This window comes from Paenibacillus nanensis (assembly GCF_003583765.1).
GTDB classification, from domain to species: domain Bacteria; phylum Bacillota; class Bacilli; order Paenibacillales; family Paenibacillaceae; genus Pristimantibacillus; species Pristimantibacillus nanensis.
This window is the reverse complement of sequence record NZ_QXQA01000001.1, coordinates 634,385-749,727: the sequence shown is the minus strand read 5'-3', so window position 1 is coordinate 749,727 and position 115,343 is coordinate 634,385. Positions and strand designations below refer to the sequence as shown.

The 115,343-nt window shown below is 53.6% G+C and carries 93 protein-coding genes and 2 riboswitches (2 of these 95 running past the window's edge); of the genes, 31 read left to right on the top strand and 62 right to left on the bottom strand.

The genetic code is table 11. The annotated features are described in order from the left end of the window. Positions 1-1,223, bottom strand: partial view of an ABC transporter substrate-binding protein gene (locus D3P08_RS03145; RefSeq protein ID WP_119597942.1) — the 5' portion only. Its footprint begins 136 nt before the window's first position; the window shows 1,223 of its 1,359 coding nt (coding positions 1-1,223); its start codon is at positions 1,221-1,223; the stop codon falls past the left edge of the window. 210 nt (positions 1,224-1,433) lie between these two features. On the opposite strand from D3P08_RS03145, the gene D3P08_RS03140 reads away from it, so the two are divergent. After that, positions 1,434-3,251 carry a sensor histidine kinase gene (locus D3P08_RS03140; protein ID WP_119597941.1) on the top strand — a complete coding sequence of 606 codons (1,818 nt, stop codon included), beginning with the start codon at positions 1,434-1,436 and terminating at the stop codon, positions 3,249-3,251. Then, entirely contained in the window at positions 3,241-4,890 is a 1,650-nt protein-coding gene (locus tag D3P08_RS03135; RefSeq protein WP_119597940.1) for a response regulator, read from the top strand. The genes D3P08_RS03140 and D3P08_RS03135 overlap by 11 nt, the downstream gene beginning before the upstream one ends. A 379-nt stretch (positions 4,891-5,269) precedes the next feature. On the opposite strand, the gene D3P08_RS03130 is transcribed toward D3P08_RS03135, so the two are convergent. From D3P08_RS03130 to D3P08_RS03120, 3 genes are all read right to left on the bottom strand, one after another. After that, positions 5,270-12,754, bottom strand: a complete 7,485-nt coding sequence (locus D3P08_RS03130; RefSeq protein ID WP_119597939.1) for a glycoside hydrolase family 3 N-terminal domain-containing protein — start codon at positions 12,752-12,754, stop codon at positions 5,270-5,272. Between the two features lie 159 nt (positions 12,755-12,913). Then, positions 12,914-13,507: a thymidine kinase gene (locus tag D3P08_RS03125; RefSeq protein WP_119597938.1), complete on the bottom strand. Its 594-nt coding sequence runs from the start codon at positions 13,505-13,507 to the stop codon at positions 12,914-12,916. Between the two features lie 33 nt (positions 13,508-13,540). Next, positions 13,541-14,350: a TerC family protein gene (locus D3P08_RS03120; RefSeq protein ID WP_119597937.1), complete on the bottom strand. Its 810-nt coding sequence runs from the start codon at positions 14,348-14,350 to the stop codon at positions 13,541-13,543. 302 nt (positions 14,351-14,652) lie between these two features. Between D3P08_RS03120 and D3P08_RS03115 the strand changes: the two genes are divergently transcribed. Beyond that, positions 14,653-14,964 (top strand): thioredoxin family protein, encoded by a 312-nt coding sequence (locus D3P08_RS03115; RefSeq protein WP_119597936.1) that lies wholly within the window; start codon positions 14,653-14,655, stop codon positions 14,962-14,964. 19 nt (positions 14,965-14,983) lie between these two features. Here the strand turns inward: D3P08_RS03115 and D3P08_RS27965 are convergent, their stop codons facing one another. Beyond that, positions 14,984-16,024, bottom strand: coding sequence for an Atu1372/SO_1960 family protein (locus D3P08_RS27965; protein ID WP_338068699.1), 1,041 nt, complete (start codon positions 16,022-16,024; stop codon positions 14,984-14,986). A gap of 175 nt (positions 16,025-16,199) precedes the next feature. Between D3P08_RS27965 and pdxR the strand changes: the two genes are divergently transcribed. Next, positions 16,200-17,534, top strand: a complete 1,335-nt coding sequence (gene pdxR, locus D3P08_RS03105) for a MocR-like pyridoxine biosynthesis transcription factor PdxR (RefSeq protein ID WP_119597935.1) — start codon at positions 16,200-16,202, stop codon at positions 17,532-17,534. Positions 17,535-17,753: 219 nt separating this feature from the next. Continuing rightward, positions 17,754-18,284 (top strand): M15 family metallopeptidase, encoded by a 531-nt coding sequence (locus tag D3P08_RS03100; RefSeq protein ID WP_119598023.1) that lies wholly within the window; start codon positions 17,754-17,756, stop codon positions 18,282-18,284. A gap of 48 nt (positions 18,285-18,332) precedes the next feature. Here D3P08_RS03100 and D3P08_RS03095 read toward each other — a convergent pair whose 3' ends face one another. The 5 genes from D3P08_RS03095 to D3P08_RS03075 all read right to left on the bottom strand — a co-directional run bounded on the left by D3P08_RS03095 (position 18,333) and on the right by D3P08_RS03075 (position 23,466). After that, a complete protein-coding gene (locus D3P08_RS03095) occupies positions 18,333-19,367 on the bottom strand; it encodes an LLM class flavin-dependent oxidoreductase (protein ID WP_420819006.1) in 1,035 nt (344 codons plus the stop codon). A gap of 93 nt (positions 19,368-19,460) precedes the next feature. Continuing rightward, positions 19,461-20,213 (bottom strand): DUF4184 family protein, encoded by a 753-nt coding sequence (locus D3P08_RS03090; protein ID WP_119597934.1) that lies wholly within the window; start codon positions 20,211-20,213, stop codon positions 19,461-19,463. A 20-nt stretch (positions 20,214-20,233) separates the two neighbouring features. Beyond that, positions 20,234-21,661, bottom strand: coding sequence for a DinB family protein (locus D3P08_RS03085; protein WP_119597933.1), 1,428 nt, complete (start codon positions 21,659-21,661; stop codon positions 20,234-20,236). Between the two features lie 15 nt (positions 21,662-21,676). Next, positions 21,677-22,678, bottom strand: a complete 1,002-nt coding sequence (locus D3P08_RS03080) for a hypothetical protein (RefSeq protein ID WP_119597932.1) — start codon at positions 22,676-22,678, stop codon at positions 21,677-21,679. Between the two features lie 20 nt (positions 22,679-22,698). Beyond that, entirely contained in the window at positions 22,699-23,466 is a 768-nt protein-coding gene (locus D3P08_RS03075; RefSeq protein ID WP_119597931.1) for an RNA polymerase sigma factor, read from the bottom strand. A gap of 177 nt (positions 23,467-23,643) precedes the next feature. On the opposite strand from D3P08_RS03075, the gene D3P08_RS03070 reads away from it, so the two are divergent. The 3 genes from D3P08_RS03070 (at position 23,644) to D3P08_RS03060 (ending at position 31,283) form a co-directional block, all read left to right on the top strand. After that, positions 23,644-27,018, top strand: coding sequence for a DEAD/DEAH box helicase (locus D3P08_RS03070; protein ID WP_119597930.1), 3,375 nt, complete (start codon positions 23,644-23,646; stop codon positions 27,016-27,018). Positions 27,019-27,045: 27 nt separating this feature from the next. After that, a complete protein-coding gene (gene gntK, locus D3P08_RS03065; protein ID WP_240647225.1) occupies positions 27,046-28,581 on the top strand; it encodes a gluconokinase in 1,536 nt (511 codons plus the stop codon). A gap of 89 nt (positions 28,582-28,670) precedes the next feature. After that, positions 28,671-31,283, top strand: coding sequence for a winged helix-turn-helix domain-containing protein (locus D3P08_RS03060; protein ID WP_119597928.1), 2,613 nt, complete (start codon positions 28,671-28,673; stop codon positions 31,281-31,283). A gap of 44 nt (positions 31,284-31,327) precedes the next feature. Here the strand turns inward: D3P08_RS03060 and D3P08_RS03055 are convergent, their stop codons facing one another. Together D3P08_RS03055 and D3P08_RS03050 are read right to left on the bottom strand one after the other, a co-directional pair. Then, on the bottom strand, positions 31,328-32,038 hold the full coding sequence (locus tag D3P08_RS03055; RefSeq protein WP_119597927.1) for an HAD family hydrolase: 711 nt from the start codon (positions 32,036-32,038) through the stop codon (positions 31,328-31,330). 71 nt (positions 32,039-32,109) lie between these two features. Continuing rightward, entirely contained in the window at positions 32,110-32,841 is a 732-nt protein-coding gene (locus D3P08_RS03050) for an RNA polymerase sigma factor (protein WP_119597926.1), read from the bottom strand. A 177-nt stretch (positions 32,842-33,018) separates the two neighbouring features. Between D3P08_RS03050 and clpP the strand changes: the two genes are divergently transcribed. Both clpP and D3P08_RS03040 read left to right on the top strand, forming a co-directional pair. Further along, positions 33,019-33,603 (top strand): ATP-dependent Clp endopeptidase proteolytic subunit ClpP, encoded by a 585-nt coding sequence (clpP, locus tag D3P08_RS03045; protein ID WP_119597925.1) that lies wholly within the window; start codon positions 33,019-33,021, stop codon positions 33,601-33,603. Between the two features lie 135 nt (positions 33,604-33,738). Beyond that, complete coding sequence (locus D3P08_RS03040; RefSeq protein WP_119597924.1) at positions 33,739-34,152, top strand: hypothetical protein; 414 nt, start codon at positions 33,739-33,741, stop codon at positions 34,150-34,152. 103 nt (positions 34,153-34,255) lie between these two features. Here D3P08_RS03040 and D3P08_RS03035 read toward each other — a convergent pair whose 3' ends face one another. The 3 genes from D3P08_RS03035 to D3P08_RS03025 are packed head-to-tail and all read right to left on the bottom strand — an operon-like array spanning position 34,256 to position 35,364. Then, positions 34,256-34,471: a hypothetical protein gene (locus D3P08_RS03035; RefSeq protein ID WP_119597923.1), complete on the bottom strand. Its 216-nt coding sequence runs from the start codon at positions 34,469-34,471 to the stop codon at positions 34,256-34,258. Continuing rightward, positions 34,471-34,902, bottom strand: coding sequence for a spore coat protein (locus D3P08_RS03030; RefSeq protein ID WP_119597922.1), 432 nt, complete (start codon positions 34,900-34,902; stop codon positions 34,471-34,473). Before D3P08_RS03030 ends, D3P08_RS03035 begins: the two co-directional genes overlap by 1 nt. A 24-nt stretch (positions 34,903-34,926) precedes the next feature. Then, positions 34,927-35,364 (bottom strand): spore coat protein, encoded by a 438-nt coding sequence (locus D3P08_RS03025; RefSeq protein WP_119597921.1) that lies wholly within the window; start codon positions 35,362-35,364, stop codon positions 34,927-34,929. 213 nt (positions 35,365-35,577) lie between these two features. On the opposite strand from D3P08_RS03025, the gene D3P08_RS03020 reads away from it, so the two are divergent. Further along, positions 35,578-36,030 (top strand): CBS domain-containing protein, encoded by a 453-nt coding sequence (locus tag D3P08_RS03020; protein ID WP_119598021.1) that lies wholly within the window; start codon positions 35,578-35,580, stop codon positions 36,028-36,030. A 75-nt stretch (positions 36,031-36,105) separates the two neighbouring features. Here the strand turns inward: D3P08_RS03020 and htpG are convergent, their stop codons facing one another. The 4 genes from htpG to D3P08_RS03000 form a co-directional block, all read right to left on the bottom strand. Beyond that, the gene (htpG, locus tag D3P08_RS03015; RefSeq protein WP_119597920.1) at positions 36,106-37,983 is read right to left on the bottom strand and encodes a molecular chaperone HtpG; all 1,878 of its coding nucleotides are present in this window, start codon (positions 37,981-37,983) and stop codon (positions 36,106-36,108) included. Between the two features lie 167 nt (positions 37,984-38,150). After that, positions 38,151-38,543 carry a carboxymuconolactone decarboxylase family protein gene (locus D3P08_RS03010; RefSeq protein ID WP_119597919.1) on the bottom strand — a complete coding sequence of 131 codons (393 nt, stop codon included), beginning with the start codon at positions 38,541-38,543 and terminating at the stop codon, positions 38,151-38,153. 24 nt (positions 38,544-38,567) lie between these two features. Continuing rightward, positions 38,568-40,211: a thiamine pyrophosphate-binding protein gene (locus D3P08_RS03005; protein WP_119597918.1), complete on the bottom strand. Its 1,644-nt coding sequence runs from the start codon at positions 40,209-40,211 to the stop codon at positions 38,568-38,570. A gap of 26 nt (positions 40,212-40,237) precedes the next feature. Next, on the bottom strand, positions 40,238-42,460 hold the full coding sequence (locus D3P08_RS03000) for a putative bifunctional diguanylate cyclase/phosphodiesterase (protein WP_119597917.1): 2,223 nt from the start codon (positions 42,458-42,460) through the stop codon (positions 40,238-40,240). 328 nt (positions 42,461-42,788) lie between these two features. Here D3P08_RS03000 and D3P08_RS02995 point away from each other — a divergent pair, with 328 nt between their 5' ends. Further along, positions 42,789-44,354, top strand: coding sequence for a histidine kinase N-terminal 7TM domain-containing diguanylate cyclase (locus D3P08_RS02995; protein ID WP_119597916.1), 1,566 nt, complete (start codon positions 42,789-42,791; stop codon positions 44,352-44,354). Here D3P08_RS02995 and D3P08_RS02990 read toward each other — a convergent pair. The 3 genes from D3P08_RS02990 to D3P08_RS02980 form a co-directional block, all read right to left on the bottom strand. Then, on the bottom strand, positions 44,327-45,304 hold the full coding sequence (locus D3P08_RS02990) for an alpha/beta hydrolase (protein WP_119597915.1): 978 nt from the start codon (positions 45,302-45,304) through the stop codon (positions 44,327-44,329). The genes D3P08_RS02995 and D3P08_RS02990 overlap by 28 nt on opposite strands. A gap of 95 nt (positions 45,305-45,399) precedes the next feature. Next, positions 45,400-46,185 (bottom strand): sporulation protein, encoded by a 786-nt coding sequence (locus D3P08_RS02985; protein ID WP_119597914.1) that lies wholly within the window; start codon positions 46,183-46,185, stop codon positions 45,400-45,402. A 118-nt stretch (positions 46,186-46,303) separates the two neighbouring features. Next, complete coding sequence (locus D3P08_RS02980) at positions 46,304-46,663, bottom strand: DUF7667 family protein (protein WP_240647223.1); 360 nt, start codon at positions 46,661-46,663, stop codon at positions 46,304-46,306. Between the two features lie 334 nt (positions 46,664-46,997). Here D3P08_RS02980 and D3P08_RS02975 point away from each other — a divergent pair, with 334 nt between their 5' ends. The 5 genes from D3P08_RS02975 to D3P08_RS02955 are packed head-to-tail and all read left to right on the top strand — an operon-like array spanning position 46,998 to position 52,669. Next, entirely contained in the window at positions 46,998-48,008 is a 1,011-nt protein-coding gene (locus D3P08_RS02975) for an ABC transporter ATP-binding protein (protein ID WP_119597913.1), read from the top strand. Next, positions 47,996-48,931: an ABC transporter ATP-binding protein gene (locus D3P08_RS02970; protein ID WP_119597912.1), complete on the top strand. Its 936-nt coding sequence runs from the start codon at positions 47,996-47,998 to the stop codon at positions 48,929-48,931. The genes D3P08_RS02975 and D3P08_RS02970 overlap by 13 nt, the downstream gene beginning before the upstream one ends. A 6-nt stretch (positions 48,932-48,937) precedes the next feature. Next, positions 48,938-49,900, top strand: coding sequence for an oligopeptide ABC transporter permease (gene opp4B, locus D3P08_RS02965; RefSeq protein ID WP_119597911.1), 963 nt, complete (start codon positions 48,938-48,940; stop codon positions 49,898-49,900). A 26-nt stretch (positions 49,901-49,926) separates the two neighbouring features. After that, positions 49,927-50,796 (top strand): ABC transporter permease, encoded by an 870-nt coding sequence (locus D3P08_RS02960; protein WP_119597910.1) that lies wholly within the window; start codon positions 49,927-49,929, stop codon positions 50,794-50,796. A 16-nt stretch (positions 50,797-50,812) separates the two neighbouring features. Next, complete coding sequence (locus D3P08_RS02955; RefSeq protein ID WP_119597909.1) at positions 50,813-52,669, top strand: oligopeptide ABC transporter substrate-binding protein; 1,857 nt, start codon at positions 50,813-50,815, stop codon at positions 52,667-52,669. A 330-nt stretch (positions 52,670-52,999) separates the two neighbouring features. On the opposite strand, the gene rlmD is transcribed toward D3P08_RS02955, so the two are convergent. From rlmD to D3P08_RS02935, 4 genes are read right to left on the bottom strand one after another with little or no spacing between them, the layout of a single operon-like run. After that, positions 53,000-54,469: a 23S rRNA (uracil(1939)-C(5))-methyltransferase RlmD gene (rlmD, locus tag D3P08_RS02950; RefSeq protein ID WP_119597908.1), complete on the bottom strand. Its 1,470-nt coding sequence runs from the start codon at positions 54,467-54,469 to the stop codon at positions 53,000-53,002. Between the two features lie 9 nt (positions 54,470-54,478). Further along, a complete protein-coding gene (locus D3P08_RS02945; protein WP_119597907.1) occupies positions 54,479-55,387 on the bottom strand; it encodes a diacylglycerol kinase in 909 nt (302 codons plus the stop codon). 32 nt (positions 55,388-55,419) lie between these two features. Further along, a complete protein-coding gene (locus tag D3P08_RS02940; RefSeq protein WP_119597906.1) occupies positions 55,420-56,187 on the bottom strand; it encodes a sirohydrochlorin chelatase in 768 nt (255 codons plus the stop codon). 11 nt (positions 56,188-56,198) lie between these two features. Beyond that, positions 56,199-56,489, bottom strand: a complete 291-nt coding sequence (locus tag D3P08_RS02935) for a YerC/YecD family TrpR-related protein (RefSeq protein WP_119597905.1) — start codon at positions 56,487-56,489, stop codon at positions 56,199-56,201. 199 nt (positions 56,490-56,688) lie between these two features. Between D3P08_RS02935 and D3P08_RS02930 the strand changes: the two genes are divergently transcribed. Beyond that, on the top strand, positions 56,689-57,270 hold the full coding sequence (locus D3P08_RS02930) for a hypothetical protein (RefSeq protein ID WP_119597904.1): 582 nt from the start codon (positions 56,689-56,691) through the stop codon (positions 57,268-57,270). 74 nt (positions 57,271-57,344) lie between these two features. On the opposite strand, the gene D3P08_RS02925 is transcribed toward D3P08_RS02930, so the two are convergent. The 20 genes from D3P08_RS02925 to purE all read right to left on the bottom strand — a co-directional run bounded on the left by D3P08_RS02925 (position 57,345) and on the right by purE (position 81,434). After that, on the bottom strand, positions 57,345-58,340 hold the full coding sequence (locus D3P08_RS02925) for an inorganic phosphate transporter (protein ID WP_119597903.1): 996 nt from the start codon (positions 58,338-58,340) through the stop codon (positions 57,345-57,347). A gap of 25 nt (positions 58,341-58,365) precedes the next feature. Further along, positions 58,366-58,977: a DUF47 domain-containing protein gene (locus tag D3P08_RS02920; protein ID WP_119597902.1), complete on the bottom strand. Its 612-nt coding sequence runs from the start codon at positions 58,975-58,977 to the stop codon at positions 58,366-58,368. A gap of 252 nt (positions 58,978-59,229) precedes the next feature. Next, entirely contained in the window at positions 59,230-60,315 is a 1,086-nt protein-coding gene (locus D3P08_RS02915) for a DUF3048 domain-containing protein (protein WP_240647221.1), read from the bottom strand. Between the two features lie 95 nt (positions 60,316-60,410). Then, positions 60,411-61,259, bottom strand: a complete 849-nt coding sequence (locus D3P08_RS02910) for an alpha/beta hydrolase (RefSeq protein ID WP_119597901.1) — start codon at positions 61,257-61,259, stop codon at positions 60,411-60,413. Positions 61,260-61,604: 345 nt separating this feature from the next. Beyond that, positions 61,605-63,020 carry a sensor histidine kinase gene (locus D3P08_RS02905; RefSeq protein WP_162848342.1) on the bottom strand — a complete coding sequence of 472 codons (1,416 nt, stop codon included), beginning with the start codon at positions 63,018-63,020 and terminating at the stop codon, positions 61,605-61,607. After that, positions 63,008-63,808 carry a response regulator transcription factor gene (locus D3P08_RS02900; RefSeq protein ID WP_119597899.1) on the bottom strand — a complete coding sequence of 267 codons (801 nt, stop codon included), beginning with the start codon at positions 63,806-63,808 and terminating at the stop codon, positions 63,008-63,010. Before D3P08_RS02900 ends, D3P08_RS02905 begins: the two co-directional genes overlap by 13 nt. 17 nt (positions 63,809-63,825) lie before the next feature. Further along, positions 63,826-65,211, bottom strand: a complete 1,386-nt coding sequence (locus tag D3P08_RS02895) for a hypothetical protein (RefSeq protein WP_119597898.1) — start codon at positions 65,209-65,211, stop codon at positions 63,826-63,828. A 101-nt stretch (positions 65,212-65,312) separates the two neighbouring features. Beyond that, complete coding sequence (locus D3P08_RS02890; RefSeq protein ID WP_119597897.1) at positions 65,313-66,341, bottom strand: polysaccharide deacetylase family protein; 1,029 nt, start codon at positions 66,339-66,341, stop codon at positions 65,313-65,315. 339 nt (positions 66,342-66,680) lie between these two features. Then, the gene (gene purD / locus D3P08_RS02885; protein ID WP_119597896.1) at positions 66,681-67,946 is read right to left on the bottom strand and encodes a phosphoribosylamine--glycine ligase; all 1,266 of its coding nucleotides are present in this window, start codon (positions 67,944-67,946) and stop codon (positions 66,681-66,683) included. Positions 67,947-67,969: 23 nt separating this feature from the next. Continuing rightward, a complete protein-coding gene (gene purH, locus D3P08_RS02880) occupies positions 67,970-69,517 on the bottom strand; it encodes a bifunctional phosphoribosylaminoimidazolecarboxamide formyltransferase/IMP cyclohydrolase (protein WP_119597895.1) in 1,548 nt (515 codons plus the stop codon). An 81-nt stretch (positions 69,518-69,598) separates the two neighbouring features. Next, positions 69,599-70,210: a phosphoribosylglycinamide formyltransferase gene (gene purN / locus D3P08_RS02875; protein ID WP_119597894.1), complete on the bottom strand. Its 612-nt coding sequence runs from the start codon at positions 70,208-70,210 to the stop codon at positions 69,599-69,601. Beyond that, the gene (purM, locus tag D3P08_RS02870; protein WP_119597893.1) at positions 70,210-71,253 is read right to left on the bottom strand and encodes a phosphoribosylformylglycinamidine cyclo-ligase; all 1,044 of its coding nucleotides are present in this window, start codon (positions 71,251-71,253) and stop codon (positions 70,210-70,212) included. The genes purN and purM overlap by 1 nt, the downstream gene beginning before the upstream one ends. Before the next feature lie 917 nt (positions 71,254-72,170). After that, entirely contained in the window at positions 72,171-73,652 is a 1,482-nt protein-coding gene (gene purF, locus D3P08_RS02860) for an amidophosphoribosyltransferase (protein WP_119597891.1), read from the bottom strand. Then, positions 73,637-75,880, bottom strand: a complete 2,244-nt coding sequence (purL, locus tag D3P08_RS02855) for a phosphoribosylformylglycinamidine synthase subunit PurL (RefSeq protein ID WP_119597890.1) — start codon at positions 75,878-75,880, stop codon at positions 73,637-73,639. The genes purF and purL overlap by 16 nt, the downstream gene beginning before the upstream one ends. Further along, complete coding sequence (gene purQ, locus D3P08_RS02850) at positions 75,858-76,553, bottom strand: phosphoribosylformylglycinamidine synthase subunit PurQ (RefSeq protein ID WP_119598018.1); 696 nt, start codon at positions 76,551-76,553, stop codon at positions 75,858-75,860. Before purQ ends, purL begins: the two co-directional genes overlap by 23 nt. A 3-nt stretch (positions 76,554-76,556) precedes the next feature. Beyond that, a complete protein-coding gene (gene purS / locus D3P08_RS02845; protein ID WP_206098912.1) occupies positions 76,557-76,802 on the bottom strand; it encodes a phosphoribosylformylglycinamidine synthase subunit PurS in 246 nt (81 codons plus the stop codon). Positions 76,803-77,566: 764 nt separating this feature from the next. Continuing rightward, complete coding sequence (locus D3P08_RS02835; protein WP_119597887.1) at positions 77,567-78,466, bottom strand: phosphoribosylaminoimidazolesuccinocarboxamide synthase; 900 nt, start codon at positions 78,464-78,466, stop codon at positions 77,567-77,569. A 15-nt stretch (positions 78,467-78,481) separates the two neighbouring features. Continuing rightward, positions 78,482-79,777 carry an adenylosuccinate lyase gene (gene purB / locus D3P08_RS02830; protein WP_119597886.1) on the bottom strand — a complete coding sequence of 432 codons (1,296 nt, stop codon included), beginning with the start codon at positions 79,775-79,777 and terminating at the stop codon, positions 78,482-78,484. Between the two features lie 5 nt (positions 79,778-79,782). Continuing rightward, the gene (gene purK, locus D3P08_RS02825; RefSeq protein ID WP_119597885.1) at positions 79,783-80,952 is read right to left on the bottom strand and encodes a 5-(carboxyamino)imidazole ribonucleotide synthase; all 1,170 of its coding nucleotides are present in this window, start codon (positions 80,950-80,952) and stop codon (positions 79,783-79,785) included. Next, on the bottom strand, positions 80,949-81,434 hold the full coding sequence (gene purE, locus D3P08_RS02820; protein ID WP_119597884.1) for a 5-(carboxyamino)imidazole ribonucleotide mutase: 486 nt from the start codon (positions 81,432-81,434) through the stop codon (positions 80,949-80,951). Before purE ends, purK begins: the two co-directional genes overlap by 4 nt. Positions 81,435-81,658: 224 nt before the next feature. Beyond that, positions 81,659-81,757: riboswitch (purine riboswitch) on the bottom strand. A gap of 274 nt (positions 81,758-82,031) precedes the next feature. Here purE and D3P08_RS02815 point away from each other — a divergent pair. Next, positions 82,032-83,315 carry a glycoside hydrolase family 18 protein gene (locus D3P08_RS02815; RefSeq protein ID WP_119597883.1) on the top strand — a complete coding sequence of 428 codons (1,284 nt, stop codon included), beginning with the start codon at positions 82,032-82,034 and terminating at the stop codon, positions 83,313-83,315. Positions 83,316-83,381: 66 nt separating this feature from the next. On the opposite strand, the gene D3P08_RS02810 is transcribed toward D3P08_RS02815, so the two are convergent. The 3 genes from D3P08_RS02810 to msrA form a co-directional block, all read right to left on the bottom strand. After that, complete coding sequence (locus tag D3P08_RS02810; RefSeq protein WP_162848341.1) at positions 83,382-84,638, bottom strand: TraB/GumN family protein; 1,257 nt, start codon at positions 84,636-84,638, stop codon at positions 83,382-83,384. Between the two features lie 241 nt (positions 84,639-84,879). Continuing rightward, positions 84,880-85,491, bottom strand: coding sequence for a nitroreductase family protein (locus D3P08_RS02805; RefSeq protein ID WP_119597881.1), 612 nt, complete (start codon positions 85,489-85,491; stop codon positions 84,880-84,882). A gap of 24 nt (positions 85,492-85,515) precedes the next feature. Further along, positions 85,516-86,475: a peptide-methionine (S)-S-oxide reductase MsrA gene (gene msrA, locus D3P08_RS02800; protein ID WP_119597880.1), complete on the bottom strand. Its 960-nt coding sequence runs from the start codon at positions 86,473-86,475 to the stop codon at positions 85,516-85,518. A gap of 319 nt (positions 86,476-86,794) precedes the next feature. Between msrA and D3P08_RS02795 the strand changes: the two genes are divergently transcribed. Together D3P08_RS02795 and D3P08_RS02790 are read left to right on the top strand one after the other, a co-directional pair. Further along, entirely contained in the window at positions 86,795-87,229 is a 435-nt protein-coding gene (locus D3P08_RS02795; RefSeq protein ID WP_119597879.1) for a hypothetical protein, read from the top strand. Further along, positions 87,226-88,302, top strand: coding sequence for a phosphodiester glycosidase family protein (locus tag D3P08_RS02790; RefSeq protein WP_119597878.1), 1,077 nt, complete (start codon positions 87,226-87,228; stop codon positions 88,300-88,302). Before D3P08_RS02795 ends, D3P08_RS02790 begins: the two co-directional genes overlap by 4 nt. A gap of 84 nt (positions 88,303-88,386) precedes the next feature. Here D3P08_RS02790 and D3P08_RS02785 read toward each other — a convergent pair whose 3' ends face one another. From D3P08_RS02785 to D3P08_RS02770, 4 genes are read right to left on the bottom strand one after another with little or no spacing between them, the layout of a single operon-like run. Next, the gene (locus tag D3P08_RS02785) at positions 88,387-88,854 is read right to left on the bottom strand and encodes a DinB family protein (protein ID WP_119597877.1); all 468 of its coding nucleotides are present in this window, start codon (positions 88,852-88,854) and stop codon (positions 88,387-88,389) included. Positions 88,855-88,859: 5 nt separating this feature from the next. After that, positions 88,860-89,888 (bottom strand): 5-oxoprolinase subunit C family protein, encoded by a 1,029-nt coding sequence (locus D3P08_RS02780; RefSeq protein WP_119597876.1) that lies wholly within the window; start codon positions 89,886-89,888, stop codon positions 88,860-88,862. Then, the gene (gene pxpB, locus D3P08_RS02775) at positions 89,885-90,637 is read right to left on the bottom strand and encodes a 5-oxoprolinase subunit PxpB (protein ID WP_119597875.1); all 753 of its coding nucleotides are present in this window, start codon (positions 90,635-90,637) and stop codon (positions 89,885-89,887) included. Before pxpB ends, D3P08_RS02780 begins: the two co-directional genes overlap by 4 nt. 29 nt (positions 90,638-90,666) lie before the next feature. Next, entirely contained in the window at positions 90,667-91,428 is a 762-nt protein-coding gene (locus tag D3P08_RS02770) for a LamB/YcsF family protein (protein ID WP_119597874.1), read from the bottom strand. A 273-nt stretch (positions 91,429-91,701) separates the two neighbouring features. Between D3P08_RS02770 and D3P08_RS02765 the strand changes: the two genes are divergently transcribed. Next, positions 91,702-91,890 carry a hypothetical protein gene (locus tag D3P08_RS02765; protein ID WP_147381768.1) on the top strand — a complete coding sequence of 63 codons (189 nt, stop codon included), beginning with the start codon at positions 91,702-91,704 and terminating at the stop codon, positions 91,888-91,890. Between the two features lie 79 nt (positions 91,891-91,969). Here the strand turns inward: D3P08_RS02765 and D3P08_RS02760 are convergent, their stop codons facing one another. The 3 genes from D3P08_RS02760 to D3P08_RS02750 form a co-directional block, all read right to left on the bottom strand. Continuing rightward, complete coding sequence (locus tag D3P08_RS02760) at positions 91,970-93,316, bottom strand: NCS2 family permease (RefSeq protein ID WP_119597872.1); 1,347 nt, start codon at positions 93,314-93,316, stop codon at positions 91,970-91,972. A 125-nt stretch (positions 93,317-93,441) separates the two neighbouring features. Then, a riboswitch (purine riboswitch) is annotated at positions 93,442-93,542 on the bottom strand. A 115-nt stretch (positions 93,543-93,657) separates the two neighbouring features. After that, complete coding sequence (locus tag D3P08_RS02755; protein ID WP_119597871.1) at positions 93,658-94,677, bottom strand: anthranilate phosphoribosyltransferase; 1,020 nt, start codon at positions 94,675-94,677, stop codon at positions 93,658-93,660. Positions 94,678-94,721: 44 nt separating this feature from the next. Next, on the bottom strand, positions 94,722-95,342 hold the full coding sequence (locus D3P08_RS02750; protein WP_119597870.1) for an ANTAR domain-containing response regulator: 621 nt from the start codon (positions 95,340-95,342) through the stop codon (positions 94,722-94,724). A 73-nt stretch (positions 95,343-95,415) separates the two neighbouring features. Here D3P08_RS02750 and D3P08_RS28010 point away from each other — a divergent pair, with 73 nt between their 5' ends. The 5 genes from D3P08_RS28010 (at position 95,416) to cobA (ending at position 100,145) form a co-directional block, all read left to right on the top strand. Beyond that, positions 95,416-95,514: a hypothetical protein gene (locus D3P08_RS28010; RefSeq protein ID WP_119598017.1), complete on the top strand. Its 99-nt coding sequence runs from the start codon at positions 95,416-95,418 to the stop codon at positions 95,512-95,514. A gap of 170 nt (positions 95,515-95,684) precedes the next feature. Next, positions 95,685-98,126, top strand: coding sequence for a nitrite reductase large subunit NirB (gene nirB / locus D3P08_RS02740; protein ID WP_119597869.1), 2,442 nt, complete (start codon positions 95,685-95,687; stop codon positions 98,124-98,126). A 28-nt stretch (positions 98,127-98,154) separates the two neighbouring features. Then, positions 98,155-98,478, top strand: coding sequence for a nitrite reductase small subunit NirD (gene nirD / locus D3P08_RS02735; RefSeq protein ID WP_119597868.1), 324 nt, complete (start codon positions 98,155-98,157; stop codon positions 98,476-98,478). Between the two features lie 24 nt (positions 98,479-98,502). Continuing rightward, a complete protein-coding gene (locus D3P08_RS02730; protein WP_119597867.1) occupies positions 98,503-99,372 on the top strand; it encodes a formate/nitrite transporter family protein in 870 nt (289 codons plus the stop codon). Then, the gene (gene cobA, locus D3P08_RS02725; protein ID WP_119597866.1) at positions 99,369-100,145 is read left to right on the top strand and encodes a uroporphyrinogen-III C-methyltransferase; all 777 of its coding nucleotides are present in this window, start codon (positions 99,369-99,371) and stop codon (positions 100,143-100,145) included. The genes D3P08_RS02730 and cobA overlap by 4 nt, the downstream gene beginning before the upstream one ends. A gap of 277 nt (positions 100,146-100,422) precedes the next feature. Here the strand turns inward: cobA and D3P08_RS02720 are convergent, their stop codons facing one another. From D3P08_RS02720 to D3P08_RS02710, 3 genes are all read right to left on the bottom strand, one after another. Further along, entirely contained in the window at positions 100,423-101,730 is a 1,308-nt protein-coding gene (locus D3P08_RS02720) for a 6-phospho-beta-glucosidase (RefSeq protein ID WP_119597865.1), read from the bottom strand. Positions 101,731-101,750: 20 nt separating this feature from the next. Next, positions 101,751-102,722 carry an N-acetylglucosamine kinase gene (locus D3P08_RS02715; RefSeq protein WP_338068698.1) on the bottom strand — a complete coding sequence of 324 codons (972 nt, stop codon included), beginning with the start codon at positions 102,720-102,722 and terminating at the stop codon, positions 101,751-101,753. 106 nt (positions 102,723-102,828) lie between these two features. Next, positions 102,829-103,680, bottom strand: a complete 852-nt coding sequence (locus D3P08_RS02710) for an AraC family transcriptional regulator (RefSeq protein ID WP_119597863.1) — start codon at positions 103,678-103,680, stop codon at positions 102,829-102,831. Positions 103,681-103,884: 204 nt separating this feature from the next. Between D3P08_RS02710 and D3P08_RS02705 the strand changes: the two genes are divergently transcribed. Further along, complete coding sequence (locus D3P08_RS02705) at positions 103,885-104,454, top strand: hypothetical protein (RefSeq protein ID WP_119597862.1); 570 nt, start codon at positions 103,885-103,887, stop codon at positions 104,452-104,454. Continuing rightward, on the top strand, positions 104,451-105,938 hold the full coding sequence (locus D3P08_RS02700) for a methyl-accepting chemotaxis protein (protein WP_119597861.1): 1,488 nt from the start codon (positions 104,451-104,453) through the stop codon (positions 105,936-105,938). Before D3P08_RS02705 ends, D3P08_RS02700 begins: the two co-directional genes overlap by 4 nt. Positions 105,939-106,082: 144 nt before the next feature. Here D3P08_RS02700 and D3P08_RS02695 read toward each other — a convergent pair whose 3' ends face one another. Together D3P08_RS02695 and D3P08_RS02690 are read right to left on the bottom strand one after the other, a co-directional pair. Further along, complete coding sequence (locus D3P08_RS02695; protein WP_420819005.1) at positions 106,083-106,733, bottom strand: restriction endonuclease; 651 nt, start codon at positions 106,731-106,733, stop codon at positions 106,083-106,085. 166 nt (positions 106,734-106,899) lie between these two features. Further along, positions 106,900-111,465, bottom strand: coding sequence for a LamG-like jellyroll fold domain-containing protein (locus tag D3P08_RS02690; protein ID WP_119597859.1), 4,566 nt, complete (start codon positions 111,463-111,465; stop codon positions 106,900-106,902). Positions 111,466-112,193: 728 nt separating this feature from the next. Here D3P08_RS02690 and D3P08_RS02680 point away from each other — a divergent pair. Beyond that, positions 112,194-113,012 carry a DUF2935 domain-containing protein gene (locus tag D3P08_RS02680; RefSeq protein ID WP_206098908.1) on the top strand — a complete coding sequence of 273 codons (819 nt, stop codon included), beginning with the start codon at positions 112,194-112,196 and terminating at the stop codon, positions 113,010-113,012. A 239-nt stretch (positions 113,013-113,251) separates the two neighbouring features. Here the strand turns inward: D3P08_RS02680 and guaA are convergent, their stop codons facing one another. Next, positions 113,252-114,790 carry a glutamine-hydrolyzing GMP synthase gene (gene guaA, locus D3P08_RS02675; protein WP_119597856.1) on the bottom strand — a complete coding sequence of 513 codons (1,539 nt, stop codon included), beginning with the start codon at positions 114,788-114,790 and terminating at the stop codon, positions 113,252-113,254. Between the two features lie 172 nt (positions 114,791-114,962). On the opposite strand from guaA, the gene D3P08_RS02665 reads away from it, so the two are divergent. Next, positions 114,963-115,343: the 5' portion of a hypothetical protein gene (locus D3P08_RS02665; protein WP_147381767.1), read on the top strand. Its footprint extends 1,437 nt past the window's final position; only the first 381 of its 1,818 coding nucleotides appear in the window; it begins with the start codon at positions 114,963-114,965; the stop codon falls past the right edge of the window.

The following is a 115,343-nucleotide window of genomic DNA, read 5'->3' as shown; positions in this document are numbered from 1 at the left end:
TTGCTCGCCGAGGTCGTGGAGTTGAAAATGTCGACGAGGCCCTTTTGCAGCGCGGATTCCTCGCCCGTCAGGAATTGGTCGAATTTCTGCGCAGGCGTTCCCGAGCCCGTCTGCCACAGCTGCTTCGCCCAGTTTTCCGGCTTGAAGAAATATTGCATGAACTTCACAGCTTCTTCCGGATGCTTCGTGTTTTTGGAGATGGAATAGCCGCCGCCGAACCAAGCCGCCAGATCGGAAGCTTTGCCTTTATCCGAGGACGGGTACGGAATCGCGCCTACGTTATTGCGGAATTCCTCGGGGAAGTTCTCGTCGGTGGCAAGTCCCGCTTCCCAGTTGCCCATCACGAACATCGCCGCCTGGCCTTGACCGAACAGGTTGCGCGACGTGCCGTAATCCGCGGTCAAGAATCCGTCTGCGAACGCATCGGCTTCCGCAAGATCAAGGATCGATTGCGCTGCGGCCTGGAAATCCGCGTCGCCGGAGAACGCGCTTTCGCCGTTCATCACCGCGTCGATCTTGCCGAAGTCGCCGCTGGCGCGCTGCGCGGCATATTCGAACCAGATTGGAAGCGACCAGCCTTCCATCGCGTTGGTTGTAATCGGATTGATGCCTTTTTCCCTGAACTGCTTCGATACTTCCGTCAGCTCGGACACGGTTGCCGGCACCGCTATGCCGTTGTCGTCGAACAGCTTCTTATTATAGTAAAGAACCAGGAAATCTGTATTGCGCGGCAGACCGTACAGCTTGCCTCCTTGCGAGAAGCCGTCCGTGGAGCCCGGGATAAAGCCGCTCGACTCGAAATCCGCCGGATTCAGCTCCAGCAGCAGACCGTTGTCGATTAACGGCTTAATAAAAGATGGCTGACCCCAGGATTGGATAATGTCGGGGAGCGATTCGGTAGAAGCGTATACTTTGGCTTTCGCCTTATACGGCTCATCCTGCAGCGCCTCGACTTCAATTTTGACATTCGGGTTCTCCTGCATATAAGCGTCGATGATGGACTGCTCGATTTTGCCCATGCCGTTTGAGCGGTCGGCCAGCGCGGTGAAAAACTTCAGCGTCACCTGCTCGGGAGCCTTTGACTCCTCGGCAGCCGGCTTCGACGGCGCATTGGAAGGCGACTCGTTCTCCGTTCCCGCGTTGCCGCCGTTATTGCCTGAGCTGCAGGCGGCTAAAGTAAACACCATCAGAATTGCCGTAAAAATCATAACCCACTTTTTCATTGATCCCCCACCTTACATAATGTTGAACAAGCCGGCTTATCTGTTCTGCCCCCATTATAGACCGAACGATTTCCTGAAAAATATGGTGCAAATTTTAGAACAGATGCTTCATTTTTTTGAAGATAAGCGGGAACTATCCTCCCTGCGTCCATTTCTTGCTATACTGAATTTACTTTAAAACACTCATCTACCATCGTACAGGTGAAAAAAATGCGACCTATTCATCTTCCCTTACGCAACATGCCCCTTCAGCGGAAGCTGCTGGCGCTGATCGTGCCGCTCCTTATCGTCACCGTCAGCTTGACGGGCCTCTACTCCTATGTCATCGCGTCACGAGAGGTTGTTGACAAGATCCGCCAGGCGCAATTGAATATGGCGGTCAAAACGAAGGATCAGCTGGATCACTTCGCCCAAAATTCCGTCAGCTTCACAAATTATTTGTTTCTCAATAAAACCGTACAGGAGATGGTTGGCAGCGGCGATACGCCGTCCCGCAGAGATATGGTGTTCAAAAGCTTGCTGCCTCTCATGGTGACAGGCGAGACGATTCAGTCCCTTATCTTATATGCGGTCAAGGACAATAGCACGGCAAGCAGCCCGTTCGCGATTACGCAGACCGGAATTGCAAGCGCTATCAGTTATGACCGATTCAAAGAAACCCCTTATTACGAGCGGTTGGTCGCCTCGCCAAGCAATCAGCTGTGGGACATCCTGCGGCCGGAGGATAACGTCCTTACCGGAGACTCCCATTACAAGCTTGTGTACATCACTTTGTACAAAAACCATCTTTACCAGCCGGTCGGGCTTCTCATTGCGGGAATGGATGCCGACAAGCTAAGCCGGAATTTATTTCATGACAACACCGAGGACGCCGTGCAATTTATGATGAACGACGAAGGGGTCGTGCTTGCCGCCACCGATACGGCATGGATCGGACTTCCCGTGAGCGAGCTTCCCGTCTTCGGCATGGATGGAGACGTCCCGGCCAATCCCGCTCATGCGCTCGATCAGCTTAAAGCGCGGAGCGATCTGATCGTGTCGGACTCCGTCTCCGATATAACCGGCTGGCATTCCGTTGTTATTCAGGATCGCAGCAAGCTGGTGCTCGAGCTCCGCGAAATCGGCTCCGCCACCGTCTCGATTACGGTCATCGTTTGTCTGCTTGCAATCGTCATGTCCTGGATGATAGCCCGTTACGTGACCAATCCGATGAAAAAGCTGATGCACTCGATGAAGGCGCTGCAGATCGGGGATTTCTCTCAACGGGTGGACATTGTCGGCAATGACGAGTTCGGGCGGCTCGGCTACTTGTACAACTCGATGGTCGGCCGAATCAAAGCGCTGATTCACGATGTGTACGCCTCAAGCCTGAAGCAGCGGGAAGCGGAGCTTAAGGCGCTGCAATCCCAGATTAACCCGCATTTCCTATACAACACGCTTAATATGATCAACTGGAGCGCCCTGCAAAAGGGGGATAAGGACATATCCGAGATGGTTGTCGCGCTGTCTCAGGTGTTCCGGCTCAGCCTCAACAGCGGCAATGAATTCGTCGCATTGTCCCAGGAGATCGAGCTGCTGCGGCATTACCTGTTCCTTCAGAAGAAACGGTATCCGTCGCGGTTATATTTTGATATCGAGGTGGATCCCGCGCTGCACCACTTTCGGATGCCGAAGCTGCTTCTGCAGCCGCTCGTCGAAAACGCGATTATTTATTCGATCGAGCAGGCGGAAGGGACCGGCAACATTTTTATTAGCGCCTATCGGGAAGACGGATGGATCCGTCTCGAGGTCACTGACAACGGTCCGGGAATGCCGGAGGAGCTGGTGCAGCAGCTGAACAGAACCGGGACGGCCGGCGCGATCAGACAAGCCGCCGACGGGACAAGATCCGGCATGGCGATCGCCAACATTAAGGAGAGACTTTCGCTTTTTTATAAGGAAGCCGCGTTCGAAATAATCAGCAAGGAAGGTATCGGAACACGCGCCATCGTGCGGATTAAAGAGGGGGATCAGGGGCATGACGCTTAAAATGGTAATCGCAGAGGATGAACAGGCGTTCCGGGACGGGATCGTAAGTTCCATTAATTGGAAGCTATATGATATCGAGATCGTCGGCGAGGCCGAGCATGGCCGGCAGGCGCTCGATATGATGCTGGAATCGCGGGCCGATCTGCTGCTTACGGATATCCGCATGCCGCATTTGAACGGGCTTGATCTCATCCGCGCGGCAAAAGAGGCCGGCATTGATTTTCATTCGATTTTGCTTACCGGCTACAACGAATTCGATTATGCCAAAGAAGCGATTAAGCTGGGCGTCTCCGATTACTTGCTGAAGCCTTGTATGCCGCACGATATTTTACGGGTGGTTATCGACGTGAAGAAAAAAATTGACGCAGCCGAATTCGAGGGGCGCATGCTGACCGAACGCGACCGAACATGGAACCGGAGCATCCAGCTGCTGAAAAACGGCATTCTGTCGCAATGGATCCAACAGCCGCTGATGCCCCTAGAAGAGAGGACCGTGGCGATGCGCGAGGTCAATTTAGCGCTTCAGCCTGAGCCGATTGTGGTAGGCCGAATTGAGATCGATGCGATGGAGAGCGGGAATCGAGGCATGAACAACCGGGACCTGGAGCTGATGCGTTACGCGATTCTCAATATTACGGATGAAACGCTGCGGCCCTATTATAACGGCAAGCTTGAAGTGTTCCGCCATGGCGACGAGCTGCTGTGGATGGCTAACGTCAGTTCGAACGGCGGGCGGGCGTCTGACAGCTGCGAGCCGCTTCAGCAGCTGAAGCGTAATTTGGAAAGCTATTTGCATTTGTCCGTCAGCTTCTCCTTAAGCTCCGTTCAGCCGTCCGTCAATGACGCGCGAACCGCCTACGAGGAGGCTTGCAAAGCGCTGGAGTCCAGGTTTTACCAGGGTAAAGGCGGCATTTTTCTCTACTCGAAGCTGAATATGAAGCATGACGGGAAAACCTCCATCATGGACGACCCTTACCTTGAACGTGTCGAGAAGGAGCTTCTCGCCCATCTGCAAGTCGGCCAATATGGCGGCGCCGTCGATGCGATTGAAGCGGGAATCTCCTACTTGAAGCAGCAGACGGTTTATTCGCGGTCCGAGATCATCTGGCGGGTAAGCGGCATCATCATGGCGCTGCAGCGGCTGGCGCAGGAACGGTTCCCGGGCACAATTGAGTGGCAGAACGACCTGGTCAACTGGATTGAACGGATCCCGAATATGGAGACGCTTGACGATTGCTCCGTCATTCTTCAAATGATTGTTCAGAGCATCGTGCAAACCTCTCCTCATCAGAAGCAGCTGCACCGAACCGTACAAGCGACGCTGGAGCTGATCCGCGCCAAATACGACACGAACTTGACGCTGGAGCTCGCCGCCAAAGAAACGTTCGTCAGCAACTCGTATTTAAGCTCACTGTTCAAACAGGAGCTCGGTGTAAATTTTTTGGATTATTTGCACCAATACCGTGTCGAGCGGGCCAAAGAGCTGCTGCGCGAGCATTTTAAAATTTATGCGGTCGCCAAGCTTGTCGGCTACGGCGAGGAGCGCCACTTCAGCTCCACCTTCAAAAAATGGACCGGCATGACGCCGAGCCAATTCCAGAAACGCTACGCGCAAGCGGTTAGCGAGGGCAGCTGCTGAGCTGCCCTCTTTGCGCCTCCGTTCATGGCATGGCGATTCCCTCCCTTCTTCTGCCGGTATCCGTTCTACCCGCCCCCCTCCCAGCCTCTGATCCCCGAGCCGCCGCTTACGTATCAGTAACCGTGTTTTTCGTCGTTACTGCATCCCGCTACCCCCGCCTTCTCGCCAGTAACCGCTTTTTTCGACGTTATCGCATCCCGCTACCCCCGCCTTCTCACCAGTAACCGCTTTTTTCGACGTTATCGCATCCCGCTACCCCCGCCTTCTCACCAGTAACCGCTTTTTTCGACGTTACTGCATTCGTCGGCTCCCCAGACATAAAAAACCGCCGCAAAGGCTTCAAGCCCTTTGCGGCGGTTCTGCTGCTGCTAGTTACACGTTACAGGTTATAGATTCGGTACACAATCAGCGCAGCTTCAGCGCGAGTTGTGCTGCCAAGCGGGCTCAGCTTGCCTGCGCTGCCTTGAACAATGCCGTTCGCAATCAGCAGAGCAGCGCTCTCCTTCGCGTAATCGGCCAGCTTCTCCAGATCGGAGAAGCCTTGCAGCAGCTCCAGATCCGCATCCTCCAGCGACTTGTCAGAGACGGCAAGCGCCCTGGCTGTCATCGCCATCATCTCTTGTCTCGTAATGGAAGCGTTCGGATCAAAGCTGCCATCCGTCCGGCCCGTCACGATGCCAAGCGACTTTGCGGCCATGACCGCTTCGTAATAATAGTCGCCCGCCGCCACATCGGTAAAGCTGCCTGAGCTTGGCGCATCCGATGCCTGCGACTTCCAGCCGAGCGCTCTCGCAAGCAGCAGCAGGAAGTCCGCGCGCTTCACTTGGCGCTCCGGCGCATATGCGCTATCCGATACGCCGGTAATGATGCCTTTTGCGGCCATAACCTCGATTTCATGCTTTGCCCAATCGTAACGCTCCAGATCGTCGAAGCTCTTCTCCACATAGACAACAGCAAAGGCGCTGAAATGATCCGTCTCAAACGTTACCGACTTAAGCTTCTCGTCATACCGGCCACTCGGGACTGCTGTGATCTGACCGTTGCCGTCGATATACCATACCGTCAGCAGTTCGCTCAGCTCCTTCTCAGCACCGCTAGGCTCGTAAGGCACCGCCACGTAGACCTTTGTACCCGGATTACTCCACTCTGTCTGAACGCCATCGATGAGCAGGCGCAGCTCGACGACAGGACGACCGCCGATTTCAGCCTGCAGTTCTTCACGAAGCGAAGAACTGTCCGACAATCGGATTACGATAGATACCGTCTTTGCGTCTCCGATTTGCTCAAGCATATCGCTTGGAAGCTGAACCGTTCCCGAAGCGGTTTCGATCGCAAGTATATATTCAAGCTCATTTGTCGCAAGGCCTTCTGCCGGGAAAACAACTTCATAGCCATTCGCGCCGGCAGCCTGCGGCACGTTAACGGTAATCCGCTCAACCGCTTGACTCGTTCCGTCCTTTAGCGCGGCCGCTAACGCGTCCTCGTCGATTGCCGTTTTACCGATTCCGGTATTCGCGTCCACCTTAGGCGCTAGCGCTTTGATCTTCGAGCCCTCCACAACAGGCTTATCCGGTGCAGGAGGCGTAAAGGAGCCGCCGTCCGGCGGTGTTGTGCCCGGCGTGATGCGATACGTAAACGGCGCGATAAAGCTGTCCAGCATGCCGTCCTTCACGGCTACAGCCCGAATAACCGTCAAGCCGTTCATCGTAATTGGTCCGCTGTATTTGGTGCCGTTATCTTCGCTAGGCAGACTGCCATCCAGCGTATAGTAAATATCTGCTCCGTCCGTCGCCGTCGAAAGCGTCACGGTACGCGCACCACTGTAAGCTCCTGCCTTCAAGGATGCCTTCGGCAGAGAAGCCGTACCTCCAATAACGGTCGTCGGTTCCGTCTCCTCCAGCGTAAACCAATCAAGATTGGCGCCATCCCCGACTAAAGCAAGCCGCAGCGTTTGAGCGCCTTCTTCCAGTTGAACGATGCCAACAGCCTCTTGGTAAGCGCCCCAATCGCCCGTTGTTCCAAGAGCAGTTACGCCATATGCTTCGCCGTCTGCGCCGCCCATTGCCAATCGGACACCCGACTGCGGCGTCGCGTAGCGGTAAACGACTTTGTAATAGCCGCTTTTGGCAATATGAACCGAATAATCCAGCCAGCCTCCCACAACGGTAAATCCGACATTGCGGAATTCGTTGGCCGTTCCTGCATTGTTCGTCTGAACTGCGCCGCTGCTGGCTTGCGCGTATGTTTCAGCCTCTACCTTAATAGACGCGTTCTCCTCATCCATCGTTTGGATGTTCAGCTTCTCAAAACGGATGCCGCGAAGCTCGTAGCCGCCGGCCCCGACCGAAAGTCTAATGAGCTGTTCGCCTTCTTTAAGGTCCAGCTTGGCGCGAATCCGCACAACCTGGTTGTATAGATTAGGAACGGTTACAGCCGTCTTCACGGCATTGCCTTCCGTCTGCCATACGATGCCGTTATAAGCTTGCGTATTGGACGTTACGGTCAGCTCCGCGATATAAGCGCCGGCTTCCGGCACATTGACCAAATAGTCGGCATAATCGCCCGAGTCAATCGATGTAAATCCGCTCTCGGCACCGGTTCCCGTTACCGTCAAGCCTTTCATACGATTGAACTGATCCAGCGCGTTCAGCTCCAGCAAGTCTACGGCATCCTTCACATTTGCCGTTCCTGAAAGCGTCGCTGAGGCAACGAGCTCGCTTCCGCCGGAAGAATCGCCATAAGCCGTTACCGGCACATGAACGTTAAGCTGGAGATCGTCGTAGTAGGTTGTTCCATCCCACGCAAGCGTCAGCTTAACCGTTCCGTCAGGCATTGCTTCTGCCGAAGCCAGCGATACGCCGCCATGCGTAATTGCAGTGCCCGATACAAAAATTTCGCTAATCGAATCGGCCAGCAGCTTGCCGCCGCTGATCGACAAGCTCAATTCCTTGCCGTCCACATCATAACCGAGCTGTTGCTCGGACAACGCGGCAACCTCCTGATCGTCTGCCGCCGTAAAGGTTACCTCGCTCGTCAACGTTATTCCCGCAGCAGCGCCGCTTACTTCCGCAGAAGCCGCTGTCAGAAGGGCGGTGCGGTTCACGTCATAATCCTCCTGTGCGGGACCGGTCAGCGTAATTTTGGCGGTGGTATCCCCCACGCGTTCGACGCCGGCAATGCCCACTCCGCTAAGTCCGGAGATGGACCAGTTCGCTTCGTTCAGCTCAGGCGCAAACGTTCCGTTCAACAGCTGTACGGTAATCTCGCCGCCGCTTTCGCCGCCTTCCGCGATCAGGCCCTGCTCCGCCACAATCGTTTCGCCGATCGCGATATGGTGAAGTCGATAGAGGCTATCTGTTACGCTTATCCGGATTGTATTCGTTCCTTGATTCAACGCAACGCTTCCGGCAGCCTTGCCGACCGTCTCAGGTCCGCCTGTTCCCGGCAGAGCTACAGCCGCCGGTTCTCCGCCATTGACGGAAAGGCTGATATTCGCCCCTTCTTGCGGAGCGGCATATTGGTACGTAATGCCGTAATTGCCGCTTGCCGGAGCCTGCACCTCGTATGCCACCCAATCGCCGTTATCGGCTCTCGCTACCGATGAACCTTCCGTCAAAACGCCGTAAGCGTCAGCATATTGGCTGGCCGCCAGCAATCCCGGAACCGCGGCTGGTCCTGCCGCTTCTCGAGCAAGCGTCACTTTGACGATGCTGTACCCGCTGCCTTTCGCCTTCATCGTCAACAATTGCTTGCCTGCCGGCAGGCTAACGATGCCGCGTACTTTTGCGGATTGTCCATTCGACGCGTCCGTCAGCGCAATCGCATCCAATTCGGAGTCGCCGGATGCCAGCGCAATTTCCCCGTTTACAGGCTCGCCTGTATATTCAATCTCCGCATAGTACGAACCGGCTTGGCTTGGCTCCGCCACGTAATGGAACGATGCATGGCCATCGGCCGGGAAGCCGCTAATCGAGCCGTCTCCCGGGTTCGTGTATGTTCCGCTTGCCGAAGCGAACGCAGCCGCTTCAAGCGTTGCTCCCGGCTTTAAAATCTGCGTCCGGTCAAATACGTACGTCGCGACCGATTTCGCCGGCAGCGTCGCATTCATCTGCAGCCCGTCGACCAATAGCTTGAATGGCTGCGGGTCGTTCGTCCGGTTAATGACAACCGTCACGATCTCTTTGCCGTCCGGGCTCTTAAACGCCACGTTCGTCACGGTCGATGCCGAACCGTAATTGCTGTCGATACGCACATACCCCGGCTTCACAAACTTCGTGTAGTGACCCAGCAAATAATATTCCGGCAACAACCAGTAGTTATCCGGATTTGCGGAATCCTGGATAACCGGCGTCGGATCCGGAATGCCAACCCATTGATGGGTCGCGATATCGCTGTCGAGCATCGTAACCCAGTTATTGTAGCTGCGAGCGTAGTTGCGGAAATATTGGGCGATCCGGTCCGCGCCGGTCGTGCCCCATACCGCTCTTTCGGTCAAATAAACGCTCTTCTCCGGGAACATATCATGCAGCCTGCTCATCTCGGACAGCTCGCCGCCGTAATCGTGGAACGCCGTGCCTTCCACGGCATCGTAGGCGCCTTCCGCCGCATCGCCAAGCACCATAGCCGGGAACGCCATTGTATCGCCCGGATTATGGTCGAACATCCACAGCTTCACGGATTTGACCAGTCCGTTGCCATTGGCGTCCAGCTCCGCCCGGAGCAGCTTCGCCAGTCGGGACGTTTGCTGCCATGACATTGCCGTAGACGGGTAGTCGATCTCAAGCAGCGGCTCGTTCTGCAGCGTCATCGCTTCGAAATAAATGCCCTGCTCCGCGTAAGCCTCCAAAAATTTCACATAATATTTGGCAACAAGCGGAAGATATTCTTCCTTCACTTGGCCCCTCACCATGCTGTCCGTCGTCTTCATCCAGCCCGGAGGACTCCAAGGCGAAGCGAAAAATTTAACGTTCGGATTAATCGCCTGTATTTTTTTCACCGTATCAATAATGCCGTTGTCGAAATCCTTTTGAATCGAGAACTCGCTTAAATCTTCATCCGTCTGTCCTGGCGGCATATCGTTATAGGAATAGAACGGCTCGGCCGTGAAGTCGGATGTGCCGATCGTCAGACGAACAAAGCTGATGCCTATGCCGCCAACCGGATCAAACAGCTTACGGAGCAGCTCCTCCTGCTTGGCGTCAGACATCTTCGCTAAATTATGAACCGTCGTTTCTTCCATCGACGTCCCGATGCCGAGCATCGACTGGTACGTTTTGTCCGGATCAAGGGTAATCGCCGTTAGCCCACTGCCATCCGGCAATCTCAAATCAAGCGCCGGTCCCGGCTCCAGCTTCTTATCTCCAGCCTGAGAACGGTCCGCATAATACCATTTGCGGTCCGCAGGATCCCGTTCGTTCGTCATCCAGGATTGCACCGCATCCTCTACGATAATGGCGCCCGTGCCCTCTCCGCCGGTCGGATCAGAGCCTCCGCCTCCGCCATTGTCCGAAGGAACGTCGCCAGTCCGCGTAAATTCCACCCAGTTGAAGTTGATGTCGCCTGCAATAAATTCTAAGCGCAGCTTTTGTACGCCTTCCTGCCGCAGTACAATATCAGATACTTCCGCCGTCGCCCAGTTTTGCCATCCTCCAGTCGTGCCTACGTTAAGCGTGCCTAAAGTAGCGCCGCTCTCCGACTTCACGCGAATGCCGGTCGAGCCGCCGTTGCCGGCGTAACGGAATGCCGCCTTGTAAGTGCCAGGCTCGGTTACATTGACCGTATAATCCAGCCACGCTCCCGCGGAAGTCCAGCCGATATTCATGCCGCCGCCCTCGTCGGAGGTCGTCTCCGTATTCAGCCCGCTGCTCTTTGCGGCGAACGCTTCCGCTTCGATCTTGCCCGGAATAGCCTCCGCATCCGGCTGCGGCAGCGGCGGCGCATCCGGAAGCTCCGGCGTCGCTTCATCGCGTGTCAGCCCGTATCCCACATCGAACAGCAGATTGTCGCTGTCCTCCGTCAAAGGATAGTCACTATTAACGTAGAACGGCCATTCGATTGGATTCGTACCCGCAAAATCCCGGCCGCCAAGCAGCACATCGGCTACGCCTCGCCCTTCCGTTCCCGGCAGCCAAGCCGCCACAAGCCCCTGCCAATCGTCCAGCTGATCGCCGATCGTCATCGGACGGCCGCTAACCAGCACAACGACGATCGGAATATCGGGATCAGCCGCCCGAATGTTGCGAATCGTCTCCAAGTCCACTTCTTCGAGATTCAAATCCGTCTTGTCTCCGTTCGACTCCGCGTAAGGCGTTTCGCCGACGACGGCGATCGCGACATCATAGCCTGCGGCGCCGCGACCGTGCTTATTGTATGTCACCGTCTTGTTTGAGCCCGCAGCTGCTTCTCGAATTCCCTCAAGAATCGTTGTCCCTTCCGTAATATTGCCGGAAGCGCCTTGCCATGTAATCGACCAGCCGCCCGACTGAATGCCGATATCGTTCGCGCTTCTGCCCGCTACGAAGATGCGGTCCATATCCGGCAGCTGGGCTAGAATCGGCTCTCCGTTCACCTCATCGTTCTTGAGCAGCACCAGCGATTCCGCAACAGCTTGCCGCGCAATATCGCGATGCTCATCTGCGCCAACGTAATCGGCGATGTCGGTATCCGCTTTCGGCTGCTCGAACAATCCGGCCGCGATTTTCACCTTCAAAATACGCAGGACCGCATCATCCAACCGCTCTTCCGTAATGGCGCCTTCGCCTACCAGCGCAATCAGGTGATTCAACGCGTTTTTCCAATCGCCCGTCAGCATGAACATGTCCACGCCAGCGTTAACGGAGACGCGAAGCTGATTTTTGAGACCGCTTACAGCATTGCCTTCGTGATCCCTCGTAATTTGCTGAACCGCGTTATAGTCGGAGATCACAAAACCCTTAAAGCCTAGCTCTCCCTTCAGCACATCGGTCAACAACCGTTTATGCGCATGCATCTTCAGACCGGCGATGCTGTGATAGGAAGCCATTACCGTCTGAACGCCCGCATCAATTGCCGCTTGGTACATTTGAAGGTCATGCGCAATAATTTGCTCCTCGGTATATTGCGTAATGTCCCCCTGGTTTTTTCCGTTATCCGTAAAGCCTTCCCCGATAAAATGCTTCGCCGTGCCGACCGCATTCTCCGGAGTCAGCCACGCGCCGCCCTTCTCTCCTTGAAGGCCCTCGACAAACGCCGCGCCGAGCGCGCCGCTTCTAGCCGGGTCCGAGCTGAAGCCTTCATAGGTGCGGCCCCAGCGAATATCTTGAGGCGCCGCGATCGTCGGCGCAAAATCCCAGTTCACGCCCGTCGCGCGCATTTCCTTCGCCACGGCTGAGCCGATCGCTTCCGTCAGCTCGGGGTTGTTCGCCGCGCCCAGGCCGATGTTATGCGGGAACAAGGTCGCCCCGATTACGTTGTTATGCCCGTGCACCGCATCCACGCCGTATAGGAGCGGAATGCCAAGTCTAGTCGACAAGGCCCCGTCTTGGTAGCTGTCCGTCAGCTCGCGCCACTTCCCGGGCGTGCTGTCGGACTGTCTGCCGTTCGGAAACGATCCGCCTCCGCTTAGCACGGAGCCGATGTAATATTGCTTAACCTCCTGCGGAGTAATATTCGCCCTTTCCGCCTGAATCATTTGTCCCGCTTTTTCTTCCACCGTCATTCTGGACAGCAGGTCGGCCGCCCGCTCCTCCACGGTCTTCGCCGGATCCAAATAAGCCGGCAGCCCTGCCGCCGCTTCAGCGAAAGGAGCCGTCATGCCCGACAACAGTCCGGTCACCAGCGCAAACGCCAAGAAGGATGACAGTAGTCGTTTTGCCTTTCTACCCATTAAAAAAGCCCTCCTCAACTCCTTGATAATTCACTCGCTTAAGGCGTCCGGCATTCCATTCGGACGGACAATCGGCGAGGGTACTACCAAGTATAAATAGCGAGAAGGGTGAAAAACAGGCTTCATTTTTAAGATGACATGCCTCGTTTTTGTGATAAATCAATGCGTTTCCGTTTCCGAAAAGGCTCTGTTATAGCATTTACGGCAGACCGGCTTATAGTCCTCGTTGCCGCCGATCTGAATCTGTTCGCCGGAATTGACGGGTTTGCCGTCGCGGAACCGGATCACCATCGTTGCCTTCCGGTCGCAGTACCAGCAGATCGTTTTGATTTCCTCAATCTTATCCGCTTGCACGAGCAAATTGTAGCTGCCTTCGAACAGATGGTTCTGAAAATCGTTTTTTAAACCGAACGCCATAACCGGTATATTAAGCTCGTCCACAACGCGCGTGAGCTCAATGATATGGTGCTTCTTCAAAAACTGCGCTTCATCGATAAGGACGCAATAGATCCGGCCGGATGACTCAACGCGCGACTTGACGCTTTCGTACAGGTCGGTATCCTCGCCGACCGGAATCGCCTCGCGCTCGAAGCCGACGCGGGAACCGACCCGGTCCACGCTGCCTCTTGCGCTGACGGCCGGCGAGTAGATGAGCACCGGCTTGCCCTGCTCCTCGTAATTGTGCGCGACTTTAATAATTTCAAACGACTTGCCGCTGTTCATCGTCCCGTATTTGTAATAAAGCTGTGCCAACTGGTATCTCCTCCACTACATGCTGTGGATTTATTATACCGCTTCAGCCGCTTTTTTGTCTTCTGCGTCTTTGCTGCCGCTCGCTTTCTTGTTACCCGACAGGAACCAGCCGACAGCCGCAATAAGAATGAGCACCGCATAGAAGGTCAGCTTCCAGCCTGTCGATTCGGCAAAGTCATGCGGAATGACATGAAGAGAAGGATGCGCCAGCGTATGAACCGCAAGCTTCACGCCGACCCAGCCGACGATACAGAACGCCGCGATCTCAAGTCCGGGCCTGCTCTCCAGCAGCTTCACGAACAGCGTCGCCGCGAACCGCATAATCAGCAATCCGATAAATCCGCCTAAGAAGATGACGATAAAATGTCCGCCGTCCATGCCGCCGATATTCGGAAGAGTTGTCGGAGGCAGCGCGACCGCAAGAGCGACAGCTGCCAGAATCGAGTCGATCGCGAAAGCGATATCCGCTACTTCCACTTTAAATACCGTCATCCAAAAGCCACTTTTCGCCGGCTCTTTGCCCGCTTTTTTGTCCGCCGACTCCTCGCCCTTCTTCACGACGATTTTACGGAAAATATGATTCAGCGCGATAAACAGCAAATAAAGCGCGCCGATCGCCTGCACTTGCCATACATCGACCAGGAACGAAATAACAAAGAGCGAAGCGAAGCGGAACACAAACGCGCCGGCCAAGCCGTAAAATAAAGCCTTTTTCCGTTCCTTCTCCGGCAAATGCTTCACCATAATCGCCAGCACAAGCGCATTATCCGCCGCCAGCAGCCCCTCCAAAGCGACCAAAACCATCAGCACCCAACCATACTCCAACAGCAATCCAAAATCCATCAACCGTGCCCCCTAACGAAAATAAATGCCTCACATCCACGCCCCATGCACGCAAAAAAGACCTTTGGCTGGCGTAAGAAACACCAGTCAAAGGTCTCGCAAACAACGTCATGACGTTGCCAACAATGCCGGAGAATCCGGTTCTCGTAATGACGACATTGTTGTGCCAGCTACTCCCCTTTGGAGAATACCGCGTGTATAGATTGTGTTTTAACTAAAGAGCAATACGTGTCAGCGTTTCGGGTGGTTCCACTTTTTTTTGTGTTATGATAAAAAAAATGCAGAGAGGAGATATTCATGTTATGCCCTTGCAAGAATTAAACGAAAAAGAGCTCCTTCAGCTGAGCAGGGCGGATATCGGACGCACCGCCATCCTGTTCGCGACGCCCATGTGCGGCACCTGCAAGGTCGCAGAACGTATGCTGGAGATCGCAGAGGCTGCCGGCACCGACTACCCGATCTACAAAACGAACATCAACTTTACGCCTCGCTTAAGAGAAGAGTGGCGCATCGCGAGCGTGCCGTGTCTAATTGTTTTCAAAAACGGCCGCGTCGTCCAGCAGGAGTACGCTATGCGTTCCGTCGACCATTTGTATAAGCTGCTAAAAGATTAATTGAGTTATTAAGCTCGTTCTACTCTTCGATTTCAAATATGGAATCCACAATGATCGGCAAATTATCTCTGACCGACACGGCTCCGAGAACGGACCGCGCATGCACGCCCTTATCGCCGAACACATCCAAAAATAAATCGGAGCAGCCGTTCAGCACGAGATGATGCTCCTCGAACTCGGGAACGGCGTTGACGAAGCCTTGAACCTTCACTACTCTTTTTATTTTTTCTAGGGAGCCGCAGGCCGATTGCAGCACCGCCAAAATCTGTATCGCGGTATCTCTTGCGAGCCGGTAGCCTTCTTCCGTCGTATATTCGCCGCCGAGCTTACCTCTACATTGGCCCGAAGGTCCTTTGCCCGATACGTATAACAGGTTGTTGACGCGCACAACATTCGCGTATTTCCCCGCCGGCTGAAGCGCTGCGGGCAGCTCGATCCCCAGCAGCTTTAAATTATCGGAAACCGACTGACAAGAGCGCCCGCTCCCGCTGCTTTGGACCGGATAGTAAGGATAATCCATCAGCCTTTGAATTTCTTCAGCCGCTTCTCTGCCAAATACGGACTCTACAAAAAACAAGCCTACATCGACAGACGTTGTTATGCCCCCGCCCGTAAACACATTCCCGTCCCGCATATACCGGGCTCTCTCCACCCTCCCGCAATACGGTCTCACCTCGTCAAGCGCTAACGGATTTGTCGTAACCTTGCGATCGCGAATCAGTCCGGCCGCTCCCAGCAAAAGCGCTCCCGTGCAAACCGATACCTTATATTCCACTGTGCGAGCGCTTTCTAACCAACGAATAAAAGAATGGTTATGCACAAGCTGTCTTGTCCCTTTTCCCCCGGGAATGAATAGCAGATCGTATTCGGACAGATCCGGCAACACTCGATTCGCTTTAATCACCATCCCCCGATCATCGGTTATTTCTTCCCGGTTCGAGCAATAATCCCACTCCAGCCCTTCGGCCAGTCCCTTTTTTTTCAGCCATGTCACCGCATTATGGAATCCCGCTAAGTCCAACGTAGTCATCTCGTCAAAAACGATAAACGCCATTCTCATGCCATTGCCTCCTCTTCTTATAGTCAACCGCCGGCAAGCTTACATTTATTGCAAAGTTTATAGAAGCTGTGACATGATAAGAAGGGTCAGACAACGAACATTTTTAGAGGTCAGATAAAAGGAGGCGGGTCCCATCGAAATTATCCCGTCCTTTCATGAGGAAGAACCGCTTTATTTGCAGTTATACCGGCATTTACGGACCCTTATTCACGAGGGCGTATTAAAGGACGGAACGAAACTGCCTTCGATTCTTTCGCTTCGGAACCAAATTAAAGTAAGTAAAACGACCATCGAAACAGCCTATCATATGCTTCTTGAAGAGGGGTATGTTTACAGCAAGGAAAGATCCGGCCTGTACGTCATTCATCCCGGACCACCGGTAAGCTCAGATCCGCCTCGAAAAACGGCAGCGATCGATTTCAGCCTTCTCGCTGTCGACAAGGCTTCGTTTCCGATGCGGTTATGGAAAGCCGCAGTCGGAGAGTCGCTGCTGCTGCTCAGCGAGTCCATCCATCAATACGGCGATCCGTTTGGCGAGCAAGGACTGAGAGACAGTCTGGCCCATTATTTGCGCAGCTCGCGGGGAGTCGTATGCTCGCCCGAGCAAATCGTCATAGGCAGCGGCTTTTCTTACGTCCTTCAGCTGCTGTCGAAGCTATTCGGGAAGCAGACGAAGGTGGGGATGGAGCGATACAGCATTGCCCAGGTGCGGACTATTTTTGATCAGCATCCGTTTCACATCGTGCCTTTTGTGGTGGATGAAAACAAGGTTCAATTGCCTTCGGATGAGGCAGGCGGGCTGCGGCTGCTTTATACGACGCCTTCGCACCGGCCGGCCGGCGCTCCATTGCCCTATGCCCATAGACTAAAAATGTTGCAATGGGCTTACGAAAATGACGGCTTTATTATCGAGGATGACTATGACGGCGAGCTTCGGATCTCCGGCAAACCCGTTCCAGCCATTCAAGGGCTTGATCGAGGGGACCGGGTCATCTATATCGGCACCTTCTCCAAGGCCTTTACGCCGGCGATTCGCATCAATTACATGGTCCTTCCCAGAAGGCTGCTGCACAGCCTACAATCGATGCCATATACGTTATCTCCTCCGTCCAGAATCGATCAAACGGCGGTCGGGCTATTGCTATCGCGCGGTCATTGGTACCGCCATCTGCGGCGCATGAACCAGATTTACCGAAAAAAATATGAGCTTCTGGCATCCTGCGTGCAAGAGAATATGCCGCAATCCGTAACCATTCACAACAGCGGAACGGCTTTGCATATGCATCTATCGGTTGAAGCGCCTGTTCCATCAGCCATTTTGGTAGAAGCGGCCAGAAAAGAAGGCGTAATCGTCTATGAAAGTCAAGATCCCGATTCGGAATCTGCATGCGGCCTCTCCAGCATATACTTGGGCTTCGGGGGATTAGACGAGTCGGAAATCAGGCTTGGCGTGCAGCGGTTAAAAAGCGCGTGGTCGTCCTTTCTTGCCGAGCATTCGGGGTTCGGATAAGCCGTCATCCTAGCCCTCGGTCCCGTTGCAATCCTATATTGCGTCCCGTACTATTAACATACAAAAATAATTTATTCGTCTAAGGAGTTCTACGATACGATGCATCAACTCGAACCAAATCCTCGGCCCGGCATGAATCTGCCCCCGATCCCGCCCGTTAAACGGCCAGCTTCGCGAAGCAGAAGGCTGCGCAATTGGATTCTTTTTCTGTTCCTGCTGATGATTGCAGCCGCTATGCTGACCAGCCGTTACGAGCAGATCGGGCGTTTGCTGCCGTTCGTCAAAAAGGATGTGCCGCCTATCACATCTCTCCATCCTATCGTGGCCGAAAAGCAGGCAGAGCTTGTCGCGGAAGCGGCTAAGCTGGACATCGACGTTGTCATTACGGACGGCTTCCGCAGCCACGAGGAGCAGAACGCGCTTTACGAGAAAGGCCGCACGACCAGCGGTCCTGTCGTAACGCATGTGCGCGGCGGCGGTTCGTATCATAATTACGGGCTCGCGATCGACTTTGCGCTTAAGACAAGCAAAGGCCAAATCATTTGGGATTTGGAATATGACGGCAACCGAAACGGAGAAGCGGACTGGATGGAAGTCGTGGCGATCGCCAAACGGCTCGGCTTCAGCTGGGGCGGCGATTGGAAGGACTTTAAAGACTACCCTCATCTGCAGATGGACTTCGGCTTTTCAATCCAGGAGCTGATGAGGGGCTATCGTCCGCCTGAAACGGCAGCCGCTACACGTTCATAAACGGCCATAATAAAAGAGGCTCCTCCGAGGAAGAGCCTCTTTTGACTGTTACAATCCGGCGATAATTTCGTAAGACCGCAGGCGCGCGGCATGATCGTAAATGTGCGCCGCTACCATAATTTCGTTAGCCCCGGTCGCTTCAATATATGCGCCAAGCTTCTCCTTCACCGTCTCCGGTCCTCCAACGATGGAAGAGCCCAGCTGCTGCTGCAGCGCGTATTTCTCTTGGGTCGTCCATAGCTCATCCATATTTCGCACCGGGGCAGGCAGTGGACCCGGTTTATTCCGGATAAAGCTCAGGAACAGCTGCTGCATCGATGTCGCCAGATAAGTCGCCTCTTCGTCCGTGTCCGCAGCGATGACGTTGACGGCAACCATGCCGTATGGCTCCCCAAGTATATCGGATGGCTTGAAATTATTCCGGTACAGGTTCATCGCGGGCACGGTATACGTCGGGGAGAAATGTCCGGCGAACGCAAACGGAAGGCCAAGCTCCGCCGCCAGCATGGCGCTGAAATCGCTCGAGCCCAGCAGCCAGATCGGCACCTGCGCTCCTTCGCCCGGAATGGCGCGTACCGCCATCGCGACCTCGGCGCGGGAAGGATCCATAAAGGCGCGAAGCTGTTCCAGCTGCTCCGGGAAATTCCCGCCGTTCGTCCCCCTTACGCCGCGCAGCGCCGCCGCCGTGAGCTGATCCGTGCCCGGCGCGCGTCCGAGGCCGAGGTCGATGCGTCCAGGGTACAGCGCGTCAAGCGTGCCGAATTGCTCCGCGATGACGAGCGGCGCATGGTTCGGCAGCATAATGCCGCCGGCGCCGACGCGGATGCTCTTCGTGCCCCCGGCCACGTGGCCAATGACAACCGATGTCGCGGAACTGGCGATGCTCGGAGAATTATGATGCTCCGCGAGCCAGTACCGGTTATACTGCCAGCGCTCAGCGTGCTGCGCCAAGTCCAGCGTGTTCTGCAGCGATTCCGCCACCGTGCCGCCTTGAACGATCGGCGATACATCGAGTACCGACAACGGGATTTGGAAGGACGGTCCCGCCTTCGTTGTTGAAGCTTGCTGTTTATCCAAATTCACGGGCTTCACCCCTTGCAGTTAATTAAACTTCCAAACAATACTGTAATCATATTTCATACAGTTTCGAAAGTCAAACCGCAAGCTTAGAACGGCTTAGGACGACAATTTGCTTATAGCCGAGGCAACAAGCAGTCCTAATAAGAAGCCCGTAATCGGCGAAACGACCAATATTCCGATTAGATTGCCGCCTGGAGAAAATATAAGCTTGACGCATACCGTTATAACGATTACCGCCGCCGTCACGCCCCAATACCGGATTTTGCTCCCGTATCCTGCCCCGCCCGCATAGCCTGCAGGCTCCCCTGCCCCAGCACCTCTCAGCGCCGCAAACACAAACACGGCGATGCCCAAAAGCCCGAGCAGCGAAAGCCCGTGCTGCAGCAGCTTATATACGGGCATTCCCAGTACTTCCTCACGGAGCAAAGACCATCTCGTGACAACGATCCCATGCTCGTGAGTAAAGGCGTCCACAAAAAGATGGGAGAAGAAGCCGATCACGACGGACAGCAGGAAAAGGAACCATCGCGTTCCGCCGCTCATCTCCCAAGGGTACAGCCGCACGAGCCGCCTCGCCCTTTCATCTAACCCCAATACGGACGGCAAATGCTCAGCAAGAGGCCTCTTCACCACATGGTGAAATAATAGCGCAAACAGAATGCAAAGAGGCAAAGCTTGGAACAGCAGTCCCGTCAAGCTGTGACCAATCGTCTGGTAGGGCTCAAGCGCGATAAAATATTCGAAATCCGGCGACATGCTGCCAAGCGTCAGACCGGTTAAACTGAAGAGGCCGGGCTTAGCCAGCTTAAGCGGCGCCGCATATAGCGGATGGGCAAATGTAAAGGGCATGGCCTGACCTCCCGGGCATGTTATTTTTTCGGGTGCAGCGCCACAAACATATCGATCTCGTTGTCCTGCTGATCCGGCTTGTAGCGGCTGTCCCATACCTCCATGTCGTATCCGCCCGGCCGCCGCTCATGCTCGCTCATCCAACGTCCGTAGAGCAGATCGTAGGACCGCCCAAGCTCCGATTCCAAGCCGCGGTGCGTATAGGAGACATATTCGCTTTCCGCAAAGAATCTTTTCGTTAAGCCGTCCGGCAGCTCTCCGTTCTCGGCGCCTTCCTGTACGCGGTAACCGATAAGCTGTGTAAAGGCGTCTGAATGAGGATTAAAATTCATTTTCATCGGATAGATCTGAATCAGCACGACGTCATCCGTCTTCCTGCCGGAAATTTCGTTCCGAAGGGCGGTTACTTGCTCGTATGCCCTTTTGCCAAGACCCTGCTCCTCAATTTCCTTCAGGTTCGCGTCGAAGGAGACCCCGACCACCGTAAAGCCAGGCAGATTAACTACACGGGGGACGGCAGGCGTGAATGCGGCAGGGACACCCTCCTCGAGCGCCGCCAGAATATCCCGCATCTTCTTCTGATGATGCTGCTCCTCGTTCAGCAGAAACTCCAGCATCTCCGCCATCGTCGCCATGTTCAGGAACGGCTCGGCAAGCGGGTAATCAAGATGAGGAGTAAGCTCCTCCGTTATTAGCTCCTTCTGCTCCTTCATCCATCTTACGATGTCCTTCAGGGACGGCGGAGCTTCACGCCAATCCATCGGGCTGGTGCCATTCGGGAACAGGTAATGATATGGCTCGGGAATACGCCACGAGCCGCCAAGCTTCGGGAAGATGCCGTGATCCCATGCAGCTAAAAGGTGGCCCAGATTCCAGCGGATGCTGTTATTGAAGCCTTCGGGGATAAGATCAAGCTTATCCGCGGGAATACGCAGCGCGAACTGAATTGTCTCTTCCCTCATGCTCCGGAACTCCTTCACCGCCGGGGGAAGATCCCGATGCTCCTCGTACAGCTTCAGCAGTTCGCCGACCGGTATGCCGTTAATCCGCATCGTATCCACTTTGCAGTCGCGGAAGTCCGCGCCGCTCATATCGCATTCCTCGAAGATTGCCGTGCTCAGATCGGAGGTTTTGAACCGGACCGGCTCCACATTGACCCAGCCGTCCGTTCCCGGCTCCTCGTCGAGCCGGCTTGCCGGCGCGTCAGGCCTGCGAATATTTTCAAACACCGTTCCGCCGAGCTGCGTTTCATGGATATGGACGTTCGAGAAATAAATATGTTTCCACTTGGAACCGACAAAATTGACATGGACAAGCGATGTGTCTCTGGCGTCCACGCCATGCAGCTCCGCCCCTTTGAGCGATACCATATGCAGCTTCTCGTCCCGCAGATCCGCGAGCTCGAAGCCTCCCTTCGCGTCATAGACCTTTTTATCCGTAAGCGCCATCGTCGTCTCCTCCTCTTAATTAATCCATGTCTCGGAATAATATTCTTTCATGAAATGAAACAGCGCTTCGAGCTGCTCGACGCCTTTTGTCTCGGCGGCAAGTGCGGTTCGAAGCAAGCCGATCGCGCGCTCCGCGTCGTCCGGGTCTTTAGGCGCACCGCCTTGCGGGAAAGGGAACATGTCGCGCAGCTCGACGAACGCGGCGGACACTTCCGCGTAATGCTTGGCGGCTTCCCCCATACGAAAACGGACCGTCCGTTCCACGACATTGCCTCCGTCCCACCGGAAGGCCTGCTCGCTTAAGAAGCGCGCGGCGAAATCTCTCGCGTCGCCGATGACCGCGACGTTAAACGCATGGCCGTGCTCATCCGCGCGCCTCTCCTTCAGCACGTTCATCCAGGCCTCGTAGCCTGCAAGCCCTTGCACGAATTTGCCTTCGAAGATATGCATCCACTCTTTCCCCCGCGCATGGTCCACAATCATATGGAGCGCCATTCGGAGCATCTCGTATTTGGAATGGGACAGGCTGTCGCTGATGGTCGTCACAAACAGCAGCTCTTTCGGGTCAGCAAACTTGGAATACGGAATGGTGCCGTCCTTGCTGACGTCTTTGCCGTGAAAAAGCTGCTTGTCATCGTCGTAACCGTAAAGAAGCCCGAATTCCGGTATAAACAGGTCGAAGCTGATCGCGGGGATGCCGCGGTCGATGGAGCTCTGCACGAGCGCCATCACTTTTTCTACTTTGTCGGGCGGCACGGGAGCCATCGGGTCGGCCAGACAGCTCGTAAAACCCAGGTTGCACAAATTGCGGCGCAAAATATAACCGCCGGGGAACATCGTCGGCGCCGCAATACTCATGATCTCCGGGTCGATGTTCATGCGGAAAGCATGTCCCGTGAAGCCCATGACATCCGTCAGCGTCAAATGCTTTTTGTCCGTGTAGGATACGGCTCCATGAACAGCCCATGCCGCCGATGTCCACGTCTTGCTCCAATCTCTGTCCAGCGCGTATGACATGCTCGTCTTCCTCCGATTGATCAATTTGGGGGCGGCGCGAGAATTTTTCGCCGGGGCAGGCCGAGCGCTGCCCTTCGTTCCACGTACAGGCCGATTGAAATACGGATCCTCTCCTTCTGCAGCTTCGCGCGGGACCGCGAAAGGGAGTTGTAAACGCCGGCGGTCGTTGTGCCGAACAGCGAAGCGATCTCGGAAGGTGGGAGCTCCCCGAAAAAACGAGCCTCGAATATATCCCTCTCCCGTTTGTTCAAGCAGCGGATCAGCATATGGATGCCCTGCAGCGTTTCCTTCCGAATCAGACATTGCTCCGGGTTAGAGCCGTTCTTGGACGCCTCCTGCGCTTGGCTTGCCAGATGGAACAGGATGCTGTCAATATCGCCCCAATCCACGGACTCCGCATCCGTGACGCAGCGAGGCTGTTCTTGCTTTCCCCCCGCAAAGCTTTCGAAAGGACGCTCGTTGCCGTAGGGCCCGCCTCTTCTCAGCTTCATGTAAGCCTGATTGCGGACGATACGCTGCAGCCAGGCGGCGAATCGGCTGTTATCCGTAAGCGTCCCCAAATGCAGGAAAGCCCGAATAAGCGCTTCCTGCACGATATCCTCCGCCAAATATTCGTCCTTCGTCAGACTTCCGGCGAGACCGAGCGCTTTCGCGCGATGCATGCGGACCAATTCCGCGAACGCCTCCCGATCGCCCGAACGCGCGCGCTGCACCCATTCCTTCTCCCTCTCGGCCATGCTTTCCCTGCCATTCAGCAAAGGCGCGGCAGCCTGCGGCAAAACCTCCACGTCAATCCCCCCTGCTACATAGATGCCAGCATCCGCCAAAATCTATCAGGTTGCCAAAAAAACTTTTGAAAAATGTTTTATAATAAAAGCTGATTGTATTTTACCACATAAGAATTTATTAGTTTTGAATAATTTGGAAGGTCAGGATGACAAACATTTTTTATAAAGGAGCAAGCCATGGCTTTTCGATTATCGGAAGGAAATATAGAACGGTTATGCGGGACCGACAATCTTAGCCGGGGACAAGCCCTCGTCCGAAGCGGGATGGTGTCGGTTCAGCGGAAGCGCAGCCGAAGCGGCTCGCCTAATCTATATCAGGCTGCGGTCGAGAGCGCGGGCCGGAGCTACAACGTCGAGGTTCGGCTATCCGACAGCGGCGGCTTGGAGGCCGAATGCTCGTGCCTCACCTCCTTGGCGGATGACAGCCATTACTGCAAGCATATCGCGGGGGCGCTTCTCGCGATTGCGAATGAGACGCGGGCTTTAGGCGGCAATACGGGCGAGGAGCCGCGAGGCAAGGTATATATCAGCAGCGATTCCGACGAACGAACCGTGGATAAGCTGCTCGGTTTATTCGACAGTCAGCATGCAAGCCCGGCCGGCATCGGAAGCCGCCTGCTAATGGACTCGAGAGAGCTGCTGTCGGTTGAGATCACCTGTCAGCTTATTCCGATGGGCAACGGTGGCCATCGCATTGGGATCGAGTTGAAAATGGGACCGGGCCGGCTGTATATCGTGCAAAAGATGAATCTGTTCCTTCTCGCGCTGGAAAAGGGACTTGATTATCCGTTCGCCAAGCTGTTCACCTACGATCCGAAGCGATATCGTTTCTCGCCTGAGGACGATGCGGTCCTGCATAGTCTGCTGAAGATCGTAGACGAGGAGTACCTGTACCGGCACACCGTATACCGCAGCGGCTATCTTCCGACATCCGCTTCCGCAAGCGATCGTCAGATGCTCATCCCTCCTTTTGCATGGGAGCAGCTGCTTTCGTCCTTGATGCGTGCCCGCCTGGTCAAGATCGACGTGCTGCCGGAGCATAGCCGGCGACTTGCTCAGCCGGTGTCTTACGAGGGATTTGCGGTTGCGGAGCCGCAAGTGAAGCCTCCTCTTCGCTTCATGCTGGACCGCTCGCAGGAAGAGGACGGCTACGAATTGACCGCTCTGGGCTTGCAGAAGCTTGTCGTGCTTGACGCATACGGGATGGTTTTTTCCGAGGGGAAATTTTACCGCATGGACAAAGAATCGCTGGCGCAGCTTCTGAAGCTCAAATCGATCGTACTCTCGGCTTCCCGCGACGCGGTATATGCGGAACGCATCCAAATTTCCCCGGGTCAGATCGAATCGTTCATGGAACGGGTTGTCCCGGGGCTGATGAAGCTCGGCCGCGTCCAAGTGTCCGAATCCATCTCGAACCGCGTTCTGTATAAGCCGTTAAAGGCAAGGATGTATTTGGACCGGCTGAGGGGCAAATTGCTTGCGGGATTGGAATTTCATTACGGCGATATCGTCATTAACCCGCTTGATCCGACGGACAAGCCTCGCGGGGCCGACCGGATTCTGATGCGCGAGACGGAGAAGGAACGGGCGATCCTCGCCTTAATGGAGGATGAACAGTTCGGCCGAACGGAAGGCGGCTATATTATGGAAGGCGATGACGCCGAGTTTCATTTCCTTCACCATGTCGTGCCGCTGCTCGAGAGCCATTTGGATGTCTACGCCACTTCTGCCGTAAAGCTGCGCATCGCCTCCGATCAACCGCCGCCTAAGCTGCATATCGCCTGGGAGGAAAGGACGGATTGGCTTCATTTCCGCTTCCAGATGGACGGTATCACGGAGAAGGAGATTAAGGCTGTCGTCAAGGCGGTGCAGGAGAAGCGCCAGTATTACAAATTGGCAAGCGGCGCGCTCCTTCCGCTTCAGACCGGAGCGTTCGAGGCGCTGCTGCGGGTAATGAACGGCGTCGGACTGCACCAGCCGCTTTTGTTCAACGACCGTTTCTCCGTGCCGGTCGGCCGCGCTTTTTCGCTGTTGGACGCGCCGCTCGATCATCCTTCGATCAAGCTTAACCGCCCTCTCCGCGAGCTGCTCGACAATATGAAGCATCCCGACCAGCTGGACTTTCCTGTGCCTGAGCGGATGGAGCCGGTTCTGCGCGATTATCAACGATACGGCTACCAGTGGATGAAGACGCTCGCTTATTACCGGTTCGGCGGCATATTGGCGGATGAAATGGGTCTCGGCAAAACGGTGCAAAGCATCGCTTATCTCCTCTCGGCGGCGGATTCTATTCGGGAAAGCGGCCGGCCAGCGCTGATTGTGGCCCCCGCTTCTCTTATGTATAACTGGCGGAATGAGCTGGAACGGTTCGCGCCGGAGCTGCGGGTCGTCGTTGCCGACGGCAGCAAGCAAGAGAGAAGCGCGGCGATTGAGGAATCGGCTCCCGGCGCCGGGCTTCCGAACGGGGGGGAAGACGCCGGGCCGGATATCATCATTACCTCTTATCCGCTCCTGCGGCGAGACCGTCAGCAATATGCGGGCCGTCCGTTCCATACGCTTATATTGGACGAGGCGCAATACTTTAAGAACGATACAACGCAGACGGCAGCCGCGGTAAGGGAACTGCAAGCGGAGTACCGCTTCGCTCTGACGGGGACGCCGATTGAAAACCGATTGGACGAGCTGTGGTCGATCTTTCGCGCGGTCTTCCCTGAGCTGTTCCCAGGCAAGAAGGAGTTCGGCGAGCTGACGCGGGAAGCTGTCGCTAAGCGGAGCCGGCCTTTCCTGCTGCGCCGGTTAAAGTCCGACGTGCTGAAAGAGCTGCCGGAGAAGATCGAGACGATTCATTCTTCCGAGCTGCTTACCGAGCAAAAGAGGCTGTACGCCGCCTATCTTGCCAAGCTGAGGCAGGATTCCTTGAAGCATCTGGACAGCGACGACTTCGGGCGGGCGCGGATCCGCATATTGGCGGGCATTACCAGATTGCGTCAGCTATGCTGTCACCCCGCGTTATTCGTGGAAGGCTACGAAGGCAGCTCCGCAAAGTTCGAGCAGCTGCTTGAGCTGATCGAGGAGTGCAGAAGCTCGGGGAAACGGGCGCTCATCTTCTCTCAATTCACCGAGATGCTCGATATTATAAAGCGGGAGCTCGGCTACCGCGGCGTCTCCTTCTTCTATTTGGACGGCAGCACGCCGGCCGCGGAACGGGTAGAGCTTTGCAGCCGGTTTAACGAAGGCGAACGCGAGCTGTTCCTGCTCTCCTTGAAAGCGGGCGGTACGGGCCTCAATCTGACCGGAGCTGACACCGTTATTCTGTATGACCTGTGGTGGAATCCAGCCGTGGAGCAGCAGGCTGCCGACCGCGCGCATCGCATCGGCCAAAAAAACGTCGTGCAAATTATTCGTCTTGTTGCCGAAGGTACGGTCGAAGACAAAATGTACGAGCTTCAGCAGCGCAAAAAAAGCCTGATCGACGATGTGCTCGATTCGGGCGGCGAAGCGCTTTCGGCGCTCACGGAGCAGGATCTTCGCGAGATTCTGTCTCTGCAATAAGGCTTCTAAATGACAGGAGGATTTCCCTTGAAACCGTATCGTATAGGTGTCGATATCGGCACCACCAGCACGAAAGCTGTCTTATTCGACCTGCAAGGCAAAGCGCTCAGCCGCAGCGGCGTGGAGTATCCGCTCCTTACGCCTGTTCCGGACGCGGCGGAGCAAGACCCTGAGCTCATTTTCCAGGCCGTGCTTACTTCCATTAACGATTGTCTTGCGGAGGCAGGCGTGTCGGGCGATGAGGTTGCCTTTGCCGCGTTCAGCGCAGCCATGCACAGCTTGATCGTCGTTGACGGAGACGGCAAGCCGCTCACCCGCTCCATTACATGGGCGGATAACAGAAGCGCCTCTTATGCGGCAGACATAAAAAAGCGTATGGGCGGTCATGAGATCTACATGCGCACCGGCACGCCGATTCACCCGATGTCTCCGCTCGTGAAGCTCGTATGGCTGAAGGCGGAACGTCCGGAGCTGTTCAAAGCAGGCCATAAATTTATTTCGATCAAGGAATATGTCTTCTATCGGCTGTTCGGCCAGTATATCGTCGACTATTCCATCGCCTCCGCGACGGGACTGCTGAATTTGCAGCAGTTGGACTGGGACGACGAGGCGCTTGCGCTGGCGGGCGTCACGCGCGAGCAGTTATCGGTGCCTGTCCGTACGACGCACGGCATCCAAGGCTTAAAGCCCGAATTCGCAGCGGCGACCGGTCTGCCCGAAGACATGCTGTTCATCGTTGGCGCTAACGATGGCGTGCTGTCCAACCTTGGCGTCGGCGCGATCGATCCCGGCGTCGTCGCCGTAACGATCGGGACAAGCGGCGCGATCCGCACCGTGACCGATAAGCCGGTTACGGATCCGAAGGGCCGCATATTCTGTTACGCGCTCACCGAAAATCATTGGGTGATCGGCGGACCTGTCAATAACGGCGGCATCATCTTCCGATGGATTCGGGATGAGCTGGCGAACGCGGAGGTGGAAACGGCCAAACGCCTCGGCAAAGACGCTTACGAGGTGCTGACCGAAATCGCGGCGCTGGTGCCGCCAGGCTCTAACGGCCTGCTGTTCCACCCCTATCTGGCGGGTGAAAGAGCGCCGCTGTGGAACGCGGATGCGCGCGGTTCATTCTTCGGTCTTGGCATGCACCATAAGAAGGAGCATATGATCCGCGCCGCGCTGGAAGGCGTCATTATGAATCTGTATACCGTGCTGCTCGCTCTGCAGGAATTAATCGGAAAGCCGGCCCGCGTCCAAGCGACCGGCGGCTTTGCCCGTTCGGAGCTGTGGCGTCAAATGCTGGCCGACGTGTTCGACCAGGAAGTCACGGTGCCGGAAAGCTTCGAGAGCTCCTGCCTCGGCGCTGTTGTGCTCGGGATGTACGGCCTTGGCGAGATATCATCCTTAGGCGAGGTGAAGAGGATGGTCGGCGGCATCCATGCCCATCAGCCGAATCCCGAAGCGACGGAAGCTTACCGCAAGCTGCTGCGCATCTTTATCCGTCTTCCCCGGCTGTTAGAGGAAGAATACGAAGCGATTGCCGCATTCCAGCGCGAGCAAAGCTAATTTCTGCTGATTATTCGACTTTTTTCCCTTATAATAGACAAAAACGGACTTTTCATTTTTGCTGAAAAAGGTTCAAAGGGAGCTGTCGAATGGCATTATCCGTCCCCATTGTTGCAACCGCCAAAATATCCGTTCCAACGATTAAGCCGCATCTGGTGGAAAGAGTCCGGCTGCATGATGCTTTAACCGCTGCCATATCTGCCAGAATCACCCCGATTTGCGCCCCGGCGGGCTACGGTAAAACGACCTTGCTCGCGATGTGGGTGCAAAAGGCGGGGCTTCGCTGCGGCTGGTTGTCCATTGACAACATGGACAATGATGAGATTCGGTTTTGGCGGTACGTCGCCCATGCCGCAGGCAGGCTGCTGTCCGGCGATGCCGAGTCGCGAATCGTGCAGCTGGCGCAGACTCTTCCTGCTGTATCGATCATTACTTTTATCGATGCTTTGCTGAATGAACTTACCGAGCTTAAGCAGCATGCCGTCCTCGTCCTGGACGATTACCATCACATCATGAACGAGCGCATTCATAACCAGCTTTCTTATCTCATCGATTATTTGCCTGAAAGGCTGCATCTGATTATCGCAAGCCGAATGGCTTTGCCTTTCTCGACGAAAAAATGGCGGCTGATGGATCAGCCTTCGGAGAATGCCGGCGATTTGGAGCTGTCTTTCTCCCTGGAAGAAGCTTCGCGGTACATTCGCGATTGCGTCTCGGTTCCCCTCGCGACGGAGCAGATCGAGAGGCTGCAGCAGCGTACGGAGGGCTGGATCGTAGGCCTGCAGCTGGCAGCCGCTTCGCTTCGTTCGGGCATATCCTTCGAACAGCTGCTGAACAGCTTCAAAGGAGACCGCCGCGATATCGCGGATTATTTGTTCCATGAAGTGCTGGACCGTCTGCCCGATGAACTGCGCGATTTTTTGCTGGAGGTTTCCGTCCTCTTCAGAATGGATGCCGAGCTGTGCGATTCGGTGACAGGCCGGGAAGGCAGCGCCGAGCTGCTGAACGCCTTGTACCGGTCCAACCTGTTCCTCATTCCGATCGAGGATCAGCATGGCTGGTACCGATGCCATCCTTTGTTCGCGGAATATGTATCGGACCGGATGAAGAAAAGCAGCCAGCAGCGCTGGAGATTGCTCCATGCCAGGGCGAGTGAGGCTATGGCGGATCGCGGGTTTACCGGCGAGGCGATCGAGCATGCGATTGCCGCTCAACAATTTGCCCAGCTGGAGCGGCTGCTTGGACGCCAGCTCCCGCTTTCGATGAGCAGCGGCGAAATCGTCCTCCTGCTGCGGTGGTTCGACAGCTTCCCGGACGGTTACGCGATAGCGCCTGAGCTGATGCTGTTCCATGCGTTCGTGCTCGTGCTGACCGGCCGTCTGGAGGATGCCGAAGCCATGCTGAGACGGCTCGAACATCTGCATCATGAGCTCAAAGAAGAAGGAGCTTCCCGCGAACGCCTCGACGAGCTGCTAAGCGGCATTTTGTTCGTGCGGTCCAATCTGGTTTTCTCTTCGGGCCATTTCGAAGGATGGTTCGCCTTCACGGAAGGGATCCTTCATCGTCTAGCGCCGGAGAATTCGGCATTCTATACGTTCAACTATAATTTAGGCGAGCCGTTCGTTCGCAGAACGGCCATGGGAATGAACGGCGTCCTCTCGGAGGAAACCGAAAAAATGGCGCAGCTGTTCACAAGCGCGCTTGATTCGCACGGCTGGGAAGAAGCGCTCATCAATTTGTACGTCAAGCTGTCGCTCGCGGAGGGGTATTATGAGTGGAATCGGCTCGAGGACTGCCGAAGGCTGCTCCGAAGCATCGAACAAGCCGTATTCAAGCGAGGCTTGCCCGGTCTGCTCATTCCTCACAGGCTGACGGAAGCGCGCTGTTATATGGCGGCAGGCAAGCCGCTGCTCGCCAACCAGGCATTCGAAGAAGCATGGGCGATCGCTTTGGCCGCGCCGGAGGGACCATGGCTTGATGAGCTTCGCGCTTTTCGGCTTCGCATGTACCTACAAGAGGGAAAGCTCGCCGCAGCCAAGCAAGCCGCAGAGGAATTAAAGCTCAGCCCATCGGACAAGCCGACTTTCAACCGGGAGTTCCGCTACCTGTCGTATGTCCGACTGCTTAGCAAGCTTCGCAAGGAAAACGACGCCCTTATAATGCTGGAGCTGCTGCGGCCGCAGACAGAGAGGGAAGGTTTGTTATCCAGCCTGGCGGAAAACGCCATGCTTCAAGCTTTGCATCGTTACCAGCTCGGCCATATGGAGGAGGCGCTGCCGCTGCTTCATGAAGCGCTGCTGATCGGCGAGGCGAATGGCTATATCCGCACGTTTACGGATGAAGGAGACGCGATGAAAGCGCTGCTGGAACGGTATGCCGCCGCTCAGAGCTCTTCCGGCGAATCGGCGGCGCTTGGAGAAGCTAAGGCTGTATCAGCCGATTATCTCGGCAGGCTGCTTGCCGCTTTTCCCGCGCCCAAAAAAGCCCGTCAAATTGCAGCCGCTAAGCTTGCGGAGCCGCTTACACGCGTCGAGCAAGAGCTGCTTCGCCAGCTTCAAGCAGGGGCAAGCAATAAGCAAATTGCGGCGGAGCTGTCGTTATCGGAAGGGACGGTAAAGGTCTATCTATCCAACCTGTACGGCAAGCTCGGCGTCTCTTCACGGACCCAAGCTCTTATCGCCGCTCAAAAAATGGGACTTTGAAAAAAGCCGCCGATGGAATCGGCGGCTTTCTGTTTAGAATTATGTTACGGCAGTAAGAGGCGGGAAAGCTCCGCGAAATCTGTCGCCGTATCATGAGGCTGATGCCCCTCTTCCGGCTGCTGCCCGCGATGGTTGAACCATATAACCGACCAGCCCGCCTCAAGCGCGCCGATCACATCATTGCGCCAAGAGTCGCCGATATAGACGCACTCATCGGGACGAGTGTCTGTCCGCTCGTTTACATGCTGGAATAGCCGCGTATCCGGCTTATCCCATCCGGCTTCCCCGGAAATGAAAATGCGGTGCTGCGGGACGAGCTTCGTCAGCTCCATCGCTTCGATTTTCCTCCGTTGATGCCCGCCTGCTCCATTTGTAATCAGACCGACTATTTTCCCCGAAGCCTGCAAGCGTTCGATGAGCTCCCGCGCGCCGTTGAACATTTCAATGTCGTATTGGCAGCCTAAATAAGCAGCCTGAATCTTAGCGGCTTGCTCTTCGCTAAGCCGGACATCAAACTCCGCCAGCGCGCGCCTGAAGCGCTCCATCCGCATCCATTCCGTCGCCTCGCCCGTCTCCATCGCGCCGGCGCCTCCAAGCTCCAGCGATAAGATATCGCTGTAGTATCGAAGCCGGTGATAGGCCTTCTCGAACGGAAAGCTGCCGGGATTCTCGACCCATTCCCACACCGCCTTCCGGAACGGAATGAGATGGTCGTATAACGTATCGTCTACATCAAAAAATATCGCTTTTTTCATCGCAGGGTTCCTATCTTTTTTCTCTATCTTAGCCTGAGCGGCCGGGGTCATTCAATAGCTGGCGCTACCCGTTACGCAGCCATCCGCATCAAGCAGGAGCTCGTCGTAAACGAATGACCGGTTTTATGAAACGTCGGCGTCTGAAAACTGCCGACCGCATAAACGATATTTTGCCAACGGTAGCCTTCATAAATCAGCATAACCAACTCTTGTACCCGACCTTCGCGGAATGCTTCCGCCGCTTCCCGCAGCAAATCCTCCTTCTTCTCGTCGGACTCCTTGTTCCTCCGCGATCCCGGCGCTGCGGTCTCCGCTAATTCCAAATCTTTGCGTATCCGCCCCATCGCCTGCCGCGCCCGGTGCAAAGCAGCCTTCACCGCGCCATCCGTCGTCCCAAGTCCGCTCGCCGTCTCGGCAATGGAATAACCAAATGCCTCCCGGAGTATAAACACCGTCCTCTGCAGCGGGGATAATCGCTTTATTAAAGCCTCCAGCATTTGCTCCAAGTCAAACCGGGCATGACCGGAGTGGTCCGCATCGAAGCGCAGCATTCCCTCTAGAAGCTCGTGATAGGCCGCTTTTCTTCGGCAGCTGTCAATCCAAGCGTTTTTGGCGGTGCGCAGCAGAAGCGCCTCCGGGTTCGCATGGCCGTTTTTTTTCAATCGGCTAAGCGTCTTTGTCCATGCGGTCTGCGTTAAATCCTGCGCTTCCCATTCCGACCGCGTAAGCGCCAGACAATAACGGTACAGGGAGGATTGGAGCTCCTCCCAATTCAGTTCCGGTAATCCGCTTAATACGTGCATTCCATAACCTCCCTGCAGCTGGCATGCCTTATGCCTTTATTCAGTAAACGAACGAACCCCGCAAAAGGATACGCCTTTTATTTTTTTTATTTTATTTCGCAGTACCCGTATCTTTCAACCGCACTCGGCCGTTTACGTGGCGTAACCAAAAAAATAATGGCGTGGAGGTTAATCGTTATGAGCAATTACATCCCTTACGTCGTGGAACAAACGAACCGCGGCGAACGCTCGTATGACATTTATTCAAGGCTGCTTAAGGACCGGATCATCTTTGTCGGATCCGCAATTGACGACGTTGTAGCCAACAGCGTCATCGCCCAGCTTCTATTCCTTACGGCGGAGGATCCCGATAAGGACATTCATATGTACATCAACAGTCCGGGAGGCTCCGTAACCGCCGGTCTTGCGATTTATGATACGATGCAGTTCATCAAACCGCAAGTCTCGACCATCTGCACCGGGTTCGCGGCATCCTTCGGAGCAATTCTGCTGCTGGCCGGCGAGAAGGGCAAACGATTCGCTTTGCCGAACAGCGAGATCATGATTCATCAGCCTCATGGCGGCGCGCAAGGCCAAGCCAGCGATATTGCGATTAGCGCAAAACGGATATTGAAAAACCGGGAGCAGCTCAACCGGATTACGTCCGAGCGGACCGGCCAGCCGCTTGAAAAGGTGGAACGGGATATGGACCGGGATTTCTTCATGAGCGCGGAAGAAGCGTTACAATACGGGATTATTGACAAGGTGATCACACGCCAGTAATCTACTAAACTTGCCTATGAAGGATGCGGACAGCGAAATTAGGCCGATTTTTCATAGGCAAGGCATATCCACTTGAGCAGTCTGCGCATAGAATAGAGGGTAAATATTTATTCTCATATAAAGGAGGTAACCGCATTGGCTCAATCCAACAACAACAAACCTTCCTCCCCCTCCGTTCTACCGCCAAGCATTGTGGATATGCTGGTAACGAACGTGCTCAACAAAAATGGGGTGCAAATTAATAAAAATAGAATTCCCCCGGAAAAGAAAGAAATGCTGCAGCAAATGGTCACGGACCTTTCGAAACAAGTCGATACCTTCGTCGAGTCGAATAAAGACATCGAAAAGAACGCGGATAAAAACGCAAATAAAAAAACAATAACAAACCCTATTAAAAAGCCGACTAGAGAACCGATTAGAGAACCGATTAGAGACTCCATTCGAGAAGCTATTCGGGAATCCATTCGAACCCCGATCAAAAACACAAATAAAAAACCGATTAAAAACAGACTTAGAACGACAAATAGATCTCCCAAAAAATCGAAATAACAAAACGTCAGCGGGCTTGGGACATTGCTCTCAAGCCCTTTCGTATTGCCGCAGCTCTCCAATTAAAAAAAGCATGAACCGCAGTCCATGCTTTTTTTCGTTCCTATCTTTTCTTCATCAATTGGTCCAAGATGGCGTTCCATTGGGTTAATACTGAGGATTCGGGTTCAGCAGCTGCCGTTTCCGTCTCGGCCACAACGGCCTCCTGCTTTTTGAGCATACGTCTCCGCTTTGCTTTATTCCGATTCGCTTCTGCAATTAAGGAGTCCATGATGCGCTCATTAATCTGTCTTAATTGCTCTTGGATCTGTTCGTTCATTACAGCACATCCAGTTTGACAACAATGGCCAACAAGATTTGCAGCAAGACTTGGATATTAACGGCAAGATCGGTGTCCGTCGTCGTTACCGACACGCATCTGGAATTATCGATGATCGTTTTTTGCCTATTCGCTTGCCTTGTTCTAATAAACTGGGTGACATCCTGAGCTACGGCTCTCCCTTGATCGGAGTTTCCTACGGCTATGCTGATTACAGCGGCGATCGCCGCCTGCAAGTTCGCTTGAATGCCTACTGCCACTTGCGTATCTGTCGTGTTGACCGTAACGTCCTCGGAATCTCTGACAATAATCCATTCGACGGACCTTTGTCTCGTGACATTAACTTGCTCATCTCTCTGCGTAACCGTCGCATCATCTTCCCTGCAGGACGTGCAATGGTCAAGCGCTCTCCATTTACGTCTACCTGTCATGTGGATATACCTCCTATTCTTCTATTACAAAATATCGATTCTGGCGATAAGAGCCAGCAAGATTTGGAACAATACTTGAACATTAACAGCAACATCGGTATCTGTTGTTGTAATGGTAACATCTTTGGAGTTTTCAATAACGACAATTTGTCTGTTGAGCTGCTCGACTTCACTGGCTTGAAGAAGCTCCTGCGCGATTTCCTGACCTCTGTCATTGTCACCTATGATAATGCTAATAACCAACGCGATCGCAACCTGCAAACCTACCTGAAGTGACACTGCAGCCTGGGTGTCCGTCGTCTCCACTCTTACATTGCAAGATTCGCGAACAATGATCAGTTCATTTGAATCCTGGTCGGTGCTGGCGAATTGTTCTGCGCCTTGTCTGAGAACCGCTCGAGACTTCCTGACCCTGTTAAAGCTTCTAGCCCTTTTATTGATTCTTCGATTTACAAAACCCATCACTTTTCCTCCTTTCGCTTGTACTCTATTCTACGAACGATAGCAGAGAAATGACTGGACAAATCTACTAATGATAATGACCATTTCTAGTATGCTAAAGGTAGTGTTAAGGATATATATCCACGCATAAATCATGCGGGCAAAGACAAACTATAAAGGTTGGGTATGTCTGGTGATACCCTCAAGCTAAAGAAGAAAGGTGATGAGCTTAAGGTGAAGCGAGTTAGAGAATTAATGTCCAAGGATTGCAAGACCGTAACCCTGCAGGATAATGTTCATGAAATCGCGGTAATTATGGCTGAAAACGATATCGGGTTTGTTCCGGTTGTTGAAGTAGAGGACAAAACAAAGCTGATCGGAGCTGTTACGGACCGCGATCTTGTCGTTCGCGGCTATGCGCAAAAACGTCCCGGCTCCTGCCCGGTTAGCGATGTGATGAGTGAAGCGCTTGTTACCGTATCCCCGGATACGGATGCGGAAGAAGCGGCCGACATTATGGCTAAGCATCAAATCCGCCGCCTCCCAGTCGTCGAAGACGGTCGCTTGTGCGGTGTCATCTCCCTAGGCGATTTGGCGCTTGGCAACACGACCGGCCGCGATGCCGGACAAGCCCTCAGCGAGATTTCCGAGCATTCGAACACGAATACGAACACTTATCTCCAATAGGCCTAGTTATACAAATAAACCCGTCTGCGTTCTTGCCGCAGACGGGTTTATTATCCCTGCTTATTAAAATTTGTATTACACCATAACCTTGCAAATATCGTTCGTAAACTCAACCGGGTCCTGAATCGTCAGCCCTTCGATAAGCAAAGCTTGGTTATAAAGCAGCTGCGTATACAGATTGAATTTTTCCGTATCGCTGCCGTACGCTCTCTTTAACGCTTGGAACACGTCGTGACCTACGTTAATTTCGAGCACCTTATCCGCTTTAATATCCCCGCTGTCCGGCATTGCTTTTAAAATCTTTTCCATCTCAATCGACAGCTCCCCTTCAGCAGACAGGCATACCGGATGGCTTTTCAGCCGCTTCGAGGCTTTTACCGCTTTGACTTTGCCGTCAAGCAGCTTTTGCATGCTTTCGAACAGCTCTTTATTTTCCTTCTCCTCATTATCGGCGTTTTTATCGTCCGCCTCGGATTCGATGCCAAGATCTCCACTCGATACCGACTTAAATTCCTTCTCTTTGTAATTCATGATCATCTTGATCGCGAACTCGTCAATATCGTCCGTCAAATAAAGAATTTCGTACCCCTTATCGAGCACAAGCTCTATTTGCGGCAGCTTTTCAATTCGTGCGATCGATTCGCCGGCCGCATAATAAATGTATTTTTGATCCTCTGGCATACGGCTGACGTATTCGTCCAAGCTGACAAGCTTCTTCTCTTTCGAGGACGTGAACAGCAGCAGATCCTGCAATTCCGCTTTGTTCATGCCGTAATCGTTGTAGACGCCGAATTTCAGCTGGCGGCCGAACGCTTTGTAGAAGGTTTCGTATTTGTCGCGTTCGTCCTTCAACATGCTTTGCAGCATCCCTTTAATTTTGTTTTTAATATTTTTTGCGATCAGCTTGAGCTGACGGTCATGCTGCAAAAGCTCGCGGGAGATGTTCAGCGACAAATCCTCGGAGTCGACCATGCCCTTCACGAAGCTGAAGTAATCAGGCAGCAGATCCGCGCATTTGTCCATAATAAGGACGCCGTTGGAATACAGCTCCAAGCCCTTTTCGTATTCCTTCGTATAGTAATTGAAAGGCGCGCTTTCCGGGATATAAAGAATCGCGTTGTATACAACCGCGCCGTCAGCGCTGACATGCAGATGCTTAAGCGGCTTGTCGAAGCCGTAACGCTTCTCCGCGTAGAACGACGCGTAATCCTCTTCGGTCAGCTCGTTTTTGTTGCGCCGCCAGATCGGCACCATGCTGTTGATCGTTTGCTCCTCGACGACCTCTTCGAACTCGTCGCTGCCTTCCTTCGGCTTCGAGGTTTTCATATCCATCTTAATCGGATAACGGATAAAGTCGGAATATTTCTTTATGATGGCGCGAAGGCGGTAAGGCTCAAGGTACTCGTCGTACTGCTCGTCCTCCGTGTTCGCTTTAATCTTCATCACGATTTCCGTGCCGACGCTATCCTTCTCCGCAGGCGTGACCGTATAGCCGTCTGCGCCTCTTGACACCCAACGGTATGCCTCGTCGCTGCCCAATGCTCTGGACGTCACGATGACCTCATCGGCAACCATAAACGCCGAATAGAAGCCAACGCCGAATTGGCCGATAATGTTATGGCCGTCCTTCGCTTCATTTTCCTGCTTAAACGCAAGCGAGCCGCTTTTTGCAATAACGCCTAGATTATTCTCTAATTCCTCCGCTGTCATACCAATACCCGTATCTGTAATCGTTAAAGTCCGGCTTTCTTTGTCAGGCGTTACTTTAATGTAATAGTCCTCTTTGTTAAAAACGAGGTTGTCATCCGTCAGCGCTTTATAATAAATTTTGTCGATCGCGTCGCTGGCGTTGGAAATAAGCTCCCTCAGAAAAATTTCCTTTTGCGTATAAATGGAGTTGATCATCATCTCAAGCAATCGTTTGGATTCCGCTTTAAACTGCTTTTTAGCCATGCCTTTGCAATCCCCTTTCGTTCTCGATGTTAGCACTCCTCATCTATGAGTGCTAATCCTTATTTTTATATACCATACTCCGAAAATTGCTGTCAACAAGCAGGCTGAATTATCCATATAAAAAAAGCCCGCGCCATCGTTATGGCGCGAGCTACAATTAATAAGGATTAGGCCTGCGAATACGAAATTTCGCGTTCTTGGAACACTCTGATCACGACGCCAAGCGCGCCCAGCGATTTCGGAAACCCCGCGTAAGGCAAACAATGCATTACCGCTTCAACGATTTCTTCCGGCGTAAGACCGGCATTCAATGCGGCGTGAATGTGAAAGTCCAGCTGACCTTCGGCTCCCTGTGTCACAAGCGAGGAGATCGTAATCAGCGATCGCTGCTTCAGATCAAGGCCCGGTCTCGAATAGATGGATCCAAAAGGAAACTCGATAACCATCTTGGCCATATCCGGACTAAATTTGCGCACATTTTCCACCGTTTGGCGCAATATTTCCGGACTCACCATCTTGCCAAGCGTTTCCATTCCTTTTTCATATGCTTTGGAATCCATAGTAGATCAATCTCCTCTCTTCCTCTAGTCCAAGCTTAGCAGACGCGTTAAGATTGGCGGTATCTCGGCAGGATCGACCATGACCTCGATAACGGTCGCTACTTTCGAATTCAACGCCTCGGCCACTGCTTCCACAATATGCGCGGTATGATGGCAGCGGTACGCCTTTGCCCCCATTGACGCCGCAAAGCCGCTTGCATCGAGCGCATGCTCGTAGACCGCTCCGACAGAACGTCCGGTGTTATAGGACATCCCCTTATCCACCATATCCAAACGTCCGTTGTTCAAAACAAAGAAGATAACCCGCGCTCCATGATTAACCGCAGTCGAAATTTCGGTCCCATGCATCAGCAAGCATCCGTCTCCTGTAATACAGACAACCGGACGGTCAGGCTGGGCGATTTTGGCTCCAATCGAATAACCGATTGCCGCTCCCATTGCGATGAACACTTCATCGAAGTAGAACGTGCCTGGCTGAGGAAGGTCCAAATGCTGGACAGCATAGAAGGAGTGGCTTCCCGCATCGCCGAAGAGCATCGCGTCATCCGGAAGCGCGGAACGAAGCGCTCGGAAGGCGTCGCCGGCCGTGAGCAGCTTCTCTGTATTCGAGTTAGGCTCAAATACCGGGCGAGTGAGCAGCGCATAATCATTTTCGCGTCTTTTGGCCCCCGCCGCTTGGATCACATGGATAAGATTGGATTTCAAATCACCCAACACGATCTCCGTCGGGACCGCAACCGACTTGCCCGCAAAGGTCAGATCGTATTCGAATTGGAGCATCTTCTTCGGTTTCATCTCTTCCGTAAAGCCTGACAGAGACATGTCGCAAAGCTTGCTGCCGATGACGATCATCAGGTCAATGCCGGAACGCATATAGTCCATGGCATGCCTAGAGCCTCCAAGACCATATCCGCCCATATAAAGAGGGTGATAGGTCGATATGGCTCCCTTGCCGCCGGGCGCCGTCACGATAGGGATGCGCCAATGCTCCGCAATCGTCTGAATCTCCTCGAAAGCCTCCGCCATAACAGCGCCTTTTCCTAAAAATAGAACAGGGCGCTCCGCCTCATTCAGCATCGACAGCGCACGGTCGACGACTCTCGCCACAAGCGTAGAGGTGTACTGCGGCAGCGGAATAAGGAACTCTTCAACGTCTTCCATCAATACGTCAAATGGTATGCATAAATGAACCGGACCGCGCTCGCCGGTATAAGCCTTCTCGATTGCATGACGCAAATAGAGCGGCAGCAGATCGCCACGCTCGATCCTTGCGCTGAATTTCGTAACAGGCTCGAACATCTTCACCAAGTCCGTGCCAAATTGGCTGGAGTCCTGGCTGAGCGCGCGCCCCGTCTCTTGCATCGTCGGCTGTCCCGTAATAAACAGCACCGGAAGATTGAACTCTCTCGCTTGTCCAGCTGCCGTAATGAGATTGGTGCCGCCTGGACCGGACGTTCCGATTGCGACTCCGATCCCTCTGCTGCCGATCGAAAAGCCCGAGGCTTCATATCCGCAGCCCGTTTCATGACGGCCAAGCACATATTCAATTTCTTGACTATCCAGCTCAAGCATAAGCGGGGAAATCGATTTGCCGGGAATCCCGAAGACGTGACTGACTCCCCAGCTCTTAAAATGATCAACGATAATGGAATAAACCTTCTTCTTCATCTTGTCTCCTTAAAAAAATGGATTGCCTATCGGCTGCTTAGTAATAATTGCTCCAATTGCTCTGCTGGCAGCGGTTTATAATAGTAGTAACCCTGCACCTCCCGGCATCTTAGCCGTTTTAAGTAATTGAGCTGTTCCTCGGTTTCCACGCCTTCCGCGATGACGTCTATACCTAAGTTGTAAGCCATGGCGATGATGGTAGACACAATGTCCGCGTCAATCGAATCGGTCATGATGTCGCGAATGAAGGATTGATCGATCTTAAGCCTGTCAATGGAGAACAGCTTCATATAATACAAATTGCTGTAGCCTGTCCCAAAGTCGTCAATGCAAATGGGGATTCCCAGTTTTTTGAACTCGCCTAGAACCTCGATCGCGAAGTTGACGTCCATCGTCATCGATTCCGTGATCTCCAGCTCCAAATATTTCGGGTCAAGTCCGGTCTCCAGCAGGATGCTTTGCACGGTTTCGACCAGGTCTCTCTTCAGAAACTGGCGCGTCGACAGGTTGACCGATACTTTCATCGGAGGAATGCCTTTGGCGATCCACTCCATGTTCTGCAGGCAGGCCGTTCTGATGACCCACTCTCCGATCGGCACGATAAGTCCTGTCTCTTCCGCTATCGGAATGAATTTAGCCGGGGAGATGAGCCCGAGCGTTGGATGATTCCACCTGATGAGCGCCTCCGTGCCGATGATTCTGCCTGTCTCCACATCGATTTGCGGCTGGTAATGAAGGAGAAACTCATTGTTCTGCAGCGCTTTGCGAATCGAGCTCTCCAGCGTCAGCTGCTCAATGCCAAGGCTGCTCTTGGCCGCCCTATAAATGGAGTAATTGTTTTTGCCCGCGTCCTTCGCCAGATACATCGCAATGTCGGCATGCTTCATCAGCGTCTCCGCGTCGAGACCGTCTTGCGGGTAGTAGGCGATGCCGATACTCGCGGTAATATAGAGCTCATAGTGGTCGACTACAAAAGGCACCTCGAACGCTTTGATGACATCCTCTGCCGCTTCGATGGCTTCCTTCTGGTCCTTCATATCCTTGAGAAGAATCGTAAACTCGTCTCCGCCCATTCTCGACACGATATACTTCGATGAACGGCTGCATAATTTAAGACGTTCCGCCACAAGCTGAAGTAGCAGGTCGCCGTTGTTATGGCCCAAGTTATCGTTAATTTTTTTTAAGCTGTCCAGATCTAGGAACAGAAGCGCGAAGCTTTGTTTTTCGCCGTCGGTCGAGTCGAGCAGCTTGTCCAAATGCTGCGTGAAAAACCGCCGGTTCGGCAATCCGGTCAAATCGTCGTGATAAGCCAGATGGTTAATTTGCTGCTCCGCTTTCGAACGCTCCGTAATATCGCGGAACTGCGCAAATGCGCCCATAATCATTTTGTTCTCGTCATAGATCGGGAACGCGTCGAACAGGCATACCAGCTTCTCGCCTTGATTGCTTTGCCTGATGCTAATCTCCATATCCTCATAGACAATGCCGTTATGCAGCACTTCGCTAATATATTGGCTGACCTTCAGCTCAGCGATTGACTTATGAAGCACATCCTGCTTCTTCAAATCGGTAATATATTCGGCGAACTGGTTATACTCTGTAATCTTTCCGTCGCGGTCTGTAATAATGATTCCGTTTCTGGTCGTCTCGATAACGACTTGATTCAGAATATGAAGCCGCCTGTTTTGCTTCTTGAGCAGCAGCTCTCTCTCAATCGAATCTACAACTGTACATAGCATCGCAAGGAGAAACGGATTATGCTGATCGATGGATGTCATGATCGTGATTGTTCCGAGCAAATTGCTGACATCCGTATATTGGAACGGCACCGAATAACAAGCGCTATTCTCTAAAAAACGGAAATAATGGTCGCGCCCAGTCAGCTGGAACGGCTCCCGGTGATCAAGCGCGAGATTGATGCTGTTCGTTCCGGCTTCCTTCTCGGAGAAGACAAGTCCGACTTGAATGCCGGATTGGCTGACGATATTGCGAATCGCTTCATCGCCCGCCATCTCAAGCACGCAGCCCTTCTCATCCGTTATAAGAATCAGAAGGGGCAGGCCTTTCATCAGCATCAGCATCTTGTGAACGAAGAAGTCAATTACTGACAAAATCTCCTCATATTCCGCTCTTTTCTCAGAGAGCTCCGCTTCACTGTAGAATTGAGTGAACGCAGGAACAACTTCCGGATTTATCCCCATCTTCTCGCATCTGTCCTTCGACTGTTTTATCCAAATCTCGTTATTCATCTTGCTCCTCATTTCTACCTTGCGATCTCAATAAAAAACGATAGAATCTATGCAAGTAAAAAAACGCCAGCAAATAGGGACTCCTCGGTAACAGTCAAAATCTCTTCGCTGACGTATTTGTTCGCTTAAACGGTACTAAATTCTATTTTATCGCAGTGCAGAATATCGTTCAATAAGAATATGCAAGATTTCGATTATATTAGACGTGTATCATTTTACCATATGCGATTACAACAAGAATAGATGTATGATACGATATAAAGGCCCTTATCATTCGACAAAAAACGAGTGAGTTCCGGCTAAATCCACCTTGCGGAGTGCGGAAAAAATGGAATCCCATCTGACCATGTATATCACGCTAGTCGTAACCTCTGGCGTACTGAGCGTGTTCTTATGTATATACGCGTTCAGCAAAAGAAAGCATTTGCTGGCCGCCCGGCAACTAGCCTTACTGACGGCATTGCAGTCCATTTACATATTCGGTTTCGCTTTCGAGCTGAGCAGCGACAGTCTGGACGAAATCAAACGCTGGATTGCGGTCGAATATATCGGCATCGCTTTTACGCCCGTCGTCGGGCTCCTTCTCGTGCTGCGGTATATAGGCAGGTCGTTATCGCGCGCGGCGACTGCCGCCCTGTTCGTTATCCCCTCAATAACCCTTATCCTTGTTGCGACCAACGATTTTCACGGACTTTTTTATAAGCTGATTTATTTGCGGGAAAATACGCCTTCGCCTATGGCCGACATGGTGATCGGCAAGTGGTACATTGTGCATGGCGCTTATACGTTCGGCTCCTTGCTTGCCGGCGGGGTCATGCTTCTTCGGCAGTGGAAAAAAACGAATAAAGCGTACCGCAAGCATCTCGTTACGCTCGCAGGCGGACAATTCATCCCCATGATCGCTTCCTTCCTCTATTTGATGGGCATTACCCCCTATGGGATGGACATCGTGCCGATCGTGTTATGCGGCACCTCCGCCATGTACTTGTGGGCGCTGCTGTCGATCCAGATGCTTCGGCTATCCCCAATCGCGAAGGAAAGCTTGTTTGAAAGCATGCGCGAAGGCGTGCTTGTCCTCGATCAATCGGAGAGGCTGACCGACTACAACGGCGCGGCCAAAAAAATGCTGCCCGAGCTTGAAATGGGCATGATCGGTCATTCGCTCGATTCCGTGTGGAGAAAACTAACAGGGGAGGATTTCCCGATTCAAAGAGGCGCAGACGGGATGCAGGGGCATCTGCAGCGGGGGCACGGCGCGACGCGTTCCGAATATGAAGTCCGTTCATCTACGATAAAGAGGCAAGGCGGGGAAGCATTGGGCTGCCTGCTGATGCTGATCGACGTGACCGAGCAGCGGCAGCTGCAGGAACAGCTGAAGCAGCAGGCTTATTACGACGCATTGACCGGTATCATGAACCGGGCCCGATTTATCCGGCAGTCAAGAGCTTTGCTGCAAGAGGCTGATCCTATTCGGCCAAGCGCTTCGCTTATCTTGTTCGATATCGATCATTTCAAAGGCTTCAACGATACTTACGGCCATGAAACGGGCGATGCCGTCCTGCTGCATACCGTGTCCGCATGCCGTGACCAGTTGCCGGATAACTGTCTGTTCGCGCGATATGGAGGCGAAGAATTCGTCGTGTTTATGCCCGCATCCGAACAATCCGAAGCGCTCGAGGCGGCCAACCGGCTCCGGTCGGCCATTGAAGCGGCCCAACTGGAAACGGAGTTCGGCAGCTTAACCGTTACGGCAAGCTTTGGCGTTGCGGCCTATCGTTCCGGCGATACGCTGGAGGTGCTGCTCCGCGAAGCCGATTCCGCGTTATATGAAGCCAAGCGGCTAGGAAGAAACCGGGTGTCCGTCTTTCACAAAGAATCCCCGGCCCCAGCTTGATCGACGATCGCACGCTCCGGCCGTTCGCTCATGTATTGGCTTAAAAATCGAATGACGGTCTCATCATACAATCGCGGGTTCGTCTGGCGAGCCAATCCGTGACCGGCGCCGGGTACGATTAGAAGCTCCTTCTGGACTTGAGCGCTCTCGTACAACGGCTTCACCATGCGAAATGGAACAAATACATCCGCATCCCCATGGATAAACAACATCGGGGTTTTGGATTTTTTCACTTGCTTCAACGCCGAGGCTTCGCCGAAGGAATAACCCGCTCTAAGCTTGGTGATGAGACTTGTTGCATGCAGCAGCGGAAAGGCTGGCAGCTTGTACATGCGGCGAAGCTGATAGGCGAGCTGTTCCTTCGCCGAGGTGTACCCGCAATCCTCAATAATGGCCTTCACCTGGCTCGGGAGCTCCTCACCGCTCGTCATCATGACCGTAGCGCCGCCCATCGAAATGCCGTGCAGCACGATCTCCGAGTTACCGCCATTCTTATGAAGGATCTGCTGAATCCATCCGACGTAATCTCGGCGCTCCGGCCAGCCAAACCCGATAAAGCCGCCTTCGCTTCTGCCATGCCCTCTAGCGTCAGGCAGCAGCACATTAAACCCTAATATTTCGTTGTACATTTGCGCTAGGCTGCCCATGCTCTGGGCTTGTCCCGAATACCCGTGCGCTAGAATGACCGTTGCGCATGACGGCGTGTCGGCAGGCAAGTAGTAAGCGCGCAGCGAAAGCCCGTCTTCCGAAGTCATGCTCCATTCCTGAAACGTCTGCTTTGCCCACCACGCTTCCAGCCGTTCCTTAGAAGGATCGCTCGCATCGGTTACCGCCAAGTCGGGATTTCCGTTCAGAAAGTCTTTGTCCGATCGAGCGATCGCGACCCGATAGAAATAAAAGCCGGTAAGCGTCAACGCCGCCAGAAGCAGTATTACAACAATTGCAATCATCACGTGAATCACCTTTCCCGCAAAAGGCGACTGCCCGGCAGGCGCCTAACAGGCCGGCCGAGCAGTCGCCTTTCCTCTTCGAAAATGCGGTTCGATTAATGGGCGTATCTTGAAATCACTTGGTCAAGCAGAGCGGCGACGTGCTGCGGTCCGCGCTGTACATCGTCCTGCGAGATCTGTACTCTGACAAACGATTCGTCCATATCCATCGCTTCCGCGAACATGCCGAACAGGCTGGTCGCTTTGCGGTCGATTTGAAGCAGCAGCTCAAGGCTTGTGCCGTAATTGCGGAGGAACACAAGCTCCAGCTCATCCAGACGTCCGCGGTAGGAGCCGGAATATGGCACGAACTCAAATTCTTGAACGAATGGGGAATGGGAGCCGCCGAGTCTTGGCGCGTACATCGTTTCCGCTTCGCGAAGACGGAAGCCGAGCATCTCGATCGCATGCAGAACGGCGCTCATAGCCGGCGTCGCCACAACCTCGATGCGGTCATTGTCCGTCGGATCCATTGCGGAGCGGATATCCGCCGTTGTTTTGATCCAGACCGGCGTTCTGCCGATCGATAGCGGCGTGTTCGGCGCCAGCTGGAATGCGAAGCCGATCTCCCTCCGCTCATTTGGCTGCACGTCGATCGGAGGCGTTACCCGCACTCTTCCAAGCTCCACATTCTGCTGCACCTTCGAATCGTTTACTTCCTTGATGTAGTATGTCATAACGGATAGATCGATACCCTCGATGCGCTGTGCCACCGCTCCGCCTTGGATTCTTACCACTCCGCGAATTTCTTCGCCCGGGTAGTAGTTCGTTTTCTCCAGCAGCGTATCCACCTTTGCCGAACCAATTCCCACACTTGCCATCATACGGTTAAAAAATGACATCCCATTCGCTCCTTCGATTTAATAAGTATGGATGAAACTGGATAAATCCAACATCCTTATCATATCAAATTTTACGTAGAAGGAAATGATTTGGTCGCAAAAAGAATAGGACCCATTATTAAATGAGTCCCGCTTCCAGCTCGTCCAGCTTTTCGCATATTTCGTTATGCCATTCCATATCCCCCTGCTCATATGCGAGATAGGCCAGCGATTTCAGCGAATCCAGCTTGCGGACAAGCTCCAGATTAACAGCCAGGCAGTGGACAAGCTCCTGTCTCTCCGACAAGGAAAGTCTCTCGTAGCTGCCTCCTGCGAGCTTCGCCTTCAAAGCAAGCTCTGCCATTCGCCGGTGAACTGCGTGAATCGCAACCATGGTTTCCGTCAACCATCCTTCCCAAGCTAAATATAAATCGTTGTAGTATTCAGGATAGCCCGACTGACGGCGTTCATTCACAGGTACGATTAAAAAGTTATGCAAGCCGCGCGTTCTTCTCGTTCTATTGTCCGGTCACAAAAAGAATAGAGATATGACAAACTTGTAATATGTTATGTATGCCTAAATATACTTTTAAATAATGGATAAGATCTGTTGTTTACGATATGCGGCTCTCTACCACGACCCTTCCTATCCCGCAGTTATGAAGGAACGATAGAATTTTTTTAGATTTGCCCTATATTTCCAAAACAACTCATGTTAGAATAAGTAACATTAAATACAAGCCCAGTAGGATTCATGTTAGCAAACCTGCCTTTCGTTTTCTGAATAATCCGATTGTTCTGACTAATGATATTAGCTGGCGAGGAGGATTACATTGATGGACGAATTGCTGCAAATCGAGCATTTGACAACATCCTTCAAAATCTCGGATGACTATTACGCGGCGGTGGACGATGTCTCGCTTACGGTTAGAAAGAACGAAATCGTCGCGATCGTCGGAGAATCGGGCTCCGGGAAAAGCGCGCTTGCATTCTCTATTATGGGCTTGCACAACAGAGCCTCGATAACCGGAACGATTCGATTTAACGGTCAAAATCTAGTAGGCCTTCCTCCTTCCAAAATGAACAGCCTTCGCGGTAAAGAAATAGGCATGATCTTTCAAGACCCTCTGTCCGCGCTAAATCCTCTCATGATTGTTGGCGCGCAAATAGAGGAAGCGCTGATCCTGCATCAACCGAGCCTCTCCAAAAAGGAACGAAAACATAGAGTGATCGAACTGCTGACGCAAGTCGGTATTCCATCCCCCGATCTCGTCTACGAGAACTATCCCCACGAACTATCGGGCGGCATGAGGCAGCGCGTCGTTATCGCGATTGCGGTTGCCAACCAGCCGAAGCTGCTCATCGCGGACGAACCGACCACCGCGCTCGATGTCACGATCCAGCTTCAAATCCTGGATTTAATCCGGAAGCTGAAAAACGATATCGAAGCAGGCATCATCCTCATTACGCATGACCTTGGCGTCGTAGCCGAAATGGCCGATCGCGTCGCGGTCATGTATGCGGGGCAAATCGTTGAAATGGCCGATATTTACACCCTCTTATCGAATCCAAAGCACCCCTACACGAGATCCTTGCTACAATCCGTAACATCAACAGCCGAACCAAAATCTACGCTCTATACGATTCAAGGCATCGTGCCTTCGCTCAAAAATCTGCCTCGGCAAGGCTGCCGTTTCGCCCCGCGCATTCCATGGATCAGCGAATCGGCTCATGAAGAGCAGCCGGAAATGCATGAAGCCGCTCCGGGTCATTACGTCAGATGCTCTTGCTATAACCATTTCTACTTTCCGGATAAGGAGGACTCGAACGTATGGCGCTTCTAGAGGTAGAGCAGCTTAAAGTCCATTTTCCGATCCGCGGCGGATTGTTCGGCAGGAAAGCCGAGCCCGTCAAAGCGGTAGACGGTGTCCGGTTCACGATAGAGGAGGGCCAAACCTACGGTCTGGTCGGCGAGTCCGGTTCCGGCAAAACGACGACGGGCCGAGCCATTATCGGCCTGAACCCCATCACCTCGGGCGACGTCCTTTTCCAAGGACGCAGCCTGAAACGGATTGTGCGCGGAAGCAACCAAAGCTTTCGCCGCGACATTCAAATGATCTTTCAGGATCCGTATTCGTCGCTCAATCCAAAAAAGCGGGTCATCGATATCGTGGCCGAGCCGCTCCGAAATTTCGAGCGGATGTCGGGGCAAGAGGAAAAGCGCGCCGTGCAGGAGCTGCTGGAGAAGGTCGGCTTAAGTCCGGACAGCATTCATAAATATCCGCATGAGTTTTCGGGAGGCCAGCGGCAGCGGATCGGCATCGCGCGGGCGATCGCTCTGAAGCCCAAGCTGATCATTGCCGATGAGCCGGTGTCCGCGCTCGACCTGTCCGTGCAGGCGCAAGTGCTGAATTTTATGCGGGATATTCAGAAGGAGCTTAATCTCGCTTATTTGTTGATCAGCCATGATCTCGGCATTATCCGGCATATGTGCGACTATATCGGCATTATGTACAAAGGCCGTCATGTGGAGCAAGGCACGACTTCCGATATATTCGGAAATCCGCAGCATATTTATACCAAGCGTCTCTTGTCCGCCATTCCGGACATGGATCCGAACAACCGCGAGAAGCAGCTTCAATTGCGGGCCGCGGTCAACTTGGAGTACAAGGAAGCTTACAATCGCTTTTTCGATGAGCAAGGTCTGGCCTATCCGCTGAAGCCGTTATCCGAAACCCATTATGCGGCAATGCCCGAGAGAGGGTGAGAACCGATGTGGAAGATTGTTGCGCGAAGAATAACCATTATGATTCCGCAAATTCTTTTGCTAAGCATTTTTGTATTTTTGCTTGCTAAGGCCATGCCGGGCGACGCGCTTAGCGGCTTAATCGATCCCAATATCGACCCGAAAGCGATCGCCGAGAAGAGGATCCAGCTCGGACTGAACAAGCCCTGGTACGAGCAATACTGGGATTGGATCACGAGCGCGCTGCAGGGCGACCTGGGTCAATCGTTCCGCTTCAAGATGCCGGTGACGGAGCTGGTCGGAGAACGTATGGCCAACACCTTCTGGCTGTCGCTCGCGACCTTGGTGTTTACTTATTTGATCGCCATTCCGCTTGGCATTATAAGCGGGCGCTACAACGACACGCTGGCGGATCGCATGATTACAGGCTACACCTATATAGGCTTTGCCGCTCCGCTGTTTATTTTCGCGCTCGTCATGTTATGGGTGTTCGGCTTCCATTTCGGCTGGTTCCCGACCGGCGGCAGCGTCGAACCCGGCTCAACGCCCGGCACCGCCGCTTATATCGCGAGCAAGCTCTACCACTTGCTGCTCCCGGCCCTGTCCATGGCCTTAATCACGACGGTCACAACGGTACAGATGCTTCGCAACGAAATCATCGATACGAAATTCAAAGACTTTATCGTAACCGCCAGAGCCAAAGGCGCCTCGGAATCGCGAATTTACAACCGCCATGTCCTGCGGAATTCCCTTCTCCCCATCGCCGCTTTCTTCGGGTACGAGCTGACGGGGCTGATCGGCGGCACGGTATTTATCGAAAGCATCTTCAGCTATCCCGGCATGGGACAGCTCTTCCTGAGCTCTATCTCCTTACGGGACTTCAGCGTCGTTACGGCTCTTGTCTTACTGTATGGGGTCGCTTCCATCCTGGGATCGTTACTGTCCGATTTGATATTGGGTATTGTCGATCCTCGCATTCGGATCAAATAACCATTCGTGGGGTTAGAGGTGAAAGCATGGGAGACAAAAACTTATCCGGCTGGAGAATTGTTTTGAAGGAGATCGTTCGAGATAAAATGGCGCTGCTGTCGCTCATTCTGATCGTGGCCATCACGGCATTCGTATATCTGACTTCGCTCCTTCTGGATCAAAGCCAAATTGTAAGAGTGAACTTATTCGAGCTCAATAAGCCCCCTTCCTCGGAGTTTTGGCTCGGCACGGATCAAGGGGGGCGCGACGTATTCGGCCAATTGATTATCGGGACCCGCAATTCGCTCACCATCGCTATTCTCGTTACCTCGCTTTCCGGCTTGATCGGCATCGCTATCGGCCTTATATCCGGCTACTTCGGCGGAATGGTCGACAACTTCTTTATGAGAATCGTTGATTTTTTTATGATTTTGCCGACGCTCATGATCGTTATCGCGTTCGTGACGACCGTGCCGAAATACGGAATCATGTCCTTCACGCTTATTATGACCGCCTTCCTGTGGATGGGAAAGGCCCGGCTAATTCGTTCCAAGGCGCTGCAGGAGCGTGAGCTGGACTATGTCAAAGCGTCTCGGACATCAGGCTCCTCCCATCTCAAAATTATGCTGGTTCAAGTGCTGCCGAATTTAAGCTCCATTATTATCGTGTCGATGACGCTCAATCTCGCCGCCAACATCGGTCTCGAGTCCGGCCTGAGCTTCCTTGGCTTCGGGTTTCCCGAAAGCACGCCGAGCCTCGGCACCTTGGTCAGCTACGCGAGAAATCCTCAGGTTCTAGAGAGCAGATGGTGGATATGGGTACCCGCATCAGTCCTTATATTGGTCTTGATGTTGAGTATAAATAACGTTGGCCAAGCGCTGAGGCGCGCGGCTGACGCAAGACAAAGATTAGGATAAGGGAGGAAAATGTAAGATGCCAAAAAAGATCCCCAAAGCTGTACTGCTTCTGCTCGCTCTTGCGCTGCTGCTTGCCGCCTGCTCATCGAACAACGGCGGGAATAACAGTAACAGCTCCCCGTCGCCATCATCATCGCCTTCTGCAAGCCCCGATGCCACGCAGACGCCGGCGGAGACGAAGCCGCCGCTTCAAGGCGAGGACGGTCTGTTCAATATCGCCAACTTCAGCAACGTGAAGAGCAAAACGGGTGAGCCGATCGAAGGCGGACAGATTACATTCGGACTCGTATCCGATACGCCGTTCGAAGGAACGCTCAACTGGAACTTCTATGACGGCGATCCGGACTCGCAAGTATTGGGATGGTTCGACGAAGCCTTGCTTACTTGGGATTCGAGCTACGTGTACACGAACGACGGCGCGGCTACATACGAAGTATCGGAAGACGGACGCACGTTCACGTTCACGATTCGCGACAATGTCAATTGGCATGACGGCAAACCGGTAACAGCCGAGGATTGGCTGTTCGCCCACGAGGTAATCGGCCATAAGGACTACACCGGCGTACGCTATGATTCCACCTTCGAGAATATCGTCGGCATGAAGGAGTATCATGAAGGCAAAGCGAGCACAATATCCGGCATTGAAGTCCTGAACGAGAAGCAGCTGAAGATCACCTACATTGAATCCAACCCTTCCCTCGTTACGGGCGGCATCTGGACTTACCCGCTTGCGAAGCATATTTTCGCCGATATCCCGGTTGCCGACATGGCCGCATCGCCGCAGGTTCGTTCCAACCCGATCGGCTTCGGCCCGTTCAAGGTCGAAAGCATCGTGCCGGGCGAATCCGTCGTCTACGTACGGAATGACGATTACTGGCGCGGCAAGCCGGGTCTGGACAAAGTGATACTGAAGGTCATCAATCCGGCCAACGTTGTCCAGGAGCTCAAGTCCGGGGGCGTCGATCTCGTAGACTCCTTCCCGATCAGCCAATTCCCGGAGAACGCGAATCTGTCCAACATCGAATGGCTGGGGAACGTTGACCGCGCGTATACGTATATCGGCTTTAAGCTCGGCACATGGGACAAGGAAAACGAGAAGGTCAAAATGAACCCGGACGCGAAGATGGCGGACGTCAACCTGCGTAAAGCAATGTGGATGGCCGTCGATAACGACACGGTCGGCAAACAATTCTATCACGGCCTTCGCTGGAACGCGACGACGCTCATTCCGCCGTCCCATCCTGAATACCATGATGCCTCGAATCCTGGCGTAGCCTACGATCCGGAAGGCGCGAAGAAGCTTCTGGACGAAGCAGGCTACAAGTACAACGGCGACTTCCGCACGAACCCGGACGGCAGCGAGCTCGTCATCAACTTTATCTCGATGACAGGCGATCAAATCGCCGAGCCTTTGGCCCAATACTACGTGCAGGCTTGGAAGGCAATCGGCCTAAACGTCCAGCTTGAAATGGTCGAGTTCAATACCTTCTATGACCGCGTCGGCCAGAACGGCGAGGATGACCCTTCTGTAGACGTCTATCAAGGCGCTTGGGCCGTTGGCATTGACGTCGATCCTTCCGGCTTGTACGGTCCGACTGCCATGTTCAACTTCCCGCGTTATGAAAACGCCGAGAACGATCGTCTGCTGAAGGAAGGCGTCTCCGAGAAAGCGTTCGATAAAGAGTACCGCTTGTCCATCTATAAAGAATGGCAGCAGCTAATGGTTAATGAAATCCCTGTCTTCCCGACACTGTATCGTTCCATCGTCGCGCCGGTCAACAAGCGTATTTTGAACTACGCCATCGGGGACGGCACAGGCGTTTATCTGCATCAGCTTCAAGTGACGCAGGATAGTCCTGTCGTTGCGGAGTAAGCTTCGGCCGAAGAATAAATGAACCGCCCAGCAGAGCTGCTGGGCGGTTTTCCTATTGCGACAAAAAAAGCCCGTCTACTAGACGAGCACCTTTTCTGGTATACTATTCCTCTTGTTGTGTTGATCTTATTTTATCATTCCACAAAAAGAAATAGACCGCCCCGTGACAAGGTATCGGTCTATTCTTTGACTCGCCTTTGAACAAATAGCCACCGCCCTTAAAAGCGGCTCTTGTGCAGGGAGTCGGTTGCCGCCGACTCCTTTTTATTATCCTAATCATAACATGTGCATAATATACACACAACCGGGAAATGCCCCGAAACCGCCAGCCTATCGCCTCTCCAGCCAAGCCACGCTCTCAACATGGACGGTCCAAGGGAACATGTCGACCGGGGTCACTTCCACCGTGGTATAGCCGCCGTCTTCCAATACGCGCAGATCGCGCGCCAACGTGGAAGGATTGCAGCTCACATAGACGACTCTCTCCGGCTTCAGCGCGAGAATCGTGTCCAGCAGCGCAGGATCGCAGCCCTTGCGCGGCGGGTCTACGACGATGACATCGGCTTCCACGCCTTCCTTGCGCCAGCGCGGCATGACGACCTCGGCCGGACCCGCCTCGAACGTCACGTTCCGGATATCGTTCAGCTCGGCGTTGCGCTTCGCGTCTTCGATCGCCTCCGGCACAATTTCCACGCCGTACACTTGTCCGGCCTTCCGAGCCAGGAACAACGAGATCGTGCCGATGCCGCAATAAGCGTCAATCACACGCTCGGAACCGGTAAGCGCCGCGTACTCTACCGCCTTGCGATAAAGCGCCACCGTCTGAACCGGGTTAACCTGATAGAAGGAACGAGCCGATATCGCAAAACGAATCCCGTCCAGCTCGTCATAAATCACGTCGCTGCCCCACAGGACGCGCGTCTCCTCGCCGAAGATCACGTTCGTGTTTTTTTCGTTAATATTTTGCACGATGCTTTTCAGTCCCGGCAGCGACGCGCGCAAATGCTCGATCCACTCCGGCTGGCGAGGCAGTCGCTTGCCGTTCGTCACCAGAACGACCATAATCTCGCCGGACACCGCTCCGGTCCGAGCCATGACGTGGCGCAGCACGCCTTGGCCTGTCTCCTCGTTATAGGGCTGAATCCGAAGCTCGTGCGCTACCTTCTTCACAACGCGAAGCACTTCATCGTTATGCTCATGCTGGATAAGACAGTCGTCCATATCGATGATCCGATGGGTTCCCTGCGCGTAAAAGCCTGCAACCAGCTCGCCGTTGCCGGCTGCGCCGATCGGTACGGTCGCTTTGTTCCGGTATCGCCAAGGGTCGTCCATTCCGATTGCAGAATGGACGATGACGCCTTCCTCCGCGCCATCCTCGCCTGCAACCTGCAGCTTGCCGATTCGGCGCAAATTGTCCACGACATGCTGCCGCTTCCAAGAAAGCTGCGCTTCGTAATCGTAATGCTGAAGCTGGCAGCCCCCGCATTCTTTAAAAATGTCGCAAGGCGGCTTGATGCGGTCCGGGCTTTCCTCTGTCAGCTCCATCAGCTTCGCGTAACCGTACTGTTTTTTCGTCTTGAGGACGCGCACCCGGGCTTTCTCGCCCGGAAGCCCTCCGTGAACAAAAAGGGTAAAGCCGCTTGCGCGGCCCACCCCCTCCCCGTCATGCGTCATGCCGACTATGTCGACCGTGACTTCTTCATTTTTTTGAAACGGCACATCGCTGTCCGCCTTTACCGTCTTTACCGGCTTGCCCGGCTTCGCGCTACGAACGGCGCCTCTACCTTGTTTTCTAGTCATGAATTGCTCCTATCGGTAAGTCGATTCGCCCGTCTCATCCGCAAAGATGCGAAGATGCGACGGCAGCACCGAGAAATTGCACGGCAGCACGCCTCCGTATTCGCCATCCAGGTTCAGCTGCACATAATCCGGCGTCGTCACTTTTAAGCTGTTGGTACGGAAGTGTGTCACATGCGGGTCATTCAAATGCTCGCCCCGGAGCGCGAGCGTGACGAGCCGGATGAACTCGGCGAGATTCATTTTCCGAATAAGCAGAACGTCGAGCAGCCCGTCATCCAGCTTGGATTCAGGCGCCAGCCGTTCGAATCCGCCTACGGAATTGCTGTTGCAGATGAGGAACATCATATATTCGCCATGAAATTCGCCTACGCCTTCCGCTACAAACTTGAGCTCTGTCGGACGCAGCCGGGTCATTTTCTCCAGACCTTTCATATAATACGCAAGCTGCCCAACCATCGTCTTCAGCTTGCTGGGCACGTCATAGGTCAGCTCCGTTAAGGAGCCCCCGCCCGCTATATTGATGAAGAACCGTTCATTCGCCACGCCGACGTCTATCGGCCGGGTATACTGATTGATAATAAGATCGCATGCGTATTCCCAATGCTTCGGAATGCCTGTTGCCCGCGCGAAATCATTCGTCGTTCCTACCGGCAAAATCCCAAGAGGCGGACGGTTCTCTTTATTGGCTAGACCATTAATGACTTCGTATAACGTGCCGTCCCCTCCGGCTGCAATAATCAGATCATAATCCCGATCCGCGGCTTCCGCTGCGGCAATCGTCGCATCGCCTTCTCCGATCGTCGCGTGGCAGCTCGTTTCAATTCCGCCGCGGTCAAGCCGCTGCAAAATATCGGGAAGTCTGCGCTTCATCTCTTCTCTTCCCGAGGTCGGATTATAAATTAATCTTGCGCGTTTCATCGCTTTCTCGCTCCTTCTCATGAACCACTTGCCTAAATCTTGCCGGACAACCAATCCCCGATCCGCCTGGAAAGCCAGCGTGCAATGGCGGGATGAGGCAGCATGGCGCGCCCGTTATAGCGATAGCGCAGGCCCGACAGCCTCGAAGGGATCACATGATTGGTGAAATATCCGGGGCTTAAAAATAACGGGACGACGATAATTTTATCATCATACCCTTCTTTCTGAAGCTCTAACAGCTTCGACGCGGCTTGGTCCGGCAGCAGCATCGCGTAATCTGCTCTCGCAAAACCGCCAAGCGCCTGCAGCCGCTCTGCAATCGCGGACATTCCCGACTGCCATCGTTCATGGAAGACTGGCAGCTTGCTTCCGTGGCCTACAATAAGCAGCGCTTCTTTCTCCGGCTCCTGTGAAAGCTCCGAGATATTCGCGTGCAGCAATTCCGCGATCTCAGGATCATCGTCAATCGGCAGGCCGTAAGCCACTTCTCCGTTCACGCGAAACACACCCAGGTCTCCTTCGAAATCGGTAAGCGGCGGGAAGCCGAAGGCTTGACTGATTTCGTCGACGTGGGTGCTGCCGGAAGATACAAACAGAGGCAGTACGAAAAAATTCGTAACTCCCTGCCTCTCTAATTCGTTTATGCCGTCCTGTATAAGACGGCCTTCCACAATTTCCAGAAAAGCGGATACGACCGGCACATCAAAGGCTTGCGCCGCCGAGCGGACGGAAGCGTCAACCTGCTCCACCCACTCCGATTCCCTGGAGCCGTGACTAATGACAAGTACGCCGCGCTTCACGCTGGAATCTCCTAACGGCCCAAGCGGTCAAGCGCCATCTTGTAGCCGTCGTTGCCGTAGTTCAAGCAGCGCTTTACGCGGGAAATCGTAGCCGTGCTCGCGCCGGTCTCGGCTTCAATTTGATTGTATGTACTGCCTTTGCCCAACATGCGCGCCACTTCAAGCCGTTGGGATAAGGATTGGATCTCATTCACTGTGCATAAATCATCGAAAAAGACGTAACATTCTTCCACGGATTTCAAAGTAAGGATCGCTTCGAATAATTGGTCTATCGCTTTATCGTTCAGCTTCTTCAGCTGCATTCGCATTCACTCCTATGAGTACTGTTGCTATCATTGTAAAGGCTAAATCAAATTTTTTCAAACGTTACCGTTTTCACGCATTACAGAGAAGGAGAAAAATCGAGACATTCATCTATAATTTTATTGAAAAATCGGGTCATTCGTCCAATCCGCAGCTATCCCTGTGCCATAGACTATTAAAAAAAGGGTTGTGATCCGTTTGAATTATCATCATTATCCCGGCGTCGGCAACCGCGGCGGCGCTGGGCATAACCAGGGTGCGGACTTCCGGCAAGGGCAAAATCCGCTAAGCCGTCCTTATACCGGTCCTCACGGCACTTATGGGCTGGGCAATCCGGCTTCGCCGCCGCAGGCGCCTCATGCCCAGATCTCCCAGACGGCCGCGGCTCCCAGCCTGCTGCCCGCCATCGTCCCTAACCACCTTCCGGAGGCGAATATTACCCCGGCGCCTCCTAAAAAAGGCTTCTCGCTTGCCAATCTGGCGAGCATGGCTAACCTGACCGAAATTAAAGGCTTTGTCGACCGCATGGGCGGTCTGGACGGTATATTGTCAACGGTAACGAAGGTACAGAAGGTGGTCGGCAGCATCTCGCAGATGGCGCCGCTCGTTAAAGTATTGTTCGGCTCCTTCGGCAAAAAATCAATCTCGCAAAGTGACGAGCTCAATAGCGAGCGCAAGCCAACCAGACGCAAGCGCCCGAGAAGCGGCTCCGGATCGGGCAGCGGCAAGGCGCGCAGCGGCGCTTCCGGAAAGCGGCGATCTTCGAAACGAAGACGTTAATCGTCAATAGTCAAAACGCAAGAAGGACAGCTTTAAGCCCCGCGCAGGGTAAAGCTGTCCTTTTGCCATCTCTATTACAGGAACAACAACTTAATAATCCAGAAGAAAAACATCGCCAGCAGAACCGTAATCGGGATCGTAATAATCCAGGCAATAACGATTCGCCCGGCAACTCCCCACCGAACGGCAGAGAACCGTTTCGCGGAGCCGACACCTAGAATGGACGATGTAATAACATGCGTCGTACTGACCGGCAAATGGATCATCGTAGCTGTCAAAATAACGGCAGCGGAACCGAGGTCGGCCGCAAATCCGTTAATCGGTTCGATTTTAAAAATTTTGGTCCCCATCGTCTTAATGATTTTCCATCCGCCGACCGAAGTGCCAAGCGCCATTGCTGTCGCCGCGGAAATTTTGACCCACAACGGAACATCCATTGTATCCTGAATGTCTGCCGCAACGAGGGCGAACACGATAATCCCCATCGCCTTCTGCGCATCGTTCGTGCCGTGGGAGAACGATTGGAACATCGCCGTAATGACTTGACCGAAACGGAACCCTTTATTCACTTGATGCGGGCTTGTTCGAGCGAAAATTTGCTTCAAGATCCACATGATGATGAAACCGATTGAAAACGCGATAAGCGGCGAAAGCAGCAGGGCTTCCAAAATATCGACGAATCCGGAAGCGTTGAGCGAATCCACTCCCGCACCCGCAATAACAGCCCCCGCAAGCGAACCGATCAAAGCATGGGAAGAAGACGAAGGAATGCCGAACCACCACGTAATGAGGTTCCACGCGATTGCAGCAAGCAGCGCCGCAATCACGATCTCAACGCCGAATTCAAGCTTGGATGGGTCCGCAACCTTACCGCCAATTGTCTTTGCGACACCCGTAAAGGTGATCGCTCCAAGGAAGTTCATGACGGCAGCCATCAGTATGGCAACCCTTGGCTTCAGGGCGCGAGTGGATACCGACGTCGCGATCGCATTGGCCGTATCGTGAAAGCCATTGATAAAATCAAACGATAGCGCTAAAAAAACGACAATCCAAAGCACATATATTTCCATGTTTACGACCCTCTACTCTCCAATTTTAGCTGTTGCGCATAATGATCGATTCAAGCATATTGGCTACATCTTCGCAGTAGTCGGTCGTTTGCTCTAATCTTTCGTATATTTCCTTGCGCTTAATTAGCTCAATCGGATCCTTAACGTTGGCGAACAGCGTCGTAATGGAAACGCGCAGCACGTCGTCGCCTTGGTTCTCAAGCTCGTTGATCGCGATGCAGTGCTCGCGGATCGCCAGAAGCTTCTTCTGGGTAAGCAGGTAGATGGCGCTTTTGATCTGATGGGCCGAACGAACAATAACGTCCGCGAACAGTGTAATATATTCGTCCTTCTCGCGGATATGGTACATTTCAAACCGGGAAGCGCATGCTTCAATGCCGTCAAGCACATCGTCAAGCGATGTGGTCAGCGCCATAATATCTTCACGCTCGATCGGTGTGATGAACGTTTTGTTTAGTTCCTTCAAAATCGTATGGGTATACTGGTCGCATTTGCTTTCGAGCTCTTTCATCTTTTTCGCGAAAGCCGTTACGTCCGTTAAATCGGCGACACCCTTTGCGAAATATTCCGTTGCTTCAACGAGTGTGTCCGCCATCTCCTCTAGCGTTTTGAAGAAAATATCTTTTTTCTTAAACATGTCAATCCCCTTATCGGCTATAAGTATGGTTTTTTTCGACATTCCTGAATCAGTTTACAACCCATTTGTTAACGCAGTGTAAACATTCATGAAAAATTAAAAATATTTTTTCATGAATGTATCCCGTCACCGGGCATCATCTTTCATGAAATAAAAAGGATGCGGCTCCGATGGAGCCGCATCCTAAAAACGCGGTTTCCGGAACGCGCGCGTCCTCGTTCGTACGCGCTCGTTCTTAGTTTGACCCAACATTTAATTACTATTACCATGGAGCGTCACATGCTGACTAAGCTCCGGTCGATTTGGAACGACATGGATATAAGTCTTGCCGGGGACAAAGGAAACCTCTTGGCCGTCCTTTACAAAACGAATCATGCCATCCGGACTTCTTACCCATTCGATATCGATTTTTTTGCCTTTTTGGAACAAGTAGCCTGCTCCTCCCGACTCTAAATCGATCCCCAGCCTTCCTACATTATCCAGCGTTCTGTGACTGGCCTCGAAAACGACGAGGTTAGCCGCGGCAAGCTGCTCGTTATTGTTCATATCAATGTGGGGCTCGCCGTCAATTGTCCGTTTGTAAAGACCGGAAGCTTCGTCGTAGCTGTAGCCCACGATATAGTCTTTCATCAAAAAGGAGATATCGAACGATGTTACGGTTTCGGCCGACGCGCTGCCTCCTGCCGTCCCTGCTTCGGAGAACGGATACGTAGGAACCGTCACATCGGTTTTGTAGCCCTTCTTCTCGGCGCCCGCGCGCAGCTTCTCAAGATTCGAATACAGGTTATGCGGAGCTTTCCGGTCCTTGCTCCTCCAATAATAGGAACCCGCATTCGTTATTTCGTCAAGATAAGGCTTGCCTTGCTTCTGCAAAATTCCGTACGCTTCCGGACTTCCTCCCGCGTGAACCATGACTGCCCCGTAGCTGTCCGCAATATCGATCAGATAGGCGCGGTTGCTGCGGATGGGACCAACGGTGTCCGCGATGGAATCCGTGCTTTGGAATATGGCCACCAGCCTCGTAATCCCGCCCTCTGCCAGCACTTCCCACACTACATCGGCATTTGTTAACCCCGATTGCGGACGCGCTGCCGAGAAGTTATTAATCATAATGGCAATCGGCCGGCTCACTGCCTCCGTCTCGCGCGGCTCTCCCGTCAAGGGCGCATTGTACGGCATCGGGGTCGGTTCAGGAGTTGGTGATGCCGTCTCCGGACTCTGCGACTCACTGACTTCGCTTGGCTCCACTGAAGCCTTTTCATTGCCGCTGCATGCCGCAAGCAGCAGGATTAGTGCGGCCAGCATAGCAGCCGTCGATGTTCGCAAAGCGATTTTCATGAGCAACCCGCCTTTAACTAGAGTAATAGTGCAATTACCCTTATTTAATCATAGTTAGGACAGGTTGTCTTGAAGAAAATGTATAATCGTTGAAATTAAATGGACCAATGATGCCACTCTTGCTGCTGCCGATCCAGCCCTCCGAGCCAGGAAGACGTAAGCCGAATGGCCTCCTCTTGGTGAGCGCGGCTCGAATACGTATGGTTCGCCTGAAAAATTATTTCTTTCTCGCAAATGCCCTCGCTTCTCGTCCAGAACACCTTCTGATAGAGGAAGCTGTAATCGACGGGAATGAGCTCGTCGCTGGTGCCGTGAACGAGCAGCACATCTCCTCCGAATCTTGGAGCCGCTTGGAAGGGCTGGTGCTGCATGAGCGATTCAAAAAAGACCGGCTGCAAGGTAAAGCCCCTATGGTCGGTGCTGCCCTTCGTAATCGCCTCGTCATAGCTGTCTCTGCCAACGATGCGGACGATATCATTGAACGGATAGGCAACAGGCGACCATAAGACGAGACGCTTCACCCGCCTGTCCTTCACTGCGGTCATAATGGCAACCGCGCCTCCCAAGCTGTGGCCGAGCAGCACGATTCGGCGGGGATCTACGCAGTCCATTCCCGAAACATAATCGATGACGGTCCGGGTCTGGTCCACCATCGAATCGAAGCCAAGCGCGCCGTAGTCGCCGCTCGCTTCGCCGCAGCCGCCGTAGTCAAACCGCAGCACGAACGAGCCTTCCGCCGCCAGCGCTCGCGCGGTCTTGACGAATAGTCGGTCAACGCCTACGCGGCTTCCGATAAAGCCATGGCAAATAATGATCGCCTGCTTTTTGCCCGAATGTTCTGCGCCTGACGGCAATTTGCTCTCTTTCTGCTCATCAAAAGAAGGATAATGCAGCGTAGCCGTCAACTCTAATCCTTCATGTCTGATCGTCAGCTGTTTTTCCATAACGTCCCTCCGCTCATTTTTATCTCCATTATTCCTACCTGTATACTATGAATTATTAAAATCAATCGTATCACCGCAGCGAAAAGCTGTCAATGACGAAAAGGTTAACGGCTTCAGAAAAGCACATACGAATGACGTATTCGGGCAACATACGAATAGATAACGAAAGAAGGACCTCCGTTATAAGCGGGGTCCCTTTAGGATGAGGAGGTTCTGCTATTTTATGCCTGTATGGATTGCATGGCTAACGGAGCATTGGTTGTCGGTAATGCTGGGGCTCGGCGCATTGGCCGCCGTCATCTATGTCATTGCGAACCGTAAACTGCTCTTCTATAAAGAATAGGTTCAATGCTGACGATCCGCCTTCGCGCCGTTTACCAGCGGCAGCTTTACCTTGACGATGGTTCCGGCTCCGCGTTCGCTGTCTATCGCCATTTCGCCTCCGTGGAGCTGGACAATCTCCTTGCATATCGCAAGACCGAGACCGGAGCCTCCATGGCTGTTGCTCGCCTTATAAAACTTCTCCATAACATGAGGCAAATCCTCGGCGCCGATTCCGCTTCCCGTATCCGACACGGTCACCGTCGCGAACTCATCGTCCGCAGCAGTCACAACTCGAACGTTTCCGCCTGGCGGCGTAAATTTAATCGCGTTATCGATCAAATTAATGACAACTTGCTTCAGCCGGTTCGAATCCCCGTTCACCAGAATGGGACCAGCCCCGTAAGCCGCGATCAGCTTCACCTTTGTTCCTTCCTCTCGAACGGCAAGCTGGCTCACGGTCTCCTTCACCGGTTCATTCAGATCAAGCGTCTCCGATTGCAGCTCCATAGTCCGGGCCGACAGCTTGGAGAAATCCAGCAAGTCCTCCACCAGTCCGGCCAATCGATCCGTCTCCTTGCTTATAATCGACAGCCCAAGCTTCACCTCTTCGTCGTCCTCCGTCGGTTCGCTTTCCTTCAGCGTCTCGCTCCAGCCCTTAATCGAAGTTAACGGAGTCCGAAGCTCATGCGAAATGGAGGATATAAAATCGTTTTTTAGCTTCTCCCTTTTGTTCAGCTCGCTTACCATTGTGTTAAAGGTTTCCGCCAATTGACCGATTTCGTCCTTCCCGCGCTGAGATGCCCGCCTCGACCAATCGCCGTCCGCCATGTAACGAGCCGCTCTTGTAAGCTCGCGAATCGGCTTTACAATCTGTTGAGCCAAAAAGAGACTTAGCCCCAAAAATAGCAAAATAACGGCTAGCCCGGCGAAAGCCGCCATCTGAATAATATTGGCGACCATCCGATCCACCTGCTCGAGCGAGGACGTGTAGCGGATCATCGATATTACCCTGGCTTCGTTCCATAAGGGAGCCGTGACAGAGATAACCCGTTCGCCATAGAAGGGATCGACGCCGGTCCAGCCGCCAATCTCTCCGTTCATGGCTGCCTTTACATCGCCTGTCGCATAACGGATATCGGGCGCAAAACCGTCCGAATCGATGCGCAGCTCTCCCGCGCTGTTCAGAAGCTGAATTCGCGTAGGACCGGCTTCAGCCATATGCTGCAGCAGATAGTCAGCCTGGTCTTGCAGCGTAAGCGAAGACAGCGAGCGCCCATGCAGAGCCATTGCCGATTCCACCCTTTGCTTGACCGAGCTTTGCGCGCTGCCGTAATAATAGTTCCACATCAGAATGGCGAAGGATGCGCCTAACAGGCTAACGACCAATACGATAAGCAGCAGATAGCTCCATACCATCTTGGTTTTTAGACTTCGCATTCCGGCACGCTCCGTTTCCACCGGTACCCGTATCCCCATACCGTCTCGATAACGGAAGGATCCGAAGGATTGGCTTCAATCTTCTGACGGATTCGGCGAATATTCACATCGACCACTTTCAAATCGCCGACATAATAACGCCCCCATACTTCCGTCAAAATATGATCGCGGCTGACGCTTTCTCCTTCCCGTTCCATCAGCAGTCTGACGAGCGTCCATTCCGTCGGCGTCAAAATAATTTCGTTGCCCTGCTTCCAAAGCTTCCGTTCCGTAATGGAAAGCCGGAATATGCCGCTGGTGCGCTCCTGCTCAACGAATTTCGTTGCTGAGGCAGGCGCCGTTTCGGAAGCGGCGGGCTCCTGCTCCGTTACAGCTTGGCTTCCCGGGTTGTTATCCTCTGCGCTTTGCTCCTCCGGCATTCCCGCATTCATCCTTCGGTGCAGAGATTTAATTCTGGCGATCAGCTCGCCGGGACTGAACGGCTTCTGCACGTAGTCATCGGCGCCAAGCTCGAGTCCCCGGATCTTATCCTCTTCCTGCGCCTTGGCCGTCAGCATAATGATGCCCATTCGCGGAAACCGTAACCGCAGCTTCTCGCAGACTTCGAAGCCGTCGATGGTGGGAAGCATCACGTCAAGCAGCGCTATATCGAACGGGCCGTCCGACTCCGCATACGCGAGCGCATCCTCGCCTCTCTCCGCCTCGACAACCTCGATCCCGTTCCTCTTCAAATTTATTCGAACGAATCCCCGAATGGACTCTTCGTCCTCCAATAGCAGTACACGCATTCCGATCACCGCCGCTCCTATCTGTCGTCCTGATCAATCGATATATACTTTGTAAAATGCTCTTCCACGCCGCGCATCAGCAGGAACTGCTCTTTATCCTCCTCGGACAGCTGCTCCGGCGCCTCCTGCGCAAACGACACGAGATACGCGTTGCCGCTGTCCGAAGCGATGAGCCGGTAAGAACGATGCTCACCCTTCCAGGCTGCCTCTACCGTTCCCCACTGCTTCAGCGGAACAACGTAGATCGTCGCAAGCTCAGACGATACCCGTTTCTTCTCGTTCCAGTATTCAAACGTAACAATGCCATAGGTTGATGCCTTCGGTTTTTTCAGCGTATACCAGCCGCGCCATTCTTCCGGCACATTCAGCTTTACCCCGTAGGTGCTGTCGATATATTGCTCGGCGATAAGCTTATACCCGTCCTTGCCGTCCCATTGCACCCACTCGTTGATCCACATGGTGTTGGCGTAGGCCACATCCTCGATGCCGGGCGCCGCCCGGACAACATTAAGCTCGAGGATCCCGTCTCCATTCATATCCCCGCTTTTTGTCGGTGTTCCGCTTAAGCCGCTTTCCCCTTTTTTCTCATTTGGGTAAATCAGCTCGAACCCGCCTTTCTCCCAAGCATACAGATAGGTCAGCATGCCGTGCGCGCCCGTGCCGCCTTCCAGCAGAACGCCGTAATGCTTGTCCGAAATCCGTCCCGCCAGCATCCGTTCAAACTGGTTAACGCCCTGCGGCATCGATAAAATCGTTTGTTTCGCAAGACCGTCTTTATTCCATTCATAAAGGCTCAAGTAATAAGATGGTACTTCATGCTCGCCGCTTGTTCCTAAAGCATCGAGAATGATGACCTCTTCCTTGCCGTCATGATCCAAATCCGCCGCATCCGCCAGTTCATACGGCAAAGTCTGAATGGCGGGAAGCGTCAGCATGCCATTGTCATTACGGACGGCCTTCGAATGAAAGGAATACAGCTCAAGCACATTCGGACTGTCAAAGGCTCCGACCCAGCCGACAATCAATTCATATTCGCCGTCGTCGTCCAAATCGACGACCTTCAGCCAAGCGATATCCCGCGCAAGCGGCTGCTCGACAAGGACGGATTGCCGCCACCCGAACTCCGTCTGCCTCAGCACCATAATCTCCGGCGTACTGAACTCGTTATAATACGTGACGATCGCTTCGGGGACGCCGTCTCCGGTTAAATCTTTGAGCCTGATCGCCTCTTTATAATCGTCGCGGTGCGGTAGCATCAGTACGCTGAACTGCGGCAGCGCCTTGGCGATTGCCGCAGCAAGCTCCTCCTTATCTGCCGCGATCGAAGGCTTCTGCAGCAGATCGGCCGGCGCGGCGGTATACCGGCAGCCCGCGCAAATAAGCACGCATATGAACAGCGCCAAAAGGAGCGCGGGTCTGCGACCCTTGCTCCTTAATTGTAATGTACGATTCCGACTGCAACCGCGAACCATCATGTTGTCCCCTTTATGGATAATACGGCCTATCATTCCTCGATTTGATCCACGGTAACCAATGTAAAGCCAAGCTCCTGGAGATCGTCAATAACCGCAGGAAGCGCCTCCACCGTATTGCGTATATGTTTGCCGCCAAAGGAATGCATCAATATTATACCATTTGCTTCCGTTTTCGTACGAATCATTTCCCTCATATCCGCTATAGAGGTTCCTGCCCAATCTCGTGTATCGACCGTCCATCCGACCAGCCTGCGGTCATTCTCCTCCAGCACGTCGGTCAACGTATCTGAAACCGCCCCATACGGCGCCCGGAAAAGCTCCGGCGTGAAGCCGACCGCGTCCTCGATCGCCTCGTCCGCTTCCGTCATTTGCTCCAGAATACCGGACTTGCCCAGCTCCCGTAAGTTTTTATGACCTTGCGTATGATTGCCGACCGCATGCCCTTCTTCAATGATTCGTTTCATCACATCCGGATATTTTTCGACCTGCGAGCCCACGACAAAAAATGTCGCCTTAACTCCCTTTTCCTTTAATATATCTAAAATTGCCGTAGTATATTTAGCATCCGGGCCGTCGTCGAACGTAAGCGCAGCCTGCTTTTGCTCTTGATCTACGGCAGGGGCATCGGGGTCCACGTTACCGGAATCCGTCTCCTCGGCAGTCTCTTCCTGCACATCGGTATCTGACGGTTCAGGCACAGCGCTGCCCGTGCCCTCTGAGAGATCCGTCTCTCCCTCCGCCTCTTGTTCCGGCAGATCAACGACGATAACTTCTTCCTCATCCTCTTCGGCCGGTATATCCGCCGGCTTAATTACAAACTCCTGATCTTCCGCGCTGGACTCCGGCACATATACAGCGGTAGAACCTCCCGAAGCGCCGCCGGTCGTCTCTTCTACTTGCTGTTCTTCATTAGGGAGCAAAGCTTCCTCCTTAGCCGGCAACAGCGCCGACAGACCAATCGACTGACTGGCCGCGCAGCCTGCCGTCCAGCCCATTACCGTCATCAACGCCACAAGCGCTAACAGCCTCCGCAAACCCGTTCTTTTTTTCCTCTCCACTTCGCTCACACCTTCTATTCCGCTGATAGTTTTATCTTAATAGAACGATAGGTTTAGAGAGTTACAAATTAGTAACATGATTCGCTTTGCTGCGACAAAAAACCCCGTTTTCATCCGACAGAAAACAGGGGTGCAAATAACGGGTATGGATGTGCGGAAACATGATTTGCGGCGGTTCTCCGTTCGCTGTTAAATGAATATATGCATCGCCACCGAGCCAATATGTTAGGGATAATTTTTCGGATAAACGATCTCCTATAGTGAAAAAAAGCCTGTTCCGATTGGGCGAGGTTCTCTCGCCCCGCTTCGGAAACAGGCTTCTTCCTATTGTTGGATAGACTATCTCAGCGCCTTTGCGGCAATATCCGTGCGGTTTTGCATGCCTTCAAAGTGAATTACGCTTACGGCTTCGTACGCTCTTGCGCGAGCCTCCGCGATGTCGCGGCCGCGGCCAACGATGCCGAGCACGCGGCCGCCGCTCGTTACAAGCTCGCCGTCTTTCAGCGCCGTCCCGGCGTGGAACACAAGCGCGCCTTGCGCTTCCGCTTCCGCGATGCCGGTAATGGCGCGGCCTTTCGGATACGAGCCGGGGTAACCTTCCGAAGCGGCGATAACGCAAACCGCTGCCTCGTCGCTCCATTCGATGTTAAGCTCGCCGAGGCGTCCGTTCATCGCCGCCAGCACGATATCGACCAGATCCGTCTTAAGGCGCGGCAGCACGACCTGCGTCTCCGGGTCGCCCATCCGCGCATTGAATTCGATCGTCTTCGGACCGTCCTTTGTAATCATAAGGCCTGCGAACAATACGCCGCGGAACGGCCGGCCTTCGCTGACCATCGCTTTGGCGGTAGGAATAATAATGTTCACGATAGCGTCGTCGATAACGCTCTGCTCGATATGCGGCAGCGGCGTATAGGTGCCCATGCCGCCCGTATTCGGTCCCTTGTCGCCGTCGAAGATCGGCTTATGGTCCTGCGCCGGCACCATCGGCTTGACGGTTTCGCCGTCGACAAACGCCAGAATGGACATCTCTTGTCCTTCCAAAAACTCCTCAATGACGACCTGGTTGCCCGCGTCTCCGAACACTTTGTCGACCATTGCCTCGCGAAGCGCCTTTTCCGCCTCTTCCATTGTTGCCGCAACCGTCACGCCTTTGCCAGCGGCAAGTCCGTCCGCTTTAATCACGATCGGCGCTTGCTGCTGCTTGAGGTAGGTCAAAGCCGTTTCAAAGTCAGTAAACGTTTCGTACTTCGCCGTAGGGATGTTATATTTTTTGAGCAGGTTTTTCATAAAGATCTTGCTGCCCTCAATCTCCGCTGCCTGCTTGTTCGGACCGAAAGCCGGAATGCCCGCCGCTTCGAACGCGTCGACGATACCGTCCGCCAGCGGATCATCCGGACCGACGAATACAAGATCGATCGACGCTTCCTTGGCGAATCTCGTCAGCTCGTCGAACTGCGATACCGCAATGGGCACACACTCCGCGATCTGGGCAATGCCCGCGTTGCCGGGCGCGCAGAACAGCTCCTCGACCTTCTCGCTTTTCTTGAGCGCCCAGCAGATCGCATGCTCGCGTCCGCCGCCGCCAATGACCAATAAACGCATCGTTCGTTTCCCCCGCTTCTCTATTAGTGCTTGAAATGGCGTACGCCTGTAAATACCATCGCGATATTGTGCGCGTTCGCCGCCGCGATCGACTCTTCGTCCTTAATGGAGCCGCCTGGCTGGATAATGGCTGTAATGCCCGCTTTCGCCGCCAGCTCTACGGTATCGCCCATTGGGAAGAAAGCGTCGGAAGCGAGTACGGAACCGGCCGCTTTTTCGCCCGCCTGCTCAACCGCGATGCGCGCTGCGCCTACACGGTTCATTTGTCCGGCGCCGACGCCGACGGTCATATCGTCCTTCGCAAGCAGGATGGCGTTCGACTTCACATGCTTGACGACCTTCCAGCCGAATAGAAGCTGCTTCAATTCCTCTTCCGTCGGCTTACGGTTCGTAACGACCTTAAGGTCCGTTCCGGAAATGGTGTGCACGTCGCTCTCCTGTACGAGCATACCGCCGTCTACCGAGGTTACAACCCACTCCGCCTTGCGTTCAGCCGCTGCAGTCAGCTCGCCGAGCTTCATCAGGCGGATATTTTTCTTTTTCGTCAGGATGTCGAGCGCTTCCGGCGTAAAGTCGGGCGCGATAATGATTTCCAGGAAGATGCTGCCGAGCAGCTCTGCCGTATCCGCTCCAATCGTGCGGTTAGCCGCGACGATGCCGCCGAAGATGGAGGTTGGATCCGCTTCATAAGCCTTTTTGTACGCCTCATGGATGTTCGCGCCGATCCCTACGCCGCATGGATTCATATGCTTGACCGCAACAACGGCCGGCTCATCGAATTCCTTCAAAATCGCAAGCGCCGCGTTGGCGTCGTTAATGTTGTTGTAGGACAGCTCTTTGCCGTGAAGCTGCTCCGCTGTCGTCACGTTGCCGGATGCCGCAAGCGGCTTACGGTAGAACGCCGCTTTCTGGTGAGGGTTCTCTCCGTAGCGCAGATCCTGAACCTTCTCGTATGTCACGGTGTAGGTTTCCGGAAGCGGCTCACCTGTCTGCTTGGACAGATAGTCGGAGATCAGCGCGTCATAAGAAGCCGTGTGGCGGAACACTTTCGCCGCGAGGCGTTTGCGTGTTTCCAGCGTAGTATCGCCCTGCGCTTTCACTTCTTCCAGAACGGCGCCATAGTCGCCGGCATCGACCACGACCGTAACGAAAGCATGGTTTTTCGCCGCCGAACGAAGCATCGTCGGGCCGCCGATATCGATATTTTCGATCGCGTCTTCGTACGTAACATCCGGCTTCGCGATCGTTTCCTTGAACGGATACAGATTGACGATGACTAAATCGATGTAGTCCAGACCGAGCTCTTGCATCGCTTTCTGATGCTCTTCGTCGTCCCTTACGGCAAGAAGTCCGCTATGCACGGCGGGATGAAGCGTCTTGACGCGGCCGTCCAAAATTTCCGGGAAGCCCGTAACATCGGAAATGCCGATAACCGGCACGCCTTCCTTTTGAAGCAGGCTGAAAGTGCCCCCCGTCGAAATAATTTGTACCCCTTGGTTTGCCAATTCTCTCGAAAACTCGACGATGCCCGTTTTGTCGGACACGCTGATTAACGCTCTGCGAATAGCCACGCAAACATCCTCCTTGTGGTGTGGAATAGCCGGCATCATGCCCGCCAGTCTTTACTCTTTTGCCTAAAGAAGCTCTAGCTCTTACGGCTTTACAATCACCTTGCGGCCTTCAATTGCGACTTTTTCTTGGGCAATCAGCCCGATCACGTATGGATATAACTTCTGCTCCGCTTCATGGATTCGCTTCGCAAGCGAAGCCTCCGTATCCTCTTCGTATAGGGGGACCGCCGTCTGAGCAATAATCGGTCCGCTGTCGAGACCGCCGTCCACGAAATGCACCGTTACCCCCGTAACCTTGACGCCGTGCTCCAGCGCTTGCCCAATTGCGTTGATGCCAGGGAAAGACGGCAGAAGCGAAGGGTGAATATTGATCATACGGCCGTAGTACGGCTCAACCAGGGTTGGCGTTAAAATGCGCATGTACCCCGCAAGCACAATCAAATCGACCTGGCGCTTTCGAAGCTCCTCCGCGATTTCGGTCTCGTACGCTTCGCGCGACGGATAATCCTTAGGTTTGAACACAAAGGCGTCTACTCCCGCATGCTTCGCCCGTTCGACTACGGGAGCAGACGGCTTGTCACAAACAAGAAGCTCGATGCTGACATCGAGCTTCCCCTCCCGCACTGCATCCGCAATCGCCTGGAAGTTGGAGCCTTGTCCCGAAGCGAACACCGCAATGCGCTTAGCCGCCATTAGACGTCAGCTCCTTGGAACGTTACGATACGGCTGCCTTCAGTCACCGTGCCGATGCGGTAGGCATTCTCGCCAAGCTCGGCAGCTGCAGCAAGCGCTTGCTCCGCCTGGTCCGCAGGCACGACGATAACAAGTCCGATGCCCATGTTGAAAGTCGTAAACATGTCGCGGTTGCTGATGTTTCCTTTTTCCTGCATGAGTCCGAAGATCGGCAGAATCGGCCACGAGCCGTAGTTGATTTCCACATTAACGCCTTCCGGCAGAACGCGCGGAATATTTTCGATAAAGCCGCCGCCTGTAATGTGCGCCATGCCTTTGACCGTCACTTTGTCGATCAACGCCAACGCTTGCTTCACATAAATGCGGGTTGGCTCGAGCAGCACGTCGCCCAGCTTTGCGCCGCCCAGCTCAGGAAGCTGCTGATCCAACGAGTAACCCGCTTCCTCAAGCAGCAGACGGCGAACGAGCGAGAAGCCGTTGCTGTGAATGCCGCTCGACGCGAAGCCGAGAACTGCGTCGCCCGGCTTGATCGTGGAGCCGTCGATCATTTTTTTCTTGTCGACGATGCCGACGGTGAACCCCGCGATATCGTATTCGTCTTCGCTGTACATGCCCGGCATTTCAGCCGTTTCGCCGCCGATCAGCGCGCAGCCGGACTGCACGCAGCCTTCGGAGATGCCTTTGACGATCGCTTCGATTTTCTCCGGCACGACTTTGCCGCATGCGAGGTAATCGAGGAAGAACAGCGGCTCCGCGCCCTGCACGATAATGTCATTCACGCACATCGCCACCGCGTCGATACCGATTGTGTCATGCTTGTCCATCGCAAAAGCAAGCTTCAGCTTCGTGCCGACGCCATCCGTCCCGGAGACGAGCACGGGCTCCTCGTATTTGTCCTTGTTCAGGCTGAACAGACCGCCGAAGCCGCCGAGCTCCGCCAGCACCTCCGGACGGTACGTTCTCTTCACATGCTTCTTCATCCGCTCAACGGCTTCATTGCCCGCCGCAATGTCAACGCCGGCCTTCTTGTACGCTTCTGACAAATGGGTCCACTCCTTATTTCGTTCTCATGATACATGTCTTGCTTCGTTGCAGGTAAGCTCGTGTGGCGCGCTTATTGCGATCGCTGCAGCCCGCTTCGAGCTTTTAAGCTCGTGTGGCGCGCTTATTGCGCTTGCTGCATCCCGTTGCGAGCTTTTAAGCTCGCGTGGCGCGCTTATTGTGCTCGCTCCAGCCCGTTGCGAGCTTTTAAGCTCATCTCACGCGCTTATTGCGATCGCAGCAGCCTTTTGCGAGCTTTTAAGCTCATCTGACGCGCTTATTGTGCTCGCTGTTGCCCGCTTCGAGCTTTTAAGCTCGTGTGGCGCGCTTATTGCGATCGCTGCAGCCCGTTGCGAGCTTTTAAGCTCGTGTGGCGCGCTTATTGCGATCGAACGGTCGATTCAAAGTCATATTAGTTAGTTTGGGTTCGGATAAGGTTCCTCAGTTAGAGCGGTTTCCATCATACGATGCGGCAAGGCGGTGTGACCGACTTATTTCCCCCAATTCGCATGAACCGTCATAATTAAGGTGTTGTAACCATCTTAATTCCTCAGCCTAGCACCAAGCGACGTGTTAAAGCGGCGTAGCCGACTTATATCGCCCGATTCACACAAACAGCCCCAGTTAAGGCGTTACTACCATCTTCATTCCTCAGCCCATCACCAACCGGCATGTTTAAAGCGGCGTAGCCGACTTATATCGCCCGATTCACACAAACGGCCCCAGCTAAGGCGTTACTACCATCTTAATTCCTCAACCCAGCACCAACCGGCATGTTTATAGCGGCGTAGCCGACTTATATCGCCCGATTCACACAAACGGCCCCAATTAAGGCGTTACTACCAACTTAATTCCTCAACCTAGCACCAACCGGCGTGTATAAGGCGGCGTAGCCGACTCATAGCCACGCAAGTTGACGCTAGCAGCTGCAGCTTTTATCCGACTCTTCATTCACCGGAGTTGGGTAGTCGTTGTCGAAGCAAGCAAGGCATAAGCCGCGATTATATGCGCCATCGTTGCCGCCTACCGAATCGACGAACCCTTCCTCCGACAGGAAGGAGAGCGAATCTGCATTAATTTCCTTGCGGATCTCCTCTACCGTGCGGTAAGAAGCGATCAGCTCCTTGCGGTCGGGCGTATCGATGCCGTAGTAGCAAGGATTTTTGAACGGCGGCGATGTGATGCGCACATGCACCTCTGTAGCGCCCGCCTCACGCAGCAGGTTGACGATCCGGCGAGACGTTGTGCCGCGCACGATCGAATCGTCGATCATGACGACGCGTTTCCCCTCCACCACTTTACGGACGGCGGACAGCTTCATTTTGACGCCTTTTTCGCGCAGCTCCTGTGACGGCTGGATGAACGTGCGTCCGGTATATTTATTTTTGATGAGTCCCAGCTCATAAGGGATACCTGTCTGTTCCGCGTAACCGATCGCTGCGGAAATACTGGAATCAGGGACGCCTGTCACAACATCGGCATCGACAAAAGATTCAATCGCCAGCTGTTGTCCCATCCGTTTGCGCGCCGAGTGAATGTTGATGCCGTTAATGTCGCTGTCCGGGCGGGCAAAATAAATATATTCCATCGCGCAGGTCGCTCTGCGTTCAATCGTCTCGTAACGGTCCTCATGCAAGCCTTCTTCGTCCAAAATGAGCAGCTCGCCCGGCTGAACGTCCCGCACATATTCCGCGCCTATCGTCTCGAACGCGCAGGTCTCCGACGCGAAAACATAGCTGTCGCCGAGACGAGCCATTGCCAGCGGACGCAGACCATGCGGATCGGATGCGACGAGCAGCTTATCGTTCGTCATGATCAGGAATGCGAACCCGCCGATAATGCGCTGCAGCGCTTCCTTAGCCGCCGTTACAAAATCCTTCGGCGAACGCGCGATCAAATGCGCGATTACTTCGGTATCGCTGGAAGTTTGGAAGATGGAGCCGCTCATTTCCAGCTCTCGCCGGATTTCCGGAGCGTTGACGATATTGCCGTTGGTCGCAACGGCCAGATCGCCGTCACGGTAACGGAAAATCAGCGGCTGAGCGTTGCCCAGATGGCTTGCCCCTGAAGTCGAGTAGCGGACGTGTCCGATCGATCGGTCGCCGGAGAGCCTCTCCAGATTTTCCTTGTCGAACACTTCCTTGACGAGCCCCATGCCGCGATGGTAATTGAATTTACCGCCTTCGCGGGAATCCGCGGTGCAAATGCCCGCGCTTTCTTCGCCGCGATGCTGAAGAGCATGCAAGCCGTAATAAGATAGCCCGGCAGCGTCGGGATGCCCGAACACGCCGAACACCCCGCACTCCTCACGCAATTTATCGAAAATATCATCCCGGCCGATGCCCTCGTTATAATGGTTTCCTGTCCAAAGCAACGGGCGGTCGGTTACTTCATTAGACATGGAATCGCATCCTTCCAGACCTTCTCCAGTTGTTGTACCGGCGCGTTAATGCCGGCTTTGCCGTTCACGTTAATTGTCAGGCTGCTTCCTGTAACTGTACCGATAGTTGCGAAGGTTACGCCTTGCTCCGACAGCAGGGCTGTCAGCGCATCTGCTTGGTCCGGCTTAGCCGAAAGCAGAATTCGGGATTGCGATTCGCTGAACAGAAGATGATCCGGACGAAGGTCGCTTGTTAGCGACACATTCGCGCCGATGCCGCCGCTGATGCAGGATTCCGCAAGTGCGACGGCGATGCCGCCTTCGGACAGGTCATGCGCGGAAGCGACAAGCCCTTTCTGAATCGCGCTGAGCACGGCGTCTTGCACTTTTTTCTCTGTATCCAGATCAATAACCGGCGGACGGCCTGTTGCCGCTCCGTTCAACACGTATTGCAGCTCGCTGCCGCCAAACTCCGCTTTTGTCTCGCCCACGAGAATAATGACGTCGCCTTCGGCTTTGAACTTTTGCGTTGTAATATGGTTAATGTCATGCACCAGGCCGACCATGCCGATAACCGGCGTCGGGTAGATGGCGCCTTTTGCGTTTTCATTGTACAAGCTGACGTTACCGCCGATAACCGGCGTATTCAGCTTCACGCAAGCCTCGGACATGCCGTCGGCGGATTTCTCCAGCTGCCAGAACACTTCCGGCTTCTCCGGGCTGCCGAAGTTCAAGTTGTCCGTAATCGCCAGCGGCTCGGCGCCGGAGCACACGATGTTGCGCGCCGCTTCCGCTACCGCGATGCGGCCGCCCATCTCCGGATCGAGGTAAACGTAACGTCCGTTGCAGTCCGTTGTCATAGCGAGCGCCTTGCGCGTGCCGTCAATCAATACAACCGCCGCATCGGAGCCCGGCTGAACTGCCGTAGCCGTACGCACCATGTAGTCGTATTGGTTGTATACCCACTCTTTGCTTGCTACAGTCGGAGAAGCAAGAACCTTCTCCAGCGCGCCGTTCAGATCGGTGATTTCAGGGAAAGCAGCCGTGTCGATCGACGCGCTCTCGCGGAAGTAAGCCGGTTCAGCGGACGGCTTGTTATATACCGGGCACTCGTCGACAAGCGCCTTGACCGGCATGTCCGCTACTTGCTCGCCTTGGTGGAACAGGCGGAGACGTCCGTCGTCCGTCACCTTGCCGACCTTCGCGCAAATGATGCCCCAACGGTCAAAAATCTCTTTCGCCTGCGCCTCATGCTGCGGCTCGATGACAAACAGCATGCGCTCCTGCGATTCGGACAGCATCATTTCGTACGGCGTCATGCCCGTCTCGCGCTGAGGCACCTCGTCGAGGTACAGCTCCAGGCCGTTGCCCGCTTTGGACGCCATCTCCGCGCTGGAGCAAGTTAGGCCCGCCGCTCCCATATCCTGAATGCCAAGGACGATGCCGGAGTTGATCAGCTCGAGCGTCGCTTCCATTACCAGCTTCTCCATGAACGGATCGCCGACTTGAACCGCAGTGCGCTTCTCTTCGGATTCTTCCGACAATTCAACGGAAGCAAATGTCGCGCCGTGGATACCGTCGCGGCCAGTGGCAGGTCCGACGTAGAAGACGGGATTGCCGACGCCTTTGGCGACGCCGCGCTGGATTTTATCATGGTCGATGAGACCGACGCACATCGCGTTAACGAGCGGATTGCCTTCGTAGCTCTCGTCGAACATGACTTCGCCCGCAACAGTCGGAATGCCGATGCAGTTGCCGTAGCCGGCGATGCCGCTTACGACGTTTTCGAACAAGTATTTCACGCGCTCGTTGTTCAGGTTGCCGAAACGCAAGCTGTTCAGGAGAGCGACAGGACGCGCGCCCATCGAAAAGATGTCGCGAATGATGCCGCCTACGCCCGTTGCCGCGCCTTGATATGGCTCAACTGCGGACGGATGGTTATGCGATTCGATTTTGAAAACAACGGCTTGGTTGTCGCCGATGTCGACGATACCCGCGCCTTCGCCTGGACCCATGAGAACGCGTTCTCCGGTGATCGGGAACTTTTTCAGGATCGGCTTGGAGTTTTTGTAGGAGCAGTGCTCCGACCACATGACGCTGAATACGCCGATTTCCGTGTAGTTTGGCTTGCGTCCCAGGAAACCGCAAATGAGTTCATACTCGTGGTCTGTTACACCGAATTGCGTGTAAATGCGTTGGTCCGCGATTTGTTCTGCCGTCGGCTCCTTAGCCGTTAACTGCTGCGCCATGTTGTTCCCTCCATGCATTCAAAATCGATGTAAACATCCGTTTTCCGTCTTCCGAGCCAAGCAACTGGTCTACCGCGCGCTCCGGATGCGGCATCATGCCGACCACGTTGCCCGCTTTGTTGCTGATGCCCGCGATATTTTCCACAGAGCCGTTCGGATTCGTGTCGCCCGCGTAGCGGAACACGATTTGGTTGTTCGCCTTCAGCTCTTCGAGCGTCGCGGCGTCGCAAAAGTAATTGCCTTCGCCATGGGCGATCGGAATATTGATCAACTCGCCTTGCGAGTATTCTTTTGTAAAAGGCGTGTTATTGTTAACCACTTCAAGAGACGTGCCATGGCAGCGGAATTTCAGACCCGTGTTGCGGATCAGCGCGCCAGGCAGAAGGCCGGCTTCGGTCAGGATCTGGAAGCCATTGCAAATGCCGAGGATGAACTTGCCTTGTTCGGCAGCCTTCTTCACTTCATTCATCACGTTCGCGAATCGGGCGATCGCGCCGCAGCGCAGGTAGTCCCCGTAGGAGAATCCGCCCGGCACCAGAATGGCGTCGTATGCGGACAAGTCCGTCGCGGTATGCCACACGTAGTCGACCGGTTGGCCGATCGTGGATTCTACCGCTTTGTAGCAGTCGATGTCACAGTTGGAGCCAGGAAATACGAGTACGGCAAACTTCATTTTTTACCCCTCCAGCTCAAAACGGTAGTCTTCGACGACGGTGTTCGCCAGCAGCTTCTCGCACATCACTTTCAGGCGCGCTTCCGCTTCCGCGCGGTCGTTCGTATCCAGCTCAACCTCAAGGTATTTGCCGATGCGAACCTTCCCGACTTCCGAGAAACCCATGGTGTGGAGAGCGCCTTGCACTGCAGTTCCTTGCGGATCCAATACGTTTTCCTTGATCGTGACGTAGACGGTTGCCTTCATAATTGCCTCCTGAATATGGTTGAATTTTTAAAAAGTTAGTTTGTGTGGGTGAGCGAGCTCGTTCGTGCAAGTTGAGTGCTGTAACGGTCTTTTTCGCCGTTACTGCGGCTCGCTCGCGCTAGGTCCGCGCTGTAAGCGCCTTGTTCGCCGTTGCAGCCGGCCGCTCGTGCTAGTTCAGTGCTGTAACGGTCTTTTTCGCCGTTACAGCTGCTCGTTCGCGCTAGTTCAGTGCTGTAACGGTCTTTTTCACCGTTGCAGCAGTCCGCTCACGCTAGGTTCGCGCTGCAAGCGCCTTTTTCACTGTTGCAGCCGGCCCGCTCGCGCTAGGTCCGCGCTGCAAGCGCCTTTTTCACCGTTACAGCAGCCCGCTTGCGCTAGGTCAGTGCTGTAACGGTCTTTTTCGCCGTTACAACGGCTTGCTCGCGCTTGGTTCACACTATAAGCGCCTTTTTCGCCGTTATAGCCGGCCCGCTCGCGCTAGGTCCGCGCTGCAAGCGCCTTTTTCGCCGTTACTGCGGCCCGCTCGCGCTAGGTCCGCGCTGTAAGCGCCTTTTTCGCCGTTGCAGCCGGCCGCTCGTGCTAGTTCAGTGCTGTAACGGTCTTTTTCGCCGTTACAGCGGCCCGCTCGCGCTAGGTCCGCGCTGTAACGGCCTTTTTCGCCGTTACAGCGGCTCACTCGTGCTAGGTCCGCGCTGCAAGCGCCTTTTTCGCCGTTGCAACGGCAGCAGCCGCGTAATGACGGCCGCGCACTTGCGGCGTGCCGCCAGCTAGCTCAGCTCGCCGCCGGTTAAGCGGCGGTAGATCTCGCGGTAGCGCGCCGTTGTGGCGGTGACGACGACCTCCGGCAGCGGATCCGGGCGGCTGTCGCGGTCCCAGTCGGAGCCGAGCAGGTAGGTGCGTACCGGCTCCTTGTCCATGCTGTCGATCTCTACGTCATAGGCATAATTGCCTTCTGACCAGAAGCGCGACGAGTCCGGCGTAAAGATTTCATCGATTAAAATAACCTTGCCGTCGATAAGTCCAAATTCAAATTTGCAGTCGGCGAGGATGATGCCGCGCTCTTTGCAATAAGCATGCGCGAACTTGTACAGCTCGAGGCTTCGGTCGCGAAGCTCAATCGCCAGCTCCTCACCGACCATCTCAACCATACGCTCGAATGAAATATCTTCGTCATGGCCGACGTCATTTTTCGCGGCCGGCGTAAAGATCGGCTCCGGGAACCGTTCGTTCTTGCGAAGTCCCTCCGGCAGCGCAATACCGTTGATGGCCTGCGTCTTCTCGTACTGACGCCAGCCGTTGCCTGTAATATAGCCGCGCACGACGCATTCGATATCGATGCGTTCCGCTTTGCGCGTCACCATGATCCGGTTCTTCAGCAGTTCGGGCGCCGTAATCGTATCGCCAAGCAGCGATACGTCCGTATGAACAACGTGATTCGGCATCATATCCTTCGTCCTATCAAACCAGAAAGCGGACAGCCGATTCAGCACGTTGCCTTTGTCCGGCACAGCCGGATCAAGCACGTAATCGAACGCCGAGATCCGATCCGTCACCACGATAAGGAAGTGCTCGCCCAAATCATACAGCTCGCGTACCTTGCCTTTATAGACAAGCGGCGCTTTCACATAATCAACGGCAGTGGACAAAGCCTGCACTTGCGCTCCCATGTTCCCGTGACCTCCTTAATTTAAGCCCAGACGATTAAATATCGTATCGACATGCTTCAAATGCCATGCCGGATTAAAGCAATCCTCAATCTCTTCCGCCGAGAGCACCGAAGTGATCTCAGGCGTCTCTTCAATGATTGAGCGGAACTGGCGCTGCGTCTCCCATGCCTGCATCGCGCGAGGCTGTACCGTATCGTAAGCCTGCTCGCGGCTGAAGCCTTTGTCGATCAGCTTCGTGAGCACGCGGCCGGAGAACGGCACGCCGTAGGTCGCGCTCATATTGCGTTTCATATTTTCCGGGAAAACGGTCAAATTATTGATAATGTTGCCGAGACGGTTCAGCATATAGTTCAGCAGCATCGTGGAGTCCGGCAGGATGACGCGCTCCGCCGACGAATGGCTGATGTCGCGCTCATGCCACAGCGTCACGTTCTCGTAAGCGGTCAGCATATGGCCGCGGATAACGCGGGACAGTCCGGAAATATTTTCGCAGCCGATCGGGTTCCGCTTATGCGGCATGGCCGACGAGCCCTTCTGCCCCTTCGCGAAAGGCTCCTCCACTTCGCGGAATTCGCTCTTCTGCAGGGCGCGGATTTCCGTCGCGAACTTGTCCAGCGACGTTGCGATGAGCGCGATCGCAGCCACATATTCCGCATGGCGGTCACGCTGCAGCGTCTGCGTCGAGATCGGCGCAGGCGAGATGCCGAGCTTCCGGCATACAAATTCCTCCACGAACGGATCGATGTTCGCGTAGGTGCCGACGGCTCCGGACATTTTGCCGAATTCTACGCCTTTGGAAGCATGCTGGAAACGTTCCAGATTGCGCTTCATCTCTTCGTACCAAAGCGCCATCTTAAGGCCGAACGTCGTCGGCTCCGCATGAACGCCGTGCGTGCGTCCCATCATCGGCGTATCTTTATATTGAATGGCTTTCTCGCGAAGAATCGCGATAAACTTCTCGATATCTTTGAGCAAAATCTCATTCGCCTGGCGAAGCAAATAACCCATCGCCGTGTCCACCACGTCCGTGGAAGTCAGGCCGTAGTGCACCCACTTGCGCTCCGGACCGACAGTCTCGGACACCGCGCGTGTAAACGCGATAACGTCGTGACGAGTCTCCTGCTCGATTTCGTAAATCCGGTCGATGTTGAAGCTGGCGGATTTGCGCAGCGCCTCCACATCCTCCTTCGGAATAATGCCAAGCTCCGACCAAGCTTCGCATGCGCAAAGCTCAACCTCAAGCCAAGCCTTAAATTTATTTTCCTCGGTCCAAATCGCTCTCATTTCGGGTCTGCTGTAACGTTCTAGCATGAGCCTCACACCTTCCAAATCTTAGTTTCATTTATCCATTCAAGCGCCGCTTCAACCGTAGGTCCCAGCACATTCACATGCCCCATCTTCCGTTTGAACACGGCGTCTTTTTTCCCGTACAAATGCACCTTCGGCGCGACGCCTAACCGCTCGGACGCCTCATCCTGGACTGCCATCCGTTCAAGCAGCGGCTCCACATGCTGTCCCAGCACATTCACCATCACGACGGGACTCATCAGCGCCGTATCGCCAAGCGGCAGACCGCATACTGCGCGCACATGCTGCTCGAACTGCGACGTCCGGCATGCCTCCATCGTGTAATGACCGCTGTTATGCGGCCTCGGAGCCAGCTCGTTGACGTAGAGCCTGCCGTCCTTCGCGACGAACATTTCCACCGCGATCAAGCCGACGACGCCAAGCCCTTCCGCGATCCGCACAGCGAGGCGCTCCGCTTCCTTCAGAACCGACTCGCCCGTCCTGGCCGGCACGATGGAAAGATGCAAAATATTTTCCACATGAATATTTTCCGCAGGCGGGAAAGCTTTTATTTCTCCGTTCGCGCTTCGCGCCGCAATAACCGAAATTTCCATCGCAAAATCGATAAATTGCTCCAGCACCAGCTGCGTTCCCGCGCGAGACAACGCTGCATAAGCTTCGCCGCATTCGGCTATGTCGCGAATGACCCATTGGCCCTTCCCGTCATAGCCGCCCGTTGCCGTCTTCAGCACGCAAGGCGTTCCGAACCTGCTTACAGCTTCGCGCAGTTCCTCCTCGCCGCGAATTTCGGCGTAAGGCGCTACCTGCGCTCCCGCCGCTTCGATCGCCCGCTTCTCGCGCAGACGGTGCTGCGTCGTATAGAGCAGCTCGCTACCTTGCGGAACATAAGATTCCGACATCAGCATCGCGGCAACATCCGCGTCGACGTTCTCGAACTCGTACGTGATGACGTCCGAGCGTGCCGCCAGCTGCCGGGCCGCTTCGCGGTCATCGTAGGCTGCCGTAATCTGCTCGGCTACCTGTCCCGCGGGGGAGTCCGGCGTCGGATCGAGCGCAATAAACCGATACCCCATCGCGCTTCCGGCATTCGCCATCATGCGGCCAAGCTGCCCCCCGCCAAGTATGCCTATTGTTCCGCCGGGAAGAATGACCTTCGATTGCGCGTCTGTCTTATTCATAACGTCTCACTGCTTTCCAGCACTTCCCGCTTAATCCGTTCGCGGCGCGCCGCTACACGGGCTTGAATGTCCGGATCGAACGCGCCCAGCATCTGCGCGGCCAGCAGCCCCGCATTGGTGCCGCCGGCATTGCCGATCGCAACCGTCGCAACCGGTATGCCACCCGGCATCTGCACGATCGACAACAGCGAGTCCAAACCGTTCAAATTCGAAGATTTAACCGGAACGCCGATGACCGGCAGCGTCGTCTTCGACGCGACCATCCCGGGTAAATGCGCGGCGCCGCCGGCTCCCGCAATAATCACCTTCAGACCGCGTTCCGCCGCCGTTTCCGCATATTCGAACATGAGATCCGGCGTCCGATGCGCTGAAACAACTTTTTTCTCATAAGGAATATGCAGTTCCTCCAGAACGTCGCAGGCTAATTTCATTGTGTCCCAGTCCGACTTGCTGCCCATGATGACGCCAACCTTAGCAGACATTAGCTCAAACCCACTTTCCTTCATGAAATGTAGTAGCTGATGACGAATAAAAAAAGTCCCGCAGCTATCAGAAACCGATATGCTAGAGGACCTTCGAGCAAACCTCCAATGCCCTAAGGCCGTGTTGAAGGTTCTATCATGAACGGCTGCAGGTCTTACCGCTAAAGACAACGCAAGGCTGCTCTCCAAGAGAGCAACCTAATGCGCGAACGGACTGACGCCGGCAGCTGATTCATTAAGCTCGTAGTCCAGAAATTAAGGTTTCCGGGTAGAAACATTCGGGCCTGTCCCGAATATATACGAGATTATTCTTATTGGGCGGCATGCTCCGCCTCAAACCTACTCTAGTTTATCCAATCGGCACCAGCCTGTCAATAAAATACGAACATTAATAGAGGTTTAAAAATAAAAGTTCGTTTTTTCGTCTTATAAAGTCGATAAGCTCCTTAAAACCATCTTATTGTACAGCCAAAGTCTGGATTAGTATGCCCGCTGGACATGGTTTCCATGTTTTTGACTAAGGGCTGGTATCGCTGAATATAGATAGCTATAGAGCACAAAACGGTCTTGCAACCATTATGGGGAGGGTATACCGCCATGCAAATCTATACGGTCAAAAGAGGGGATAGCCTTTGGGCGCTGTCACAGCGGTACGGCGTAACGCTCGAGCAAATCTACGCCGCCAACGGCTTAACCTCGCAGAGCCAGCTTGTCGTCGGCCAAGCGCTGATTATGCCGACTCCTTCGGAAGGAACGACTCATACCGTTCAAGCGGGCGAATCGCTGTGGAAGATCGGCCAGCGGTACGGCGTTTCCATTCAAGCGCTTGTAGAAGCCAACAACTTGACGAACCCCGCCGCGATCGCCCCCGGGCAGACGCTAGTTATCCCGAGAGCGCCTAAGCCGGTTATCGAAGTGAATGCTTATACGGAGAAATTGGGGACGGAGGGCGTGGCAACCGTCAATGAGATCGGTGAATTTTTAACTTACCTTAGCCCATTCAGCTATCGCGTTCGCGCGAACGGTTCTTTAATACCGATCGATGACTCGCCGGTTATCGGAGCTGCATATGCGCACCGAGTAGCCCCAATGATGGTTATTACGAACTTTGAAAACGGCACCTTCAGCTCCGAAATCGGCCACTCGGTCCTGTCCAATCAAGACGTGCAAACCACGCTTATTAACAACATAACCGGCGTGATGCAGCAGAAAGGCTATCTCGCCCTCAACGTCGATTTCGAATATTTGCTGCCGGCGGACCGCGAGCTGTATAACGCATTTCTGCAGAGGCTGGTAGATACGTTGCATCCTTTAGGCTTCCTCGTCTCTTCCGCCGTGGCGCCGAAAATTTCGGCCGAGCAGACCGGTACGCTGTACGAGGCGCATGATTACGCGGCGCACGGACGGATTCTCGACTTCGTCGTGCTGATGACGTACGAATGGGGATGGTCCGGAGGGCCGCCGCGCGCGGTTGCCCCTATCAACGAGGTTGTGAGAGTATTGAATTATGCGATTACCGTCATTCCGCCGGAAAAAATCATGATGGGAGCTCCGCTTTACGGCTACGACTGGACATTGCCTTATGTGCCGGGCGGCAGATGGGCGCCGACCGTCAGCCCGCAGGAGGCTGTCGAACGCGCGGCAAAATATAACGCGTCGATCCAATACGACGAAGAGGCGCAGTCTCCTTATTTCAATTATTATGACGAGGAAGGCCGGGAGCATGTCGTCTGGTATGAAGACGCGCGCAGCATGCAGGCGAAATTCGATATTTTGAAGGGCTATGGACTAAGGGGCATCAGCTACTGGGTGCTCGGCGTCGCCTTTCCGCAGAACTGGTTCACGATTGGCGAAAACTTTACAATCAAAAAGCTTGTATAATTCCCATACCATACAGGAGGGCCGGCGGATGCATGCATCCGCCGGCCCTCGCCTATCACTCGCTGCCTAAAGCCTAGTTACCGTATAGCCCATCTCTTCCAGAAGCGCGACAAGTCCGTCCTCGCCAACCATATGAAGAGCGCCGACGACAACAAAATATGTCGCTGGCTGAGAACCCGTCAAAAATCCTTTTATTTTATCCGCCATCAGCACATTGCGGTCGAGAAGCATCGCTTTATAATATTCCGCATCCGCCTTTGTATCCACGGCCATCTGCGTCAATTGTTCGACGTCGCCGTTCACCCACATCTCAAACAAGTCATCCGTTGAATCTTCTTCCTGATAGAAGCTGTAGATCGAGCCTGCAAGAAGCTGCTCCTGCACCGCGTCCGAGAAGCTGTCGAACATTTTAAATTGCGATTCGTAAGACTCTAGCTCCATGATCGGAATTTTGGATTCCAACGCTTCATTCATGAAATAATTATCGATGCCGAGCTCAGCATCATATTCGCTGTCTTCGGATGCGACGCTGTCCAAAATCATCGAAGCGTACCAAGGCTCATAAGGGTCAAGCGCGCCCGTCGGCACTTCCAGTTCGGTCAGCAGCTCGCCCAAATACGCGTACACTTCCGGAGAGACATGATTGCGGAGCGTCGTTCCGTCCTTATACGTGCCCAAATCTTCAATGTATGCGCCCAAATCCGGATTCTCAACCGTAACGTCTACTTCAACGGCCAAATAATCGGCTTCGGAAAACGCCTCGGTAATCTCGTCTCTCAGCGGATACATCGCCTCGTTGGCAACGTGAATGGAGCCGAGCAGATAGACGACGTTATCCCCGTTCTCCGCCTTCCATAAAAACCCGCGGCTTTCGATAACCGTATCGATTGAAATTTGATTCCGCTTCTCGTCCCACTCGATCTCATAGCCGCTTTCTTCAACAATGAACCGCAGCGGAACATACGACTTTTGGTTAATTTTTTGAGGCGCGGCGAGCAGCTTCATCGGCTTGCTGTTCACATAAGCCGTATCATGCCCGATCTGCAGCGAGATAACAGCCACGTTCCTTGGGTCGGTGCTTGTCGCCGTCACAACCTGACTTTCTTGATTCCAATCAATCTCAAAATGTAGCTTTTCAAGAAGCATGCGTACTGGCACAAGGGTTGTCCCGTTTACTTTGACCGGCTTATCCTCGCCGAAATGAACAAGCTCGCCGTCTACGTAAATTTGAAGCGGATTCGCTGGAGCGGCAGCGCCGGCGGCGCTTGTCGCGAAGCTTACTGCCATTACAAGAGAAATAAGGATTGCGGCTAATTTTTTCATGCTTGGATGTAACTCTCCTTTTATAAAAATGGAAGCATCGGCAGCGTTCATAGAAATCGCCGCATCGTTGCACGACCTATAAACCTAGTCCTATTCTACCAAATCTATCATTTCATGACGAGAGAGCTCCCTCTGCATTCACCTATACTTTTATATAGCAGGCACAAAAAAAAGACGAAGCTGCCCGTATGGTTGGAACGGCCGCTTCGCCCACGTCGTCGATAGTATATGCGCTTATTGCTCAATCAAGCCAAATCGTCTTGTCCGTGACGGACTTACGCTGCGGCGCCGCAGGCGTCATATCCGGATATCCCGCATAGATGAAGGCGACGATTTCTTCATCCGCCTTCAGCTCGAACTGTTCTTTCATCAGCGGATCGAACATCGGCTGGCCGGAGCGCCAAATGGCGCCGAGGCCATAGGCGTGAGCCGCAAGAAGCAGATTTTGAACCGCTGTCTGCGCCGCTGCAAGCTCCTCTTCCCGCACGGCTCTCGGATCGTCCGACGGCGAGCATATTGCGGCTATCACAACGGGCGCCCGGAACGCCTTAAGCCTCTCCTTGCGCAGACGCTCCTCCAGCTCTTCTCCAGCCAGATCGGGCGCCCCGGCAGCCGCTACCCGCGCATACCCTTCGCCGAGCTTGCCTCTTCCGTCGCCGGTCATCACGACAAACCGCCAAGGCTGCGTGTTATGGTGGCTCGGCGCCCAGGAAGCCGCCTCCAGTATCGCTTCAATGATTTGCCGATCGACGGGATCGGGCTTCACCCGGCCGATCGACCTCCGTCCCTTTATCGCTTCCAGCACCCCGACGCCGCTTGCTTTCTCTTGTGCCGCGATCAATTGGTTCCCCATTCGTACCCTCCTCCGCTTCTCCCGTTAATCAAATAATTGCCGGTACTGCCCGTATCCTTCTTCCTCCAGCCGATCCTTCGGAACAAACCGTAAGGAAGCGGAATTGATGCAGTACCGCAAGCCGCCTTTGTCCCGCGGCCCGTCATCAAATAAATGCCCAAGATGAGAATCCCCTTCCTGGCTTCTTACTTCAATGCGGACCATGTTATGGCTGGTGTCCATATGTTCGGTTATCGCCGACTTCTGCAGCGGCCTTGTGAAGCTCGGCCACCCGCAGCCCGCGTCGTATTTATCCTTCGAGCTGAAGAGCGGCTCGCCGGATACGATATCGACATAAATGCCTTCTTCCGTATGGTCCCAATATTCCCCGGTGAACGGCCGCTCCGTCGCGTTATTTTGCGTCACCTCGTATTGAATCGGCGACAGGCGTTTCCTCAGCTCGTTCTGATCCTTCTTCAATTTCCAGTGGCCTGCGATAAAAGCGTCGCGCCCCGAGCCTTTGCGGTACATTTTGTACCGGTACGGGTTTTTCTTATGGTAATCCTGATGATACTCCTCAGCCGGATAAAAAGGACCCGCCGGCTCGATCTCCGTTACGATCGGCTTGTCGAAGCGGCCGCTTTTCTCCAGCGCCTCCTTGGAAGCCTCCGCCAGCTTCCGCTGCTCTTCGGTGTAATAATAGATGCCCGTCCGATAAGAGGAGCCTCTGTCGTGAAACTGGCCGCCCGCGTCCGTCGGATCGATCTGACGCCAGAAGATGTCAAGCAGTCTTTCATAGGGGAAAATGTCCGGATCATACGTAATTTGCACCGCTTCCGCATGGCCCGTCGTTTCGGAGCATACCTCTTCGTAAGTCGGGTTTTCCGTATGCCCACCGGTGTAGCCCGATACAACGGAAATAATGCCCGGCATCTCTTCGAACGGCGTGACCATGCACCAGAAGCAGCCTCCCGCGAACATCGCCAACGCTTTATTTTGTCCCATGGCAACCATCCTTCCAATCCGCTTATTTACAGTACATTCTTCCCTCCATTATACATGACGAATCTCCCCCTCACAAAAGCGGCGGCCATCCCTCCAAAATTTGGACCAAACAAAATGTCGAGATGTGGCGACAATGGTTGGCCCGTTTGTTACAATAGGGTGACATCCGCAACCTTTCTGGCAGAAAAGACCGTTTAATAGAGTAGGAAGCAAGCGGCGGGCGGTCGATCGGTTATCGTTTTGTAAGGATAGGACAGCTCTTTTTTATGTTCGTTCAACCAGCAAGAGTATGACTGGCATGAGAGGTGAATGAACGAGTATGAGTGAAATTACGCTTGAAACGACGGCGGCATCCAGCCGTCAAGTTGCAAATACGCGCAAGAAACGAAGCAAAACCGCGCTTATTGTATTTATTTTCGTTTGGCTGGTATTGATAGGCGGAGGCTTAACCTTCGCAAAGCTGTACACGGATCAGATGCAGCGGGATATTACCGCAGATATCGAGCGTCAGACCGCAGCGCAAATTTCGGAGATGCAAAAGGCGTATGACGGCCGCATCGCCAAGATGGAGACAACGTACCAGAGCGAGATTACGCAGCTGAAGGAAAAGGTCGACGCGCTAAACGAGCTGCTGACGTTCGCCAAAGACAACGCCGATACCAAAACCGATAACAGCAACAAGCTCTATACGCAGCTGAATGAAGTGAAAAAGCAGTTGGATGAACTGAAAAAAAGCTTGGATGTCCTCAAATGATTATTACCGCTAAAACTTTAAACCGTACGGCGCTGCTTGCAATGGCCCCCTTCCTTGGCATCATGCTGTGGCTGCTGTTCTCCAGTGTGGTCATCGATATTTCGGATAAAGCCATTCAAGATCTGGATTCTGCGGATGAAGCAGCCCCTCGCGCCTACATAGAGGAAACGGTCTCCAGACTTGAGCTTGCGAATGAAACGGCCGCCTTGACCGGTCAGTCGATTCGAACGCAGCTTGATCTGTATAACCGAACAAATGAAGAAATGAACCACATCGCCAAAACAGCCGCAGCCCAAGCGAAGCGTCCGCTTGCCATCTACGATCAGAAAATTACGTCCAGACTGGGCAAACCAGCCGCTACCATCTCTTCGGACAAGCTCCGCGCGCAGCTGTTCTATTTGAGCCATGAGCATTTCAAAAGCTATGCGGTAAAAATCCAATTAAAAGCCGACGACGCCATGACGATGGTTCTTGGCGGCGACGAAGTCGGACAAGCGATGACGACCCTGCAGGCCGTCAAAAAATATAAGGCTGCGGTCGGCGTCAATGCCGGCGGATTTGCCGACGGCCGCGGCAAACGGTACCCGCTCAGCACGACGATCGTGAATGGAGAATACGTATCCGGCTTCGAGCCATCTTATTCGGATTTATTTTTTGTCGGGCTGAACGAAAAAAATGAACTGATTGGCGGCAAATTCTCGACTCAGGCGCAGCTTGACGCCAAAGAGCCGAGGTTCGGCGCATCTTTCGTCCCGGTTCTGCTTAAGAACGGAGTCGCTCAGCAGATTCCGGCGAAATGGCAGACGAGTCCGAGACGCGCGCCGCGCACCGTCATCGCCAACTACAAAGACGACCAGCTGCTCATTCTCGTTACGGACGGCTACAATGAGTCGGGCAGCTCAGGCGCCACGCTCGCCGAGCTGCAGGAGCTTCTGAAGCGGTACGGCGTTGTTGACGGCTATAATCTGGACGGCGGCGGTTCCTCTACGCTTGTGTTTAACGGCAAGCTGATTAACAAGCCTTCGGACGGCAGCATGCGGAAGCTGCCGACGCACTTTTTATTTTTTAAATAAGTGACTAAAGCGCCTCGGCGAGCTGTGATTAATCGCAGGACGTCGAGGCGCTTCTTTTATAGCTTGGCTCGGTCTGCCGTTACGTCACACGACAAACAATCCTCTGCCAATTACATTTGCCGACACGGGCTGAATCCCCATCTCTCTCGCCCATATAGACAGCTGACCCATGTGGTGAATTTCGTGCGCAATGATATGGAGCAGAATTTCGCCTTCGGTATAACGCTCTTCGCTCCATGGAACGGTTACGATATCATTTTCGAAATCATCGGACCAAGTCTCAAGAAACAGCTTTATCTCTTGCATCCACGAGTCGGAAAGCGTCTTTAATTGTTCCAGCGTATTATAATTCTCAAATCGGACCTGAACCTCCGGTTTACCTTGTATCCCGCAAATCCAGCTATACTCAACATCCAAAATATGAAAAATCGTATTAAGGATGCTCCCTTGCCCGCCTATACGGTTCCGCAGCAGCTCTTCATTTGGAACCCGCTTAAGAAGTTCAAACCATTCCTCTCTTATTATCCAGTTAGAATGAAACAACTTGATCAATGCATTCACCCCTTATCCGTCCCTGTAGTCGTTCTTTTCATTCGTTTTGCTTGGATTGCCCGTTTCAATATTTCCAGTTCCAGCTCCGAGTCTACTAGAAGCCGTTCCGCTTCCCGATGGGAGACTCGTCTGAATGTTATCACGTCACCCGGCTTGAGCTGCGCCAGCACGGGAAGGTCGACGGTAGCCGCTTCGCCGATTCGAGGATAGCCGCCGGTTGTTTGCCTGTCCGCCATCAGCACGATCGGATGACCTCCCGGCGGAAGCTGAACGGTGCCGAACGCAACAGGCTCGGAAATCAGCTCCCCCATCCCCGGCTTAAGCTCGAGCGTTTTTCCCTCCAGCCTGTATCCCATCCGGTCCGATGAAGCGCCGATCCGGTACTGCCCCTCGAATACGTCTTGCTTCCCCCGCTCTGACAACCAATCCCAATGCGCGCCGGGCATCAATCGGATAACCGTCGTGTCCTCGGGCGCTTCCGCAAATCCTCCGGCATGCCAGAGCGGCCATTTCAGCTTACCCGAAGGCGACATGCGCAGCCCGGAGGTAATCGGCATACCGGCTTCCTTAGACGCTTCAATGCGGTCGCCCGCGCGGAGGGCGCGTCCTTCCAAACCGCCAAGCTGTCCGCGAAGGTACGTGCTTCGGCTTCCCATTACGGCAGGCGCGCGAATGCCGCCGGCCAGCGCGATATACGTCCGGCATCCGCTCCTGCAGCGCTGGAACCGAATCGTTGTCCCTTTGGCGATATGTACGGGCCTCCACTGCGGCACCGGCTCCAAGTCGTCCGTAACGGGTCCCATGTCGCCGCCGCAGACCGCAATCCAACAGTCTTGCTCTGCATAGAGCTCGGCGCCCGTCAGCGTTAGCTCCAGCACGGCTTCCGATTCCTCGTTGCCGACCAGCCAGTTCGCGATCCGTGCCGCCGTCCGGTCCATCGCTCCGCCGACAACCACCCCTTGCTTTTGATAACCGAGCCGTCCCAAATCCTGAATTGTCGCAAGCAGGCCGGGCCTCTGCACGATCAAACTCATGCCGTCCCCTCCTCTCCAGCCTTCCAATTGTCGAATTCATCGGCGGTAATCGGCTGGAACCGCACGCGGTCCCCGGCCTGAAGCAGGCTCGGCATGTCGGCATCCGGACGGAACAGCTCAACAGGCGTTCTGCCTATCAGCTGCCACCCGCCAGGCGTCGCGAGCGGATAAACGCCGGTCTGCGCGCCTGCAATGCCGACGCTTCCGGCAGGTATGACCGCGCGCGGCGTTTCGCGGCGCGGCACCGCAAGCTGCCGGGGCATGCCGCCCAGATAAGGGAAACCGGGCGCAAAGCCGATCATATGCACAAGATAAAGGCCTCCGCTGTGCAGGTCTATAATCTGCTGCGGCGAAAGCCCGCAATGATTGGCGACATGTTCAAGATCCGGGCCGAACGAGCCGCCGTAACAGACAGGGATCGTCACGATCCGGCCCGGTGAATCCGAGAAGCGTTCTGCATCCTGGAGCAAGCCGTCAAGCAATTTAGTTAGCCGTCCAAGCACAATTTCATAAACCGACCGACAGGCGAACTCTTCTGGCGTTCTGCTTCGCCATACGGCTGCCGGCTCATAGTAGACCGCGACGGACGCAAACGCGGGGACGCATTCCACATAGCCGGCGAATCGATCTGCTTCGATCCGCCCAACCGCCGCCATCACCAGTCGGTGCGTGCACTCATCGATTCCTTCGCCCAAACGAAAAAGTATACATGAATCGCCCATCGGACTTACATCATATGTCTTATTCATGCCTCGTCTCCCTCTAATTGTGCCCTGTCTTATTTCCCGGGCGATTGTACGGCAATGCCCGCGTCCTGGAGCGCCTCCCTCAAAGCCGCCGCATGCCCGGTCGCGCCGGGCGTGTCTCCATGGATGCAAACGGTATCCGCTTTTAGAGGTATATAAGCGCCGGTCCGAGTCTGAACCTGTCCCTCCTTAATGATACGAATGACTTGATCCGCAGCCCTTACAGAGCTCGTGAGGATCGCCCCCTCTATGCTTCTCGGCGTCAACGAGCCGTCCTCTTCATAGGCACGGTCGGCAAATACCTCATTCAGCACCGTAAGACCGATTCGTTCCCCTGCCCGGATTAGCTCGCTGCCCGATAATCCATACAATCGCAAGCTGCCGTCCACCTTATAAACCGCCTCGGCAATGGCTTCGGCTAATGCGGCGTCCTTCGCCGCCATATTATAGAGCGCGCCGTGCGGCTTCACATGGGAGAGCGCCCCTCCCTCCGATTCCGCAAAAGCGCGGATCGCGCCGATTTGATATATCGTCATATCATAGGCTTCCTGCGCTGTAATCTCCATCTTCCTTCGCCCGAAGCCCGCGAGGTCAGGCAAGCCGGGATGGGCGCCGATCGCCACGCCATGCACGAGCGCAAGCTTCACCGCCGACCGGATCGTCGCGGGATCCCCCGCGTGAAAGCCGCAGGCGATATTCGCCGACGTAATATGCGGCATCATCTGTTCATCCGAGCCTAGTCGGTACAAGCCGAAGCTTTCTCCCATATCGCAATTTAGATCAATCCGATGCATGCCGCCACCGTTTCCTCTCTGTAATTTGTACTTTTAGCTTACAACGCAATTGCCGCAAAGCTCAACACTTTGTGACCTGACTCACAAAAGAAACACATAACCAGGGTTTCAATAAATTGCCAGTAGGTACGAAGAGGGCGTACAATAATTTCGAGGTGATAACAGATGAAATTGAGGAGGCGAAACCTACTCCTTCTTCTTGCCATTATTCTTATCGGATCGTGGTTCGTTAGTTTTTTATCCCCGGAGCTAACCATTAGGAGACATATGCTTGTGAAGCTGCACCCGGTCAGCAGCTTTACAACCAATATCGCGAATATGGAAAGATATGATCGAACCTATGGGCATCTGTATAATGCAACGGGGTATACGGATCGAATGACGGGGGATGAATTGGGCGTGTTTTATTTGAAAAAGAAAGGGCCTTTCTGGGTAGTATCGAGTGTAGGGTCCGGACCATAACGGAGGAAACGAACACAAACGGCTAAAAGCAACAAAAAAGCAGCGCCGGCCCAGCGCTGCTTTTTTATATTTCGATGGTTTATTCGCCGCCCATAAAAACGTAGCGGGCGATAATAAGCAAGGCAAGAATCCACATCAGCACGTGCACCTTGTACTTGCCTTTGCCGGCGATGTTCGCAATGGTAGCCAGCAGCACGTACGATACGATACCGAAGGAGATACCGTTCGCGATGCTGTATGTGAAAGGCATCAGCGCCAGCGTCAGGAACGCCGGAATCGCATGCACCATATCGGAGAAGTCGATATCCTTCACGGATTGCATCATCAAAACGCCGACGATGATCAAAGCCGCAGCCGTAGCGGAGCCAGGAACCAAAGCGACAAGCGGCGACAGGAAGATCGCAAGCAGGAAGCATACGCCGGTTGTCACGGCCGTCAGACCGGAACGTCCGCCCTGCGCGATACCAGCCGAGCTTTCGACGTAAGCCGTAACCGTACTTGTGCCAAGCACAGCGCCGCCGCCTACGGCCACTGCGTCGACCAGCATCGCTTTGCCTACGCGCTTTTTGCCTTCCTCCGGATTATTCATAATGCCGGCGCGGTTCGCCGTACCGACAAGCGTGCCGAATGTATCAAAGAGCTCTACGAATGTAAACGTCAGGATGACCGTAATCAAGCCGACTTCGAACACACCCGCAAAGTCGAAATGCCAAATGGCCATCGAACCGAAGTCCGGAATCCAAGTTTTGCCTTCCAGCGCCGCTTTAATATTCACATGTCCCGTAAGCAGAGCGATAACCGTTGTACCCAAAATGCCGAACAGAATCGCGCCTGGAACGCGCAGCACCATTAGAATCGCGATAAGCGCTACCGCGAGAAGTGTGTATACCACGTTTTCATTGTGGAAGCTTCCGAGCTGAATCAGCTGTTCGCCGCTGTCTAGGAACACAAGCGTCATAACGCCGCTGTTCTTAAGGCCGATAATCGCGATGAACAAGCCGATACCGACCGTAATCGCATGCTTCAAGCTGTCCGGAACTGCTGTTATAAGCATCTGACGCACCTGCGTGACCGTCAGGATAATGAAGATAATACCGGAAATAAATACCGCCGTAAGACCTACGGCCGGCGAAATCGGAGTACCCGTTGCTTGCGAAGAAATAACGGTTGCCGCAAAAAAAGCGTTAAGACCCATGCCTGGCGCAAGCGCAACAGGGAAGTTAACGAACAAGCCCATTGCGATAGTAAAAATACCCGCCGCAAGCGCAGTCGCTAGAAAAACGCCTGTCCAGTCAAGACCAGCGCCCGACAAAATGCCCGGATTGACAGCCAGGATGTAGGCCATCGTCATAAATGTCGTCAGCCCCGCCATAATTTCAGTTCTGACATTTGTTCCCAGTTCCTTCAAGCGAAAGAAACTATTCATTTTGATAAAACCCTCCCAAAATTGTGTTGGAACAAACAAAGAAGCCTAGATAGGAATGTATAAATTACACATTTCTACTAGGCTCTGCAAAAAGGAGAAGCAGCATACGCAGGGCCGCTGCGCATAATCGCTTCCACTCTCTTCGTAGCCTGATCATTTACGGTGACCGAGTAGAGACTCCCAAGCCGATTCTTGGGATTATACGAAAAGTTTTTATGCGGTTGTTGTTTTCCATTATCAATATTAAGGAGGACACGAACATTTTGTCAACAATTTTCACGAATATTCGTCAAAGTTTTTAGTCCCATTATTCGGAAATGCAACGTTTTCATCCGATAGAGCTAACGCAGAAGCTCCTTCCACTTCGTATAAAGCGCTAGCGGCTCGCCATCGTCGAGCAAGCCCTTGCTTAAATATAGGCCCTGCTCAATGGAATCGGCCTTGCCCGCTAAATGCAAGCGAACAGCCGAGTTCAGCAGCACCTGGTTCGTAAACGCCAGATGCCCGTCGCCTCGCAGCAAAGCCTCGGCCGCTTCGATCTGAGCGGCAGCGGTCCATTCGACTTCCGGCGGAAGCGTTTCGAGTCCATACGTGTCCGGATCGATAATCTGCATCGAAGCCTGGCCGTTCTGCACGTAATAAGTGCGCGTCGGCCGTTCGATATAAAGATCCTCGGAGCCTTCCATTCCTTGCACGATTAGAGCCCGTTCATAACCAAGACGCTCGGAAAGCTTCGCCATTCGTTCAAATACGGTATTATGAAAAACGCCGAACAGCAAATAAGGGGAATGCGAATAATCGACCAGCTTCTCCGCCGTATTCAATACGGTCCGCATGCCAAGCTCCACCCGAATCGAACGCAGTTCGCCGAGCGGCGGGCACCATTTCTCGGCGGGAACATAAAGCACGCCCGTCGCTTGAGCCGTTTCAACCAGCTTCTCGCGGGACGCATGATTGGCGTCAATGCCGGCTTCCAGCAGCAGATCCTGAAGCGTAAGTCCCCACTTCGGCGGCAGCGAGCCGGAACCGTGCAGCGTAACGGGGAGCCCTGCCGCTGCCAGCACAAACGCTGTCGGGAAGGTCGCAAAAAACGATTTTTTGCGGCCGTCATAAGGTCCCGAGCAATCCATTCCTTTTTGAATCGGGGCTCGGAAGGCATGCGCCCGGCAAACATGGACGAACGCCTCCAGCTCTTCGACGCTTTCCATCTTAATCCGCTCCGCTATAAAAAACGCCCCGATCTGAGCAGGCGTCGCCTTGCCGCCCAATATAAGCTCCGCCGCGTCCTTCGCTTCCTCGTAGCTTAGATCACGAGCGCCTCTTTTGCCTCTGCCGACTTCCTTCAACCATTTTGTAAGCATAAAGGCCCTCCTCTATATGTTCGTAGTATGCGAGCCTCGCAGCCCTATTTCATATCCTGCAAAAGCTGGTGAACCTTCACGATATTAGCCGCCACGTCAACCATCCGCTTTCGCTCGTTCATCGCCTGCTTGCGGAGCACCTCGTAGGCTTCCGCTTCCGAAATATTTTTAATTTTACATAGGATGCCCTTTGCCATATCAATCCATTTGCGCTCTTCGAGGCGAGCCTCCAGCTGCTTGCGCTCCAGCTTCCATTGCTGCCTTTCCATACGCTGCTTTTCAGCCAAATGAAGCGCCCAGTGCAGCTCCCACTCCCCCATGGACGGCCCGAGCAGTCCGTCGATCGGGATGTCGCTCTCGCAATATTCGGCCGATAAAGCCGCTGCTTCGGCGCTGCACCACCATAAGATCGGTAAGCCTCTTAATTTGGTTATCCGAGGCCCCCATACCTTTACGGCATCAAGAGGCATATGCAAAATAACCGCGTCTACGTCGGACAGATGCTTCTCCGCTTGTTCCGCATCCTCCGCCCTCCGCATTTGATAGCCGTTGCTTTTTAAAATATAGACCGGAGTTTCCTTATGCGTCATCGGGTTTGGCCGGGCTTCGCCGCCCGCCGCCTTCTCGCTTGTCGTATGCAGCTCAATGACCAACAAAGAACGCATATAGACCGCCCCCTCCTATGCATCTTATTTGAAGCGCCACTGTTTCGATCCAACCTGCATTATAAATATGTGAATATATATAACACAGAAACCAGCAAAATGTCACTACAAAAGATTAATTAGATTTTGTTATGTTAGCTATATTGACATCACTTTAAATTCTGATGTATAGTGTCAGTAACACACAAACGAATAACGTTCGCGAGTACAATGGCGTATTCGTTCGAAGAGGCAAAGAAGCCTGCTTTCGCATCACGGGAGACATGTGTCCCCCGGATTCGGAAGCAGGCTTTTATTGTTATTCACCATTAGATAGGTATTGGCGAGAGGGGAGAATTCATTATGCACGCACAGAAGAAAAAGTTGGTTCTCATCGGTAACGGAATGGCCGGGGTCCGGGCAGTCGAACATTTGCTGAAGCTTGCGCCGGGCAAATATGACATCACGATATTCGGAAGCGAGCCTCACCCTAACTACAATCGTATCCTATTGTCCTCCGTGCTGGCCGGCGGAGCAAGCATGAGCGATATCGTCATAAACGACTGGGATTGGTACAAAGAGAACGGCATCGCGCTTCACACCGGCGATCCTGTCACGAAGATCGATACAACAAGCAAAACCGTCGAATCCAAAAAAGGACTGAAGCTTGCTTATGACGAGCTGATCATCGCGACAGGCTCCAATCCGTTTATGCTCCCGCTGCCGGGCGCCGACAAAGAAGGCGTAATCGCCTTCCGGGACATTCAGGATTGCGAGAAGATGATCGACGCGTCCCAAAAGTATAAAAAAGCCGTCGTCATCGGCGGCGGGCTTCTCGGCCTCGAAGCGGCCCGCGGCCTTCTCCATCTTGGCATGGACGTGCATGTCGTGCATATTCACCACTACCTGATGGAGCGCCAGCTGGACGAAGCCGCTGCGAAAATGCTTCAGCGCGAGCTGGAGGCGCAAGGCATGAAGTTCCTCCTTCAAAAAAATACCGCTTCCATTAAAGGCAAACGCCGGGCATCGGGTCTCGTCTTCTCCGACGGCAGCGAGGTGGACGGCGATCTTGTCGTCATGGCCGTCGGCATTAAGCCGAATGTCGAGCTCGCAAGAGCGGCCGGCATCGAAGTTAACCGCGGCATCGTGGTGAATGACTTCCTGCAAACAAGCGAACCGGGCGTCTATGCCGTCGGCGAATGCGCCGAGCATCGCGGCATCGCATACGGTCTCGTCGCCCCTTTATACGAGCAAGGCGCCGTTCTCGCCAAACATTTGGCCGGCGCAGAGACGGACGGTTATCACGGCTCCGTCACGTCAACCAAGCTTAAAGTATCCGGCGTCGATGTGTTCTCCGCGGGACGCTTCGACGAAACGCCTCAAACGCGTTCGCTGAAGATGCAGGACGATATGTCCGGCACCTACAAAAAACTCGTGATTCAAGACGGCAAGCTAGTTGGAGCCGTATTGTTCGGCGACACGTCCGAAGGCTCGGAGCTGTTCTCCATTATTCGAAAAGGCGAATCCGTCGAAGGACGCGAGAAGGAGCTGCTGCTCGGCTTCTCGCCTAGCCAAGCGGGCGGAGGCGCCTCCAAGGAAAGCCGCCTTCTTGCGATGCCTGATGACGAAATCATCTGCGGATGCAACGGCGTATCCAAAGGAACAATCGCCGACGCGATCACTTCTAAAGGCTGCAATACGGTCGGCGCCATCAAATCCTGCACGAAAGCATCCGCTTCCTGCGGCGGCTGTAAGCCGCTTGTGGAGGGATTGCTCCAAATTTATTCCGAAAACGCGGGCGAGCCTGTTAAAGAAGGCATCTGCGGCTGCACGACGCTAAGCAGAGACGAGATTGTCGCCGAGATCAAACGCATGGAGCTTATGAACATCTACGAAGTGATGAACGTCCTCGGCTGGAGCAATCCGGAAGGCTGCTCCAAGTGCAGACCGTCGCTCAACTACTATTTGGGCATGCTGTACCCGGATCAATATGTTGACGAGAAGGAATCCCGCATTACGAACGAGCGCTATCACGCCAACATCCAGAAAGACGGCACATTCTCCGTCGTGCCGCGTATTTACGGAGGCGTTACCTCTCCGGAGGAGCTGAAAAAAATCGCGGAAATTGCAGTGAAATACGAAGTGCCTCTCGTGAAATTTACGGGCGGTCAACGCCTCGACCTCTTGGGCGTGAAAAAAGAAGATTTGCCGAAGATGTGGGAGGATCTCGATATGCCTTCCGGACACGCGTACGGCAAGACGCTTCGTACCGTTAAAACCTGCGTAGGCAATACGTTCTGCCGCTTCGGCACCCAGGATTCGATGGGGATGGGCATCAAGCTCGAGAAGGCGTTCGAGCGGCTGAATACGCCTGCGAAGGTCAAGCTCGCCGTATCCGGCTGCCCGCGCAACTGCGCGGAAGCATCGATCAAAGACTTCGGCGTAATCGCCATCGACGGCGGCTGGGAGCTGCATGTAGGCGGCAACGGCGGCGTGCATGTTCGCGCGACTGACGTCATCGGCGTCGTGAAGACGGAAGACGAGGTTATGGAATGGGCCTCCGCGTTCCTGCAGCTGTACCGCGAGGAAGCCATCTGGAACGAACGTACGGCGCAATGGATCGAGCGCGTCGGCCTCGACTACGTGAAGCAAAAGCTGGAGAAACAAGAAGACCGTTTGGCTCTGAAGGAGCGGATCGAACATACGCTGAGCCTGACGACGGATCCATGGAAGCAAATCGTGGAGAATAAAGAGCTTCGCAAAAACTTTGAACCGCTGCCGGCTACCCAGCCAGCGACGCTGTAATCGATTCAACAAAGAGGAGGAACCCGACATGACAACAAAAACAACTAAGCTGTTTGTCGCCAACGTAAACGATATTGATTTTAGAAGCTCCCGCACGATCAAATACAACGACCTCGAAATCGCCGTGTTCAAAACGACCGACGGCAGCGTGCTCGCCGTTGAAAATAAATGCCCGCACAAAGGCGGCGTTTTATCGGAAGGGATGGTGTGCGGCCACGCCGTGCACTGTCCGCTCCATGATTGGAAGATCGACCTGCGCACCGGCCGGGTTCAAGAACCGGACGAAGGCTGCATTACAACATTTGAGACCGAAATTGATCAATCGAACGGCTCCATCTATGTGACGATCTAGCGAATACGGGGAGGCCAGTCAGACATGTCATTCGTCAAACCCGCCAAAGTCGTCGACATCATGGTGGAAACCGGAGCGGCAAAAGCAAACCTTTCTCCGTTCCAAATGGTCATCCGCAGCGTGCTGGGAGGCGCGATATTGGCTTTTGCCACAACGCTTGCGTTCACGGCTGTTCACCAGACCTCGATCGGCTTAGCCGGCGCCCTCCTATTCCCGGCCGGCTTCGCAATGATCGTGCTGCTCGGTCTCGAGCTCGTAACCGGCAGCTTCGCCCTCATCCCGCTAGCCGTCATTCGGCGGCAGACGACCTTCGGTCGAATGCTCGCCGGCTTTGGCTGGGCGATCGCCGGCCATCTGATCGGCTGCGGCTTGTACGCTGCGCTTTACCTGTTGACGATTACGAACTTCGGGCATAACCTGGAAGCGCCGCTTGCCAAAACGCTGATCGCGCTTAGCGAAGCCAAAACGCTCGGCTACAAGGAGCTCGGAACAGACGGCATGCTGCTTGTTATCGTAAAAGCGATTCTTTGCAACTGGATGGTCACGCTCGGCGTCGTCATGTCGTTCACTTCCAAATCGACCGCCGGCAAAATCGCCGCCATGTGGCTGCCGATTCTGACCTTCTTCGCGCAAGGGTTCGAGCATGCGGTCGTCAACATGTTCGTGATTCCCGCAGGTATGATGCTGGGCGCAGACGTCACCTTCGCCGATTGGTGGGAGTGGAACCAGCTGCCGGTGCTCATCGGCAACTTTATCGGCGGCGCTCTATTTACTGGTATTTTGCTGTACATGTCGCATAAGAAGCTCCTTCCTGCGCGGGAGGAAATAGCAGCAGCCGGCGTCACCGTTAAGGAGCCCGTCATACCCGCAGTAAATGGAGGCAAAAGCCTATGAAAAATAGCGGTAACGGAAAGGTTTATATCGTCGGAGCCGGACCGGGCGACCCCGAGCTGGTCACCGTAAAGGCGGTGCGCCTGATTCAGCAGGCGGAAGTGATTTTGTACGACCGGCTTGTAAATAAAGAGCTTCTGCAGCACTGCTCGCCGGAAACGATCTTGATCGATTGCGGCAAAGCGCCGCGCGCGCACGCCATGCCGCAAGAGCAGATTCAACAAACGCTGGTCCGTTACGCGTTAGAAGGCTACACTGTCGTCCGGTTAAAAGGCGGAGACCCGCTCGTGTTCGGCCGCGGAACGGAAGAAGCGCTCGAGCTGGCGGAATGGGGCATACCCTACGAGATCGTTCCAGGCGTAACCTCCGCAATCGGAGCGGCGGCCGCTTCCGGCATTCCGTTAACCCACCGGCATTATGCCGCGTCCTTCGCTTGCGTAACCGGCAGCCGCTGCCACGGATCCGGACCGGATATTCGTTGGGACCTGCTCGCGCATAGCGTCGACACGCTGGCCATTTATATGGGAGTAAGCGAGCTGCCTAACATTCGGGAGCAGCTGTTGAAGCATGGCAAACCGTCTTCCACGCCTGTCGCGCTTATCGAGCGCGGGACAACGCCGGATCAGCGCGTAATAGTAGGTACGCTCGCCGATATTGATACGGTCGCCGTCTCGAGGAAGCTGACCAATCCGGCGCTTATCATCATCGGCGAAGTCGTCCGCATCCGCGAGCAGCTGCTTCATGCCGAGCAGCAGGCTCTATCGATGATCGGGTAGTTCAAGTCAGGAATGGCTGCTCACATTTCCTGCAAAAGTACATCATTTTGATGCCAAGGAACGCTTCTTGCAGAAAATTGATGCAAAAGCACATTATTTTCTAACGGTTCTCGTTGAAAATCAGCCCCAGTGAGAAAAATGCTGTATAATCGCAGTATTTTCTCCCCATGGTGGCGATACACGCGAAAAATGCTGCACAATTGCAGGAACTCACAAAAAAACGCGTCACCTAGCCATCGCAAGATAGCGATCGCCGGGCGGCGCGTTTTATTCCTGCTTACTTATAAAAGTTCGGCAAGTAGTCCTTGTTCGCTTCGAGCATCTCTTCGAGCAGCGTCTTCGCCACCTGCACGCTCGGCACAAGCGGATGATGCGCCATCGCCTGCAGCGCGATGCCTCTATCGCCGGTAATCGCCGCTTCAATCGTCAGCGACTCGTATGTCTTCACGGCATGAAGCAGGCCTTTGATTTGCTCCGGCACCTTCTGCAGCGGAATCGGGATCGGCCCCTGCGCCGTCACCACGCAATTGACTTCAATGCTGGCGTCCTCCGGCAGGAACGGAATAATGTTGCCGTTGCGGACGTTCAGCGTCTGAATGTCGCGCTTATCCGTATATAACGAATGCATCAGGTTGACCGCCGCTTCGGAATAATAGGCGCCGCCGCGCTGCTCCAGCTGCTTCGGCTTCTCCTTCAGGTTCACGTCCTTGTACAGCTCGAACAGCTCCGCTTCGACGCGGCTGACGATATCGGCGCGCGTGCCGTCCTTCTCCAGCGATGCCTTCATATCCGCATACATTTTATCGGTCATGTAGTAATAGCGCAAATAATAAGTCGGAATCGCGCCAAGCGAGCTAAGGAAGTCCGCATCCCAGTTAAAAGCCGTCACGTTGGATGCCGTATATTCGCGGCCGGCCCCGATCATCTCCGGCAGCTTGTCTTCCCCATTCACATATGCCGCGGTTACCCAGTGCAGATGGTTAATGCCGACGAATTCCGGCAGCACGTCCCGTTCGGTGACGCCGTATTCTTTTGCCAAAAACTTATAAAAGTTAATCGGCGAGTTGCACAGGCCCACCGATTTCACCTTGCTGTACTTCTGCACCGCTTCCGTCACGATGCCCGCTGGGTTTGTGAAATTAAGCAGCCATGCGTCCGGAGCCAGTTCTTCGATGTCTTTGCAAATGTCCAAAATAACCGGTACGGTGCGCAGCGCCTTGAACATGCCGCCCGGGCCCGTCGTCTCTTGCCCGATTACGCCGTGCTTGATCGGGATATGCTCGTCGCGTTTCCGCGCTTCCAGCAAGCCTACGCGCATTTGCGTCGTCACAAAATCAGCACCGGCAATCGCCTCGCGGCGGTTAAGCGTCAGCCGCACATCGATCGGCAGCCCTGCCTTCTCGACCATTCGCTTGGCCAGCTCGCCGACGATTTCCAGCTTATGCCGGCCTTCCTCAATATCGACGAGCCAGAGCTCGCGCACCGGCATTTCATCGTAACGTTTAATGAAGCCTTCCACAATTTCCGGGGTATATGAGGACCCTCCGCCGATAACGGCGATTTTCAGAGCTTTTTTGTTTACCATCGTTATGCCTCCCCTGTCGATTAAAAAGTGATGCTTCTTAGCGCCGCATCCGTCGCGTCGTCTATCGTAATGCCGCTGCTGTCCATGGCGCTCATAACCGCTCCGATGACGGGATCGGCGCTGAGCTTCACCACGCTGGCGTTAGGCGCGGCAGCCCCGACCGCTTCCTTAATGGCATCGATCATATGGGAAGTGCTGCCCCGCGACAATACGCTGCCGGTTAACACAACATCGAACGTCTCCTCTTGCATGCCGAGCCGCTTAATTAAAGCGTTCACCGCATTGCCGTGCTCAAGCCCCGCTTCCCTCAATATCCGGATCGCGACGGCGTCGCCCGCTCCCGCCGCCTCGAACATCAGCTTCGCCAGCTCCTTCGGCGGCCGCTTGCCGTGATCGAGCGCGTCATCGTACATCGCCTGCACAGTCGGGTATCCCATCTTCTCCGGCACAAGCTGCTCCAGAATGGAAGGAGCCTCGCGGCCTTCCCAGCTCCGGACCGCCGTTCGAAAAGCATGCACGGCAAGATCCGAGCCGGATCCAAGCCCGTCTCCGAACAAGTAACCGAAGCCGCCGTATTGCAGTTCTTCGCCCTTCACGTTGCGCGCCGCCGCGTTAAAACCGGTTCCGCTTATAATAACGGCGCCATAGGAACGCCTTGTGCCCGCCCTCATGCCGATCATCGTGTCGCAGGCGATCGCATGGCGTTCATAGCCTAATGAAGCGATCATCGGGCGCAGGATCGCATAATCCGGTTCCCGGTCCGCTCCCGCTAAGCCAAAGTAGGCAAAGGTCACGTCTTCTTTGGCCGCGCCGCCGGCTGCGAGCGCTTCGTTACATGCGGCTTCGATATGCTCCCGCGCTTTTTGAAATGCCGTTTGGTGATTACCGTTGCCGCTCATGCCTTGCCCGACAACTTTCCCCTTCTCATTCACAAGCAAAGCGTGCGTCTTGCTTCCCCCTGCATCAATTCCGAGAAATAAAATGGCCCCCACGCTCCTCTGACGCATTCTAAACTTTTTGTTTCCTAGACTCATCATAAAATAAAAAACATCGCGCCTCTAATAAAAAAGCACGATGTTCTGATACAATCTTACTGTTTTATGCGCGGAGCTCCGTCGGCAGCTTGCCGATATGCTGCTTAAATAACCGGTTAAAATTCGATAGATTACGGAAGCCGCATTCCGAGGCGATATCGATAATCTTACCGTCCGTTGTTTCAATCAGCTCGACCGCTTTGGACAAACGCAGCTGGATCAAATAGTCCATCGGCGAGGTGCCGACCACCTGCGTAAACAAGGAGCTGAATCGCGAGGCGCTGAGATGAGCGCGCTCAGCCAGCTCCTTCAGCGTCCATGAAAAATCCGGCTTTGCTTCCATCTCATGAAGGATCGTCCGGATTGTCTCCATCCCCCTCGCCCTTCGTGACCGTGCGCCCGGATCTTTTGCAAAATACCGGTTCGCATAGGCGAGGAACCGTACCAGCTGTGAGCGGATAACCGTTTCATAATGCGCTTCTCCCCGCAAATATTCCGTCCACATCTCCTCGAGCAGAGACTGGAGTTTTTTTAGCTGAGCGTTACTCCGGTCCAGCACATTATCGAAACGAACGCCCGTTTCGCGGAACGGCACAAGCAGCTCCGTATCATAGCGCTGCTCCAGCGCAAGATAAGCCGGATCAAACATTATTATTCCCATGACGAGCGACTCCGTCTCGACTGCGCGATGCAGGTCGTTGGAGTCAATCAAAACAATGTCGCCCTGCTGGAAATCATATCGATTGCCGTTTATCAAATAATAGCCGCTTCCGCGGATAATATAATTGATCTCGAGCGCCGTATGCCAATGCAGCCGCTGAAAGGTCGGACTGACGCCTTTCGTCTGCGACATCGTAATCGGAAAGCTCTGCGGCAAATGAATCTGATCCCGAATAACGGGAGGGTACAGCTTCATCGCTACCATCCTCCTGCCTGAGTAAGCTGCTGTTAGCCGTATTATAGCAGAGGTTGACGAATCGAGGGAAATTGCCTATTTTAAAGACTTGTAAAGTTCCAAATTATTCATTTCGTAATCTCAAATAATGGTTATATTAGTCCGATAAATATACAGATCATTCCTTTAAAGATATAGAGATAGGAAAGGAGTTTCTGGATTATCATGTTTAAACCTGTGGAGAACGAGTTGGAGTTGGCCATGTTTAATGGCATTTGGTCAACAGTCTGGAGAGAAAAAGGATATGAGCTGGAATTTGAGGACCGAGTGTTGGATCGATTCATCATTATGACGGAGGAGGGACATGGCGTAGGAACGTCGGAAATTAAACCATACGACGGAAAGAGCGCGATTAATAAGGTCGCCCCGTTTCATCAGCATCCGAAAGTGGTGGAAGCCGGCGGGGCCGTCGCCGAAATCGACAAGATTGCGCTGCTTCGTTCCTATCGCGGCAAAGGGTCTCTGCTTTCGTCCATTCTATCGTCCGCCGTATACTGCGCCGAAAAAAGAACGCTCCGTTATTTCGTTTCGCTGCTGGAGCCGATCTTTTTGCGTGCGCTAAAAATTACATTTAAGGTGCCGCTTGAGAGAGTCGGAGAAAAAGTATTTTATAAAGGCGATGATGTCGTTCCGGTTCTGTTCCATATGGAGGAGATGTACCGCAACAAGCAGCGTTACGATTGGCTGAGCTATCCGACAACTATACTAGAAAGAGAAAAGGTGAATGCAAGATGAGCGTCAGCTTGACGGAATTGGATAAAAGAAATAGGCTTCTTGTCAAAATCGTATGGGGGCTGCTAGCGCTTGGCATCCTGACCGACATTGCGATCGGCCTCGGGATGGAGCTGATCTTGCTGCTCGCGGGCGTAGGTGCGCTGCTCAATGGCGTCGCGACCCTTATGACATATAAACAACGCTTTAGCGGATATGTCAAATATTTGGTTCCTTGCAATTTGACGATCATCGTGGGGCTGCTTATTTTATCGGACCCGAATCCGATCGTGAGCACTTACTTTTTGGTCTATGTCAATCTCGCTATTATTACCCTTTATTCGGATTACAGACCGATTGTGGTGACAGGCATTCTGGGAGCGGCGCTCAGCACATACTTGTTCATCGATCCGTTTTACCAAGAGAGATTGTTCCCGGGAGAATCTCTTGCTTATCTATATTTATATCTGGCGTTTGCGACAATTGGGCTGGCCGTCTCCGCCCGTTTCAGCCAGCGGCTGCAGAAGGAAGTGGACGAGAGCTCGCGCGAAGCGCTTGCGTCGAAGGAGCTATCCGAGGAGCTGATTTCGCAGTTGAGAAATTCGATCGCCGTGCTGACGGAATTCAGTAAGGAGCAGCAGGAGCATGTCCGCTCCACAGGCACGATTTCCAAGGAAGTGACGGTGACGTTCAGCGAGATGACGGCGGCGATCGAAAAACAGACTAGCAGCGTGTTTACGATCAACGACTCCGCCCGCCTGATCGGCGAAGAACTGCATCATTTGCAGGAAAACGCCGCGCAGCTAAGAAGCTTCTCCGAGCAAAACGTCCAGTTGTCCGATGAAAGCAAAGCCCAATTGGATAAGTTATCGAGTGAAATGGAAGGGCTGCGGCAGATGATCGCGGGCACCGTGTCCATGATGGAATCGCTGAAGCATCAAAATGAGCAAGTAACCAATATCGTGGATACGATTAGCGACATCGCCGAACAAACGAACCTGTTGGCGCTGAACGCGGCGATTGAAGCCGCGCGCGCCGGCGAGCATGGAAGAGGCTTTGCGGTCGTGTCGGGCGAGGTTCGTAAGCTGGCCGATCATTCCCGCCGTTCAACCGACGAGATCAATGCCATCCTGTCGGCGGTGAGGACCCAAATCGATGATGTGTATCAGTTTGTCGAGCAGGGCCAGGAGACGGTGATCAGAAGCAGCGAGGCCTCCCGTGAGGCGAAGAACCGCTTTGAACATATGAACGATAACGCCAAACGGGCAGGAAGCATGGCCATTCAGGTCGGAGAAGCGTCGGACGAGCTTCATCAGCGTTACAACTCGCTGGCGTTTGAAATCGACGGCATCGCGGCGACGACCCAACAAAACATGGCATCGGTTGAAGAGGTTCTCGCAAGCATGGAAATGCAGCATCAGAAAATCGCCAAGATGGTCGAGGAATATACACGTCTGGATGAGCTTGTGTCGGGATTAAAGAGAATGTCTGAGGGCAAGGTAAGATAGAGTAACATTCGAATAGAGGATAGAAACAGACTCCCGTTTATTTGCCTGTTCTTAAACGGGAGTGTTCATTTTAGACTTTTTAATTTTCACTCAGTAACCTCTTTGAGTCGTTTAACCACAAATAAATATCAGCCTTACATTGAATTACTTCCTCATCGCTCCCTTAATCAATTTCTCCGCTTTATAATCCTTCTTGATTTCTTGTAGCACACCACGATTCACTTCGCTCCAGGACTCTAAAATCATCCTTGGCTCCGATTCAATTTTATTTTTGATCGCTTGTATATTTCCTAGTTTAAACGATTTAATTATTCCGATTAAATCGTTTCGGTCTAACAATTTAACATGATTAACACCCGCTAATGTTTCACATGCTTCCGTAAACTTGGCCGATGAAATAACAATCGCTTTTTTTGCCTTATAGTATCTCATACAGGAGTAAACCTCTTGCACAGCGCTTATCCCGACCGGATCCGTATATCGCTTTGCCTGTACGACATTCCTAACACCCTCGCTGTCCGTAAAAACAATGTCAGCCCCAAAGTCTCTTGCACCAACCGTTTTATATACCCCTTCGTACCCTAATTCAAGAAACAGACGGTACAAATACATTTCAAACTCGGTACCGTCTTCCATTTTATCGATAGCCTCAATATCAATATCCTTTAAATCATATTCCTCTCGAAAAACTGTACGGATTGTGTGCCTTTTTCGTTTCGTAACTGCGACTAGTCCAATAACAACAAGAATTACAGCAACGGCAATTGATAAAACAACAGCTAGAATCGAAATCAATAACAAACCTCCTAATTTGCAAAATCCTTTTTTACATAGCATTTTATCGTCATAATTTGGAAGCTCATGAAGACCTAAGTACAAAATATTATAAGGTGACGCCGGAAAATGTGGAGTAGAAAAATAACCGGCTCTGAGATATCAGAACCGGTCCTTGGTATAGAGATTATGGCGTAATATCAACCAATGCCTGAACTTGTTCGGCCGTTAAGGCCTTGTCATAGATTTGAAGCTCATCTACTTTTCCTTTAAACGGAGTGTCCCAGTAATTGACGCCGAACGCGAATGCGCCGTCCTCCGTCGTGAATACGTTCGGGAAGGCTGTCCCGCTATGCTTTTCAACTCCGTTCATGTAAATCTTCAATACGCCGTTATTCACCGTAAACGCGATATGCACCCATTCTTTGGTGTTGATCTGCGTGCCCGTCGTCCCGTCGTACCAAGCCGTACCCGACCACAGCATCGTTTGATTGCCGACCGCTCCTCTTGGAGTGAAGCTGATCCAGCTATCGGCGCTTCTCGCGCCGAAGAAAGAAGGCGTATATTGGGACGCCACATCCAAATAGAGCGCCATCGATACCGTATAGTTGTTTGTTGAGATTAAGCCATCCGGAAGCCTAATACCTGATGCGCCATCCAACACGGCTGCTTGGCCGTTCACCCCATCTGTATACGTGATGGCGCCGCCGGTATTGTCAATCCTCGTGCCCGTTGCGATACCTGCGCCGAACAATGCCGTCGAATTGTTCAAGTCCCCGTCGAACTTGTAATAAGCAACGGGCCCATCGGCCACTTGAAGCGTGTAGCTTGCCGTCACACCGCTCGCGTCTAACGCCGTTGCCGTAATCATTGTCGTTCCCGCTCCAATTCCGGTTACGAGCCCTGTCACCGGGTCGACCATTGCGACCGACTCATCCGCCGAGCTCCAAGCAATAGCTCGATTGGCGGCATCGACCGGATAGACGCTAACCGCAGGCGGAGCAAGCGTATTGCCTATGGACAACTTCTTATCGTTATAGCCAATTTGAATGCTTTCAACAAGCTTATTGGGATCAACGACCATATCCGTAACCTGTTGAGCCGACAAGATTCCGTCATAAATACGCAAATCATCGATTAGTCCGTCATAAGGCGTGTCCCACCAGTTTACGCCTAATGCAAAAAGCGCATCGGATGCCGCGGCAAAGGTGTTCGGGTAATTCGTACCGGTAAACCTTAACTCCCCGTTCACGTACAATTTGACAAGTCCGTATTCCACGGTAAGGGCAACGTGACTCCACTCGCCAGGTTTAATCGTCATGCCTGAAGGCGCATCGTAGTAAGCATCGCTGTGGAACCAGGCCATCGTGCTGCCGGCAGGTCCTTGCGGCTGGATGCTCACCCAATTGTCCGTATCTCTGCCGCCAAAAAAGGCCGCTGTAAAGTTCGTCAGCGCATCGGGCTTCAACCATAACGAGACCGAGTATTCGCTGGTATTGGAAATTAGTCCATCCGGTAACCGTACGCCTGACGCTCCGTCAAACTCGGCCGCTTTCCCGTATTTTCCGCTGGCATAGGTTATCGTTCCGCCTGTGTTATTTATCCGGTTGCCCGTAATCGTTCCATCCGCATAATTTCCTTCCGAATCGCTCAAGCTGTCTTCAAACTCGAATTTGGCTTGCAGCTCCGCCGATTTCGAAGGCAGAACCGTTACCGTTATGTCTTTCGACCGTGAAATATCGCCCTTCGTAACCGTTGCTGTGAGCACAACCGAAACCGGTTCGCCGGTCTCCGGCCGAGTTACTGTACCCGTATCGGTAATGACATCCGGGTTGGATGTCTGCCATGCGATTCGGGAATGTCTTGTTCCTTGGACTGGAAGCGTCAATGAGGATACGACATTCCCCCATTGAAGAGCCGGATCATTCAAAACATCCGTAACGATTTCCAAATCCGTGCGATCCAGGAGCTTGCTTCCCCATACGGAAGCTCCTTCTGTCGACATTGCTGTAAATGTCATCGTATAGCGAGCCGAAGTCGGATCCCATTGCCTTACAAACACCCCGTTGTACGTTTCGCCGTAAATGGTGATACCCGCATAGCTGTCGCCCGATTTCTCCCATGTGCCGGTCACGTCGCCGGAAATCGTCAAGTCCTCGTTCAGACGGATAAATAGCGATTCGCGAATCGCTGCCGCATTATCCTGCTCATGCTTAATGAGTTTGTACTCGCCGACGAGCTCCGAAACATGAACCTTGCTGAGCGTTTCTCCCGTATAGCGATAAGGGGCTGCCACCGGCCAGCCGTCCTTATTCATAAACATTTGATGGACCCGCACCTCATGCAGCTCGCCTTCGTTCGGAAAGCGCGTATGAAAAATGTTGAATAATTTGCCGGAATCATCATACAGCACGGAGTTGTGACCAGGCGAAACGTAACCGACGCCGTTTCCGCTGCCCGGGTCTCCAAGCTCTCTTTTGAATAAATAGTTGGACATCAGTTTATTTCCATAAGTAACGTTGGACGTGCCTTCATTAGGGAACACTGGACTTTTTCCTTCGGCATCCACATACGGCCCGTCCGGATTTTCCGACCTGAACGTTCTCATATTGTAGCCGCCGGTTGAAGTTAAGCCACCGTAGGTTTCATACAAGTAATAATAATCCGTGTCCTTGTCATAAACGATATAGGGCCCTTCGCCGGATTGATGGAAGCCGCCGGCAATTTTGGTGCCGAAATATCGGTCGATGATTCTGCCGTCCTCCGTCATTCCGTCCTGTCCCGGGTAGATCGGCTTGCCGGTCGCCTCATCCACTTCATAGACAAAAAGACCTCCCGACCAAGAACCGTAAACCAACCACTGATTTCCCTCTTTATCGTGGAACACTGTCGGATCAATGGCGTTCGGATAAACGTCATTGTTATAGCCGCCGGCATCTGTAAACCATCCAGGATTTGCGCCAGCGGATATCAACTCGTCAATATGCGTATTCGTCCATATTTTATTCACGTCGCTGTTGCTGTCATAAGCTTCATCCTTTGTAAATCCCGAATAGATGAGCGTATCCACATACTTGTAGGGGCCCTCGATGTTTGGGGAAACCGCGAGTCCGATAGCTGACCGGATATAGGTCGACGAAACGCTGTAATACATCAAGTAGGCGCCCTTTGTGCCGTCCTCGTTTACGTAATCCTTGTTCCACAGCACATCCGGAGCCCAAACCGCGAATCCGCCTTTGCTGTCGGCGTCATCCTCGCCCGCCCAAGCAAACGATTCAGCCAGATTTGCGGACAAGTCTCCAAAAATTTTATTGTTCGCCGCCGCGTACCCGTTCGTGAAGCTAGTCCAGTTCATCAGATCCGCCGACTTTGCAGCCTCAATGTGGGAACCGAACACATAATATAATCCCGATTTAGGATCCTTTTCGATCGACGGGTCATGAACCGATACGTCCGTAAAGGTTGGAGCCTGCGGCCCGGCAGGTGTTGTTGGCGTCGATGGCGATGGGGACGACGCGGCAGGCTGCTCCGCAAACACCGGCTTCTCCTTCGAGTCCGGATTCACCGTTACGTTGCCTTTACCGGTTACCGTCATCTCCGCATTCGCAAGCAAGTCCTTGACCGCTGCCGCCTCCTCCACATGCAGGCTGATCTTCTGATTGGCTAACAGTTTATGAATGATCCCTTTCAGCAGCTTCACTTCCGGCTCCGTCAAGGAACGAACCTCAACATGGCCGAAGTGGCCCGAAAATGCAACGACGGCATCCTCCGCCATGCTCTCGTCAAGCACAACATTTTCGAATGCTGTCCCGTCTGCGGTCGATTCCAGCTTCGCGCCGGAGAGGACGAATACCCGCTGAACGCTCGTCGATCCGCTTACAACGATACGAATTTTTCCGTCTTTTTTATCGACAATCAATTCCGCAATTGTGGAGTCGACAATATGAATCGAGTTCTCCCCGCCCCCTGCCGCTCTCACCTTGCCCTTCACGACCACGTTCTCAAGTGTAACGTCACCCTCGCCGATCCCTGCAGTCAGGTATAGATCGCCTTCGACGGTCGCGTCCTTAAGCACAACACCTTCGCGATTGATGACGACATTTTTAGCCGATAATCCCTCGTATGTACCCGGTTGATTCAAAATCTCGCCGGAAATGTTGTTCATTATACGGATGGCTTCAGCTCTCGTGATGGTGTTGTCAGCCTTAAAAGTACGGTCGGGGTAACCGCTTACAAAACCCTGATGAATTAATGCGCGTACAGCGTTTTTACTCCAGTCCGCCAGCGACTCCACGTCGCTTAAATGCTGAACGGCCTCGGCAGAAGGTTCAAGCTGATAAGCATTCGTCAAAATAACGGCCGCCTCTTGACGCGTAACCGCTTGATCCGGCCTGATCGTGCCGTCTCCATAGCCTTTGACGTAGCCGGCTGCAATCGCTTTTTGCAATTCGGCATAATAGGGATGATTCTTCTTCAGGTCTACATAGTCGGTCTCTTCGGCAGAAGTATTGTTAAAAACTCGATTCAGCAAAACGATAAACTCCGCTCTCGTAATCGCCTGATTCGGTTTAAAGCTGCCATCCCCGTAACCGGCAACCAAGCCTTTCTTATACCATTTCAAAATGTCTTGCTCTGCCCAATGTCCCGAGATGTCCGTGCCGCTCGCTCCCGACGCACCGGCGAATCCTGCCGGCAGCATCAGCATGACAGCAAGAACCAGGCTAACCAGACGCGCAAGTTTGTTATTCAACACCTTCTATCGCCTCCTTGAAATAGTTGGACCGATACTTTTACTCGCTTCCAGAATAAAAATTTTCATAGACCGCCCCCTTCGATTAGTTAACAAACAAATGTGTTTATTAATATAAATATTAGTTATTATATATCGCCAACAAACCAGATAGATAATGAGTTATAGAGTCATTTTATAACATTAATAATTTAATTAAGTAACCGATAAATATATTAACTAATATATAATTAGATCTTCTTTCCAGTCAATGCTTTCGTACAAATTTCGTCCAAAACATTCAAGCCGCATTAAGCTTTTTGCAACTAGATCGCATGTAGATGTGTTTTGTATAGGAAAGGGAAATCGATATCGACCAAGGAGGCTTTTATGTCAGCAAGAAATTTTAAATGGTTAGGCGGGTTTGTTATTTTAGCGGGGGTCGTCCTAGGTATTTTATACGGTCATTTATCCATTAGCGACTTCATTACGTTCACATGTTGGATTAGCGGGGGTGCTTTGGGGGTGGCGATACTTGCCATATCGAAGGCTCTTCAACGCCTTGACGCGATCGAGCAGCGGTTAAAGCACATATCCTCTGTACCGAATGGCGGAGAAGATGACGAATGACGCAAATGTGAGGCCGCCTGCAATTTCTAAAAAACGCTGTCATGTCTCCAATTGTTTCCAGTTCTGAAAAACGTAGCCGATCATAAGGATATACTGTCGATTTTATTTTAGGAGGAATCCTGATGGCCGATGCCTTTGTTGTACGTTCGCTTGATGAAGTGCGCTTCTGGTCCCGTATCATGAAGGAGCACTCCTTGTTTTTAAAGCTGGGGTTTCGGTGCGAGGATACGCAGCTGATTCAAGAGGCAAACAACTTCTATTCCCTATTCGAACAAATTGAAGGAAGAGCAAATGCTTTTTCCGAGAACACCGACCCTCGGCAGATTATAGTTTTTAATACGGAGGTGCATACTGCCGCCTCCCATATTTGGGCTTTCAAAAGAAAAGTGCTCGGATTAATTCTGACATGCAAGCTTCCGGGAGCCAATAACTTTCCGCTCTTGGTTGATCATGTGAGCAGGGAGGCGAATTACTTCCGAAACCGGCTAGCCGATCTGAATAACGGGAAGCTGGAGCCGATTGCCGATGCTATCATCGATGAGAATGTGTTTTTCTTAAAAATCATGGCGGACCATGCCAAATTTATTAGTCACTTGCTTGACCCTTCCGAGCGCAAGCTTGTGGAGCAGGCACGGGATTTCAGCCATGATTTCGATACGCTGCTCTGGCAGGCGCAAGACTTGAGCTCGATGCGGCCTCAGTCTCAAACGCAGCCGTTACTTACCCAATTTCTTGACCAAAATCGCGTATCGGTCGTCAGCCTTCGCGATTTCAAAAAGACCGCGCGCGAACTAATTGAGGCTTGCCGAATCAAGAGCATTATTCATCCTCTCCTCGCCGATCACGTATTCCGGGAGGCGGAGCGCTTCTTGGAGATCATCGACATGTTCGAGCGGCATTTGCAAGGCGATCGTTCTTATAATATAAATGATTTGCACTAGAAAAAACTCCCTTCCATTTGTTCAAATGCGCAAATGTGAGGGAGTTTATTCACATACTAGTACGTTTATTAATTTAATCCTGGCTATGTCTGCTCTTTTTAAAACACTCCGTTCAAGCAAAATAACTATAGATATTCACTCTCCCATGCACACACCAGCTGCATAAAAAACTCTCTTCAATCTGCCGAACTTCGCAGATCAAAGAGAGTATTTTTTTACTCATTTATTGGTTCTCTAACCTATTCCCACTCGATTGTAGCAGGCGGCTTCGATGTTACGTCGTAGACGATACGGTTGACGTTGTCTACTTCGTTAACGATACGAACGGAGATTTTCTCCAGCACGTCCCAAGGGATGCGCGCCCAGTCGGCGGTCATGCCGTCGATGGAAGTGACGGCGCGGATGCCTACCGTGTAGGAGTACGTGCGGGCGTCACCCATGACCCCTACGCTCTTCATGTTAGGCAGCGCGGTGAAGTATTGCCAAATTTCGCGGTCAAGGCCGGCTTTGGCGATTTCTTCGCGAAGAATCGCGTCGGACTCGCGTACGATGTGCAGCTTCTCTTCGGTTACTTCGCCAAGCACGCGGATCGCAAGACCCGGACCTGGGAATGGCTGACGCCATACGATGGCTGCGGGCAGGCCGCACTCTTCGCCCACTTTGCGGACTTCGTCCTTGAACAGCGCCTTCAGCGGTTCAACGAGCTTGAACTTAATGTCTTCCGGCAAGCCGCCAACGTTATGATGCGACTTGATCGTTTGAGCTGTAGCTGTGCCGCTCTCTACGATATCCGTGTACAGAGTGCCTTGCGCCAGGAATTCGAAATCGTCGAGCTTGTCCGATTCTTCCTGGAACACATAGATAAATTCGTTGCCGATGATCTTCCGTTTTTGCTCCGGATCGTCGACGCCCTTCAGCTTGCCGAGGAAACGGTCCTTCGCGTCGATCTTAAGCACCTTCATATCGAACTTGCCGACAAAAGTGTCCATAACGCTTTCGGCTTCGCCTTTGCGGAGGAGGCCGTGATCAATAAACATACAAGTCAACTGGTCGCCAATCGCTTTGTGCAGCAGGATGGCAACAACGGAGGAATCTACGCCGCCGGACAGAGCGCATAGTACCTTTTTGTCGCCGACTTGCTCGCGGATTTCGCGGATGGTGTCATCGATGAACGTCTCCATCGACCAGTTGCCTTCGCATTTACAGATATTGTACAGGAAGTTGCGGATCATTTCGTTGCCGTATGTGGAGTGGCGTACCTCCGGATGGAATTGTACCGCGTACAGGCCGCGCTCCGGATGGCTCATGCCTGCGATCGGCGCATGCTCCGTGCTTGCGTCAATGCGGAAGCCCGCCGGCGGCTCGATGACGAGATCGCTGTGGCTCATCCATACCGTCTGGACACGATCCAGACCGTGAACGATATGGCTGCCTTCCGTAAATTCCACTTCAGCCTTGCCGTACTCGCGTTTGCCCGCGCGCTCAACCTTGCCGCTAAGCTGATGGGACATCATTTGCATGCCGTAGCAAATACCGAAGATCGGCACGTTCAAATCATAAATTGCCGGGTCAACAAGCGGTGCATTCTCCTCGTATACGCTAGCCGGTCCTCCCGAGAACACGATGCCTTTCGGCTGCAATTCACGGATCCGTTCTACCGGCGTGTTAAAAGGCAGCAGTTCGCTGTAAACGCCCAAATCGCGGATGCGGCGTGCGATCAGCTGGTTGTACTGTCCTCCGAAATCAAGGACAACGATAATTTCGTTTTGCTTCGTCATTTCCGAGCCTCCCTCAATTGATGTAGTAATTATATATAAGCGGCTTTAAGCGAGTCAAGGCAAAGAGGACCCTCTCGCGCGCAATCGAGTAAGCTTATGTGTAAAAAGGATGGGTATGCTCTGTGGGGCAGGCAGTTGCTTGCTTAAGGAGCGTGCACGGAACAGATCTGCAATGGCGGAAAACGCCGTTGCAGAGGCGAGTGCGCGCGGATCAGCTTCTGCAATGGCGGAAAATGCCGTTGCAGCGACGAGCGCGCGCGAATCAGCTTCTGCAATGGCGGAAAATGCCGTTGCAGCGGCGAGTGCGCGCGGATCAGCTTCTGCTATGGCGGAAAATGCCGTTGCAGCGGCGCGCTTTCGCGGATCTGATGCTGCAATGGTGAAAAATGCCGTTGCAGGAGCGAGTGCGCGCGGATCTGATGCTGCAATGGCGGAAAATGCCGTTGCAGAGGCACGCGCGAGCGAATCTGATGCTGCAATGGCGGAAAATGCCGTTGCAGAGGCACGCGCGAGCGAATCTGATGCTGCAATGGTGGAAAATGCCGTTGCAGGG

What these genes read in the sequence shown, in the direction of transcription:
- purL (WP_119597890.1), bottom strand. Translation starts at nt 75,880, where the DNA reads ATGGCGCAGCAGTTAACGGCTAAGGAGCCGACGGCAGAACAAATCGCG.
- opp4B (WP_119597911.1), top strand. Translation starts at nt 48,938, where the DNA reads ATGTGGAAGATTGTTGCGCGAAGAATAACCATTATGATTCCGCAAATT.
- D3P08_RS03140 (WP_119597941.1), top strand. Translation starts at nt 1,434, where the DNA reads ATGCGACCTATTCATCTTCCCTTACGCAACATGCCCCTTCAGCGGAAG.
- D3P08_RS03005 (WP_119597918.1), bottom strand. Translation starts at nt 40,211, where the DNA reads ATGAAGAAGAAGGTTTATTCCATTATCGTTGATCATTTTAAGAGCTGG.
- purB (WP_119597886.1), bottom strand. Translation starts at nt 79,777, where the DNA reads ATGCTAGAACGTTACAGCAGACCCGAAATGAGAGCGATTTGGACCGAG.
- D3P08_RS02905 (WP_162848342.1), bottom strand. Translation starts at nt 63,020, where the DNA reads ATGCGAAGTCTAAAAACCAAGATGGTATGGAGCTATCTGCTGCTTATC.
- D3P08_RS02720 (WP_119597865.1), bottom strand. Translation starts at nt 101,730, where the DNA reads ATGGTAAACAAAAAAGCTCTGAAAATCGCCGTTATCGGCGGAGGGTCC.
- nirB (WP_119597869.1), top strand. Translation starts at nt 95,685, where the DNA reads ATGCACGCACAGAAGAAAAAGTTGGTTCTCATCGGTAACGGAATGGCC.
- D3P08_RS02970 (WP_119597912.1), top strand. Translation starts at nt 47,996, where the DNA reads ATGGCGCTTCTAGAGGTAGAGCAGCTTAAAGTCCATTTTCCGATCCGC.
- D3P08_RS03135 (WP_119597940.1), top strand. Translation starts at nt 3,241, where the DNA reads ATGACGCTTAAAATGGTAATCGCAGAGGATGAACAGGCGTTCCGGGAC.
- D3P08_RS03010 (WP_119597919.1), bottom strand. Translation starts at nt 38,543, where the DNA reads ATGGATTCCAAAGCATATGAAAAAGGAATGGAAACGCTTGGCAAGATG.
- purE (WP_119597884.1), bottom strand. Translation starts at nt 81,434, where the DNA reads ATGTCTGCTAAGGTTGGCGTCATCATGGGCAGCAAGTCGGACTGGGAC.
- D3P08_RS02955 (WP_119597909.1), top strand. Translation starts at nt 50,813, where the DNA reads ATGCCAAAAAAGATCCCCAAAGCTGTACTGCTTCTGCTCGCTCTTGCG.
- msrA (WP_119597880.1), bottom strand. Translation starts at nt 86,475, where the DNA reads ATGGGACAAAATAAAGCGTTGGCGATGTTCGCGGGAGGCTGCTTCTGG.
- pxpB (WP_119597875.1), bottom strand. Translation starts at nt 90,637, where the DNA reads ATGAATAAGACATATGATGTAAGTCCGATGGGCGATTCATGTATACTT.
- purN (WP_119597894.1), bottom strand. Translation starts at nt 70,210, where the DNA reads ATGGCGGCTAAGCGCATTGCGGTGTTCGCTTCGGGACAAGGCTCCAAC.
- D3P08_RS03000 (WP_119597917.1), bottom strand. Translation starts at nt 42,460, where the DNA reads ATGAATAACGAGATTTGGATAAAACAGTCGAAGGACAGATGCGAGAAG.
- cobA (WP_119597866.1), top strand. Translation starts at nt 99,369, where the DNA reads ATGAAAAATAGCGGTAACGGAAAGGTTTATATCGTCGGAGCCGGACCG.
- D3P08_RS02770 (WP_119597874.1), bottom strand. Translation starts at nt 91,428, where the DNA reads ATGCATCGGATTGATCTAAATTGCGATATGGGAGAAAGCTTCGGCTTG.
- D3P08_RS02760 (WP_119597872.1), bottom strand. Translation starts at nt 93,316, where the DNA reads ATGAATAGTTTCTTTCGCTTGAAGGAACTGGGAACAAATGTCAGAACT.
- D3P08_RS27965 (WP_338068699.1), bottom strand. Translation starts at nt 16,024, where the DNA reads ATGAGAATGGCGTTTATCGTTTTTGACGAGATGACTACGTTGGACTTA.
- D3P08_RS02780 (WP_119597876.1), bottom strand. Translation starts at nt 89,888, where the DNA reads ATGAGTTTGATCGTGCAGAGGCCCGGCCTGCTTGCGACAATTCAGGAT.
- D3P08_RS02710 (WP_119597863.1), bottom strand. Translation starts at nt 103,680, where the DNA reads ATGAAGCTGTACCCTCCCGTTATTCGGGATCAGATTCATTTGCCGCAG.
- D3P08_RS02810 (WP_162848341.1), bottom strand. Translation starts at nt 84,638, where the DNA reads ATGAAAAAATTAGCCGCAATCCTTATTTCTCTTGTAATGGCAGTAAGC.
- purF (WP_119597891.1), bottom strand. Translation starts at nt 73,652, where the DNA reads ATGTCTAATGAAGTAACCGACCGCCCGTTGCTTTGGACAGGAAACCAT.
- D3P08_RS02990 (WP_119597915.1), bottom strand. Translation starts at nt 45,304, where the DNA reads ATGATTGCAATTGTTGTAATACTGCTTCTGGCGGCGTTGACGCTTACC.
- D3P08_RS03115 (WP_119597936.1), top strand. Translation starts at nt 14,653, where the DNA reads ATGCCCTTGCAAGAATTAAACGAAAAAGAGCTCCTTCAGCTGAGCAGG.
- D3P08_RS02935 (WP_119597905.1), bottom strand. Translation starts at nt 56,489, where the DNA reads ATGCAGCTGAAGAAGCTGAACGATAAAGCGATAGACCAATTATTCGAA.
- clpP (WP_119597925.1), top strand. Translation starts at nt 33,019, where the DNA reads ATGAGCAATTACATCCCTTACGTCGTGGAACAAACGAACCGCGGCGAA.
- htpG (WP_119597920.1), bottom strand. Translation starts at nt 37,983, where the DNA reads ATGGCTAAAAAGCAGTTTAAAGCGGAATCCAAACGATTGCTTGAGATG.
- D3P08_RS03120 (WP_119597937.1), bottom strand. Translation starts at nt 14,350, where the DNA reads ATGGATTTTGGATTGCTGTTGGAGTATGGTTGGGTGCTGATGGTTTTG.
- D3P08_RS02730 (WP_119597867.1), top strand. Translation starts at nt 98,503, where the DNA reads ATGTCATTCGTCAAACCCGCCAAAGTCGTCGACATCATGGTGGAAACC.
- rlmD (WP_119597908.1), bottom strand. Translation starts at nt 54,469, where the DNA reads ATGACTAGAAAACAAGGTAGAGGCGCCGTTCGTAGCGCGAAGCCGGGC.
- D3P08_RS02915 (WP_240647221.1), bottom strand. Translation starts at nt 60,315, where the DNA reads ATGAAAATCGCTTTGCGAACATCGACGGCTGCTATGCTGGCCGCACTA.
- D3P08_RS03055 (WP_119597927.1), bottom strand. Translation starts at nt 32,038, where the DNA reads ATGAAAAAAGCGATATTTTTTGATGTAGACGATACGTTATACGACCAT.
- D3P08_RS02805 (WP_119597881.1), bottom strand. Translation starts at nt 85,491, where the DNA reads ATGGGGAACCAATTGATCGCGGCACAAGAGAAAGCAAGCGGCGTCGGG.
- D3P08_RS02945 (WP_119597907.1), bottom strand. Translation starts at nt 55,387, where the DNA reads ATGAAACGCGCAAGATTAATTTATAATCCGACCTCGGGAAGAGAAGAG.
- purK (WP_119597885.1), bottom strand. Translation starts at nt 80,952, where the DNA reads ATGAATAAGACAGACGCGCAATCGAAGGTCATTCTTCCCGGCGGAACA.
- D3P08_RS03080 (WP_119597932.1), bottom strand. Translation starts at nt 22,678, where the DNA reads ATGTCATACGCGCTGGACAGAGATTGGAGCAAGACGTGGACATCGGCG.
- D3P08_RS03035 (WP_119597923.1), bottom strand. Translation starts at nt 34,471, where the DNA reads ATGAACGAACAGATCCAAGAGCAATTAAGACAGATTAATGAGCGCATC.
- D3P08_RS02680 (WP_206098908.1), top strand. Translation starts at nt 112,194, where the DNA reads ATGGCCGATGCCTTTGTTGTACGTTCGCTTGATGAAGTGCGCTTCTGG.
- nirD (WP_119597868.1), top strand. Translation starts at nt 98,155, where the DNA reads ATGACAACAAAAACAACTAAGCTGTTTGTCGCCAACGTAAACGATATT.
- purQ (WP_119598018.1), bottom strand. Translation starts at nt 76,553, where the DNA reads ATGAAGTTTGCCGTACTCGTATTTCCTGGCTCCAACTGTGACATCGAC.
- D3P08_RS02960 (WP_119597910.1), top strand. Translation starts at nt 49,927, where the DNA reads ATGGGAGACAAAAACTTATCCGGCTGGAGAATTGTTTTGAAGGAGATC.
- guaA (WP_119597856.1), bottom strand. Translation starts at nt 114,790, where the DNA reads ATGACGAAGCAAAACGAAATTATCGTTGTCCTTGATTTCGGAGGACAG.
- D3P08_RS02985 (WP_119597914.1), bottom strand. Translation starts at nt 46,185, where the DNA reads ATGTCATTTTTTAACCGTATGATGGCAAGTGTGGGAATTGGTTCGGCA.
- D3P08_RS02815 (WP_119597883.1), top strand. Translation starts at nt 82,032, where the DNA reads ATGCAAATCTATACGGTCAAAAGAGGGGATAGCCTTTGGGCGCTGTCA.
- D3P08_RS02705 (WP_119597862.1), top strand. Translation starts at nt 103,885, where the DNA reads ATGTTTAAACCTGTGGAGAACGAGTTGGAGTTGGCCATGTTTAATGGC.
- D3P08_RS03060 (WP_119597928.1), top strand. Translation starts at nt 28,671, where the DNA reads ATGGCATTATCCGTCCCCATTGTTGCAACCGCCAAAATATCCGTTCCA.
- D3P08_RS02755 (WP_119597871.1), bottom strand. Translation starts at nt 94,677, where the DNA reads ATGCTTACAAAATGGTTGAAGGAAGTCGGCAGAGGCAAAAGAGGCGCT.
- D3P08_RS02920 (WP_119597902.1), bottom strand. Translation starts at nt 58,977, where the DNA reads ATGTTTAAGAAAAAAGATATTTTCTTCAAAACGCTAGAGGAGATGGCG.
- D3P08_RS02925 (WP_119597903.1), bottom strand. Translation starts at nt 58,340, where the DNA reads ATGGAAATATATGTGCTTTGGATTGTCGTTTTTTTAGCGCTATCGTTT.
- D3P08_RS03090 (WP_119597934.1), bottom strand. Translation starts at nt 20,213, where the DNA reads ATGCCCTTTACATTTGCCCATCCGCTATATGCGGCGCCGCTTAAGCTG.
- D3P08_RS02910 (WP_119597901.1), bottom strand. Translation starts at nt 61,259, where the DNA reads ATGGAAAAACAGCTGACGATCAGACATGAAGGATTAGAGTTGACGGCT.
- D3P08_RS03070 (WP_119597930.1), top strand. Translation starts at nt 23,644, where the DNA reads ATGGCTTTTCGATTATCGGAAGGAAATATAGAACGGTTATGCGGGACC.
- D3P08_RS02835 (WP_119597887.1), bottom strand. Translation starts at nt 78,466, where the DNA reads ATGGGAGCGCAAGTGCAGGCTTTGTCCACTGCCGTTGATTATGTGAAA.
- D3P08_RS02790 (WP_119597878.1), top strand. Translation starts at nt 87,226, where the DNA reads ATGATTATTACCGCTAAAACTTTAAACCGTACGGCGCTGCTTGCAATG.
- D3P08_RS02900 (WP_119597899.1), bottom strand. Translation starts at nt 63,808, where the DNA reads ATGCGTGTACTGCTATTGGAGGACGAAGAGTCCATTCGGGGATTCGTT.
- D3P08_RS03130 (WP_119597939.1), bottom strand. Translation starts at nt 12,754, where the DNA reads ATGGGTAGAAAGGCAAAACGACTACTGTCATCCTTCTTGGCGTTTGCG.
- D3P08_RS02795 (WP_119597879.1), top strand. Translation starts at nt 86,795, where the DNA reads ATGAGTGAAATTACGCTTGAAACGACGGCGGCATCCAGCCGTCAAGTT.
- D3P08_RS02700 (WP_119597861.1), top strand. Translation starts at nt 104,451, where the DNA reads ATGAGCGTCAGCTTGACGGAATTGGATAAAAGAAATAGGCTTCTTGTC.
- D3P08_RS03050 (WP_119597926.1), bottom strand. Translation starts at nt 32,841, where the DNA reads ATGCACGTATTAAGCGGATTACCGGAACTGAATTGGGAGGAGCTCCAA.
- D3P08_RS03085 (WP_119597933.1), bottom strand. Translation starts at nt 21,661, where the DNA reads ATGGCGCTTACGGATAAAAAGGTCTATGACGCGAAGGGAGGCTTCGAG.
- D3P08_RS03030 (WP_119597922.1), bottom strand. Translation starts at nt 34,902, where the DNA reads ATGACAGGTAGACGTAAATGGAGAGCGCTTGACCATTGCACGTCCTGC.
- D3P08_RS03025 (WP_119597921.1), bottom strand. Translation starts at nt 35,364, where the DNA reads ATGGGTTTTGTAAATCGAAGAATCAATAAAAGGGCTAGAAGCTTTAAC.
- D3P08_RS03100 (WP_119598023.1), top strand. Translation starts at nt 17,754, where the DNA reads ATGATTGCAGCCGCTATGCTGACCAGCCGTTACGAGCAGATCGGGCGT.
- D3P08_RS02750 (WP_119597870.1), bottom strand. Translation starts at nt 95,342, where the DNA reads ATGCGTTCTTTGTTGGTCATTGAGCTGCATACGACAAGCGAGAAGGCG.
- purD (WP_119597896.1), bottom strand. Translation starts at nt 67,946, where the DNA reads ATGCGTTTATTGGTCATTGGCGGCGGCGGACGCGAGCATGCGATCTGC.
- D3P08_RS02995 (WP_119597916.1), top strand. Translation starts at nt 42,789, where the DNA reads ATGGAATCCCATCTGACCATGTATATCACGCTAGTCGTAACCTCTGGC.